We start from the raw sequence: 115343 nt of genomic DNA, 5'->3' as shown, positions 1-115343 counted from the left end.
CTCGGTCGGGCCATCCCTGGCCCTCCACGGTTCTGAACAGGGCCTCTAGCCAGCCTCGACCAAGCACCCAGGCCAAACGATCAGCGGCCGACGACTTTCTCAGCTTCTTCCACAGGCGTATGACGAACGTCCTCGCCTTTGACCATGAAGATCACGTTCTCGGCAATGTTGCAGGCGTGGTCACCCACCCGTTCCAGGGCACGGAGCACCCACATCACAGACATGCACCGTGAGATGTTGCGGGTGTCTTCCATCATGAAGGTCAGCAAGGTCCGGGCGGCTGCCTGATATTCCTCGTCGACCCGTTTGTCTTCCTTCATGATCCTTAAGGCCTGCTCGGAATCCAGCCGGGCAAAAGCGTCCAGGGCATCGTGGAGCATGCTGAGCACGTGGCCACCGATGTGGCGTACTTCTACATAACCGCGCGGAGCCTGGCCTTCCTCGGTTAATTTGAGAGCCAGCTTGGCAATCTTTTTCGCCTCATCACCGACACGTTCCAGATCAGCCACCATCTTGATGACGGAGATTACCAGGCGCAAATCCCTTGCGGTGGGCTGACGACGGGCAATAATGAGGGTTGCCTCTTCGTCGATTTCTACTTCCATCCGGTCGACTTTCTTGTCGTTGGCGCGGATTTCGTCGGCCATCTTGCCGTCGCCATCCATCAGAGCCTGAATGGCGTTCTCGACCTGGGCTTCAACCATGCCGCCCATTTTCAGAAACTCGGTTTTGAGCGCCATCAGTTCATCATTGAACTTGTTGGAGATGTGATCCCCGTAAACGTCATCCTTCTTTGTAGGCATACTGTTGTTCTCCAAAATTCCTCAGATCCGGAATCAGCCGAAACGGCCGGTGATGTAAGATTCAGTCAGCTCATGTTCCGGCGAGGTGAATACCTTGTTGGTCTCGTTCACTTCCACCAGATGCCCCAGGTGGAAATAAGCCGTGCGGTGGGATACCCGGGCCGCCTGCTGCATCGAGTGAGTCACAATAACAATAGTATAGCTCTCCGACATTTCGGCTATCAGCTCTTCCACCTTGGCGGTCGCGATGGGGTCCAATGCCGAGCAGGGCTCGTCCATCAGGATCACTTCCGGGCTGACGGCGATCGCACGAGCGATACAGAGACGTTGTTGCTGACCACCTGACATGCCGGTTGCAATAGCATCGAGGCGATCCTTGGCTTCATCCCAGAGGCCGGCTTTACGAAGACTGTTCTCAACAATCTCGTCAAGATCGGATTTACGATTGGCCAGGCCATGAATACGGGGACCGTAAGCTACGTTGTCATAGATGGACTTGGGGAAAGGGTTAGGCTTCTGGAATACCATTCCAACCCTGGCCCGCAACTCCACAACATCACGCTTCGGGTCGTAAATATCATGGTCGTCAATGGCCAACTGACCCTTGACCCGGCAGATGTCGATACTGTCGTTCATCCGGTTCAGGCACCGAAGAAACGTTGATTTACCGCAGCCCGACGGACCGATAAAGGCAATGACTTCGTTACGGCCAATATCCAGACTGATATTCTTGATAGCCCGGTCCTGGCCATAGAACACTTCGACGTTACGAAGTTTGAACTTGGGATCGTCCGAAAACGGATGACCCACGGTCTTTCCTTCCTCAATAACGGTTTCTGCCGGCCTCTCTTCCTGCACCGGAACAATCGTTTCTTCAGGCATATCCGCTTCGCTGGTTACGGTTGGATTCATAGTATTCATAAATAATCTCCTTACCACCGACGCTCAAGACGTTTACGGAGCCAGATGGCCAGTGCGTTCATAGTGATCATGAAGGTGAGCAGCACCATGATGCCGGCGGAAGCCAGTTCGACAAAGCCTTGTTCGGAGCTGCTGGCCCAAAGGTATATCTGTACCGGCAGCACTGTCGCTGAATCGAGAAAGCCGCCCGGCACATCCACGATAAAGGCCACCATGCCGATCAACAGCAACGGGGCTGTCTCCCCCAGCGCCTGGGCCATTCCGATGATGGAGCCGGTGAGCATGCCGGGCATCGCCAGGGGTATCACGTGATGGAGTACCACCTGCATCTTGGAGGCGCCGACACCTTCGGCAGCCTCCCGTATGGAGGGCGGCACGCTCTTGATTGCCGCTCTTCCGGAAATGATGATGGTTGGCAGCGTCATCAACGCCAATACCATACCGCCCACAACGGGGACCGAACGTGGCATGCCGAAGAGACCAATAAAGACCGCGAGGCCAAGCAGACCAAAAATGATCGACGGAACTGCGGCCAGGTTATTGATATTGACTTCAATGAAGTCGGTAATCTTGTTCTGGGGCGCAAATTCCTCCAGATAAACCGCGGCTGCGATACCGACCGGAAACGCAATAGCCAGCGTAACCAGCATGGTCAGCAGAGAACCGACAATGGCTCCGAGAATACCCGCATTGGCGGGCTCCCTGGAGTCCCCCCGACTGAACAGCACATCGTTGAAGCTGGTGTCGATAATGCCTTTTTCCAGCAGTTCATCCACCCAGCGTTGTTGCTGTTCAGACACTTTGATGCTGTATCGGGGGTTGTCCGCGTGCTTGACGTAGACCGAAACCCGATCATGCGCCAGAAATTCGAACGTCTGGGTTGTATTCAGAAGTTCCGGGTTGTCCTTCAACAAATCCCGGATCTGGCTGGCCCCATAGGTGCCGATCAATCGCCCCAACTCTCGTTTCTCGGCCGCACTGTCAGCCTCCGGAAGATGCTCCTGCAGGGCCGCAATGATTGGCGCAACAAAGTCAGCCATGGACAGCTGATCCTCGTCAGTGGGATCGTCCAGATACATCATTTCGGAATCGAGAGCCACATCCAGGGTAATAGTGGTCTTGACGAACCCTGTGTGCCCTTTGTTGATAATATCTGCAAAGAGAATAGCCAGGGAGGCAAGGGCAATGAATATCGCCAGCATGCCGTATAGGCGGAACCGGCGTTCCTTTCGATAGCGGCGCTTAAGGGAGTTGCGGACAATCTCCGCCTGAGAACGTTGATCAGTCATACTGTTCCCTATATTTGCGAACGATCTTCAGTGCGATGACATTGAGCAGCAGCGTAACAAGGAACAGCAGCATACCCAGCGCGAATGCAGACAGGGTCTTGGCACTGTCAAACTCCTGGTCACCCACCAGCAATGTCGCCACTTGCACGGTCACCGTCGTTACCGATTCCAGCGGATTGGCTGTCAGGTTGGCAGCCAGGCCCGCCGCCATCACCACAATCATGGTCTCGCCGATGGCACGGGATGCTGCCAGCAGGATGCCGCCAATAATGCCCGGTAGTGCTGCCGGAAAAATCACCTTTTTCATGGTTTCAGACTGTGTAGCGCCCAGCGCCAGGGAACCGTCACGCATGGACTGGGGGACGGCATTGATGACATCGTCTGACAGCGATGAGACAAACGGCACAATCATGATGCCCATGACCAGACCAGCGGCCAGTGCACTCTGGGAAGAGGCCTCCAGGCCCACCGCTTCCGCGAGATCACGAATAAACGGAGCTACCGTCAATGCGGCGAAAAAACCGTAAACGACGGTCGGAATGCCCGCCAGCATTTCCAGCACAGGCTTCGCGGTAGAGCGCACCCGCTTGCTGGCGTATTCGGACAGGTAGATCGCTGACAACAGGCCAACGGGCACTGCCACCAGCAGTGCAATGGCGGAAATCAACAGGGTGCCGGTAAACAGCGGGATTACACCGAACGCCCCTTCAGAACCCACCTGATCGGCCCGCAAGGCTGTCTGGGGACTCCAACTGGTGCTGAACAGAAAGTCAGAGATCGGTACTCTGCCGAAAAAACGCACGGTCTCAATAATGACCGAAAACACGATACCCGCAGTGGTCAGCACCGCCAGCGCCGCGCATACAAAGAAAATACGACGAAGCGTTGTCTCTACATTTACTCTTGCGTTGATGTGAGGCGAAACGCGGGTCCACGCAAACGCAGCACCGGAAACCGCAACAAGTAAAACCAGAGCGGCTTTAAAGTTTCCACTCTTATTTTCCATTGCCTCAAGCACAGACGCTGCTCCGGCAATATGCTCTGGCACAAATTCCGGATTAAGCTTTCCTGCTGCGACGTTACTGATCTGAGAAAGAATCAGGCTCGCCTGTCCCGGGGATTCAGGCCATACATCCTGCGGCAGCGATGCGATGACGATACCCTGGATAACCTTGCCTTCAAAGCCGGCCCAGGCTGCAAGAACAAGCAGGGCGGGGATGGCACACCAGAGTGCTGCCCGCGCCGCATAGTAGAAGGGAAGAGCTTTAAGATTCCGGATGCCGCCCAGGGGCGCTGCCACGGCCCGGGATCGCATATAAGCGAGGCCATAGGCAACCACGGCGAGAACCAGAACCAGGGGCAGAAGATTAGCCGTCTGCATATCAGTCTCTGTATTGATGGCTTGAAGTTGGCTCGGCGTCTATTTTGCCAGTTTGCCGCACAAAAATATTCACACAAATGTAACAAAGGAACGCGGACCTCAAGGCCCGCGTTCCTTTTTCGTCATCCATAACGTGCCCTGCGAGAACCTTACAGTTCTTTGCCGGTCATCGGCTGCAGTTCCTTGGCTCTCTTGGCAATCTCCATACGCTCGTTGCGCGGGCTCGGAATCAGACCTACGTCAACCAGGTAGCCGTTGTCGCCCCAGGCGCCTTCGCTGGTAAATTCGGCCACGTATTCCTCGATACCCGGAACAACACCAACGTGTGCCTTCTTAATGTAGAACCACAGTGAGCGTGCAACCGGGTACTCTTCGCTGGAGATAGCTTCCGGAGTCGGCTCAACACCATTGATGGTGACTGCCTGGATCTGGCCAGAGTTTTCCATCAGGAAGCTGTACCCGAAGATACCGTAGGTGCCCGAATCCTGTGCCAGACGCTGAACAATCAAGTTGTCGTTCTCACCGGCTTCGATGAACGGTCCGTCTTCACGCATGGAGTGGCACACGGATTTCATGTCGCTCTTGTCCATCTTCTTGATGAAATCGTACTGCTTGCAGCCACCCTGCATGGCGATTTCAACAAAAGCGTCACGGGTACCGGAGGTAGGAGGGGGACCCATTACGCTGATGGCCTTGTTCGGCAGGCTGGAGTCAATGTCGCTCCACTTCTCATAGGGGTTGGGAACCAACTTGTCGCCGCCGTTGGGGTCGGGGACTTCCTTGGCCAGTGCCAGGAAAATCTGCTCCAGAGAGAAGTCAACCTTGGCTGCGTCTTTGGAGTTGGCGATAACGATACCGTCAGCACCGATACGCACTTCGGTGATTTCCTTGACGCCGTTGGACTGACAACGCTCAAATTCGCTTGGCTTCATGCGACGGGAAGCGTTGGTGATGTCCGGGTGCTGGGTACCAACACCTTCACAGAACAGCTTCAGACCACCACCAGAACCGGTCGATTCAAGTTTTGGAGTCGGAAAGTCGGTGTTACGGCCAAAACGCTCGGCAACCACGGTTGCAAACGGGTAAACCGTGGACGAGCCCACGATGTTGATGGTGTCGCGTGCCATGGCCGGGGTAGATACAGCTGCAATGCTGCCAGCAAGGGCAACAGTCGTCAGAGCGGTCTTCAGTTTCATCACGTCATGTCTCCATTTTTTGGTTTGGACGTTCTGTCGGATGTGTTTTACCGATGGGTGCAGACTAATAGCACTCTGTGACAACTTTGTTACAGCCTCTGAAATATAGTCCGGAATGTTCAAATTTGCTTGCAGCGACGCTTCAGCCCGTTACCATGCGGGTTAAAACAATTCCAGGCTCGCAAAAGGCAGTACTATGACCACGTATGACGATGACAAGCCCACCCCCCGTGGTGAACTGACGCTTCAGGTAGTTCCCCTTCCCGTCGATACCAATGCCAATGGTGATGTCTTCGCCGGCTGGCTGGTCAAACAGATGGATATCGCCGCCGGCACCATGGCCGGGCGCATTTCCCAGGGCCGCAATGCCACCGTGGCCATGGACCGGATGGAGTTTCTCTCGCCGTTACGGGTTGGTTCGCAGGTGGGCTGTTATTGCGAGCTGGTGGATATTGGCCGCAGCTCCATGAAGATCAATGTCGAGGTCTGGACCCTGGACCGCACCTCGAAGAACCCCCGCAAGGTGACCGAGGGCCTGTTTGTGTACGTGGCCATTGATGAGCATGGAAGGATCCGGGAAGTGCCGGAGCAAAGTCTCTAAACGCTATTTCCAGCCATGCAAAAGACGAGCGTAGTTCAAGCGCTCCCAGGTTTGGGCATTGGGCGCATTGTCCAGTGAAAGAGCACCGCGGGCTTCCGTCAGGGTGCTATAGCCCATCGCCGACAGACGTTGGTTCATTTCGTCGGTCATTCTGGCCAGCGCAGGTGGCCCTTCCGCCAACAGCGCAGACACCACCTGCACCACCGTCGCGCCGGACAGTATGGCCTTGGCGGCGTCATCGCCGCTGTGAACACCTCCCGAAGCGGCCATTTCCAGGGTGGTCCGGTTGAACAGCATCGCCATCCCGTGCAGCCGCAGGGGCAGTTCGGCGCTGGTGGACAGCACCACTTCACGGCTCAGCTCCAGTTCATCCAGATCGATATCCGGCTGGTAGAAGCGGTTGAACAGGACCAGGCCCCGGGCCCCCGCAGCTTCCACGCCTGCGACGAAAGCCGGTAGTGCGGAATAGAAGGGCGACAGTTTGACGCTGACCGGAATCGTGACTTGCTCTACCACCGAGCTCACTACCTCAAGCTGGCGCTCTTCCAGGGTGACGGCGGTATCGGACGGGTCCGTGGCCAGATCATAAAGATTGAGCTCGATGGCCGATGCGCCGGCGTCTTCCAGCTCCCGGGCATGCTGGGTCCAGCCGCCGGGGGAAATGCCATTGAGCGACGCAACCACGGGCACATCCAGCGCGTTTTGAAGCTGTTCCAGGCGCTTGAGGTAGCTGCTGGAACCCATTTCAAACACTTCGGATTCGGGAAAGAATGAGCGTGCCTCGGCATCCGTGTTAATGCGGGAATCGATAAACCGGTGCGCCGCCATCTGCTCCGCCACCAGCTGCTCCTCGAACAATGAATGCATCACGATGGCTCCGGCACCAGCTTCCACGCAGGCCTTGAGAGCCTCCAGGTCGTCAGTGAGCGGGCTGGCGCCAACGACCAGGGGCGAGCGCAGGTTTAGCCCGAGCCATTGGGTTGCCAGGTCAGTCATGTCGGTCGCGCTCCTTGTTGTGGTCGGATTCCGGGTGTTCATGGGGCTCAAAGTGGATGCCTGCCAGTTGCTTATACAGCTCGCGCTGTTCTTTCGCCGCATCGCTGGCCGCAGCCGCCAACTGCTCATAGCGCTGCGGATCCCTCAGTTCCAGCATGCGGAAGCGCGCTTCCTCCTGCATATAAGCTTTCATGGGCACCTTCTGGCGCACGGAATCCAGCTGTAGGGGTGGCAGACCCTCGTGAATGCGGCGGGGATCGAAGCGGTAAATCGGCCAGGCCCAGCTGTCCACCGCCCGCTTCTGTTGCGCCGGGGAATGCACCAGATCGTAGCCGTGGGCAATGCAGGGGCTGTGGGCAATAATCAGCGCCGGGCCATCAAAGCTTTCCGCTTCCTGCAGGGCTTTGGTGGTCTGGTTGCTGTGAGACTGCATGGCAATCTGGGCAACGTAGACATGGCCATAGCTCATGGCCAGCAGGCCCAGGTCTTTCTTGCGGGTTTCCTTGCCGGCGGCGGCAAACTTGGCAATCGCGCCCATGGGCGTGGCTTTGGATTGCTGGCCGCCGGTGTTGGAATACACCTCGGTATCCAGCACCAGCAGTTTGAGGTTCTGGCCAGAGGCCAGGGCATGGTCCAGACCACCATAGCCGATGTCGTAAGCCCAGCCGTCTCCGCCAATCACCCACACGCTCTTCGGGCACAACTCGTCCGCCAGGCTGGTAAGTTCCTGTGTCTCCGGGCTTTGCTGATTCGCCAGCCAATGACGCAGCTGGCCGACCGCTTCCCGCCGTGCGGCCATGGCGGTTTCGTCGAGAGTGGGACAAGGGCCGGTCAGGGCGCTGTAGAGTTCATGGGGCAACCGGTCTTTCAGGCCGTCCAGCAATTGCCGGGCCCGATCCACCAACTTGTTCAGCCCCATTCGCATGCCCAGACCCAGTTCAGCAGCATCCTCGAACAGCGAATTGTTCCAGGTTGGGCCCCGACCATCCGCATTCACCGTATAGGGCGTGGTCGGCAGGTTGCCGCCATAGATGGAGGAGCAGCCGGTAGCATTGGCAATCAGCAGCCGGTCGCCCAGTAACTGCGTGAGCAGCCGAATGTACGGTGTCTCGCCACAGCCGGCGCAAGCGCCGGAGTACTCAAACAGGGGAATCAGCAGTGGCAGCGACTTGAAGTCCCGGGGAATGCGGTCCCGGGGAACATCCGGCAGGCTACGCAGGAACGCCAGGTTTTCCGCCTCCGCTTCCCGGTGTTCCTCCAGCGGCCTCATGTTGATCGCCTTGCGCTTGGGCTGGGAGCGATCCTTGGCGGGGCACACCTCCACACACAAACCGCAGCCTGTGCAGTCTTCCGGCGCCACCTGAATCCGGTAATCCAGCCCGTCCAGTTCCGGGGTATGGGTTTCGGGCACCGCCTCGAACGTCTCGGGCGCATCCCTGACAGCCTCCGGCTCGAAGACTTTGCTGGTAATGGCGGTGTGGGGGCAGATCATTGCGCAAAAGTTGCACTGCACGCAGAGATCAGACTCCCAGATCGGAATTTCCAAGGCAATGCTGCGCTTCTCGTATTGGCTGGTGCCGGTGGGCCAGGTACCGTCCGGTGGAAAGGCACTGACTGGCAGCTTGTCGCCCTGACCCTCCATCAGCAGGCGGGTGACCTTCTGGACGAAGTCCGGCGCACCCTCCGGAACTCTTGGCGGGCGAGTGCGGGTTGCCGTCACCGCCTCCGGCACAGTCACTTCGTGCAGGTTCTCCAGGGCGGAATCCACCGCTTCAATATTGCGGCGCACCACCTCCGGACCGCGCCGGCCCCAGGTCTGGCGAATAGATTCCTTGATATGGGCAATGGCCTCATCACGGGGCAGAATATCGGCCAGGGCGAAGAAGCACACTTGCATGACGGTGTTGATACGTCGTTCCAGACCGGCTTTTTCGGCCACCTCGGCGGCATCAATCACGAACAGATGGGCCTTGCGCTCCACCAATACCCGCTGGACCTCCACGGATAACCGGTCCCAGACCTGCTCCGGTTCCCAGGGCACATTGAGCAGCACCGTGGCACCCGGAGCCGCATGCTCCAATACATCAAACCGCTCCAGAAACTGCGGCGCATGCACGGCCACAAACTGGGCCTGACGAATCTGATAGCTGGAGCGGATCGGCAGCGGCCCGAAGCGCAGGTGTGAAACTGTTGTGGCGCCGGATTTTTTAGAGTCGTAGACGAAATGGCCCTGGGCAAACAGGTCCGTGCCCTCGCCGAGGATCTTGATGCTGGACTTGTTGCTGCTGACCGTGCCATCGGCCCCCAGACCAAAGAACAGCGCCCGGCGGGTTTTCGGTGACTCGATATCCAATCCGCTATCCACATCCAGCGACAGGTGCGTCACGTCATCGCGAACACCCACGGTAAAGCGGGTTTTCGGTGAGGCCTCCTTTAACTGATCAAAAACCGCGCAGACCATGGCCGGGGTGAACTCCCGGGAGGACAACCCGTAACGCCCGCCGATCACTCGGGGCAACACTTGCCGGTCGCCCCGGCTATAAGCCTCCATCAGTGCCCCGCTGACTTCCAGCAATAACGGTTCGCCCTGGGCACCGGGCTCCTTGGTCCGGTCCAGCACCGCCAGGTGTTTCACGGTATCTGGCAGTGCCTGCAGAAAACGGTCAGTGGAGAAAGGCCGGAACAGGCGCACCTTGAGCACGCCGACCTTTTCCCCCTGCCCCATCAACCATTCCACGGTTTCATGGGCGCACTCGGCACCGGAGCCCATCAGAATAACCACCCGCTCCGCCTCCGGATGGCCCACGTAATCGAACAGCTGATATTGGCGACCGGTGATTTCAAAAAACCGCGCCATAACGTCTTCTAAACGTTCGGGAAACGCCTGATAGAACGGATTGGTCGCTTCCCGGGACTGGAAAAAGGCATCCGGGTTCTGGGAGGTACCCCTGACCACCGGCCGGTCCGGCGTCATCCGGCGGTTGCGGTGTGCCTCCACCCCGTCGTGAGACACCAGCCCCTGTAAATCCTCGTCACTGAGCGCAATGATCTTGTCAATTTCGTGGGAGGTGCGGAAGCCGTCAAAGAAGTGCATCACAGGTATACGGCTTTCCAGGGTCACGGCGTGGCCGATGGCGGCCAGGTCCTGGGCTTCCTGCACCGAGCCGGATGCCAGTAGGGCGAAGCCGGTGCCCCGGGCAGCCATGACATCGGAATGGTCACAGAATATCGACAGGGCGTGGGTGGCCACACTGCGGGCGGCAACGTGCATGCAGAAAGGCGAGAGTTCGCCGGCTATCTTGAACAGGTTGGGCAGCATCAGCAGCAGCCCCTGGGAGGCGGTGAACGTGGTCACCAGTGAACCCGCCTGCAAAGCACCATGCATGGCGCCGGCAGCCCCGGCTTCGGACTGCATTTCCACCACGCCGGGCACCTGGCCCCAGAGGTTGGTTTTGCCCAGGGCGGCCCAGTCATCCGCATGTTCACCCATCACCGACGCCGGAGTGATCGGGTAGATGGCAATGGTTTCACTCAGGCGATAGGCCACCGAAGCCACGGCTTCATTGCCATCCAGGGTTTGGAACGCCATTGCCACCACTCCTTGTTAGAACCGTCAGACTGCTTTGAGTCTAGGCGCAGCCCCTAGCAGCCGCAAGCGGTGGGACAGTTTGCCGCGTAGGCCTCGGTCTCCGGTTGCAACACCGTGTGACGGATTTCAAAACGCTCGTGCAGCATCTCGGTGGCCAGCGTCAGCAGGCGGTCACGATCGATGTCGTCGTCCGCCGTGACCAGGTGAGCAGTGATGGCGTTGTCACTAGTGCTCATGGCCCAAACGTGGAGGTCGTGCACAGACACCACCCCGGGCAGTTCCAGCAGCGCCGTTTGTACTTCCGCCAGATCAATCTCTTCCGGTACACCATCAAATAGTAAATGCAGGGAACGTCGAAACAGTGACCAGGTGCCCACCACGACTACCAGGGCGATCACCAGGCTCATAACCGGATCAATCCAGCCCCAGCCCTGCCACAGATAAACAGCACCGGCTATCACCACGCCCAGGGACACCAGGGCATCAGCCGCCATGTGCAGGAAGGCACCACGGATATTGAGATCGCCTTTACTGCCGGCCAGGAACAGCCAGGCGGTAGCCGCATTGATCACCACACCGATACCGGCAACCACCATAACAGTGCCGGCTGCCACCGGGGATGGCGTTTGCAGACGCTCAAACGCCTCCCACCCCAGGGAACCCATGGCCACCAGCAGAATCACCGCATTGGCAAAGCTGGCCAGGATCGACCCCTTGCGCCAGCCATAGCTGTGACGCATGTTGGGGTGCAGTTGCGCCGCACCAAAAGCGGCCCAGGCCAGCAACAGGCCACCCACATCACTGAGATTGTGGGCCGCATCCGCCAGCAACGCCAGCGATCCGGCCTGCCAGCCGTAAAAGGCCTCAATCACCACAAAGGCCACATTCAGTGTCACCCCGATGGCGAAGGCGCGGCCAAAATTCCGGGGGGCATGATCATGCTCGTGGACCATCAGCGCCTTCCCTCAAGCTGGCCCGGATATCCATAAACCGGCGCAAAGCCGCCACCCGGGGTGCGGAAATTCGTGGTCTGGCCCTGGTACAGACGCGCTGCCAGCCACTGCACTTGCCGATTGTAGACATAGTTGCGCACATCAAATTTCAGCGCGGCACCGTCATCACCCGGGGCCACCCTGCGTTCACCGGGCATCACCAGCGCCTGTGCCACATAGTTCCCCGCCAGGATCTCGCCCCACACCCGCCTGGTCAACTTGTCGCCCCGGTAAGCCGCCTTGCTGCCATAACCAGAGGCGGGCTTAAAGAATAATCGCCGCCGCTCGCTCCACAACCGCTCGGCATTGTCAGGACTAACCAGCTCCGTCTGCGGTATCCCGCGCAACAAGACTTCCCGCAAATGGGCAGGCACCCCCAACGATACCAACTCGGTTTCATCGGTCAGAAGAGCCAGGTTACGTTTGTCAGCATACAGGGCGTGGGCTCGTGGATTCGGCGTCAGCACTGCCGCGTCTTCCAGAAGAGCGGAGCGTAATACTTTGTGCGCTGGCTGCTCTAACAGAAAATCCGTCAACCGGTTATAGACCAGATCGATAGCGAGCTCGCCGTGCCACAACCGACCGTTCCGCAACGCCAGCTGCTCAGGGCCAACAATGACCGAGGTAATGCCATGGCGTTCGAACAGACGGCGGAACAGGACAAACTCGGGATACAGATATTGGCTCTCGGGGACCTCATCTACGATGGCGATGGAAGATAACGGGCGCTCCTGGCCAGCCAGGGCCCACTCCTGCCGGAACATCGCCACAATGTCCTGTTCCAGATTCAGCACAGAGGCCAGGGTGGGCACCAGTGTTTCCATCTCTGGACAGCAGGCCCGTTGGGCTCGTGCCATAATCGCGTTAAGCATGGCGCCACCGGCATTGGTGTTGATCTCGATCAAGCCCAGGTTTTGGCCCCGAACGTGAAAATCAAAACCAAGAAACACGCCCGTTGATTCGCCTTGTGCGTGCTGACTGACTTCGGAGCATCCTGCCAACACCCGCTCCTGCCAGGCGGGCAGGGAAACCACTTCTTCAACAGCTTCAACCACCTCGGTCATACGCTGTATCTGAGCCTGCGCCAGAAACACCGGCCGGGAGGAAAAGACATAGGGGCAGCGCTCACGCACCAGCTCGGCCAACCCGGCGTCACCCAATTCACTTTCCAGCGCAGTTTTGAGCGCTTCTTCATCCAGGCTCAGGCAGAAACACTCGTCATTGAGACGCTCCATTCCCAGCCCTTCCCCGTTTAACGATTGCGACAGGTTCAGCATTTGGAACCATCCGACTCGCCGTGGCAACAAACGTTGCCCGAGCCATCCAACACCACATCGCAACGCTTCGCCAAAGCCTCCCGCAGGCGCTCTCTTGCTCTGCGGATCCTGGCTTTCGCGGCGGCGAGCGAAAGGTCTCTGGATTGTGCATAGGCCTCCTGAGACATCGAGCCCAGATCGCAGGCCTGAAGTATGTCGCGGTCGTTCTCGGCCAAATCCGGGAGGGTCCGGTTGATGCAGGCATCCAGTTCATCCACCGGTGCCCGCTCCGGTGCGCGTTCATCCGGCAAGTGATCCGGAACCGGCACCCAATGTTTGCGTAGACGATGGTTGTCGGTGAGCGCGTTGCGGGCAACCCGGAACAGCCAGGCCCGGGGGTTCTGCAGGTCACAGAACCCCTGCCCCTCGCGCATGGCCTTGAAGAACACATCCTGCAGGACATCGTCGGCCATCGCCGGCTCTTTGATCTGACCGATCAGGAAGCCGCGAAGTTCAGCCTGATGGTCGTGCCACGCCTTTAATACACAGTCAAATGTCATCGAATCAGCCATCCTCGAACCACTTATTAGTTATTATGTCTCGAAACAGAGATCCCAACCCTTGAGCGGCGGTTTTTCTCGAAGATGGTGCCATGAAAGATTCACTGTTCAGTCTGGATAAGTTCGTCAAACAGGGACTGATACTCGCCCGCCAGCACTGACCCTCGCCAGGCATCTGGCTGACAGTGAGAGGGCTGTCGCCGCAAAAGACTTTCCAGGCAATCGGCCGCCGCCTCGGCTTCCGCGCCTGCATCCTGTTCATGGCTCTTGTATCGGCAGGAATCCGGCACGTATTCACGGTAGGCCAGCCGGTCTGGTGCCAGCGGCACACAGCCTGATGCCATGGCCTCCAGCATCGACAGTCCCTGGAAATCGTGCAGGGCCGTTGAGACAACAATATCCGCCCGCGCCAACAGCTGGTCATAGTCGCCCCGACTCTCTAAAAAGCCCCACTGCTCCACCCGGCTCTCGAACTGGCGATGGATCTGATCAAATGCCTTTGGGTGGTTCCGGAACCGCTCGCCCACTACACTCAGCCGAAACGGAATGGATCGTCGGTCCAAAGCCTGCAAGAACTTCAACAGGCGTTCAGGGCCTTTGTCGTATTCCCAGCGGTGATTCCAGAGCAGATGGGGACAGGCCCAATTTACCGGGCCCGGACGGTCGGCAAACAACCGGTCTTCAATCGGCACGGGTATCACCCGGGATTTCTCGCGCAGGCTGGCAATCAATCCGTCCGGCACTCCGTCGGGCATGGTATCGAGGAAATCCCAGGCGCCGTTCAGAAAACTGTCCCGGTTCCAGGCGCTGTTAAACACCACACAGTCCGCTGAAATGGCGCTGTAAAGGTTCACCATCTGGGGGTCCAGACTGGCATTCTGTTTACTGGACACAGGGAAGGCAAACTGGTTTTCATGCATGTAAAGCAGGCACGGGATCTGGGACAAACCTGGGTGGAAACTCCGTAGTGAAGCGAGATCCACCATGGAGGTGGCAATTACCAGATCCCATGGCTCCTTTAAACAGGGCTCATTTAGCCAGCTCAAAGGATTGCCCCGAATGCGCCACCGGAAGAATCTCGGGGGCAACGCCAGGGTATGCCACTTATACTCGTGGAACAGGCCCGTAAGCTGGTCCCGCCAGCGCTGGTGGCTGGCTGCGTCATAGCCGGACAACAGCAGGATACGGGGCCCATGAGCCGGGCTCTCAAATCTCGAATCTGCCATGTCCGGCCCCTACATCCATCCCCTGCGTTTAAAAAACCACAACAGGCCTGCGGCAATGGCAATCATTACGCCCCAGGCCATGGGGTACCCGAAGTACCAGCCCAGTTCGGGCATCGCCCAGGGGCTATCCGGGTTCTGAAAGTTCATTCCGTACACACCTGCCACGAAGGTCAGCGGAATGAAGATGGTGGCAATGATGGTCAGCACCCGCATGGTTTCGTTGGTGCGCTGGCTAATGCTGGAAAGGTAAATATCGAGCATGCTGGTCGCCATCTCCCGGAAACTTTCAAGCAGTTCGATGATCTGTACGCTGTGATCGTGACAATCCCGGAAATAAACCTGCGTGTTCGCATGGATTAACGGGTCTTCCGTCCGCATCAGGCCGGTCAACAGTTCCCGTTGCGGCCAGAGCACGCGCCTTAGCACCAGCAACTCTCTCTTCAGGCCGTGAATCCGGGCCAGTGTGCGCTGGTTCGGGTTCTCGAGCAGATCTGTCTCCATCTCCTCTAGCTGGTAACCGAACTGCTCCAGCACGGGAAATCCGGAATCAGTCACAAGATCCAGTAAGGCATAAAGCAGGTAATCTATGTCCCGGGTGACAAATCGCCGGTTGTTGGCCAGCCGCATGCGCTTGCGGACCGGCTCGAAGGGGTCTTCATCAAGCGGGCAAAGACAGATCAGGTAGTTTTTACCGATGAACAGGCTGATCTGGACGATGTCCAACTTGTCGCCGTTATAGAACGGCATGGCAGCAATGATAAACAACTGGTCATCATAGAGCTCGAGCTTGGGGCGCTGCCCGGTATTGAGCACATCCTCAAGGGCCAGATCGTGAAGGTCGAAGAGATCGCCCAGGTTTCTGAGTGTTTCCGGGTCCGCCTGGCCATTAACCTGAATCCAGGTTTTTGATTCTCTTTCCAGGTACTCACGGCAGTCAGCGGCATTCGCCAACCGGACTTCCTCAAGGTGGTCCTCGGTGTAGTCGATCAGGTGAATGGTCACCGGACGCCCAAGGTCACTCTTGGCAACTAAAGTACCGGGCTCCGTACCCGGGTTGTGGTAATGCTTGCTGAAATAGGCCATGCCGCGTTCCTGTGCGTCGTACCGGTTACTGATCGGTGCCCTTGCCCAAGAGCATAGCAGCTGGCGGCTCAGACAGAACCAGAGTCCACCCTGGCCCGGGCCAGCGACCAGAGCCCGAACACCGGGCCAGGCACCAACAGCAGCGCCACCCAGACCCCGAGTTCACCCCACAATCCGCTGGTCAGCCAAATGGCCGGCAAGGTGAGCCCGAACCCCACCGCGTTCATCACCGCCAGCGACGAGCCCACCGATTCCCGTGGCGCCGTGGCGGCCGCCAGGGCAGAAAACTGCGGCGAATCCGCTACCACTGCAAGCCCCCACAGCAGTAACAGGGCCACCAGCAGAACCGGCGACAGCCCACTCACCAGGGGATACACCAGGCACAGTAACCCGGAAACCGTAAGTGCCACCCGTGCCACCCACTCACTGCCCCGGCTGCGACTGAGCCGGCCGCCGCCAATACACCCGGCGGCACCGATTCCTATGATGGCGAAGGCCAGCCAGGGCACAAAACCCTGCGCCATTCCCATGCGCTCCAGTTCCCGGCCAGCCAGCAGGGGAACCAGTGTCCAGAAGGCGTAGAGCTCCCACATATGGCCGAAGTAACCACCGGCAACTGCCCGGAACCGAGGTATACGCAATGCCGCCAACCCCTGACTCAGGGGTATGGGACCACTGCTTTTGGGCAGATGCGGCCCGTCACCCAGCAGAAACACCATGGCCCCGCCGGCCAGGGCCAACGCAGATGCCACCAGTAACGGCAACTCCCACGGCAAACCGAATGTCGCGCCACGCATAAGATGAGGCAGTGCCGTGCCAAGTGTCAGCATGCCCACCAACCACGCCAGGGCCGAACCGGCGTATTTCGGGGTCCAGGCGATCACCATTTTCATCCCGAGCGGGTAGATGCCCGCGAGGCAAAGGCCGGTGGCAAACCGCAACACGAAATCCAGGGGTGGCAGGTGCGCGGCGAAGACAAATCCTCCGTTCACCAATGCCCCCAGAAGGCTGGACACCGCAAAAATCCGGCTGGCGCCGAACCGGTCTGCCAACCCGGTTACAGCGATGGTCAGAGTGCCCACGATAAACCCGGCCTGGACGGCCAGAGTCAGCCGGCCCAGATCGGTCTCCGTGAGGCCCAGTTCTCCGGAGAGGGATAACCAGACGCCGTTTACGCTGAACCATAGGGATGTCCCGAACAGCTGGGCCAGCACGATCACCGGCAGCGGAAAACGCCGAAGCAAATCCATCATTGTTGTTGTCTTCTTTGTTGAGTGGGGCTCTACCCAAGACTATAGCGAGGACGCCCGAGGAGCACATGCTACTTTGGTGCCTTGCTCTGGTTCAGCCATATTTTTCAAGAACGGGAGTATCCTTTCCAAAGGTTGTTCGTCTTCCTGTCAGCAAACCGTTTTCAACACCATAACAAGGGCCCCTGCGACCATGTTTGAGATATTCACGCTGCTCGCCAACTGGCTGACCTACGACCTGATGGGGCTGAGCCCGGACACCAAACTGGGCACGTCGATCCATTTCTTCATTGAAGACACCACCAAAATCCTGTTTCTGCTGGTGGTGATGATCTACGTGATCGCACTGGCACGGGCATCGCTCAACCTGGAGCGGGTCCGGTCCTATATTCAGCAGAAACACCGAATGGTGGGCTATTTCTTTGGCTCTGGTTTTGGCGCTATTACCCCGTTCTGCTCCTGCTCCAGCATTCCGCTGTTCCTGGGGTTTACCAGCGCCGGCATTCCGCTGGGTATCACCATGGCGTTCCTGTTCACCTCACCTATCATCAACGAGGTGGCGGTGATCATGCTCTGGAGCCTGCTGGGCTGGAAGTTCACCCTGGCCTACATTGTGATCGGCATGGCGGTGGGCATTGTCGGCGGCATGATTCTGGATGCGATGAAGGGTGAACGCTGGCTGAAGGATTTTGCCGCCAAGGCCTATCAGAAGGCCGCTGTGGAAGCGCAAAGCAACCCGAGTGACATTGAGGTGCCTGAAGCACCAAAGCTGACCTTCAAGGAAAGACATCAGTTTGCCAAAGACGAACTCAAGGAAATCGTCGGGCGCATCTGGAAATGGGTACTGATCGGCGTAGGCCTCGGTGCTGCACTGCACGGTTTCGTACCGGATAACTGGTTTGCCGAAAACCTGGGCTCTGGCCAGTGGTGGAGCGTGCCAGCCGCCGTATTTGCCGGCCTGCCCCTTTACTCCAATGCTACCGGTGTCATTCCGGTGATGGAGAGCCTGATCGTCAAGGGCCTGCCAGTTGGCACCACCCTCGCCTTCTGCATGAGCACCGTGGCTGCCAGCTTTCCGGAATTCATCATGCTCAAGCAGGTCATGACCTACCGTCTGCTGACCATGATCTTTGTCATCCTGCTGGCTAACTTCATGGTGGTCGGCTGGGTAATTAACACCATCAGCCCCTGGCTTTTTTCAGGGTTCTGATATCTTTGACAGTAAATAAAACATTCCACAGGAGAATCCCATGAAACATTTCGAAGTACTTGGTACCGGCTGCAAGAAATGCGTCACCACTGCCGAAAGCATTGAGCGTGTCGCCCAGGAGCTGGGCGAGCCAGTCGAGGTGGTCAAAGTTACTGACCCGGCGAAAATCATGGAATATCAGGTGATGTCCACCCCGGCGGTAGCCGTTGACGGCAAGGTGGTTCACAGCGGCTCCATCCCGGATCACGCGAAAATTGTCGGCTGGCTCAAGACTTAACCAACCGGTCCAGACGCAAACGCTCACGATCATCAAACAGCCTGCGGCCACCCCAGGAGACCGCCATCACTGCACCAAAACCGGTGGCTGCCGTAATAATGAGCATCACCAGGATCTGGTATTTCACGGCCACCGCAGGCGGGCTGCCCGCCAGAATCTGACCGGTCATCATGCCCGGCAGGCTGACAATACCGGCCGCCGCCATGGCATTGATCGAGGGCATCATGCCGCTGCGCATGGCGTCCCTCCGGATATCCTCCAGTGCCTGCTGCCAGGTCTGCCCCAGCATCAGCCGATTCTCGATCACGCCTCTTTGTCTCCAGACCGATTCATTGAGCCGATCCAGAGCCAGGCTGACGCCTGTCATGGTGTTGCCCAGCATCATGCCCAGCAAAGGGATGGCGTATTGGGGGGCATACCAGGGGTCGGGGCCGATCACCACGGTCAGGGCCAGAACCGTGACCGTGAAGGACGACACCAACATGGCACCGGTGCCAATACCGAAAGCCCACCAGCCCTGCAAACGCCGACCCTGGCGTGCCACCACCTCACGGCCTGCGATCAGCAGCATCACCACCGCCAGCAGGGCAATCCAGTAAAACGCAGAGGACGCAAACAGGGCTTCAAGTACCAACCCGATCAGCGCCAACTGGATGACCGTGCGGATGGCGGCAATCAGCAGGCTGCGGGTAATTCCAAGCCGGGCAATGTATCCGGATACACCCAGAGCCAGCACCAGCAGGGCCGCCAACCCCAGTTTCCACCAGGCAAGGTCAATCACTTCCATGGACAGGCTCCACTCTGGTTCCGTGAATCCGGTAGTGGGCATCTGCCACACGATGAATCTGGCCGGGGTCATGGGCCACCCAAAGGGTAGCGATCTGTCGCCGCCGAATCTCCTCAAGCAACCAGGTTTCCAGGGTTTCCGTGCTGCTGCCATCCAGATTGGCAGTCGGTTCGTCCAGCAAAAGAGCCTCCGGCTGGAGAGAAAGCGCCCGCCAGAGGGCCAGCCGCTGACGCTCGCCGGAGGACAGCCGACTGACCGACCAGCCCATCACTTCGGACGGGAAGCCCAGAGCCGACGGCAGTCGCGAACCGGCATCAGTTGGAAAGTGCCCTCCCACTTCATCAAACCACCACTGACTGTCTGCCGGCACCATCACCACCCGGCTCCGCCACTCGTGGGCAGGCATGTCCTGCTGACAGGTCCCCCCCAGAGAGATACCGCCACCATGAGGTTCCAGATCGGCCACTGCCCTCAGCAGGCGACTCTTGCCACTGCCGGAGGGGCCGGACAGGCAAACGACCTGCCCGGCAGGCACCACCAGAGATACCCCACTCAGGGCGCCAACACTGACGTTTTCCAGCAAAAGTTCTGTCAAAATAGGTTCACCAGGGCCTGCAGAATCCATAATGGTTACACCATTGCACAGGATCTTGCCAGCAACCAGCCACACAGAGCGGGAATGTATGAACCTCCGAACCTTCACAGCGGTCCTGTTCGCCCTCACCCTGCCAGCGCCGCCGGCGGTGGCAGAGGTTGGTTTGTCGCCGTTTGCAGGCTTTCGAATGAGCAGTTCGGTGGATATCGAGACGGCCGGTGCCAGCGCCGACGATCAGATCCACTTCCGGGATTCCCCGAGCCAGGGGCTGGCACTCAATTTTGACCTGGCCGAGCCTGGCAAGCAGGGGGAACTTTACTTCAGCCGGCAAAGCACCTCCGCCAGGCTGGACAACGGCCTGTTCGCCCCGGGCATCGAGTCCATTGATCTTACGATTTACCAACTCCAGTTCGGCGGGCTCTATTTTCCGGGCGGGAAAAGCTACGGTGGTTTTGTCTCCGGCGTGCTGGGCGTTACCCGCCTGGAGCCAGAGGACTCGAGATACGATAGCCATCACCGGGCAGCACTGTCGCTCGGTGGGGGCTATCAGTTTTTCCTGACCGAACAACTGCGCCTGAGACTTGATCTTCGCGGCGTTTACACCGCCCTGAACTCCGGAGGCTCAGTGTTCTGCTCCGGCGGATGCGAGCTCAGATTTCGCAGCGACGGCTACTTGCAGGTGGAAGCTGGCGCAGGATTTGTCATGCGTTTCTGACGCCGGTTCACGCCACTGCGTGCCGCCTCTCGGGCAACAAAACCGACAGTAACGATGCCATGGCCACCAAACCCGATGATATCCACAGGCAGGCCTCCAGTCCGTAGGCCTGGTACACCCACCCGGACAGAATCGTTCCCAGCAGCCGGCCGGCGGCGTTGGACATGTAGTAAAAACCCACATCCAGGGATACGCCATCGCCCCGCGCATAGCTGACGATCAGGTAGCTGTGCAGTGAGGAATTGATAGCGAACAGCACGCCAAAAAGCAGTAACCCCCCAATCACCACCAACTGCGGCGACAACCCCGCCATCAGGCCACCGGCAATGGCCGCAGGAACCACCGCCAGCGCTGCCGCCCAGAGTACTGCCGGTTGCTTGCCTTCCATATTGCCGGTAATGCGCGGCGCAATGGTCTGGATGAAGCCATAGCCGATGATCCAGGTAGCCATGAAGCCGCCCACTTTCCAGAAATCCCAGCCGAACACCGTGTGCAGGTATACCGGCAGGGCCACCACAAACCACACATCCCGGGCGCCAAACAGGAACATGCGCGCCGCCGAAAGCACATTGATTGCCCGGCTCTTGGACAGGATCTCACTGAACTTCGGTTTGGCCTTGCTCTTGCCCAGCTCCTGCTTGAGCAGGAACAGGCTCGCCAGCCAGACCACACCCAGAGCCACCGCCATGATGATCACCGCACCCGTGAAGCCGGCCGACATCAGCAACACGCCACCCAGGAAGAAACCCACGCCCTTGAGGGTGTTCTTGGAGCCGGTCAGGATTGCCACCCATTTGTACAGGGTGCCCTGCTGCTCATCCGGCACCAGCAACTTGATGCCGCTCTTGGCGGACATCTTGTTCAGGTCCTTGGCAATGCCGGACATGGCCTGGGCCGCCATCACCCAGGGCACGGTGAGCATCGCCGCCGGCACGGCCAGCATGGCCAGCGCCACGATCTGCAGGAACAGCCCGATGTTCATGGTACGGTTCAGGCCCATTCGGGCACCCAGATAACCACCCACCAGGTTGGTCACAACCCCGAAAAACTCATAGAAGATGAACAGCAGGGCGATTTCCAGCGGCGAGTAACCCAGCTGGTGGAAATGCAGCACCACCAGCATCCGCAGGGCGCCATCCGTCAGGGTAAAGGCCCAGTAGTTGCCGGTGATGACCAGGTACTGTCGGATGGCAGCGGTCATATCAGGCAAAACCTACCTTGCGAGCCAGCTCGACGGTGCGGTTGGCGTAACCCCACTCATTGTCATACCAGGCGTAGATCTTCACCTGGGTGCCGTTGACCACGATGGTGGACAAGGCATCGACAATGGACGAGCGCGGGTCGGTCTTGTAATCGATAGACACCAGCGGGCGCTCTTCGTAGCCCATAATGTCTTTCAGCTCGCCTTCGGCTGCCTCTTTCAGCAGCTGGTTCACGGTATCGCGGTCGGTGGGCGTTTCCACTTCAAACACGCAATCGGTCAGTGAAGCGTTGGTTAACGGCACTCGCACCGCGTGGCCATCCAGCCGGCCTTTCAGTTCCGGGAAGATCTCGATAATCGCCGTCGCAGAACCGGTGCTGGTGGGGATCAGTGAACTGCCACAGGCCCGGGCCCGGCGCAGATCCTTGTGGGGTGCGTCGAGAATGGTCTGGGTATTGGTCAAGCTGTGGATGGTGGTGATGGAACCGTGCTTGATGCCCAGTTTTTCGTGGATCACCTTCACCACTGGTGCCAGGCAGTTGGTGGTGCAGGAGGCGGCGGTAACGATGCGGTCGTTGGCCGGGTCGAAAATGCCATCGTTCACGCCGAGGACAATGTTCTTGGCACCTGCTTCCTTGACCGGAGCGGTGACAACCACCCGCTTTACGCCCTGGTCCAGATAACCCTGCAGTACCTCGACTGTCTTCATTTTGCCACTGGCTTCAATCACCAGGTCGCAACCGGTCCAGTCGGTTTCGCCGATGGTTTTGTTGCGGGTGACGCGGAGCCGCTGGCCATCAATCATCATATCCTGACCGTCTACACCGGCCTCATGGTTCCAGCGGCCATGCACGCTGTCGAAATTCAGCAGGTGAGCCAGGGTACCGGCATCCGCACCCGGATCGTTGATGGCAACAAACTCCAGCTCCGGCCACTCCCAGGCAGCTCGCAGGGCCAGGCGGCCAATGCGTCCAAATCCATTTATTCCGACTTTGATCTTGCTCATGATGTGCTCCTGAAGTGTCTGGTCAATCCATTAGACAACGTGATGATTACAGGCACTGGACAGCCGGGCGATCGGCCATGGCCTGAAGCCGCTCCAGCGGGGTCTCAATCAATGTGGTATTGCCGGTGGCCGTTTCATCCAGCACCCGAACCAGCCACGACGGAATCTGAGGATTCGGCGAATAGTAGATCCACTGTCCCCGTCGCTCCGTCGCCAGTAGGCCAACCTCCCGCAAGGTCGCCAGATGCCGGCTGACTTTGGGCTGGGACACGTCAAAGGCTTCGGTCAGCTCGCAGACACAGAGCTGTTCCTGGTTCCGGATAAGCAGAAACGCCGCCAGGCGGAAGTCATCAGCCAGCGCCTTGAACACCGCCACCGGGTCATAACTTGCTGGCATAGGCCCGGTTTCTTTCTGATGCACCAGCGCAAACAGCGCGATGCGCTCTTTGATTTCCTTGAGGGTCAGAGCAAACGTGGAATGGCGATTTGCGGGCACAGGGTCGGCGAAATTCCAGGCGATCTGCTGGGCAGGTTGGCACACGGCACCACACTCGTTGGCGGCCTTTTCACACAGAGTGATCACATAATCCCAGTATTGCTCCTGTAAATCAGCCAACGGTTTGCTATGCAAACCTTCCGTGGAGATGCCGGCTTCCTTCAGGACCTGTAACGCCATAGGATGTGGGTTGGCCGGCTCAGTGCCGGCACTGGCCACCTCAAACCGGTCCCCGGCCATATCCCGGAGCAAAGCCTCCGCTATGAGTGAACGGGCACTGTTAGCGGTACAGACGAACAAAACGCGGCGCTTCATATTCACCTTCCCATATATGCGTTTTTATGTATATTCAATTTAATGCATAATAGAACCAACAACGCCATGAGTAAAGGAATCCGCCAATAAAATGAGCACTCAGGACCTTCCCAACATCGACCCGGAACTGTTTAACGCACCCACAGCGGATCACCCGTTTAAAGCAAGTCCCTCGTCGCATCCGCCACGGATTCTTTTGCTCTATGGCTCCCTGCGCGAACGCTCATTCAGTCGACTGGCCGTGGAAGAAGCCGCCCGGCTGCTTGAGGCCATGGGCGCCGAAACCCGCATCTTCGATCCGCGCGGCCTGCCTTTGGCCGACGCCGAGGACGCGTCGCACCCGAAAGTTCAGGAACTGCGTGAGCTGGCCCAGTGGTCGGAAGGTATGGTGTGGTGCTCCCCGGAGCGACACGGGGCCATGACCGGCATCATGAAAACCCAGATTGACTGGATTCCCCTCTCCATCGGTGGCATGCGCCCGACCCAGGGCAAGACACTGGCCGTGATGCAGGTCTGTGGCGGCTCACAGTCCTTCAATGTGGTAAATCAACTGAGGGTGCTCGGCCGGTGGATGCGGATGGTGACCATTCCCAACCAATCGTCAGTCCCCAAGGCTTTCACCGAGTTTGACGAGCATGACCGCATGCTGCCATCGCCCTATTACAACCGCATCGTGGATGTGATGGAGGAGTTGGTTAAATTCACCCTGCTGATCCGGGACTGCAGCGATTATCTGACGGACCGCTACTCCGAGCGGGTGGAAAGTGCCGAGGAAGTATCAAAACGTGTCAATCAACGATCCATGTGAGAGGTAAGTCATGAACAACAAGGCAGAAGCCACGCAAACTGAAGACACCAGCGGCGGCATGGATCTGTTCGGAAGGTACCTGTCAGTCTGGGTAGCGCTGGCGATCGTCGCCGGCGTGGCCCTGGGTCAGCTGGCACCGTCGGTACCCGAGACACTGTCCCGCTTTGAATACGCCCAGGTGTCCATCCCCATCGCCATTCTGATTTGGGCGATGATCTTCCCGATGATGGCCCAGATCGACTTCAGTGCCATCGTGGATGTGAGAAAAGAGCCAAAAGGGCTGGCCATCACCACCATCGTGAACTGGCTGATCAAGCCTTTCACCATGTTTGCCATCGCCTGGTTCTTCCTGATGGTGGTGTTCGAGCCGTTTATTGCGCCGCAACTGGCCAGTGAATACCTGGCCGGCGCAATTCTGCTGGGTGCTGCGCCATGCACGGCTATGGTGTTTGTCTGGAGCTACCTGACCAAAGGCGATGCCGCCTACACCCTGGTGCAGGTGTCCCTCAACGACATCATCATGTTGTTTGCCTTTGCACCGATTGTAGTGTTCCTGCTGGGCGTCTCCGACATCCAGGTGCCCTGGGATACCGTGCTTCTGTCGGTGGTTCTGTACATCGTCATACCGCTGACCGCCGGCTACCTGACCCGCCGCACGCTGATTGCCCGTCATGGCCAACGCTGGTACGACGACGTTTTCATGAAGCGCCTGAGCCCGGTCACGCCCGCAGCCCTGATAATCACTCTGGTGCTGCTGTTCGCCTTCCAGGGCGAGGTGATTCTGAACAATCCGCTGCATATCGCACTGATTGCAGTCCCGCTGATCATTCAGACCGTGCTCATTTTCCTGATCGCCTACGGCTGGGCCAGGCTGTGGAACGTTCGCCACTGTATCGCCGCGCCTGGCGCCATGATTGGCGCAAGCAACTTTTTCGAGCTGGCTGTGGCGGCAGCTATCTCGCTATTTGGCCTTGAGTCCGGCGCCGCTCTGGCAACGGTGGTTGGTGTACTGGTGGAAGTGCCGCTGATGTTGATGCTGGTGCGCATTGCCAACAAGACCCGGGACCGGTTCCCGGCCTGAATTGACCGGCATCAATAAAAGTCGAAATCAACTCTTAAGAGGATGGAGGAACCTGGGAACCTGACCTAAATTTGTACAATGTTTGTACAATAATGGGGACCATGGGCAGTTATAGCGGGGACCCGAAAACAAGAAAGGGAGAATTCAATGAAGCTTTCACGAAGACGGTTCCTGGCCTTTACCGGCACAACCGCAGCCGGCTCCGCCGCCTTGGGCGGCAGCCTGTTACTGAACCCGGCCCATGCCGCAGAAGGTAGCCAGCAACCCGGGAAGGTGATGCTGGACTACCCGATAACCACCGTCAGCAAGGCAGGCGACCTGAAGGTCGGCCAGCCGGTTTCTTTCACCTATCCGGATCCCTCCTCACCTTGCACCCTGGTCAAAACCGGCCGCAAGACCCAGGGAGGTGTGGGCCCGGAGGGCGATATTGTCGCTTACAGCACCTTGTGCACCCATATGGGTTGCCCCGTGTCCTATTCGGCCGAGGAGCGCACCTTCAAGTGTCCCTGCCATTTCAGCGTGTTTGATTCCGAGCTCAACGGACAGATGGTGTCTGGCCAGGCAACGGAAAACCTGCCCCGAATTCTCCTGAGTTACCGGGATTCGGATGATTCCGTTGAGGCGGTAGGCGTGGGCGGTCTAATCTACGGCCGCCAGTCCAATCTGCTGCCGGGTGCCTGAGGGAGGGATACACCATGTTCGAATACAAGAAGGACCGGATCGCGCTACCACCGGCCAATGCCCAAAAAACCCAGACCTGCTGCCATTTCTGTATTGTTGGCTGCGGTTACCATGTCTACAAGTGGCCGGCCGATCAGGAAGGCGGACTGGCACCCGGTGAGAATGCTCTGGGTCTCGATTTCCGCAAGCAGCTGCCTCCCCTGGCAGCCACTATGACCCAGGCCATGACCAACGTTATCCAGGACGACGACGGCAGCTACCACCGGATCATGATCGTGCCGGACAGGGACTGCAAAGTGAACGGCGGCCTCTCGTCAACGCGGGGCGGCCAGATGGCGTCCATCATGTACTCATCCCAGACGCCGGTTGGCAGTCAGCGGCTGAAATACCCGCGGGTCTTTGCCGGTGATGAATGGCGGGACACCAGTTGGGAACAGGCCATTGCCCTGTACAGTCACCTGACCAAGCTGGTTCTTGATGACGCAGGTTCCGACCAGCTGATGTTCAACCTGTTCGACCATGGTGGCGCCGGTGGCGGCTTCGAGAACACCTGGGGCACCGGCAAGCTTATCTTTACCGGGCTGGGCACAAAGATGGTGCGGATCCACAACCGTCCCGCCTACAACTCGGAGTGCCATGCCACGCGAGACATGGGCATCGGCGAGCTGAACAACAGCTACGAAGACGCCCAGATGGCTGACTGCATCTTCTCCATTGGCGCCAATGCCTATGAAACCCAGACTAACTACTTCCTGAATCACTGGCTCCCGAGCCTGCAGGCCCAGACCGCCGACAAGAAGCGGGCTGTTTACGAAGACGGGGAAACCATCCAGCAGACCAGGATCATACTGGTCGACCCCCGTCGGTCACTTACTGTTGCCCTGCTCGAGCAAGCGGTCGGCCAGGGCAATCTCCTGTACCTGGACATCGAGCCGGGCACCGATACTGCTTTGTTCAATGGCCTGCTGACCTACGTCGTGGATCAGGGTTGGCACGACAAGGCTTTTATTGAAGCTCACACCACCGGCTTCGAGGACGCCTTGAAGGCGAATCGCCAAAGCCTGGACGAGACCAGCGGGATAACCGGCATCAGCAAGGACAAGCTGATCAAAGCCGCCGAATGGGCGTACAAGCCCAAGGCCTCCGGCCACTCGCCCAGAACCATGCACGGTTACGAGAAAGGCATCATTTGGGGTAACGACAATTACCGCATCCAGTCGGCCCTGGTGGACCTGGTTCTGGCCACCCACAATGTGGGCCGCCGGGGCACCGGTGTGGTCCGGATGGGCGGTCACCAGGAAGGCTACTGCCGCCCGCCATACCCCGGTGGACGTCCGGCTCCGTATGTGGATCAGGAAATCATTAAGGGCAACGGCCAGATGCTCACGGTCTGGGCCTGTAATGCCTTCCAGACCACCCTCAATGCCGAGCAGTACCGAAATGAGGTTCTGCGCCGCAGCGACATCGTCAAAGAGGCTCTGCGTAAGGTCCGTGGCGCCGGTCCGGAGAAAATGGCGGAGGTCATCCACAAGGCCGTCAAGGAAGACGGTGGGCTGTTTGTCACCGTGATCGACCTGTACGCCACCAAGTTTGCCGAAGCCGCCCACCTGATTCTGCCTGCGGCACACACCGGAGAAATGAACCTCACCTCCATGAATGGCGAGCGTCGCCTGCGCCTGTCGGAAAGATTCATGGACCCTCCCGGAACCGCCAGGCCCGACTGCCTGATTGCAGCGGACATGGCCAACGCATTGAGCAAGCTCTACGAAGCCGAAGGCAACGCCGAAATGGCCAAGCGTTTTGCAGGCTTTGACTGGAAAACCGAGGAGGACGCCTTCAACGACGGCTTCCGCCGCGCCGGCCAGCCCGGGGCGCCGAAAATCGACAGCCAGGGCGGCCCCACCGGGCATCTGGCCACCTACGAACGGCTGCGGGCCGCCGGCAATAATGGCGTTCAGCTACCGATCAAGGAATACAAGGACGGCCAGCTGATCGGAACGGAAATGCTGTACACCGACGGCAAGTTCGACACCGATGACGGCAAGGCCCACTTCCAGGCCGCGCCCTGGAATGGCATGCCGGATGTGGTGGAAGAGCAGCGTAAGAAGTACCGGTTCTGGGTCAACAACGGCCGGACTAACCAGATCTGGCAAACCGCTTACCACGACCAGCACGTGGATTTCCGCCGTGGCCGTTATCCGATGGCGCCGCTGGAAATCAATCCGGAAGATGCCAAGGAGCTTGGCATTGAATCCGGCGACCTGGTCGAGCTGTTCAATGACTATGGCGCGACAACGGCCATGGCGTACCTGGAGCCAGACATCAAGCAGGGCCATGTGTTCATGGAGGCGATGTACTTCAACTCCGTCATGGGCGATCTGGTGACGCCCTGGACCGACCGGAATATCATCCCCTACTACAAGGGAACCTGGGCGGATGTCCGCCGGGTCGGGCGGATTGAGGACTTCGCCGACAAGGTAAGCTTCAAGCGCCGACGGTACGTCTGAGCCGAAGGTACGTTTAAATGTGTGCCGGGCCTCCTGACTGGGTGCCCGGTTTTTTCGTCCCCTTATGTAACTGTTCAGCCTCCGCCTGCCCTGCTACTATCGCCCTCCTCTTGTACTGACGACTTCCGGCCCCGAAAACACGGATTCTGAACTATGGATTTTTTCCAGGCCCTTTTCCTTGGCCTTCTCCAGGGACTGACCGAATTCCTGCCCATATCCAGCTCTGCCCACCTCATCCTGACGCCGGTTTTCTTCGGCTGGGATGATCAGGGCGTGGGCTTCGACCTGTCTGTTCACTTCGGAACCCTGCTGGCCGTAGTGCTCTATTTCCGGGAGGATGTCTTCGGCATCGCCCGGGACGGGCTGATTTCTGTTAGCCGGCGCAAAATCGTCGGCCAGGGCGCTCTGGCCTGGTACCTGGTTATCGGCACCATCCCCGCGGGCCTGGCCGGCCTGGCTCTGTTGGATCTGATCGATAACGAATTGCGGGCAGTGGAAGTGATTTTCTTCACCACCCTGGTCTTCGGCCTATTGCTGGGCATTGCGGACTGGATACCCAAACGCCAGCGGACCCTGGATAAACTCAACTGGAAAGATGCCGTTCTGGTCGGCATCGCCCAGGCCATGGCCCTGGTCCCCGGCACCTCCCGCTCGGGCGTCACGATCACCGCCGGCCTGTTCCTGGGCATGACCCGGGAAACCGCCTCCCGGTTCTCGTTCCTGCTGGCCATTCCCATTATCGTGCTGGCATCTGCCGTGAAGCTGCTGGAAGTGGCAACCTCGGATGTGACCGTGGACTGGAGCGGCTTCCTGATCGGCGGCGTAACCTCTTTCCTGATGGCCATCACCGCCATCCATTTCTTCCTGAAGTGGCTCAACAAGGTGGGTATGTGGCCGTACGTGATTTACCGGGTGATTCTGGCCATCGTCATCTATGCGGTTCTGATGAACTAAACTCTTTCAGGAGCCAATACAACTGTTCGGGATGGCACCAATAGTGGCTATCCGCTAGTAGCTATCCGCGCTCACATGAACAGAATCTTGACCCCGATCAGCACAATCACCACGCCGCCGACAAATTCCGCTTTGCCCTCTAAGAAGGTGCCACTGCGGGTACCGATATAGACGCCGGCCACACTGAACACCAACGTGGTTACACCAATAATCAGACAGGCCAGCAAAGGCGCAACGTCCAGAAGAGTAAGTGCAAACCCGGCTGCCATGGCATCAATGCTGGTGGCGATCGCCAGCGTCAACATAACCCGATGGGTGATGATCGCGATGTCCTCCTCAACCCCTTCGGAAAATGCCTCATAAATCATCTTGCCACCGATCAGCGCCAGCAGGATGAACGCAATCCAGGGCGCGTAGGCCTCAACCCAGCCAAGAACGCCCTTGCCGCCCAGGTAGCCGATCAGTGGCATCAGGCCCTGGAACAACCCAAAATACAGCCCCGCCATAATGGCGAGCGATGATGCTTTTTTCTTGTGCTTGGACCCCAGGCCAATCGATACAGCAAACGCATCCATACTCAGTGCCACAGCCAGCACCAACACTTCAATCATGCTCTTCAAGCTCCAGTTGCAAAAAGGGGGAAATGTCTATCAGCAGGCTTCCAGCGGCGCATAGGCCAGCACCAGCCATTTTGCGCCCTCATCAAAGTTCACCTGCACCCGCGTATGGTGCCCGGTGCCCTCGGAGTTCATCACGATGCCCTCGCCAAACTTGGGATGGCGCACCCGCTGCCCGAGGCTGAAGCCAGACTGCTGAGCTGAATCCTGAGAGAACATGCTTTGGTTGGGCCGTTCAACCATGGCCGGGCGGGTGACGGTGTTGCGCAAGCGGACTTCCTGCAGGCAATCGCCAGGGATTTCGCGCACAAACCGGGACAGGGCATTGAACTTTTCCTGACCATACAGACGGCGGGATTCGGCGTAAGTGAGCACCAGCTTTTTCATGGCCCGGGTTATGCCCACGTAGGCCAGGCGGCGCTCTTCTTCCATGCGGCCCGGTTCTTCCAGGGACATGCCATGGGGGAACAGACCTTCTTCCACACCGGCCAGGAACACCAGCGGGAACTCCAGGCCCTTGGCGGAGTGCAGCGTCATCAGCTGGACGCTGTCTTCATGATCTTCAGCCTGGGATTCGCCCGCGTCCAGGGCCGCCTGGGCGATGAATTCTGACAGCGGGTCGACGCCATCTTCCACTTCATAATCCGAGAGGGCGTTGACCAGTTCTTCCAGGTTTTCCACCCGGGCCTGGCCTTTCTCGCCTTTTTCACTGGCGTGGTAATCTTTCAGGCCGCTGTTTTCGATGGTCTGTTTCATCAGGCCCTGCAGCGAAGCATCGCCCACCATTTCGGACAGGCCTTCGATGATGGCGATAAACGACTGCAGTCCGGTTTTGGCCCTGCCTTTCACCTGCCCGGCTTCCAGCAGCCGTTCGGCGGATTCCCACAGGGAAATGCCCTGTTCCGTGGCGTATTCCCGAAGCTCGGCCAGGCTCTTGGCACCGATGCCCCGGGGTGGGACGTTAACCACTCGCTCGAAGGCGGCGTCATCACGCCGGTACTGCACCAATCGCAAATACGCCAATGCGTTACGGATTTCCTGGCGATCGTAGAATCGCAGGCCACCATAAACCCGGTAAGGAATGCCCTGGCGCATCAGGGATTCTTCCAGCACCCGGGACTGGGCGTTGGAGCGATACAGGATTGCCGACTCACTGCGCAGGTTGCCATCCTGTACCCAGGCCGAGATGCTATCGGCAATGTAGTTGGCTTCATCCTGCTCATTGAAGGCCGCATACAGGCTGATCGGTTCACCTTCCGGGCCGTCGGTCCACAGTTCCTTGCCCAGCCGGCCCTGGTTGTTGGCGATCACCGCGTTGGCGGCTTTCAGGATCATCTGGGTGGATCGGTAGTTCTGCTCCAGCCGCACCAGCCGGGCGTTAGGAAAATCCCTCTGGTATTGCTGGATGTTCTCGACCTTGGCGCCCCGCCAGCCGTAGATGGACTGATCGTCGTCCCCCACCACTGTCATTGGCACCCGATTGCTGGCGAGCACCTGCAGCCAGGCGTATTGAATGGTGTTGGTGTCCTGAAACTCGTCCACCAGGATGTGCTGGAACCGGCTCTGGTAATGGGCCAGAAGCTCAGGCCGATGCAGCCAAAGCTCATGGGAGCGCAGCAGCAGCTCGCCAAAATCCACCAAGCCTCCCAGTTGGCAGAGTTTTTCGTACTGGCGGTAGATTTTCAGCATCGTAGACAGGAAATGGTCGCCAGGATTCTCCTGGATATGGTCCGCCCGCAACCCTTCGTCTTTCTGGCTGCTGATAAACCACTGGGCCTGTTTCGGTGGCCATTTGCTTTCGTCGATCTGGTTCTCCCGCATTACCCGTTTGATCAGCCGCAGCTGGTCGTCACTGTCCAGCACCTGGAAGTTTTCCGGCAACCCCGCGTCCTGCCAGTGGGAGCGCAGCAGGCGGTGGGCAATGCCGTGAAAAGTACCGAACCAGAGGCCACGGGCCGGGATATTCATCATCTGTTCAATGCGGTAGCGCATTTCCTTGGCGGCCTTGTTGGTGAAGGTCACGGCCAGGATGCCGGTGGGCGGAACCCGATCCACGGTCATCAACCATGCGATTCGATGCACCAGAACCCGGGTTTTGCCACTGCCGGCGCCCGCTAGCACCAACAGATGATCATTCTGGGCGGTGACAGCTTCGCGCTGGGCATCGTTCAACGGATCGATGATGTGGGAGACGTCCATAGAAAATCGGTTCGCTACTGGTTAAATAAACAGGTTGGAGAGTATAACAGGAGAAATGCGGGATTTCTTTTGGGCCTGGGTTAGCCCTGATCCAGGGAGGAACGCACGAGGGCGGGTCTCTGTTCAGGACACGCTACGAGCACATCCATGTGCGCTTGGCTGTGGCCATCCCTGGCCACAGACAGTCCTGAACAGAGACCCGCCCCCGCGCTTATCTTGCTTCGGAGATGGTTTCTCTACTAAAAACCTCTTGGGACGGTCTGAGCTTCCACAAACTCAAACAGACCTTCCAGGCCGCCTTCCCGGCCAATACCAGAAGCCTTCATGCCACCAAACGGCGCTTCCGGGGTCGGGCCGGTGCCGGTGTTCCAGCCGCAGTGGCCGAAACGCAGGCCGGCGGCAACGCGCTGGGCGCGCTCGGCATCGTTCGTGAACACGTAGGAGGCCAGGCCGAACTCCGTATCGTTACCGGCTTCGATGACTTCTTCCTCCGTGCGGAACAGGGCCATAGGCACCAGCGGGCCGAAGGTTTCCTCGCGGTAGCAGCACATATCGCGGTTAACGCCGCTGACCACGGTCGGCGGGAAGAACAGATCATCGCCGAGGTCTTCCGGCTTTTTGCCTGCCACAAGACTGGCGCCTTTCTCCAGTGCGTCCGCAACGTGGCGTTTTACCTTGTCGTAGCCAGCCTGGTTGATCAGGGGGCCGAGATCCACGTCGCCGTTGATGCCATCACCGACGGTCATCTTGTTCACGCGCTCAGCGAGTTTTTCACCAAAGGCATCGGCCACTTTCTCGTGAACGAAGATGCGGTTGGCACAGACGCAGGTCTGGCCCCCGCCGCGGAATTTGTTGGCGATCAGGTTGTCGGCGGCGGCGTCCAGGTCGGCGTCGTCGAAAACAATGAACGGAGCGTTGCCGCCCAGCTCGAGGGCCAGTTTCTTGACCTGTTCGGCGGTGTCGATGATCAACTTGCGACCCACTTCGGTGGAGCCGGTGAAGCTGAGCATGGGCACGTCCGGGCTTTCACACAGCACCTTGCCGATCACGCTGGCCTTGCCCATAACCAGGTTGACCATGCCATCAGGCATATCGGTGTGTTTGTCCATCAGTGTGAACAAGGCGATCATGGTCAGCGGGGTTTCGCTGGCCGGTTTGATCACCGACGGGCAACCTGCCGCCAGGGCGGCGGAGAGTTTCTTGGCGATCATGCCGATGGGGAAGTTCCAGGGCGTGATCAGGCCCGTAACGCCGATGGGCCGATAGTGGACCGTCCAGGTGCAGTCCTTGGGCTTTTCCGGGATGGTGTGAGCATCCAGGGCCTGAATGTGCTTGGAGCAGTAATCGAAGAAGCCGGCGGCGTAATCGACTTCGCCTTGGGCTTCCTGCAATGGTTTGCCGTGTTCCATACAGAGAATCCGGCCGACCTCTTCCTTATTGGCCTTGAGCGCATCCCGGATGTCTTCCAGCCATTTGCGGCGGGTTTCGATCGGGTATGGGCTGGTCAGTTTCAGGGCCGACTTGCCGGCGGCCACGGCCGCCAGGATGTCCTGCTCCGGCATTGACGGCACTTGTGCGATGACTTTACCGGTGGCGGGATTGTAGACATCAAAGGTGTTGCCTTCGGCGTTGTCTGTCCAGCGACCGCCAATGTAGCCAGTCATCTTTTCCAACAGGGGTGACTCGATCATCTTGGCTCCTTTTCGGTGTTTGGCGGCGTCCCTTGCGGGACGGCATTGCGTCAGTAGCGTATGTCTTTCATAGTGAGTGTTGTTGCGTAGCCTGTAAAGTCAAGGGTGGGCTATTGATCATCCTCCGACTGTGCCTATACTCGGAGAACCAGACACTCAAGAGGCCGGACAATGAAAGCATTTTTCCATCCCGCACAGGACCAGCACATTCCACAGACTTACTTTACGCGGGGTCAGATGCGTCAGCCCCAGGAAGTGCCTGACCGCACCGGGCAGATGCTGGATGGCCTGAAGGAGATGGGCGTTTCAGTACTTCAGCCGGCGGATCAGGGCGCGGGCCCGATTTCGAAGGTTCACGACCTGGGTTACCTGCGCTTTCTGGAATCCGCCCATCGCCGCTGGAAAAAGATGGATGACTGGGGTGACGAGGTGATCTCGAACATTTTTGTCCGTTCCCCCAATCACCTGACCGGAATTCTGGCCGAAGCCGCCCGTTACCAGGCCGATGGCAGCTGTCCGATTGGCGAACACACCTGGCACGCCGCTTACTGGTCTGCCCAGAGTGCCCTTGGCGCCGCCGACGCCCTGATTGCCGGCGACCGTAGCTCTTACGCCGTGTGCCGCCCGCCCGGGCATCACGCGCGGAGAGATGCTGCAGGGGGCTTCTGCTACCTGAACAATGCCGCCATTGCGGCCGAGCACATGAAAACCCGATTCCCAAGAATCGTGATTCTCGATACCGACATGCACCACGGCCAGGGCATTCAGGAGATCTTCTACGATCGCAGCGACGTGCTTTATATTTCGATCCACGGCGACCCCACCAATTTCTACCCGGTGGTCACCGGCTTCGAGAACGAGCGGGGCGAAGGCGAAGGCTTCGGTTACAACATCAACATGCCGATGCCCCACGGTTCATCCGAGGACGATTTCTTCGCGAAACTGGATGAAGCTCTGGCTGCGATCAAACTGTTCCAGCCGGATGCCCTGATCCTCACCCTCGGCTTTGATATCTACAAGGACGACCCCCAGGCCAAGGTGTCGGTATCTTCGGAAGGCTTCTGCAGGCTCAGCACCCACGTACGGCAGCTGGGGTTGCCAACGCTGGTGGTTCAGGAAGGCGGTTATGATCTGGACACCCTCAGCGAGAATGTCCAGCAGTTTTTCAAGGGCCTTGCGGGCTGAGGTTTCAGGCGGCGGGCGCGTAAACTTTCACGTTTTCGTGCCCCTCGGCTTTCAGGTGCCCCGCATGCATGCGGCTCATGGTGCCGCGATCACAGTACAGCAGATACTGTCGATTCCCCGGCAGGCCCGCCATCTGCTGGTTCAGTTCGTAGAACGGAATCTGCAGGATCTCGTTATTGGTGAGCTCCAGCGGCGACTGCTCCCCCTCTGAGGGATGGCGGACGTCAATAATCACGTCGTCGACCGCCGGCGTCTGCACCAATTCCACCTCCTCGGGCGTAACGGTCGTTTCCAGCAACCGGTTCACCGGGGTTTCCTCACGGGCTGCAATGGCATTCGCCAGAACGGCTGCGTCCATCCGGGCTTCGTCTTCTTCGACCCGGTGCAGTTTGGCGCGGGTTGCGGGCTTCTGGGAGATCACACCGCAGTATTCCGGCATGGTGCGGGCGTAGGATTCGGTGCCGATTTCCCGGGCGATGCGGATGATCGACTCCTTGTCCATGGACACCAGCGGACGTAGGACCACTTCGTCACTGGCCCGGTCCACCACATTCAGGTTGCTCAGGGTCTGGCTGGAAACCTGGGCCACCGCATCGCCGGTAACCAGGCCCGCGGCGTTGTTCTTGCGGGCAATCTCGGCCGCCGCCTTCAGCATCTGCCGCTTCAAAACAACACCCCAGTGGCGGTGACCGACCGAACGCATGATCTCGGCCACGACCCCCTCAAAAGGCACGGAAATAAACTTGGCACTATGGGAGGCGCCGTACCGGTCCCAGAGGTAGTGCACCACCTGGCGCACGCCAACCTCGTGGGCGGTGCCACCCAGATTGAAAAACAGAAAGTGATTGCGAAGTCCCCTCCGCATCATCAGGTAGGCCGCGACCGAAGAGTCGTAGCCGCCGGAGATCAGGGTCAGCACATTCTCAACACTGCCCAGCGGATAGCCACCCAGACCCCGATGCTTGCGGTGAGCAATATGGAACTGATCGCCCTGCACTTCGATGCGCACTTCAACCTGAGGTGACTTCAGATTAACGCCAGTGGCTCCCGAGGCCTGCATGAGTGCAGCGCCGACCGTCCGTTCCAGATCGATTGAGCGGAAGCTGTGCTCGCCATGGCGACGGGCCCTGACTGCGAAGGTCTTGCCGTTGAGCCGCTCAGGGAACGCCTCAACGGCTTTTTCGGCAACATCCTCAAGACTGACGAGCGGAAACGCCGCGATTTCCTGGATGGTGGAAATGCCGGGAATGCGCAGAAGGGCTTCGATGACCGGGCCGGACAGGCTGCGACCATCCGGCACCTCCACGTCCACCCGGTCCCAGCTGCCTTCCACCCGAATGTCCGGGTCCACCCGGGCAAGAAGCTTGCGAATGTTCTGCCTCAGATGACGCATCTGTTGGCGGCGGACGGGCTTGCTTTTGATGGCTACTTCCGGGGCGGGACGAATCAACAGTTTCATAAATCGGGATTTTGTCGGGTGGCGTATGAAAGGGAAAGCGCTTAGTGTACCTTTTTGACTCTGTGCCTCAAAATCAGGCATTGCCGCAACATTCAGGAGCTTCACCGTTAATGCAGGAAACGATCATCAATGCCCTGGTTTCTCCCGAGGGCAGCCTTGAAATACTTTCAAATTACGAGGTCAACCGGCTCAAGGACCGCAGCGAAGGTGGTCTCTACCGTTTATTCCGCCAATGCGCACTGGCAGTTCTGAACACCGGTATAGAAACCGATGACTGCAAGGCCTTGATGGAATCCCATGCGGATTTTGACGTCCGGCTGGTACCGCAACCGCGCGGTCTGAAGCTGGAACTGATCAATGCCCCCGCCCACGCCTTTGTCGACGGACAGATGCTCAGGGCGCTTCGGGAGCATCTGTTTTCCGTGCTAAGGGATATTATCTACTCGCACTCCATCCCCCAGTCGGCGGCCGGTTTTCGCCGTGACGACCCAGAAGATCTCACCAATTACGTCTTCCATATCCTGCGTAACGCGCGGGTGCTCGAGGCTGGCCGCCAGCCGGACCTGGTGGTGTGCTGGGGCGGCCACTCCATTGGCCAGGCAGAGTACCAGTACAGCAAGGAAGTGGGCCATCAGTTGGGCCTGAGAGCCCTGAGCATCTGCACCGGTTGCGGCCCTGGCGCCATGAAAGGCCCCATGAAAGGCGCCACCATCGGCCATGCCAAGCAACGGGTGAAAAACGGTCGCTACATCGGCATCACCGAGCCTGGCATCATAGGGGCAGAGGCGCCGAATCCCATCGTCAATGAACTGGTGATCATGCCGGACATCGAAAAGCGTCTGGAGGCATTCGTCCGCTGCGGCCACGGGGTTATCGTGTTCCCGGGCGGTGTTGGTACCGCCGAGGAAATTCTCTACCTGCTGGGCATCCTGCTGCATCCGGACAACGTCGACCTGCCCTTCCCTGTGGTTTTCACCGGCGAGCAGGAAAATGCGGAGTATTTCGAGATGATCGACAAGTTCATCCGCAATGCTCTGGGCGATGAAGCGGCGAGCAAGTATGAGATCATCATTGACGATCCAGTACGTGTGGCTCAGACCATGAAGAAAGGCATCAAGGAGGTAGAAACCTTCCGTCGCGCCATGCAGGACGCCTATTATTTCAACTGGATGCTGAAAATCGATCCGGTGTTCCAGTTACCCTTTGAGCCGGATCACGACAACATGCTTGCTCTTGAGTTACATCGGGACCAACCGGTGCATATGATTGCCGCCAACCTGCGCAAGGCATTCAGCGGGATCGTTGCCGGGAATGTCAAAGAGGGAGGGATTCGCCAGGTTCAGGAGAAGGGACCGTTTGAAATTGCCGGTGACCCGAGCCTGATCAAGCCGCTTGAAGCGATGCTGGAACAGTTCGTGGCGCAAAACCGGATGAAGTTGCCGGGCTCTTCCGCCTATCGACCCAGCTATCGGATTGTCAGCGGAGCGGCCTGAGCCGCACCGCTGACAGGAGGGCAGATGGCTTACTTGCCGCCATCTGCCGGCAGGCTGGCGAAGTATGCCGCCAGGTTTGCGATGTCCTCATCGCTCAGGGCCGCAGCCTGGCCTTGCATAATGGCCGCCTGGCCACCACTGCGCTGATTGTTCTTGTAAGCCTTCAATGCAGATACCAGGTACTGCTCATTCTGGCCCGCCAGGTTCGGGTAGGTCGGGATCTGTGCCAGACCGTTCTGGCCGTGACACGCAGCACAGACTGCCGCCTTGGCCTTGCCTGCCGCGGCGTCTGCCGCAGAAACTACAGCAGGAACCGCAGCGCCAAACGCAAGAATTCCCGCAACAGCGTAGTGTTTCAGATTCATTGTCATTACCCTCTCATTATCATTTTCAGATTTTCGACCGGCACATGAACCGGACAGTAAGCTAACTGGAACTTATAGCATAGAGCCGAACAACCTCAAATGCGATAGATCAAGGACTTCCCTTCGACGTTGGTCCTCTTTATCTGCCATGGCTATTAAGGTGACAGTACGACCGATTCCGTGCCAAAGATTATTTTCATTTTCCGGAGATACCCTCGATGTCTATAGAGGCCCAGGAACTTGCCTGTCGGGAAGGCCACATCGGCCTGCTGACACTGAATTCACCCGCCACCCTCAATGCGCTTTCCGAAAGCATGATTGAGCAGGCCCAGAGCACCCTGGACCAATGGGCCAGGGACGACCGGATCTGCCTTGTTGTTCTGCAGGGCGCCGGTGACCGGGCGTTTTGCGCCGGCGGAGACATCCGGGAACTCTACAATGCCATCATTGATCCCGCTGATCCCGAAAAGCCAGCCCGCTTTTTTACCCGCGAATACCGGCTGGATTACAGCATTCATCGCTTTCCGAAACCGGTGGTTGGCATTGCCCAGGGCGTGGTTATGGGGGGCGGCCTTGGCCTGTTTTCCGGCTGCCGTTATCGCCTGGTCACTCCCGACATCACTCTGGCCATGCCGGAAATCGCCATTGGCCTGTTCCCGGACGTCGGTGCCAGCTGGTTTCTGAACCGGCTTCCCGGCCGCCTTGGGTTGTTCATGGGCTTGACCGGCGCTCGCCTGAATGTCACCGACACTCTCCGGGTCGGCCTCGCCGACCTGGCAATTCTGCCGGAGGACCGTGACAACCTGCTGGCTCGGTTGCAGGAAGAGCGTTGGACCGGCAAGACCGCCGCCGATGACAATCGCCTGTTCCGACTGCTCAACCAGATCCAGACTCCCGACTACCGGGCGCTGCCCGCCAGCCAGCTCGAACAGCACGAGCAGTACATCGCCCGGCTGAGTTCCGGCGACGAGCTGCCAGAGATCATCGATCAGCTCTTGTCGGCAGAGGTCGACAGTGAGTGGTGGAATACCTGTATGAATACCCTCAGGACTGGCTGCCCGGTGTCGGCATGGCTGGTGTGGACACAGCTGAAGAAAGCCCAGCAGATGTCACTCAGGGATATTTTCCGGATGGAGCTGGCGATGGCGTCGGAGTGCACCCGCAGACCGGACCTGAAGGAGGGCATCCGGGCCCTGGCCATCGACAAGGATCGCAACCCACAGTGGTCCTATGAGCGGGTGGCCGATGTGCCCGAGGCAGTGGTTTCGGCCCATTTCATGCCGGAATGGACCGATGAAACCGATCCGATGAGGCTGGAATAGCCAGACCGCACAGGGCTAGAGTGTAGCGCCCGCCTGCACCAGCAACATCTCAAGGTCCCGGTTGTTAGTGGCGCGGGCCATGTCCAGCGCCGTCTTGCCGCTGTCAGCCCGGAAATTCACATCGGCACCAGCGGCCAGCAGCATTTCAGCGGTCAGCAAATCACCGCTGGCGACGATCTTCATGAGCAGGGATTCTCCGCCCTGGCTGACATTGACGTTGGCGCCGGCCGACAGCAACACCTTGACCACAGACAGATGCCCGCTTTCCGCGGCGCGCATCACCGGGGTAAAGCCATCGCGGTCGCTCGTGTTCACATTGGCACCGGCCGACAGTAACAACTGCACACGCCTTTTTTCGCCATTACCGGCGGCTGAAACGAGAAGCGCATCAGCCTCGGCCAGGGCCTGCTGGCTGAGATTTACCGGCCGGCTCTGGGAAGCGCAGGCAGACATAAAAGTGAGAAGCGTGAGCAAAATCAGCAAAGAACGGGGAGAGCCGGTTCCCTTGGCCATAATAAATAATCTCTGTGGAAAGATACGTGGGCCTATTCTGGGCAGGCACCGCCCGGAATTAAATCGAGCGGGTCACAACTCCGGCCCGTTTTCCAGAAGATCACGTACCAGTTGCCGCAAGCGGTCTTCGCCGTCCTTTTGCCCCAGGCACAGCCGCTCAGCCTGAAGCGAAGGCCAGGACCACCCCTGAAGCACCGCGCGACACCACAAGGCCAGAGGCTCCTTATCTGCCAGCCACGCCATGACCCCAGGTGCCCGGCTCAGTTTCCGCAAAACCGGAACCGTCATCTGGAATCCCCGGTGGCCGTTGGCGAAATGGTACAAGTCCCGCAGGTCGTCGTTATCGGGCCCCGGGCCCGGGGGCAAATCGGCGGTGATGCCTGCGAGCAAATCCGGCTCAAGCTCCGGCCAGTTCGCCGGCACCAGCGTTAGCCAGTGGCCGGCCAGCCTACTGCGTATGCGCTCGGCCAGACCCGAACCTGCCTGACTTATGCCCCTTAACATCTGCAACGGGTACTCACCGCTGGAAGCCTCCTGCTGCAGGCCGGCTCGCACCACCTGCAAGCCGCATCTCTGCCAGAAGGCAAGCAAATCGGTGCTGCCACCAAAACTGGTACCGAGATAATCCAGACCCTGCTCGCTGGCAAAAGCCTGTGCTGCCTCCACCAGATGGTTCCCGATACCCACCCGCCTCGACTCGTCCGCAACCGCGATACGGACCACCCGGAGACATCCCAGCGAGGCTGCTTCCGGATAACCGCTGTGGCTGGCCAGCGATTGGGGTAGTAAATGGCCCCGGATACGGCGGGTACCGAGGCTGACCTGCTCCGCCAGTGCCGGTTCAAGCCCGCCTTCCTGCGCACACCAGAGTACGCCGACCGTCCGGTCGCCGATTCGGGCTCGCCAGCTGTGGGCGGCCGGGTCGTCCATCCATTGTCTGAGGTCGGCAGGCGTGGTTCGGTAATGGGCATCCACCAGCAGACCGAAGGCCTCAGAAAGATCGGTATCATCTGCCCCTGACGGCAACCAGGGCTCGATGATCAATTCCTCAGACGGGTCTGCGATTTGCAGGGGTTTGCCTCCACCGTCCGCCGCGAGCATGAACAACTCCGAGACCAGGGCTTCCAGCGGATCGCCCTCGGCCCAGCGCACCGGCTCGTTCAGACTCAGGGACTGCCAGTGGGGCGTTGCCTGGTCGAGTACCTGACGGAAACGGATGGCAAAACCTCTTCCGGCACCCTCATAACCGTGGACCGTGGTAGAGAACGCCACTCGGGGCCAGCCCAGAAGTACGGCCTTGAGCAGGGGGGCGGGAATGGCAGCGGCCTCATCCACCAGGACCACCTCGGCCTCCGGGCGCGAGCCCAGCAGCTCCCGGATCGGGAGATACCTGAGGCGCCCTCCGCCGCGAGTCCTCAGCTCCCCGGAGCTGGCACTTGCCAGCTGATCCCCCAGCGCGACGCGGGCATGCCGGAACAGGGTTTCCACGTTCTGTTCCGACGGAGCAGAAACAACGATGTCTTGTCTGCCTTGTTGCAGCAATTCCGCTGCAGCCATACCCAGAGCCGAGGATTTGCCCCGGCCCCGGTCCGCAGTTACCACTAACGGTCGGCGTCGGCGGCCGAGGCCAAAGCGAACCAGACGCTGGACCAGTTTTTCCTGATCGGGGGTGGTTTTGATGGTAAACGCCGTCTCCGGCATGACGAGAGACGGAAAAGGTGGGGGGCGCACACCGTCGACGGTGACCCGGATCACCGCCTCGTGCCCCCGCAGAATTCTGGCCATTCGGGCCGCAAAGGGGTGTTCGTCACCATGGTCCAGACCGGTCCGGACATAATCCGGATCGGCAAAACGGTGCCATTGCTCAAGAGGCGGCATCAGCCAGAACAGCAAACCGCCAGCGGTAAGCGCTCCGGAAAGCGCGGCGAAGGCATCCGGCGGATTGCCCTGCCAGCCGTCCCAGACGATCACCGCAAGTTCGCGGCCGAGCCATGTGCGGGCGGCCGAGGGCGCTAGCCGGGCCAGGCGATTGTCGGGCGTATCCGCAGCCGGGCCGGTCCAGACGCCGGTCTGGAAGTCCAGGCCAGGAAGCAAGCCGGCCAGCCACTGGATCGCGGTATCACGTGGACCTTCCAGCAGAACGAGCCGGCGTTCGCCGTTGGCAGCGAGGCTTTGCTGGAGGTTGTGCCAGGCTGTTGCGCCCGGCGGGGTGTTGATGCCGACATGGCTCATCAGCTGAGGTCGGTGCCCTGGGTCTTGAGGTCGTCGAGGGCACACTTTTCCAGGGCGGCCTGGTGGGTGGCCCGCAGGCGCACTCTTGGCGCGCAGCCGGCTTCGAAGGCCTCCTGCCAGCGGGCGGCGCACAGGCACCAGCTGTCTCCGGCTTTGAGGCCTTCGAAGCCGAATTCGGGTCTGGGGGTGCTGAGGTCGTTGCCCTGGGCTTTGGAATATTCGAGGAATTCGTCGGTGACTACGGCGCAGACGGCGTGGAGGCCGAAGTCATCGGGGCCTACGTTGCAGCAGCCATCGCGGTAGAAGCCGGTGACCGGGTCTTTGCCGCAGGTTTCCAGTTGTTCGCCTAGTACATTTACGGATTCGGATTTCTGCATAACGTAGCCTTCTGGTTTTGGGGAGGGCAGGGTTTGAGCAGGTTCTCCAAAACACGCTCCTTGCGGCACATCCCTGTGGCGCTTGAGCTCCGCCATCCATGGCTCCGCACAGTTTTGAAGAACCTGCTCAAACCCTGCCTGCAAATCTGGTCGGTATCGCCACTGATTCCAATCATTTAACAGCAATTATGAGGCAGCGGTATCCGCTCTACCAGCAGCCCGTTACAATACCGGCCATGCCGACCGAACCCCAAATTTCTGATACCTCTCACCTTCCAGGTTATCTCACCGATGAGCAGCGGGCGATTATTACCGCCGGCTATGAGCATTCGGTGATTACCGCAGTTGCCGGGAGTGGCAAGACGTCGACGCTGGCCTGGCGGATCCGGTATCTGCTGGAGCAGGGGCACGATCCGGACCGGATGCTGGTGCTGATGTTCAATCGCAGTGCCCGGGTGGATTTTGAACGGAAGTTGCAAGAGGTGGGCAGTCAGAGCGGTCTGGCGTTGCCGGAGATCCGGACCTATCACGCCATGGGGCTGCGTTTGTACAAGCGGTTTGTCCGTGAAGGGTATCTGCCGGGGTTCTCGGAGAAGATTCTGACGGATCAGGAGATCAGTTTTCAGGCCTGGCAGTTGACGCGGCGGCTGGCGCCGGAGGATCTGGCGGATGAGATCCGGCGGAGCAAGAAGGATTTTGTGGAGACGGCGACGGGTTTTATTGATCTGGTGAAGACGACGCTGTCGCCGGCGGAGGTCGTGTTTGAGGAGCTGGGTTATTCCGATAAGCACCGGTATCTGATTGATCTGTTCCATAGTTTCGAGCAGTGGCGCAAGGGCCAGGGGCGGATCAGCTATGCGGATATGCTGTATGAGCCGGTGATGGCGATACATCAGAACCCGCCATTGCAGCGGCTGGTGGGTAACAAGATGGATCTGATTCTGGTGGATGAGTACCAGGACACCAATGAGATTCAGCATCTGCTGCTGCGCTATGTGGCCGGGGATCGGGCGCGGGTGACGGTGGTGGGGGATCCGGACCAGACGATCTACGAGTTCCGGGGCGCCAAGCCGGAGTTTATTCTCAAGCGCTTCAGCGATGAATTTGAAAGCCCGCTGGAGCAGACGCTCAGTTACACCTTCAGGTACGGGCATCGGGTGGCCCTGCTGGCGAATCATCTGATCTGTCACAACACGGGACGTAAGGATGTGCTTTGCCATTCTCACCCGTCCACGCCGCAAACAGAAATTACCCTGCACCGGGTGGAGAGCGATGCCGATACGGTGTTGCAGATTCTGCAAGACCAGTCTGAGCCGGCCCTGGCCGGCACCGCGATTCTATTCAGGGTGTGGAGCCAGAGTGTGCCGATTGAGCTCAAGCTGCTGGCCCGGCAGATTCCCTACCGGATTGATGCCGGTAAGGGCGCCCTGTTCAGCCGGGAGGTGCAAGCCATTACCGCCCTGCTGATGGTAGTCACCGGCAAGCTCAAAAACCTGCCGGACGAAGACCGGCTGGAACTGGCCCGGCAGTTGTTGCGGTTTCCCCACGTCGGTCTGAAGGAGCCGGAACTGGAGCAGCTGGCGCGGTTTCTTTCAGGGTTTTCCAGCGGCTGGCATGAGCGGTTGCTGGCGATGGATTTTGACGCCCTGGCGCCGATGGCTGCCCGCAAGCTGCGGAAGTTGGGCGAGGTCCTGGCCCAGCTGCGCAGTTATGGGGGGCCGGTGTCGGGGTTGATCAGCGTCTACGCCGAACACACGGACCTCTATGAGGGCATCCGGAGCCTGGCGCTGACCCATGAGAGCGCCGAGGAGCGGATCGATACCATCCAGGGTTTCCGGCAGTACCTGAAAGGCCTCGATGTGACCGCCGAAGGCGCCCTGGAGCACCTGAAGGCCCTGAAGCAACAGGCGGGCACGAAACAGGAAGGTGGTGTTCTGTTGTCTACCATTCACCGCACCAAGGGGCTGGAATGGCCAACCGTGATCATTCCCGGCCTGCAGGAAAAATACCTGCCCTACAGTCCGCGGCCCCAGGAGGACGCCCGGGCGTTTCTGGAAAGTGAGCGTCGGCTGTTGTATGTAGCCATGACCCGAACCCGACAGCACCTTCACCTGATCACCCGGCCGACTAGCGCACAACCGCACCTGGACGGTGATCAGGGCCCAAGCCGGTTTGTGGAAGAGTGCTGTTTCGAGCTGGCGGGGGAATTCGGGCGATGGCTTGATGAGCGCAATCCGGCCGAAACCGGTACTATCCGGCTGACCGCGCCCCTGACGCCGGTCAGCCAGCGCTATGCCTCCCGGGAAAGCGTTGCCCTCGAAGGCCAGCCCGCCACATCAGTGAGCTCGATGGAACCTCTCTGGCACTTCAGGCGTCTGAGTCACGCGATTTTTGGCGCCGGTACGGTCGTTACCGAAGATGAAAGCTCCTTCGAGGTTCATTTCGATAATGGCGAGACCCTGAATTTCAGCAAGAAAAGTGCTCACCTGTATTTTACCCCACTGACCTGAACCGAATGCCGGCACGTAAACGTCGGCTGGGTACAATTGCTGATGTAACAACTTGTATCATTTTTTTGTTTTTTTTGGCCTACTGACCTAAATTCCTAGTAAACAAGCACTTTTTTAAAAGAAGTGCGGTCCCACAACGATAATGAACAGGAGGTTCTGCATGAACATCATGCGTCCGATTACCTTGGCCGCCCTGGCCGCCACCCTGGCGACCCCGGCCATGGCCGACCGCCAGGAAACAATCTACATCAACCCGTTTGCAGGCTTCCAGCTGTTTGACGACAAGCGGGACCTGAGTGAAACCGGCACCTTTGGTGTCGGCGTGGAATACCGTTTTCGCCCAAACTGGTCTGTGGAAGCGCTCTACTCCCGGGCCGATGCTGACCGCAAATACGTACCCGGCGAGTCCGAGTTCGAAGAAGTGCGGGTCGATGGCACCTATTACTTTGCAGGTCCTGACGAAGCCTGGAACCCTTACGTTTCCATGGGTGCCGGCCATGCGGATTTCGGCACGGACACAAGCGGTGTGCGAACTGCCGGCAGCAACCATGACGAAACCCGGGTGAACGTGGGTACCGGTTTCCGCTACAACGTCAGTGACGCAGTGTCGCTGCGCGGTGACCTCCGGGAGTTCCACGGTATTGATGAAAGCACCTTCGATACCCAGGTTTCCTTGGGTATCAGCTTGGCCTTTACCCGGACCATTGCCCAGGCTGCTCCAGAACCCGTGGATTCCGACGGTGACGGAGTTCCCGATTCCAGGGACCAGTGCCCCGGCACGCCCGCAGGCACAACTGTTGACAGTACAGGTTGTGAGCCGGATGCCGATCGCGATGGAGTTATAGATAGCCGCGACGATTGTCCGAACACACCACGCGGCGCCGAGGTGGACAGCCGTGGTTGCGAACTGGACAGTGATTTCGACGGCGTCGTTAACAGCCAGGACCTGTGCCCGAACACCGCCGCAGGTGCCGAAGTTGACGAGACCGGTTGTGAGGGTATCGTCGAGACCATCGAAACCTTCACCATCGAAGTGCAGTTCCCGACCGACAGCTCTGTTATCGGTAATGCCTTCGATTCAGAGATCCGCCGTGTTGCTGATTTCCTGAAGGAAAACCCTGAGACTATCGTTGAAATTGCCGGCCATTCCGACAGCCGCGGTGCTGCCGATTACAACCGGGCGCTTTCCCAGCGCAGGGCCGAAGCCGTTGCCGAACGCCTGACCGGGCCCCTGGGTGTCGATCCGTCAAAGGTAAACGCCGTAGGTTACGGTGAAGAGGCTCCGATCGCTTCTAACGATACCGTGGATGGCCGTGCTGCCAACCGTCGGGTAGAAGCGCGCATTCAGATTCGTCGTTAATCAACGGCTCGAACCTGAATGAACCAGAAAGGCGCCTCCGGGCGCCTTTTCTGTATTTCAGGAGTGGCTGTGTTGAGCGGGTTGAATACCGGAAACCCTGACGGCATCAATGAGCAAGTTTCGGGGCGTCAGAGCCCGATCGCAGAATTGCCCAAGCCGCACCCGATAGCACTGCTCCTCCAGAAAAACCGCGTAATCCCAAACCACCCACAGCTCCAGCGGCCGGCGGAACAGGTGGCGTACCAGTTCATGGCGGCGAACCTGTGCCCGGCGCTGTGCTCCAAAGTCAAGCCAGGCATCGAAGTCCGTATCCCCGGGCAAATCAAGTTGCTTCTTTTCGGCCGCCCAACGACAGAAGGCCGGAAACCCCTCTTTCATCAGCCGGGCCGGATGGGGCGGTACCGAAAGATACTCGTCGCGCCCTCTTACGTGGCGCTGCAAACCATCAAAGCCCAGGCGCCACTGGCTTACCAGTCTGGTCTGTTCACGCACCCGTGCCGGAGCTGTGACGGTCTCCCGGACCGCCAGGCGCAAATCATTCCGGCTCGGCTGAAGCAGACCGCCATGGCTGGATGCTTTTTCCGAAAGCGGCCGGTATATTTCTTCGCCGGCCAGATGGTAGCAGCAGGGTGAGATGCTCAACCTTGGCAGGCCAGCTTCGCTTCCCCGGCGCAGCAATTGCCGGTGCAGATCGCCGCAGGCATGCAGCGCAACACCGTGGAGATTACCCGGAAGCGTCAGTTCAGCAGCCATGACATCCTGAAGCGCGATTGATACTGGGTCCCGGAACTGTCGGGCAAGGCGATTGCCGTCGCGGACCAGTTCCGGATTCCACTCGTAACCCTGTATGTCGCCGGGGCAAAGCGGTGCCAGCGTCCGTGACAAGTGTCCCTTGCCGCAGCACCAGTCCAGAGCCGGATGCTCCAGGGGTGCCAGTGAGGCTGCAAATGCTCCCGACTGGAGCCGTTTGCGGCCCGGCATATCGGTTGCCCGGACTTCCGGAAGAGTCGCTTCTGTTACCTTTTCCCTGGAGGACGAGAGCTGCGGCACCCGCACCAGTTCGGCATAACCCGTCAGCGACGGCACTAACCTGGACGCCTGCCTCGCCAGTTCCTCCGGGGCCTCATTCAGGTGTTCGCAGTCGCTATCGGAAAGCTCTTTCACCATGGCAGCCAGCTTCGGGTGGCGCCTGGCCCAGGCTGGTTCCGGCGTCATAAACGGGGCCGGTTGCCAGAACTCACGATGCTGCACCAGCCAGTCGTTGAGCTCTTGCCACCGCTGGTACGCGCTGTCCGTCAGGGCCTTGGCTAGAACACCTTTCTGGTCGATCACTCCCGGAACCGTCCTGGCCTGAATGCATCCAGACAGACTGCGGGTTCCTCTCCGGCAATAACCTGTGCAATCACATCCGCGCTGCCGGCGGATAGAGTCCAGCCGAAGGTTCCGTGGCCAGTATTCAGATACAGGTTCTCTCTCGGCCCCCTACCGATAATCGCGGGACCGTCTGGCGTCATGGGGCGGAAGCCGGTCCAGGTTTCTGCTGCATCCAGATCGGCAGCCCCGGGGAACCTGGACTCCACGGATTTCCGGATAGTCGCCAGGCGGGCCTCAGGGATGTCGCGATTGAAATCGGCCAGTTCCACGAATCCTGTCGCCCGAAGGCGGTTTCCCAAACGGGTCGATACCACTTTGTAATTGTCGTCATGGATGGTCGAGGCCGGCCCGCGCTCCGGATCTTTCAGGGGAACGGTGATGCTGTAGCCTTTAACCGGGTAGATTGGCATTGCCAGGCCCAGGGGCTCTACCAGATGGTTTGACCAGCAACCGGCGCTGATCACGAACGCATCGGCTTCCAGGATTTCCGGAGTGCCGTTGCGGGTTTGCAGAATGAGGGCGTTGACCTTCTGATCATCGGCCACCAGCCGCTCGGCTTCAACGTTATAACGGACTGTTACGCCGTTGACTTCACAGGCTTTTGCCAGTTCCTGGGAGAACAGGTGACAGTCGCCCGTGCCATCGGTGTCGTAGCTCAGGGCGCCGTAAAGCGGGCCGTCGCCAACCATGCCGGGTTCGGCTTCCCGCACCTGCTCCGGGGTCAGCAGGCGGGAGGGGATGCCCAGCTCATTCAGAAGCTCATGAGTGGCCCGGTAGCTTTCCAGCGCCTCTGGTGTGCTGGCCAGATGCAGCAGGCCCTGGTGGGCGCCGTCGAACGCCAGGCCCAGCTCCTTTTCCAGTGCCAGAAAGCGTTCCCGGCTGTGGATGCCAAGCCGTAACATGGCACGCCGGTTCAGCCCGAACAGTCCCGGGGACCAGGCGTAACGCAGGGTGGCAAACATGAATTTTAGTGTTTCCACGGAAGGCGGTACCCGCACCTTCAGGGGGCCATCCTGCTTGAACAGCCAGGGCAGTGCCTTGAGCACCATGGCCGGGTCTGCCCAAGGGTAGACCACACCGTAGGAACGCTGGGCCGCGTTGCCCTTGCTGGTTTCATTTCCCGCAATGCTGTGGCGCTCCAACACCGTCACCTCGTGGCCCCTGCGATTCAGCTCATAAGCGGTAGTCATACCCACTACGCCGCCACCGACAACAACAATGTGCATGTGCCTCTCCATTTTATTCACTTCACGCCATTTTTGGCCAACAGGCGGCGGTACTCTTTCAGCACGCCCTCGTCTTCTTTCGGGTACTCCGGAGCCAGGTGCTGCAACTGCTCAGCCAGTATTGCTGCAACGATGGCCCGGGCCTGGGATTTCCTGTCACCGGGCACGATGAACCAGGGCGCCTCCTCCGTGTGGGTGGCGGCCATGGCTTCCTCGGCGAACTCTTGATACTGGTGGCGCTTGTTCCAGCCATCTATATCCGACTTGTCGAACTTCCAGCGCTTGCGGGGTTTGTCGAGACGCTTCAGAAGACGTTGGGAATGCTCGTCTTCGGACAGGTTCAGCCAGACCTTGATCAGTGTGGTGCCTTCCTCCACCAGATGGCTCTCGAAGTTCCGGATAGACTGATACCGGTTCTTCCAGTTGTAGCTTTCAGGCTCGTGGACCGGCCATACCCTTTCGGCAATAACCGCCTCATGATGGCTGCGATTGAATACCACCATCTCCCCGAAACCCGGCAAAAACGGCGTCACCCGCCAGAGAAAGTCATGGCGGGTTTCTGCGCCCTGGGGCCGGCTGAACGACCAGGCATGGAACCCGGCAGGGTCCGCGTAGGTTGCCAGGGTGCGAATAAGGCTGTCCTTGCCACTGGTGTCCGGGCCGTGGGCGACCAGTAATACAGCCCTTGCCCGGTTGGCCCACAAGCGGCGCTGATACTCACCAATCTGTTCGAGGCTGGCTTCTAACCCGGGCAATTCCTCATCTTCGTCGTCCAGTAGGGTCCGGTAATCCCGGAACCGGGGTTTCCTGGGGTCGAAGACAAAGGAACTGGCAAACGCCGATAATTTCATCAAAATGCTCCGTGTTACTGCCTATGGAGGTAATACAGGTCAACAATCGTACAAACTGGTAAACTCTCGTGACCAAGTTCTCAGAATAGCAGCCACAACGCTGGTTGCGATGGAGTGTAGTAGCTGGCAATGAGTAAAAAACGTCGCGAGATTCCCGTATTTGATCACCCGATCATTGAAACCCACTGCCACCTGGATTACCTCAAGGACCGTCCCCTGGAGGAAACCCTTGAGCAGACGCAAGGTGTAAACATCGAGAAAGTGATCACCATTGCGGTGTCCCCGGACAACCTTGCCCGTGTCCGCGAGCTCAGCCAGATTGCACCCTGGGTCTACGGCACACAAGGGATTCATCCCCATGACGCCGAGAGCTATTCCGATGAGGTGGAAGCTGAAATCCGGACCCACGCCGGCGACGAAAAGATCGTGGCGGTCGGCGAAATCGGGCTGGATTACTTCTATGACAATGCCGACCGGGAGGTTCAGCGGCAGGTGTTCCGGCGCCAACTGCAGATTGCCTGCGATACCGACCGCCCCGTGGTTATTCACAGCCGGGACGCGGACGACGACACCATTGCCATCCTGAGTGAGTTCGAGACCAGCCTCAAACGCCGTGGTGTGATTCACAGCTTTACCTCCGGGCCAGGCCTGGCACGGTACGCACTGGATCAGGGCTGGTGCCTCGGTTTCAATGGCATAACCACCTTCAACAAGGCGGAAAACGTGCGAGACATTGTCCGCATGGCACCCATAGACCAGATCCTGCTGGAAACCGACTCACCGTTCCTCACCCCGGTCCCTTACCGCGGCAAGGAAAACGCGCCTTTTTACCTGCCGTTTATCGCCGAAAAAATTGCCGAGGTGAAGGATATTCCCCTGGACGAGGTGATTACCCGGACTTACGAGAACAGCCTGCGGACATTTTTCCCCGGACAATGATCAAACGCGTTCCTATCTCGGCACTGAAGGTCGGCATGTACATCACCGACCTGAACAACGACTGGATTCCTCATAACACCCAGCGTAAGCGCGGCGTGATCAAGAAAGAGGAAACCATTGAGAAAATCCGCCGGATGGGCGTGCAGTTTGTCTATATCGACGTTTCGAAGGGTGCCGATAGCCAGGACTCCGAAACCGCCGCCGAAGTGGATCGCCGAAATGAGTCTGCCCTCCAGCGTGCCGGCGAGCTGACGCCGGGCCTGCGCCCGCATGTTCCGTTCACTGAAGAAATTGTGATTGCCCAGAAGATTCACAGCCAGGCCCAGGGGCTGGTGGGCGATTTCATGAATAACGTCAAGATGGGCGCCGCCATCGACATTGCTCCGATTCACCGGCTGGCCGACGAGCTCCAGCACTCGGTATTCCGCAACGCCAACGCCCTGAGTTGCCTGGGACGGATCCGCGAAAAAGACAACTACCTGCTGGAACACTCGGTCAATCTCAGCGTGCTGATGTCCCTGTTCGGCAATCACCGGGGCCTGTCTGCGGATGTGCTGCACCAGACCATCGTCGGCGCCCTGCTCCACGACCTTGGCAAGATCCTGACGCCGGACGAGATTCTGCACAAGCCAGGTCGCCTGAGCCCCGAGGAGTTCGAGGTGATGAAACTCCACGCCCGGCACTCCCGGGATATCCTTGCCACCACCGAAGGTATCGGCGAACTGACCGTGATCACCGCCGCCCAGCACCATGAGCGTCTCGACGGCACTGGCTATCCCGAGGGTCTCAAAGGTGAGGAAATTTCAGAATACGGTCGCATGGTCGCTATCACCGATGTCTACGACGCCATTACTGCCGACCGGGTTTATCACAAAGGCATGACCCCGACACAGGGCCTGAAAAAGCTGCTGGAATGGAGTGGTGATCACCTGGACCCGGTGCTGGTCCGGCAGTTTATTCGGTGCATCGGACTTTACCCCATCGGCTCCCTCGTTCTTCTGGAAAGTGGCCGACTGGGAACCGTGGTGGAAACCAACGAGGCAGACCAGAGGCTGCCGGTGGTACGGGTCATGTACCACACCCGGTTCCGCATGCCGATCACGGTAGAAACCATCGACCTGGCAAAACCCGGCACTCAGGACCGCATCTTACGGGCTGTCGACCCAGAGGAGTACAGGATAGATGTCCGGAAATTTCTTGTCTGACCATCGACAGAGCCCGCGCAGGCTCTGCTAAGCTCAACGTAACCCCACTTCGAGATTCAAGCATCCGGAAATGACAGCAACCATCTTCCAGATTCTAGGCGGCCTTGCCCTGTTCCTGCTCGCCATGGAAATGATGACCAACGGCCTCAAGAGCGCGGCTGGTCGTCACCTGCGCCACATGCTGGGCCATTGGACCAAGTCCCCTTTACGGGGACTTGCTTCCGGCTTCCTGATCACCGGCCTGGTCCAGTCCTCCGGCGCGGTCACTGTGGCCACTATAGGGTTTGTGAATGCCGGCCTGCTCAGCCTTAGCCAGTCCCTGGGCGTTATCTTTGGCTCCAACATCGGGACCACGATGACCGGCTGGCTGGTCAGTCTCGTGGGAATTGGCTTCAACATTGAGGCCATTGCCCTACCCATTCTCACCGTCGGCGTCGGACTCAAGCTGATGTCGGGAAATTCCCGCAGCAAAGCCTTCGGTGAAGCACTGGCAGGTTTCGCCCTGTTCTTTCTCGGACTGTCCATCCTCAAGTCTTCCCTGGAGTCGCTGACCGGAGGACTGGACAACAGCATCCTGCTGCAAAACGATTATGGTCTGCCGGCTTTCATATTGATCGGCTTTCTGGCAACGGTGCTGACCCAGTCCTCCAGTGCCGCCCTGGCCATCGTACTTACTGCGGCGGCAGGCGGTCTGATTCCGCTTGATAATGCCGCGGCCGCGGTTATCGGCGCTAACCTCGGGTCCACCTCAACCGCAGCCATCTCTGCCCTGAAAGCAACTGCCAACGCCCGGCGCCTGGCCATTGGCCACATCCTGTTCAATGTCGTAACCGGCATTATTGCGCTCACTATCCTGCCGGTCATGCTGTGGATAGTTGCATTGCTGACAGACTGGCTGGATATGGACGCCAACATTGCGGTTTCCCTTGCCCTGTTCCACACCCTGTTCAACGTACTTGGCGCCTTTATCATGCTACCGTTCATCCCCCGCTCTGCCAGGTTGCTGGGGCGGCTGTTCCGGAGCAAGGAAGAGGACAGCGCAGAGCCGCGGTTTCTGGATAACACCCTGATAACCACACCGGAACTTGCGGTGGGCGCTGTTGATCAGGAGATGAAACGCCTCATCGGGCTTACCCGGGGCCTCCTGCGCGTTTGCCTGGACCGTGAAGACCTGAAACCTGCCCAGATAGTCCCGAAATCCGATGCCTGCCTGAGTCTCAACCAATCGATTGCCGACTATATCTCCCGGCTCCGCGCCGAGAAGATGCATCCGACCACAGTGGACGCTCTTACCAGAACCATTCTTACCTGTCGTTATTTGGCCGAGGCGACTGTCCTGGCGCCTGCCCTGCTGCAATTGCGGGAATCCCGGAACATGCCCCAACTGGCCGCAATTTCGAGTGACCTGGATGAATACCTGAATCTGTTAAGGAGCCTGGTAGCGGCCGATGACGCTGATCCGGAATCGTTCAATAAGGCTGAAAAGACCTACCACATCCTCAAATCACGCATGCTCGCCATGATCGTCCGGGGGGAGTTCTCTTCGATTGCCGGTGAGCGCACCCTGGATAGCCTGAGCTCAGTGCGGCGGCTTTGCGACCAGTGGTACAAGTCCCTGGCCTGGCAGCCAGCAACGGAACTGCTTAATGGGGCCGCTCAGGAGGAGAAGTCGGAAAACCGGACATAGCGGTTGCGTCCTGTTTGCTTGGCCTGGTACATGGCCTGATCCGCCTGGCGCAAAAGCTGGTCGCCGTCCAGATCAGCAGTCTGCGGGAACAGGGTACAACCAATACTTGCCGATACCTCAACGTTGTGGTCCACCACCCAGGCAGGCTCGGCTACCCTGGCAAGCAGGCGTACCAGTAAACTCTCCAGCGACGCCTCATCCTGAACATTCATGACAATGGCCGCGAACTCGTCACCTCCCAGTCGGGCCAGGGTATCCTCTTCCCTGAGTACAGCCCGCATGCGGGAGGCAATCTCAACCAGCAACTGGTCACCGGCCTCATGCCCAAACGCATCGTTTACCGGTTTGAACTCATCCAGATCAATGTAAATCACCGCAAGCTTGCCGCTCTGCCGACGGGTCAGGGCCATGGCCTGCTGCAGGCGGTCCGCAAACAGCACCCGGTTCGGCAGCCCTGTCAGCGCATCATAATGGGCCATGATCCGAAGTTTCTGTTCCTGTTCCTTGAGGCGGGTAATGTCACTGAAGATGCCGACGAAATGGGAGACTTTGCCATGGTCGTCACGGACGCTGCTGATGGTCATCGAAAGAGCCAGCGACTCGCCGTTGTTGCGCCTGGAGGCAAACTCACCTGCCCAGAATCCCTGGGCCCGGGCACTGGAGAAAACACCGCTGCCCTCATCCAGTGGCAAGGGGGGTAAACGCTGAATGGTCCGCTTCCGTGGACGACCGGTGATGGCGAGATAAGCGTCGTTGGCATCAATCACCATGCCGTAGCTGTCGGTAATGAAGATTGCCTCACGTGCGTATTCGAACACACTCGCGGCAAGGCGCTGACGCTGCTCGGCCTGCTTCCGCCTTGTTATGTTGTACCAGGAGCAAAGGATAAACGCTTCCTGCTCACCCTCACCGTGAACCGGTGCCATGGTTACATCAACCCAGACCTCTGAACCGTCGGAACGCTGGAGCACCCATTCAAACTGCTCGACGTGGCCATCGCCGACACGGGTATTTATCTGCTCCATTTTCTGTCGGGATATCTGCCCATCAGGCTGAAATTCGGGAGAGAAGACCGCGAGATCCTTGCCGTATATTGAAACGCTTGCGCTATACCCCAGGAGATCGACCGCTGCACGGTTGGTATCGACAAAGACACCCCCCTTTATAAGTAACGCCGGCTGTGGCCAACCAGAAACCAGCTGCCTCAGGCGCTTCTGCTCCGAAGCAAGCTGGCGCCTGCTCCTGGCCAGCCAGAGGGAACTGGCAAGCAACAGAATAACCAGAACCGCCACCGTGAAAACCCAGAGGCGATAATGTTGCAGAACATCCACCCAGGTGACCCGTGGCACTTGGTCGAAGGGTGCCACGCGCAACGTTCGGGCCAGATATTCCACGGACTGGTAATCCGCAGGCGGGGAAAACCCGGTGATGCCGGCTGCCACCGCTACTTCGTCATCCGGCTCGATGGAAAACAACGCCGATGCAACCCGGCGGACCACTCGCTCGTTGACATGGGGCAAAGCCACCAGCGGCCACTCCGGGTATAGGCGCGTGGAGACAACGTAGGGAAAACCGGCCAATTCCTGCCGATTCAGGATTTTGATTTGCGCAAAAAGATCGGGGTTTGCTTTCGCCATTTGCTCCAGAATGCTGGTGCGCACAAAACCGACATCCGCATCACCCGACAATACCGCCCGGACCACTCTGTCGTGGGTGCCGAGAAACCGAATCAGGTTCACCTTACGGATATCAATGCCGGCGTCCTGTAATTCCAGAACCTGAGTCTGGTATCCACCCAGAAAATGCATCCCGGGCGAGGCAATACTTTTGCTCCGCAGGTCCTCCAGGCTGTTGATGTCCTGGCGCTGAGAGCCAGTGAAGATAACCCCGCCAAGGCTGGAAGTGGACTGATCTCCGGAACGTCGAACGAGAGTAGCCAAAACACCGGTCAGGCTGCGTTCACTGCGGATCAACAGGAGGTGACTCGGATTGGTCAGAAAAAAGTCCAGCTCGTTCGCGGCAACCGCGCGATTCATGTTGTCCTGACTGAGCACGACCAATCGTACCTCCGCGCCCACCTCCCGGGAGAGATAACGGGCCAGAGGCTCAAAACGCTCACGGATAATGTTGTCAGGCCGATACGCAAAGATACCGAATGTCAGCGCTTCCCGGGCACTGGCAACGGTAGCGGTCAGGCACTCAATGACTACCAGCAGAATCGGGATCAGCAAACAGCGACGAGCCTTCAAGGCAGACTCCTGGGGAGAAAAGAGGGATCACACAAACGTTGGAAGCCAGGCTCGTTCCGGATCATTCCCGTTCTGAGCATCAGCTTCGACAGAGAGCGGGCCATGATTTCCACCCGACCGGCCCCGGAAAGATAACGCTGGTTTGCTGCCAGATCCGGCAGCATCACGGTCGCCAGCGCACTCTGAACATCCTCTGGCCGGATACCCTGATGGTTTGCTACCCGATAGACCGCATCATGCATGCTGCGAACCAGATGCTGTAACCCTCTGAAGTGGGCTGTGACCATATCCCGAACGGCATCCGGGTTTCCGTCCGCTGCTTCCCGGGTAACCACCAACAGATCAAAAATGGTTTCTGGTATATCACTGCTGTCAAAAAGCCGGACGCCACCTTCCCGCTCCAGTTTCATCGCGGTCGGTTCGTAACAGACCGATGCGTCGACCTCAGCCCGGGACCACGCCCCTGCGTGCTCGCTGACAGGCAAATCGATCGGGACGACGTCGCTCCAGGCAAGACCTGCAAGCTCAAGAATTTTCAGCAACATGATGCCGGAGACCCCATTTACTTCAACGGCAATCCGTTTGCCCTGAAGTTCCGCCAGCTCGGTAATATGAGGCCGGGTGATCAGCGCATCCGCTCCGGCAGACACATCGGCGACGGCTACAACAACCACCTCGGTACCTTCCGACCAGACCCGGATGGTTTCATCCAGCGTTAACGCTGCGCCATGGAGCTTGCCAGACAACAACCCGGCCATGGAGTCCTTGGAGGACGGCCCGGACTCCAGAACCACAGACGCCGGCAGCCAGCCGAAGTCCCGGGCCAGATACAACGGTTCGTACCCAATCCATGGATGGATCCCGAAGACCAGGGGGTCGGATGTGCGGCAACCGGACAGTCCGGTCGCAAAGAGACCGGTGGCTATCGATAAACCAAGGAAGTCACGGCGCTGCATCGAGTTTCCGGGCAAAGTGAAGAAAATTAACTTTTATCAATAGTCACTAGTTTACTGTGTGACATATTATCGGTAAAACCGCAACTTGCCTTGCACTGCGTCAATTTATCCCAGCGCCAGAAACACCCCCATCAGTACCGGTGACAGAAACGACAGCAGAAAGCCCGAAGCAATGGCCACCGGCACGCAGGCCAGGCCACCACTGCTGCGGATCACCGGAAGTGTAAAATCCATGGCTGTTGCACCACCGTAACCAATTGCCATTGCCGGCCGGCCCGCGATCAGCAGGGGAATAATGGCCAGCGCAACAATCTCCCGGAGCACATCGTTCAGGAAAGCAACACCCCCCCAGGCCGGTCCCAGAGCATCGCCAATCACGATACCGGACAGCGAATACCAGCCGAAACCGGACGCCAGGGCCAGGGTGTCGTGCCAGGGCAATCCCAGCCAGGGCATGAGTGCGACTCCGGCCAACAGCGAACTGAGGGTCAGAGAGAGCGCAATACCCAGGCCCTGGCGGTTCATCAGCAGTTTGCGCAGCGATAACCCCGCATTGCGCAACTGAAGCCCGATAAGAAACAGCAGCAGCATCAAGGCCCAGGTCGCCACCTGTTCCGCCATCGGCATGTCCGGCAACAGGTAATAGCCGGCAAGCAGGCCAGCCGTCACCGCCAGCAAGGGTTTCAGACCGGCAAGGAACAGCCTGCGGTAACCCGGGCTGATGTCCCCTTCCGGGCGCTCAAGTTCCATAGGCTGCCAACGGTGAAACATCCACAGGCCAATCATGTTGGCGACAAACAGGACCAGCACCAGCGCCAACACCTGAGCAGCCATGCCACCAAGCTGAGACGCCAGCCCCTCCATCTGGCCGAGGCCAAGGCCGAGCAACGCCAGGATGAAATAGACCAGGGCCTCGACGGTGTAATGGATCGCCGTCATGATCCTGCGGCTTTCAAGGGAAAGGGCGAACCCCAGGAACAGGGGTGCCAGAATAAGCAATGCTCCGGTCAGCATGGGATCCTCAAGAGGGGTAAAGACGGTTGTCAGGCCAGCGGATCGAACGGGTCGGAATCGGCGTCAGATTTGCCTGCGTGCTCGGCGTCAGCCGTTCCAATCGTTCGAGCCAGTCGTTGGGCAGTAACAGACCAGACGGCATAATCGCCGGGGCAGGGCTCGTAACCCTTGCCCATCATGGTGCCAGCGACACTGCGCAATACCGATTCGGCGCGGGCCTGGGTTTTCCAGGGGCCCCGGCGGAACTGGCCATCAGGGCGACCCTGATCCGGGCCCGCCAGGGCCACGAGACCCCAGAGGCCATCGCCCACCGGCCGGATGTGCAGCTCAATCCGCTGCCCCCCCTGAAGCATCACCAGGTCCCTGAGCGGGCCCCGGCCGTGAAAATAATGCAGCTTCATGGTGCCGGACAGTCAGTGCAGAACATGGCCGGACCGGTCCTGAACGAGAATCCAGGGCGCGATAACAACGGCCCACAGCTCGGCATTGCGATCGTACCAGGCTTGCCCTGTCTCCGCCGTAACCGCACCGACCTTGCCCTCAGTCATCCACCGTTCGAAAAGACTCTTGTTGTCAGCCGACAGTTCGGTGGCAACGTCCAGCAGGTCCAGCTCCGGTGCCACATTCACCACCTGGCCCCGGGCAAAATAGGTCTGTAACTCGTGCCAGTGGATACGTGAGGTCTCAAGATTCAGCTTGGCTTTCAGTTCGTCCCGGGACGCGGAGGATGACATGGTTACCTCTTTCATCAAACAATAGCTCAGACCGGCCAGACTACCGGAAATTGCTCTCTGCCGCATCTGTCAGGATCTGGGCAATCTGTTCCGACAGGGTCATGGGGTCGAAGGGTTTGGGAATCACGCCGATCGCCCCGAGATCCCGGTATTCCTCGATTTCCGATCTCTGAAGCCTGGCAGTCATAAAGATGACTGGCACTGCTTCCAAACCATCTATCTTTCGGAGTGCCTGCATCGTCGTGGGGCCATCCATTCCCGGCATCATCACGTCGAGTAGAATCAGTTCAGGCTCGAACCCGGGGGCTCTCTCCACAGCTTCAGCCCCGGACTCGCAAATCGCCGTTGTAAAGCCGCCGACATCCACCAGGGCAATTTCCGCGACTGCCCGAATATCCGGATCATCCTCAACATACAGAATCGTCCGGGGCAGAACTTGCTGCTCATTCTCCATTACCTTTCTCCCCCTCTGTTTCCTTGGTTTCCATACCAATGCGCCGAAGCAGCCTGCGGCATTGCTCGGAACCCTGCTCGCCTGATGCCAACAGAGAAGCAGCACGCATGATCAGCCGTTCCTCACGAGTGCAATCGTTGGGCAGAAAATGAACAGCTCCAATCAGTTCCCGGACACCCAGGGGCAATCGCCACTGGACCTTGAGCCGGTTTCCATAAGCCTGGGCCCAGTCCTCCAGGACCTTTTCCGCATCTGCCGCTCCGATCTCACCTCCGGCTGCAGCATACTGGTTGAGTACCTTGAGAACAGCGAGCTCTCCCAGGCGGCTGAGTAATCCGGCTTTCTGGAGCAGAACGGGTTGTTTTTTCAGCCTGATCGCCAGTCGCTGGGCCTCTTTAGCCACCTGCAAAGCGGCTTCGTGGTGGGCTCTGGCAAGCTCGCGGAGCGGCTCATGTTGCAGCTTGTTGGATACATCCAGCGACAGCGCCAAAGCCTGGTTCAGTGCCAGAGGTACGCCCAGCGAGCCGATAGCGTCTCTAAGGGTTTCTACGGGCTTGCCGGAACGCCTGAAAGAGCTGCTGTTGGCCACATCCAGCAAGCGGGCGGTCAGACTCGTCTCTTCCCGCCAGCGTTCAGCCAACTGAGCGGCAGACAGATCCCCCTCGCGACCGATCAATTCAACAATATCCGCAGGATCCACGTCGGAGGGCAACTGAATCACTTCTTCCAGTGAATCACGGAGTAATGTTTCAAGGTCCGGCGCTTCGGAGGTTTGATCGACTTTCAATAGTTTTCCAAGCCGTTCGTGGAGATTCGCCACATCGAAGGGTTTGGTCATGTAACCGTCGATCCCGTAATGAGCCGCCTGCAACACAGACTCCCGATCAGAGCGACCAGAAACCATGACAATGGGAACATCACGATCCAGTTCCCGTATCTGTCTGACGAGTTCCAGACCCGATCCATCCGGCAGATTTCTATCCGCAATATACAGGTCAAACCGGCTGTTTTTCACCTGATTGAGCGCTTCACCCAAAGTCTCTGTGAGTACAACAGACACCCCCGAGTACAGGCCCGCAACAACAGTTTCGAGCAATTCGGCAATGAGATCGTCGTCTTCAAGAATAAGCGCTTTCAAATGACCACCCTAAACGTACAACGGACATTATTTGGAAGAGTAAACAGTGACCCCTTTACGGCCACCGCGTTTGCGCTCATAAAGCGCCTGATCGGCGGCATTCAGGGCATCCTCACCGTTGGTGAAGTCATTGATCGCGGCAATGCCGGCACTGAGAGTAACCTGATAACTGGACTCTCCCGCCACGAAAAAAAGTGCAGAAAAGCTCTCACCTATTCCACGAATCAGCTCTGTCGCCGAAGAAACATCACACTCAGGTAAAACCACCAGAAATTCCTCGCCGCCGTAGCGACCGATCATATCAGTCTCGCGCAACCGGTTTCTCAGCAGATTGGCCAGAGTGCGAATTACGATATCGCCCTGCGAGTGGCCCCAGGTATCGTTTACCGTCTTGAAATGATCGAGATCAAGCATAACAACGCAGGACCGCTCACCACTCCTGCGACATCTTGCTAGCTCTTTTTCGACCTCTTCCTTGATCAATGAATGTTTCAGAAGACCGGTCAAACTGTCCCGATTCATCAGTTCGGATAGCTGGCGGGCCCGGTAGCAACGAATACGCACCGACCGAACCAGATAACTGTCCGAGACCGGCTTCATCAGGAATTCATCCGCACCCTTCGACAAAGCCTCCAGCTGATTCTCAGGATCGTCCTCAGAAGACAGATAGATGATTGGCAGGCTCAACCATCGTGGCTCGAACCGAATCAGGCGGGCGAGAGTGACACCGGAGTACTCGCCAATCTGAACGTCCATAAGGACAATGTCCGGTTCAAAGTCTGCAAGATTGGACATCAGGTGAAGAGGCTCTGACACCGCTTGTGCCTCAATACCAGCCGCCTGCAATACCAGGCAATAGTGTTCGGCCAGCTCGGCATCGTCTTCAACGATCAGCACGCGCCCCTGCACATTGGCGCTGCGTTCAATGGCCAGCGACTCAATCCTTTCGGCAAGTTCAGGTATGTCCACCGGATCCGGGAAGAATGCAAACGCTCCAGCCTCGGCCACTCTATAGCGGTTATGGAAAGAATTATCGCTGCCAAGGCAAATGACTGGCAGCCGACGACGAGAGCTTTGCTCAAAAGACGTGTTACGTAAGGACATGACATCTGAAAGAGCGGATTCCCGACACAGAATGGCCGCTGCTCCGCGAACTTCCGCCAGTGCGTTACCAAGGGCGCCGGCATCATCACAGTTTACGCTGGTGAAAGAGAAGCCATACGGAGCCATCTCCTTTTCCAGCATCGCAAGGCGTTCATCGCCCTTTTCCACGAGCAGAACACTCACCTGCATGCCCTGGCTACCCTTGTAGGTCGCGGGCTCCTCGGTATAGCTGCCAGCCTGTTCAACCGCCTGACTCTTGACTTCAACAAGCTCAGCCAGCGCGTCTATTCCATCGGCAAACCCGGCCGGAATATCGACGGGATGGGCGACAGTATCATCAAGAGCACCAAGCTCCTCAGCCTGAACTTTTAGCTGTTTCTCCAGGGCTTTGGCAGCTTCGCCTAGCTCGGGCAGGCCGAAGGTGCCAGCAGAACCGGACAACCTGTGCAGGCTTTGGTAGCAAAACAACAATCCATCGGCAGAGAACTCGCCACGCCGGGTTTTCTCTGCCAATGTTCGCAATTGCTGGATATCTTCTTTGGCCCGCTCAAGAAATCTTTGCCTGAGCACCTCCAGCCGCGAAGAAATCTTGCCTGTCGACTCCAAGGCCACATCAATACTCCTGAAAGGCTATTTGCCACGTTCAAAAACTCTATTACTCTCTCGGTAATGAAAACACGTTTAAACTGTTCCGGCTACGACCTGAAGGACTAAATTTGAGGAATCTTTCCATTGGCAGCCGAGTTGCGCTGATCGCTGTCCTTACCAGTTTTTTAACCGTCGTCGTTCTTTCAGCGACCGCCTACAACGAGCTGATCCGGGATTTTGAAAACGTTCTCACTCAGCGCCAGCTTCTGGACGCCGAGTCGGTCGCCAATCGAGTCGATCAGGATCTCCAGGTGCGCATACAGGCTCTGGGCGCTTTCGCCGCAACTCTGACGGATGGCAACAACCGACTCCCACAAGATCGCATCGAGGCACTGCTCGGTCGGCAACCGGCTTTATCCGACTACTTCAGGGCAGGCCTGCTGGTCTTCGATGAAAACAGCGTGGCAATCGCCGAGAATATTTACGTGCCCAATCGCATAGGGACCGCCTACGCTGACCGGCAGCATTTTCGCGAAGCCTACAAAACCCGGGAGCCCGTTATCAGCCGGCCGATTATTGGCAGGACAACCGGGCTTCCACTCCTCTCTTTTCTTTACCCAATCGAGAGTGACGATGGGGATTTGCTTGGATTCGCCGGCGGGATCATCAACCTCGCTGAGTCCGGGATCATACCGAAACAGGAGGACGTTTCTTCCGATGCCCTGTTCAAGGTCATTGATACCAACCATTTTGTGCAGGTGGACACTCTCTCCGGTACCAATCCAATGCCAGATCTGCCGCCACCCGGGGAGAATCTGATTATTGATGCAGCACTGTCCGGCCAGACCTCCGGCGTTGTTTCCGATTATTCCGGTAAAAAGTGGATCTACGCCACACAACATCTTGAACGCGTGGGCTGGATGTTTCTCAGGGCAGTGCCCTACCAACAGGCAACACAACCGGCACGGGCCTCTTTCGACAAGTTCCTTGCCGCCAGTGCCGTGGCTCTTCTGGCACTGGCAGCCATAGCCTGGCTACTCGCCCGGGCAACAACCCGTCCATTGGAAAAAATGTCGCTCAGAATACGGCAAATGGCTACGGAGGGTTTCGCGGCGAACCGATTGTCTCTCAATGGCCCGCCAGAGGTCCGAAACGTAGCCCGCGCCTTTAACAAGCTTATGAAGGAACGAGAGGCGCTGGACATCATGAAAGACGATTTTATCTCAACCGTCAGCCATGAGCTGCGCACTCCTTTGACCTCAATAAATGGCTCACTGAAACTTCTGCGTTCGGGCGCAGCGGGCAAACTGCCGGATAAAGCTGACTCGATGGTCGACGTTGCTTTCCGGAATAGCGAACAGTTGCAGCGGCTGATATCAGACCTGTTGGATTTCAATAAAGCCATGGCAGGACAGATGCCCATCGGTCTTGAGACCGTTGATCCTGCGAAAGCAATCAGGGATGCCTGCGATGGCAACGGGGCGATGGCGAAGCACTACCGTGTCCGCCTGAAAGTGGGGAACTGCGCAAAAAAATTCGTCAGCGCCGACCCATCCAGACTCCGGCAAATTCTGGATAACTTCATCAGCAATGCCATCAAGTTTTCTCCTGTGGATGGTTCCGTCCGCATCTGGTCAGAATCAACCACGGACGGGATGGTTCGAATAACGGTATCGGACGAGGGCCCAGGCGTTCCGGATAGTTTCCTGCCCCGGCTGTTTCAGCGATTCTCCCAGGCCGAATCAGGCTCCACAAGGGCCAAAGCGGGAACCGGTCTTGGGCTGGCCATTACCCGAGAACTGGCCGCCCTTATGGACGGAGAGGTCGGCTACGACTATCACAACGGTGCCCATTTCTGGGTAGATCTCTCTGCCATCGATACAAAAATTCCTCAAACCGGAGGCGACCATGAAAAGCCCTGATTTTCCGCCAGACGAGGCCCACAGGATGACCGCCCTGGAGGAGCTGAAGCTGCTGGACACCCCTCCGGAAGAGCGTTTTGATCGTCTTACCAGGCTCGCTGCCCGAACATTCGATATTCCGATTGCGTTGGTATCACTCATTGACCGTGACCGGCAATGGTTCAAGTCCCGGCACGGGCTTGAAGCACCAGAAACAGCCCGGGACATTTCTTTTTGCGGCCATGCCATTCTGCGCGAGGAACCCCTGGTTATTGAAAATGCCCTCAACGATGAACGCTTTGCTGATAACCCCCTGGTAACCGGCGGCCCGAATATCCGCTTCTACGCTGGCGCACCACTCCATGACCGACATGGATACCGGGTTGGTACCCTGTGTGTGATTGATAGCAAGTCCAGACAGTTCTCGGATGACGATAAAACCACACTGAGAGACCTGGCCGACCTGGTTGAGCGTGAGTTCGGTTTTGGCGAACTCGGCCATTATTACGATGAACGAAACCAGGCCATGAACCTGCTGACCGAAATCGCCCTGGACAGTGAGGGCGATGCAGGCCAGAGGGCGACTCGCGCACTAGAAGCAGCCTGTGACTACCTGGGGGTTGAGACTGGCATTATCAGCCGGATTACCGGCGATGCGTATACGGTTCACTGGCATGTTACAAAACTAAAGGGAACGCTTGAGAACGGAGCCACCCTGCCGCTCCACCGCACCTATTGCTCCCTGATGCTGAAAAGCGGGAGGGTGTTTGCCATTGATAACATGGGGCAATCCAGTTACCGGAGCCATGAGTGTTATGAGGCGTTCGGTCTCGAGAGCTATCTGGCTGCGCCAGTCTGGGTAGATGACCGGATTTTCGGAACCATCAACTTTTCTTCCCCGACTCCGCGTACCCGCCCCTTCACGGCAACCGACAAAATGTTCGTCACTCTGCTGGCAAGATGGGTTGCCGATATTGTTTACCAACAGGAACATACCGAAACCCTGAACAAGCTGATGAACCAGGTTCCTGGCATGTTGTATCAGTATCAACTATTGCCAGACGGCAGAAGCACCTTCCCCTACACGAGCCCGGGAATACAGAACATTTACGGTATTTCCGCTGAGGATGCTGCAAAGGATGCCTCACCAGCTTTCTCCCGCATTCATCCAGAAGACGTGGCCGGCGTTGCCGATTCCATCCAGGCCTCGGCTGAAACGCTTCAGACCTGGCAACACAAATATCGCGTTACAGGGCAGGATGACACCTGGCGGTGGGTAGAGGGACATGCCAACCCGGAGGCTTTACCGGATGGGAGTGTATTGTGGCATGGCTATATTTCCGATATCCATGAACGACAGATGGTCGACGAGATGAAGAACCAGTTTATTTCCACGGTGAGCCACGAATTAAGGACGCCTCTCACGTCCATTTCCGGCTCCCTCGATCTTCTTCTGGGCGGCACAACCGGCAAACTATCGGAAAAAGCGACCAGAATGCTGGAAATCGCGAAGAGAAATAGTGAACACCTGAAACACCTTATCGGTGACCTGCTTGATATTGAAAAACTGGTCAGCGGCAACATGCCTATTGAAGCGTCGAACCAAGACGTAGGAACGTTGGTTGAAGAGGCTCTGGAAGAGATGCAGCCCATGGCCCGCCGTTATGGCGTAGCCGTCAAGTTGGCCAGTCGGGAAAACGCGCTTTTGGGTTTTTTTGACCGCAGCCGTCTGGCCCAGGCTATTACCAATCTGGTTTCCAACGCCGTCAAGTTCTCTCCCGACCGTGGAGTTGTCAACGTCAGCATCAAACAGCTGGATCAGGAAATCCGGATTGAAGTCAAAGATGAGGGTCCAGGTGTGCCTGAGAGTTTTCGAGACCGGATATTCCAGAAGTTTGCTCAGGCGAACGGATCATCGTCACGCAGCAAGGAGGGCACCGGTCTGGGGTTGGCCATCACCCGCGAATTGATGCATGCGATGGGTGGAGAAGTCGGCTTCGACTCTGAAGAGGGCAAAGGTGCCTGCTTCTGGCTAAGCCTGCCACTGGCCGGGCCCAAGGGTAAAAGCGCCACCTGACAGGCAGCGCCCACACTCGTTACTGGCATTACTGGCCCGCGATATTTCAGCTGTCCAGCCCTTCCAGAAGACCGGCCATATCGTCAGCGTGCTCTTCTTCCTGGGCCAGGATTTCCTCAATAATCCGCCGGGAGGTGGGATCCTGGTCGCCGAGGTAGCGGGCTATCTCGCGGTAGCTGTCAATGGCGATCCGCTCCGCAACCAGGTCCTCGACTACCATGTCCCGGAGCGTCTCTCCCTCAACGAATTCCGCATGGGACCTCGTTAACAGACCTTCCGGCGAGAAGTTCGGTTTTCCCCCCAGTTGCACAATACGTTCCGCCAGCCAGTCAGCGTGCTGCTGTTCCTGGTCCGCGTGCTCCAGGAATTCCTGGGCAGCAACATTGGCGTTGATGCCCTCGGCCCGGAAATAATGGCTCTTGTAACGCAAGGTGCAGACAATTTCGGTCGCCAGCGCCTCGTTGAGAATCTTCACCACGTTGTCGCGGTTGGCACCATAGCCTTCGGTAAGGGCCCCATCCTCAATATGCTTGCGGGCTCTTTCGCGAAGGGTTTTCACATCGGTCAGAAACGGTTGATCAGTCATAATCTCTCTCTCGTTTCTCATTGGAGTTTGGCTTGAATTTGGCTTGGCGGATGAATCCGGCATAGCGGCGGACCGCTATGCCGTCTCAACCAGTGCAATCAGGCAGTGCGCAGCATCTCCCTCACAACGTAATGGAGAATGCCACCATGCCGGTAGTAAACCGCCTCATTGGCGGTGTCGATCCGTGATTTAAGATCGCAGGTCTCAGTCGAACCGTCCTTGTACTTCACCGTCATCTTCAGGGTCTGGCCGGGCTTGATATCGCCCGACAAGCCTTCGATGCTGATGGTCTCCTCGCCAGTCAGCTTCAGGCTCTTGCGGTCCGTGCCTTCCGGGAACTGCAACGGCATCACACCCATCCCGATCAGGTTGGAGCGGTGGATGCGCTCGTAGGATTCGGCCACCACGGCTTCGACACCCAGCAAACGGGTACCCTTGGCGGCCCAGTCACGGCTGGAGCCGGTGCCGTATTCCTTGCCAGCAATGACCACCAGTGGCGTACCTTGCTCCTGGTATTTCATGGCGGCATCGTAGATGGCCATCTGCTCACCGTTCGGCACGAACCTGGTAAAACCGCCTTCCACCCCGTCGAGCATCTCGTTCCTGATGCGCACGTTGGCGAAGGTGCCCCGCATCATCACCTCGTGGTTGCCCCGGCGGGAACCGTAGGAGTTGAAGTCTTTCGGCTCCACACCGTGCTCCTGCAGGTATTTACCGGCAGGGGTGTCCGGCTTGAAGGAACCGGCCGGTGAGATATGGTCCGTCGTCACCGAATCACCCAGCAGCGCCAGAATGTTGGCGTCCTTGATGTCCTCGATGGCCTCAGGCTCTTCGCCCATACCCTCAAAGAACGGCGGATGCTGGATGTAGGTGGATTTGTCGGACCACTCGTACACCTTGCTTTCCGGCACCTTGATGGCCTTCCAGGTAGCGTCACCCTCAAAGACTTCACCGTATTCCTTGCGGAACATATCGGTCTTGACCTTCTCCACCGCTTCGGCAATTTCCTGCTGGCTGGGCCAGAGGTCTTTCAGATACACCGGATCGCCGTCTTTGTCAGTGCCCAGGGGCTCTTTTGACAGATCCAGACGAACGTTACCTGCCAGCGCATAGGCCACCACCAGGGGCGGCGAGGCCAGCCAGTTGGTTCTCACCAGCGGATGCACCCGGCCCTCGAAGTTCCGGTTGCCGGAGAGCACCGAGGCCACCGTGAGGTCACCATCAGTAATCGCCTTTTCAACCGCCTCCGGCAGTGGGCCGGAATTACCGATACAGGTGGTGCAGCCATAGCCCACCAGGTTGAAGCCAAGCTCGTTGAGATCGTCCTGAAGACCGGCAACCGCCAGATAGTCGGTGACTACCTTGGAGCCGGGCGCCAGGGAAGTCTTGACCCAGGGTTTGGTACTCAGGCCTTTTTCCACCGCCTTCTTTGCCATCAGGCCTGCGGCCATCATCACGCTGGGGTTGGAGGTATTGGTGCAGGAGGTAATGGCGGCAATGACCACCGCGCCCGGATCAAGCCGGCTTTTCTCTCCATTCATGTCCAGCGGCTGGCTGGCCGGATGCTCGAAATAGGCACTCTGGGCGCCAATGGCGGTCCCGCCGCCTTCCGATTCCAGCCTGGCTTCCCGGATCTCCGCCGGGCCTTCTGCGGTTTCCATCACCAGTTCAAAAGACGATTTCATATTCTTCAGAGCAACCCGGTCCTGCGGGCGTTTCGGGCCCGCCAGACTGGCTTCCACCTCACCCATGTCCAGTTCCAGGGTGTCGGTGTAGACCGGTTCGTGGCCGGGCTCGCGCCACAGGCCCTGCGCCTTGGCATAGGCTTCTACCAGCTCAAGCAACTCCTCATCACGACCGGTCAGGCGCATGTACTTGATGGTTTGCTCGTCGACCGGGAAGAAACCGCAGGTAGCGCCATATTCCGGCGCCATGTTGGCAATCGTGGCCCGGTCAGCCACCGGCATGTCTTTCAGGCCGTCGCCATAGAACTCAACAAATTTCCCGACCACGCCTTTCTTGCGCAGCATTTCGGTCACGGTGAGCACCAGATCGGTGGCCGTGATGCCTTCACGTAGCTTGCCGGAAACCTTGAAGCCCACCACTTCCGGAATCAGCATGGAGACCGGCTGTCCCAGCATGGCAGCTTCCGCTTCGATACCGCCGACACCCCAGCCGAGGATGCCGAGGCCGTTGATCATTGTCGTATGTGAGTCGGTACCCACCAGAGTATCCGGGTAGGCAATGGTCTTGCCACCCTGCTCTTTCTGCCAGACAGTCTTGCCCAGGTACTCCAGATTTACCTGGTGACAGATACCCGTACCCGGCGGCACCACACGGAAATTGTCGAAGGCCTGTTGCCCCCAGCGCAGGAACTCGTAACGCTCCTGGTTGCGCTCCATCTCGATGGCAACGTTGTCCTTGAACGAGGACGCATCGCCAAAGTTGTCCACCATCACCGAGTGGTCGATCACCAGATCCACCGGCGACAGCGGGTTGATCATGGCCGGATCCTTGCCGGCGGACTTCACCGCCTCGCGCATGGCAGCAAGGTCTACAACGCCGGGCACACCGGTGAAATCCTGCATCAATACCCGCGCTGGACGGAACTGGATTTCGGTATCGGAATTGCGCTCCTTGAGCCACTGCACCATGGCGTCGATATGGCTCCGGTCTACCGTGGTACCGTCTTCATTGCGCAGAAGGTTTTCCAACAGCACTTTCAGTGAGAACGGCAAGCGACTAAGATCGCCCAGAGATTCCTCTGCCTTGGGCAAGCTGTAGTAATGAAAGGTTTTGCCGCCAGCGTCGAGGCTGGAAAGGGTATTCAGACTGTCTTTGCTGACACTTTCATTCGACATGTGGTGCCTCCTTTTTCGTCGTTATGCGAACATTGCGGAAGGCTTTGGTGAAGCCCTTTCATCAACGTTCCAGCCGGAAAACCGCTCGGTACCCGAGAAACAGACTGATGGAAGGACTCCTCAACGTGAAGTCTCCTTTAACTATTGCAGCAATTAATGAGAGTTCAACCGCAGGCCGATGAATGTTTGGAATCACTGCGGTGAATATCAGACCAATGTCGGACGCCGATGACTACAGCTGCCGCTCGCCATAGAGTTGGGCATACAACCCTTCCAGGGCAATCAGCTCATCGTGATGACCTTCTTCGATGATGCGCCCGTCTTCAAAAACACAGGCGCGATCTGCCCGTTTAACGGCACTGAGCCGGTGGGCGATGATGAGTGTGGTTCGCTGCTTGAGAAACGCTTCGAGATCCCGGTGCAGCTGGAACTCGGTTTCCGCATCCAGGGCCGAGGTTGCCTCATCCAGAATCACGACCGAAGGCTCTGACAGAATCATCCGGGCGATGGCCAGCCGTTGGCGCTGGCCACCGGAAAGCCGGACGCCTTGGCGACCGATCACCGTATCCAGCTTATCGGGCATCGCCTCGACGGTGGGGTGCAGCTGGGCAATCCGCAAGGCCTCCCACAGCTCCACATCGGGTTTATCCCTGCCCAGGGTCAGGTTCTGGCGTACCGTGTCGTTAAACAGCGCCGGATGCTGCAGCACAGTGGCGACATGCTCCCGGAGGCAGGGTAAACCAATCCGCTGAACCGGAATCCCGTCAATCAGCACATCGCCCTGTTGCGGTGTGTACATACCGAGAATGATCTGTACCAGGGTTGATTTGCCGCCGCCGCTGGCGCCGACCAATGCCACCTTTTCTCCCGGCGCCAGATCCAGGCTAATGCCCCGGAGCACCTGCTCGTCGCCGTAACTGAAATGGATATTCCTGAGCGTCAGGCCGACGGTATGGCGATCACGGAAGGGATTTTCCAGCGCCGGATAGCGGGGCTCCTCTTTCAGCTCCAGCAGCCGGTTGATCCGCGCCAGGGCCGCATTGGCGGCGAACCAGGCGTATTGCATATTCAGAATTTCCTGAACCGGTGTGAGCATGAACCAGAGGTAGCCAAAGATGGCGAACATCATGCCGATGCTCAGGTCGCTGAACAGCACCGTAATCATCGCCGCACCCCGGAAGGCATCGACACCGAACTGGAACAGGGCAAAACTGGCCCGGCTGGCGGCGTCGCTGCGCCATTCAAACTGGATGGCGTGGTCGCGCACGTTGCGGGCCCGGTCGATCAGCTGGCGCAGGTAGTGTTTCTCCCGATTGGCGGCCCGCAACTGATGGATGGCATCCAGGGTTTCCGTGAGGTCACCCTGGAACTCCTCGTAGGCACTGTTCTCTCGACGTTTAAGCTCTTTTACCCGTTTGCCGATCAGAATCGTGGCAAAAATCACCAGGGGGTTGAACAGCAGGATCAGCAGGGCCAGCTGCCAGTGCACCCAGAGCAGAACAATAGCCGTGCCGAACACCGTGAGACTGGCCACCAGGAACCGGCTGATGGTGGAACCAAGAAACTGGTCAATGGTATCCAGATCGGTAATGAAATGGCTGCTGATAGCGCCGGAGCCCCGGGTCTCGTATTCCGACATGGCCACCCGCTGCAACCGACCCAGCAGGCGCGAGCGGACACGGAAAACCACATCCTTGGAGACCTTGGAAAACTCCCGGGACTGCAGAACATTGAACGACAACGCTGCAACCCGGAGCAGGAGCGCGGCCAGCACCATGACGCCTATATATACCGCCGGCATTTGCCAGCCCGCCGGCAACAGGGAGTTCATCACCGGCAACACCGGGCCCGGCTCATCCAGTAGCACTTCATCCACCAGAACGGGCAGCAGCAGGGGCACTGGCACGCTCATGATGGTCGCCACAATGGCCAGCAGATTGGCCCGGACCAGCCGGGGCTTGTGCTTGAGCGCAAGCGCAAAGATCTCCCGCCAGGTGTATCGCTGCCGGGAGCTGCTGGTGCCGGTTACGCTGTTCTTCTGGTGTTCCAAGAAACCTCCGGATTGAACATCTGCCCGTTGGAATACGCCCGGGAACTGACAATAGTCTACCTGTTAACTGGTTTGCTGCGATCACTACAGACATCTGTCATCATAAGTGACCGATTTTCTGATGGACCAGGACACACGCACCTGTGAAACACGATTGCCACTATCACCCTGGCGAGCCCGCCAAATGGCACTGCGGAGAGTGCCAGATTCATTACTGCAGTCGCTGCATGCCCGATGCCGATACCCGGCAGCGCCGCGCCCTCTGCCCCAACTGCAACAAGGCCATGCGTTACCTGGGAGCGGCCACTGAAGTGGTGCCCTTCTGGCAGCGACTTGGTGCATTTTTTCGTTATCCCTTCCACACGGATCCACTGATCGTTATTGCCATCTGCACCCTGGTGCCGGTGATTGCACCGGCCAACCTGATTGGCATCCTGATCTGGCTGGTGCTCGCGCTTGCTCTGTTCAAGTACACCTATGCGGTGATCAATCACACGGCGGAAGGTCACCTGAAACCACCACCGGTGTCGGTTGCGTTTACCGGCAGCGGGTTTGATATCGTCATCCTTCAGCTTTTGGTTTTCGTTCTGATGGGCGGACTGGTGACCGCGGCGGCCATGCTGGGTGGTCCAATCCTGATGCTGCTGACCCTGGCCTTTGTAGTGCTGGCTCTGCCAGCCAGCATCATGGTTCTGGCCATGGAGCGCTCGGTGGGTGCGGCGGTTAACCCGATGAATCTGGCGGTACTGATTTCCCGGATTGGCACCCCCTACTTCCTGCTCTATGGCTACCTCATCCTGCTGACGCTGGCCTCCGGCGCCGCCCAGGACTTTGCAGTCAATCATTTTCCGATGTGGGTGGCCCAGCCACTGGCCGGCTTCCTGAACAGTACCTTCACCCTGATCCTGTTCCACATGCTCGGTTACCTGCTGTTCCAGTATCAGGAGGAACTGGGATTTGCCTCGGATCTCCAGGATGAAACCGCCGGCCAGGATACCCACCAGCGGGACCGTACCGCCCGTTTCGACGCCGACATCGATATGAACCTGAAAGACGGCAACTACGATCGGGTTCAGAGCATGCTGAAGGAAGCACTGAAGCGTGACCGGGACAGCGCCCTGCGGATCGGCCAGCTCTATCAGCTGCTCACGGCCCGCAACGATACCGCCGAGCTGTACCGCTACCACCCCAGAATCCTGGGCTGGCTGGCTGACCGCAACGACGGTGAAGGTATAGCCGAATTGCTGAACACCCTGCAGCAGGCAGAACCTGGCTTTAAGGTGGAAGACCCCGAACTGGCCGTACGATGTGCCCGTTCACTCTACCACCGTGGCCAGTTCAAACCGGCCCTGCGGCTGCTTCAGGATTTCCACAAGCGCTTCCCGGACAGCGAACAGCTGGCGCCGGCTTATCTTCTGGTCGCACAGACCCTGGCGAATGGACTGTCCCAATGGGAAAAAGCCACGGCTTTCCTGACGTTTATCCAGAAACGCTGCGTGAATCATCCAGTGCATGAACAGATCGCGATTTACCTCAAACAAGCCGAGAACAAAGAGCCACTGAAGGGCCCCAAGGCTTCCTTTTCTGTTCAGGATTAGGGTCGGGGATTGGAGGAGGCCTCCCAAAACCGTGCGGAGCCATGGATGGCGGAGCCGAGCGTACAGGGAGGTATTCACAGCGTGTTTTGGGAGGCCTCCTCCAATCCCCGGCTTCCCCCAAGGTCAGCCCGCGTGCAACAACTGCCGGTAATGACGCGCTTTCGGGGTCATCTGGCGCTTTTCAAATTCTTCCGCCAGCAAACGGCAGGCTTCCGTTGTCAGTAGTTCATCGCCTGTGCTTTTGAGCCTTTCAAAGGCTTTCTCTGCGGCTTTCAGATCATGTTGCTTCAGGCTGGTGAACAGCACGCGGTTATGGTCTTCCGCAGACAACGGCTGATAGCTCTCCCCTTTACCCAGGTATTCCTGCCAGATGGCAATCATCTTCTCCGGCTGACGTCGACTCAGGGAGTCGTTCATCAGTTCCCGGGTGCGCTCACGGTAGTGCGGCAGGTCTGGCCGGAGTTTGGCCAGGTGGTAGAGATGTTCCAGCAGGATGGGTCGTTCCGGATAGTGCTCGCGCAAGGCTTCGAACTGGCGACGGGCCAGGTCAAACTCCATTCGGCCCAGGCTTGCCATGGCCTGGGCGTAGCCGGTGGTGAAGCGGGCATCCTGTTCCTCCTCTTCAGGCTCGAAGAATTCCTCTCGAACCTGCAGCCAGCTTTTGCCTAGCAACCAGACCAGGCCGGCGCCGGCTATCAGACCACCAGCATGAGCCATATAGGCGATGCCGGTGGCACCGGCAAACCAGTAGTCGTAGATCTCCTTGCCCAGCCACACTGGCAGTATCGCGATGGCCGGCGCCCGGAAATAGTTGAAATAGACGCCGAGGAAATAGAAAAACCGGATTTTCTGTAACCCGTAAATGGCCACGTACATGCCCATCAGCCCCGATATTGAGCCGGATGCGCCCACCAGAGGAACCTGGCTGCCGGTGGAAAACGCAGTGAACACCAGGCCGGACAGGGCACCACACACCAGGTAGGCAAGCAGGAACTTGCCCGGGCCCAGAGCCTTCTCAACCGTGAAGCCCAACAGAAACAGGAACACCAGGTTACCGATGATATGGCCCCAGCCTCCGTGCAGGAACTGGTAGGTAATCAGGGTATAAAGTGACAGATCTGCGGGCACCAGGCCCAGCTGGTTCGCACTCAGCTTCTGGACGTAGTTCAGCTCGATGGCACTGCGCTGTTCCTGCCAGTGGCTCCGTTCGGCCGAGGCCCAGATCACATCCTGGTTCTGCAGCAGATAATGATAGAACTCCCGGTCCATCAACAGGTTGATCGCCAGCCAGAAGTTCTCGTTTTCCTCCCGGAGTTGCTGGAACTGCTGAAGTTCGTAAACCCGGCTCTCCTCGCCTTCGAACTGGATCTGGCGCTGCAGATAGTCCTCGTAGGCCGGTGCCTCGAGAAGGTGGAGGTCGGCATCCAGATATTGCTCAACCGCCAATTCAAGCTTGCGGCTGTCGCCTCCCTGGTAGAACAGAAAAACGAGCAGGCAGGCCATCATCAGACCCAGAGTGACCCAGGGCGGGCGTTTCCAGTTGACGGCGTTCTCGGCGGGGATAATCAGCATGGGCGGTCACAATTCGTCATAATCTGTCCCTGAAAGTGTGTTTTTTACCACAGCTACGCCTTCTTTTCGCGCTCAAATGGAATCCGGCGCAAAGGTCATCCCGGGTCAATACCGGAAATGTGCACCGCCCCACAGAGTCGTTACGGCTGTTAGTACAACCGGGGCTGTCATTTCATCGTCACAGAAATGACATTAAATCGGTGCCACCAAGGGAATGTGCCAGGGCCCTTATCGACCATTCGCCAATTGCCGTTATTTCTGCTCCAGCCAATAGTGAACAGGAATAACAAGAAAAACCGGATAGAAACAAGGATTCTGCAGATGACCGTACTCGTATTGGATAACCCGGAGCTGATTGCCAAAGCAGCAATTGCAGCCGGTTTCGACCCTGCGGCCCTTGAGGCCGGGAACAAGCGACCACACCGGATGAAGTTTCATTACGGCTTCAACAAGCATTCGCTGGACACAGGTGACATTGCTTTCCTGGAACAACACGCCGCTTACCTCAGACAGCACCCTTCGGTCAGCGTCAGGATTCATGGCCACTCGGACAATTTCGGCACCGAAGACTACAACGGATTTCTGTCCCGGTTACGGGCCAACGCGGTCGCACGGATTCTCATGCAGGAAGGCGTGCCCGAATCCCGGATTCTAATGGCTCACTGGGGGTCAACCCGCCCCCTGGCAACACTGGAAGACCACGCAGCCAATCGGCGCGTTGAGCTGGAATACCTGACCCTGGATGTTGCAAGGGCGCTCTGAAAGACGAAACCGATCGAGTAAGCCGGCCCCACGGCATGTGACATGTCACTGGGCCGTGTGCCGGCTTTTATAACCCGTTTCAAAACATCAGAATCAGGCAAACACTTCGTGGACGTAAATCTGAATAGTTCCGTTTTAATTAACGTAAAGCAGAAACTCCCTGTAAAATCCAATAATTATTAATCTTTAAAAACAACAGGTTAATCACAAAAAAGAAAGCAAACTTACATTTATTTCACGAACCTTTTCCTCCTGACCATCGTCTTAGTCATGTATCCAGGGTTTAACCATTACCTGACTAGAGAGGTCACTATGAACGCAAATCCCTTCATCACTGCCGCCGTAATCGGTTCAATGTTTTTCGCTACCGCCTCATTCGCTGCCGGTGGGCCGCGCAGCGGCGACCAATCAACAAAGAAGGTCGAAGCGGAAGACCTGACAACGATTGAAGTCAGTGACCTGCAATTCATGCGGGAAGAAGAGAAGCTCGCCCGTGATGTATACCTGACGATGGACCAGTACTGGGGGACCCAAACGCAGGTCTTCGCCCAGATTGCACTTTCCGAAGAAACCCACACCAGTACTGTCAATTATCTACTGGAGAAGTTTGGCGTTGAGGATCCCGTAGTCAACGACACAATTGGTGTCTTCACCAATGATGAGCTTCAGGCGCTCTATAACGAACTTGTCGCCAAAGGCAAAAATTCCCTTATCGACGGTCTCCTGGTCGGGGGCCTGATCGAAGAAAAGGACATGAGAGATATCCTGGCCGCCATTAACTCCACTGATGAGCGCGCGATCATCCTCGCCTACTCCAATCTGCTGGATGGTTCCAAAAGTCACCTGAAAGCGTTTGTGAGCGTGATCGAAGCACAGGGGCTGACTTACGAGGCGCAGGTTCTGGATGCCGAGGAAATAGAGCTGATTCTTGATGATGAAAGCCAGGTTGAGGACTGAACCTGCCTCAAAACCCCTGTCCTGAAAACAGAGCGGGGCGGCCACTGGCCGCCCCGCTCTGTCTGTTACTTCACCCGTAAACCTGCCAGACGTTCCACAGCAATAGCACCGCAGCAATCAGAATGGCCAGCCAGGTCAGCAGAATGCCGATCATGCGGGCCTTGTGAGGACCGCCACGGCCATTAATCATACCAAAGGCGTGGAGGATGCGGCCGACGACCAGCGCCATGCCCGTCCAATAGATCAACCCACTGGCCACACCATTGAGCTCTGCGATAGCCAGCATGATCAAACCAAGGGGGGCGTACTCAATCAGGTTGGCATGAGCCCGCACGGCGGCCTCAAAATCCCGGTCATCGGTAACACCAAGACCCTTGCGGTATTTAAGGCGGAATTTGACGACCTGAGCCGACAATACCAGCAAAAGAATGCCAATAACTGCGGCAAACACTCCGGTAACGGGGACGATCATGCTCAGCCCTTCTTGATTGCGCTAACAATGGCCAGCAGCAGTATTGCACCAACGGTTGCGGTCACCAGCTCACCAACTGCACCCTGGGCCGCCAGGCCCAAAAGGCGAAATACAAAGCCACCGAGGAAGGAACCGACAATACCAATACCGATGTTGGCCAGAACACCAAAGCCACGGCCTTTCATGATAAGTCCGGCCAGCCAGCCGGCCACACCGCCAATAATCAGAAACAGAATCAGATTCATCTCTTGCCTCTCCCTGAGGGTCTTTGAACGAAACGATCTTTCCCGCAAAGACTGCCCTGTTTCCGCTGGTGCTTCAAGCACTTCCGATGCTCGGATCAGAGGGTGGCGATGGCTTCCGCCATTTGCCGGTGGCACCGCGCCATCAGTTCAGGGATGTCGTCAACCGTCAGGCCTTTGGTCTCGATTGGAGGCAGGATCCGGACCGCAACCGGCTCTCGCCGGCCGCTCCAGCCGAGGGCCTTGTCCTGATACTCCTGGGCACACACAATGGTAATCGGCGCTCCGGATGCAACGGCAGCGTGAAAGGCGCCTTTCTTGAATTTCTGGAGGCCCCGCCCCCGACTCCGGGTTCCTTCCGGGAACACCCAAAGACTTTTGCGGTCTTTCGCGATGGCACTACTGGTGGCCTGCATCACGGCGATCGCTTTATGGGAGCGGCCGCGGTTGAGGATAACGTTGCCTCCGAGCCAGAACACCTGGCCAAAGAAAGGTACCCAGACCAGTGATGACTTGCCAACCGTCACGGTGCGCGGCGGTAACAGATCGCCCACTACAAACAGATCATCATTGTGCTGGTGGTTGGCGATGACCACCGTCGGCCGCTCTGTCGGTAGGTTCTCGCGCCCTTCCAGAGTTCTGTCCATGCCAAGAATCGCCCTGCCCACCCGGGCCACAGTCCTGCCCAGCAACCGGTTGTTATCCGGATTGAATGGCCGGGCCACATACAACACCAACGCAAACAGACAGATCACCGGCACGCTCAACCATGCCAGGAATTTTCTAATAACGCCCATGTACCACAACTCTGCAACCAAACTATGGCGCACAAGTGTACGCCAACCTTATATCCCGGCAACAGTGTCAATTTGTTCCCGGGGGTAACGGTCTCCGGAGATGCGCGCGCGCACCACATACCTGAGCGGGCCGCCGGGATCGACACTGTTGAACGGATAGCAGGTCACCAGCAACAGGGTGCCGTCTGGCAACTGCTGGGTATCGATGAGCTCTGAACGGCTGTCCACCACCCGGGCGTTTTCGACCCGGTAACTGCGCCAACGGCCATTGCGGCCCTGAAGCCGGATCTCGTTGCCGGTCTCCAGCGCCTTCAGCCCACGAAAATGGGTATCCCGATGCCCTGCGATAACCACCGCCCCGCTGTTATTGTCATCGCCAGTCAATTGGCCGGGACCGAATGCCAGGCTCTCACCATGGGTGCCAGCCAGAACGATCATCGAGTCGTTCAGCACCGGCATCGCCAGACGGGCAACCGGCCAGGTATCCGCCCAGGGCCAGGGCCGTGAGTCAGTTTGCCGGGCCTGGTTCTCTGCCCAGGCGAGCTCGAGCATTTCCTGGGCGAGGACGGCCTTGAGCGGAATCCATAACCCGAATACCAACAAGGTAGCTGAGCTGGTCAACAGTAAAAGCAGCAATCTGGTCACGGGAACGCCCTCCTTTGCAGCAGCACAATCGCAACAGAGAACATCAGCCCGACCAGACCAAGAGCGATCAGCAAGGGCGCAGCGGTTGCGGTTTGCGGATACCGAAGCATGCCCGCCTGGCTCCCCGCCGGCCGCAGCGTTGGCAGATTGTCTGAGGCCAACGGCGTTTCCGTCGTTCGAGCCGGCGTTGCATCAACCGCCACAAAACTGGTGTAGGCCGACATCAGTCCATGCGCGACCGCCAGCTCGGTAATAGCCGCTTTATCAGGCTCCTGGCCTGATACCCTGGCTTCATCCTGCAGACTGTCGATTTTCTCTCTCGCCCAATGGCGATGAAGCCCGGTTCCCGGCGCTGCCTGCTGCAGATCCAGGGTCTTCAACCAGTTCCGCCCACCCGGCAGCCGGCCCGACACCTTGAGCTCGCCCATGGCCGCAACGCCACGCACTGCATGAATCAGCGGTTCGCCCTGAAACAAATCGCCTGGGCGCCGGGGAAAACTCTCAATACCCGTTTCCTGGCCAGGCCACTGCACCTGGATATCCGTCAGAACCGGTGATTCCATGGCCGCGAACAGCCTTTGAAGCGGCCCGCTCACATCCGACGGCGAGTGAATCGCGGTATAGGTACCTCGCCCCCAGCGAGCGGCTTCACGCATGAAATGCCGGTTCGGGGCCGAACCGATAGCCACCGTAAACAGACGCTGATCGCCCAGCTGCTGACGGATCTGACGAAACAGGCTTGCTTCATTACCCACCGCACCATCGGTGATGAAAATCACCTGGCGCACCCGTGGCGTCTCTTCCCCGCTGCCCTCGCTATCCTTCAAAGCCAGAGACAGCGCCGGTGCCATTTCGGTGCCACCGTCAGCCCTCAGGCGATCCACATACTGACGGGCACGGGCAAGGTTGTTCCCGGTGGCGATCTCCGGCTGCATGAACAGAGCGTGGGTCTGACTGTTGAACTGGATAACATTGAACCTGTCCCGGGATGTCAGGGTTTGCAGACCCGCCTGCAAGGCACTGCGGGCCTGGCGGATGGATTCCCCGGCCATGGAGCCTGAAGTGTCGATCACGAACACCAACTCCCTTGGCAGAACGCTTTTGCCAGTTTGACCAGGCACCAGCATGGCCAGCAAAAAATCCTCGCCCTGCCATGACTGGTGAAACACCGCCGCAGAAGGTTCCCGCCCCGCCAGCGGCCGCCAGCGCACCACAAAATCCCGGTCCATCAGGATCTCGCCCTCAGCGGGGCGCACCGTGACCGACTGGCCATCCCGACTGGTCGCCAGCTGGTGAGACGGACTGGAAACCGCCTCAAGCGGCAGCCCGGCATCAATCAACAACTCAATCGACGCCCGGTGGCTGTCCCCTGCCACGTCACCGGGATTGACGGTAAAGGGGCTGATCGCATCGGCATCCGCCACCTGCGTCGTAGGCAGAGCCCAGCCACTTTGCCACTGATCGGATAGAGACTGGATGGGGGCTCCCGGGACATAACGGGGCGTCAGCGTGGTCGGAATACTCAGCTCAAACACCCCGGCCTGGAAGCCGACCGGCTGCTGATACTTCAACTCCACCGACACCGTCTCCCCGGGTGGAATATTTGCCAGCCGGGCGGTAAACAGATTCGGACGCTGCTGCTCGACATTTGCCGCATGCTTACCCGCACTTTTCGCCTTCTCGTAGGTCTGCCTGGCAACCTCCCTCGGCTGAACCTTCCCCTCAATGGTCCGCTCCCCCACCTTCATGGTAAGGCCATACACACTGGCCTTTTCCGGAAGCGGAAACACAAACACTCCCTCCCGCCACTGATCACTGGTGTTCCGGAAACTGCGCAACAGCCGGGTGTCGGCAATCAACCCGCTGACCCGAATGTCGAATTCACTGTCCAACACCAGCGCCGGTTCCTGCCATTGACCCTGGCCGTCAACGAAGTGCAACTGGCCGACGTTGTCTGTTTCATTCGCCTCGGCATAAAGAGGATGCACAAACAGCATCAGCAAGACAGCGAACCAGAGGCTTATCCCCTCCCAAACACGCCTGGAGTTAAGTTTCTGAAAGCGCGTGAAAACTGAGGCAAGTGCGCGGCTCTTTCCGAAACCGTGCAGAGCCATGGGTGAAGAGCGAAAGCTCTTCACGGGCAGGCCATGGACGGCCTGCCCAGGACCCTTGCGCGACGCAGGAGCGAAAAGCGCAAGGGGCGGAGCCGAACGTACACGGACGTATTCACAGCGTGTTTCGGAAAGAGCCGCGCACTTGCCGGGCGCTGGACACCTTTCGAAAACAGGGGAGTAAAACCGTAAGAAAGAGGTAGAAAGCATCATGGCGGAATCCTTTTGACTGCATGACTGAGCGAAACACCCCCATTTCAGCAATCCGGAAAGGAACTCCCATGGCAGAATGCGGCAAACCGGCCACAAAAAGTGATGAATTATGACAACAATGCCGTCCGCCCTTGTTCTGAACACCTGCCGTGGTTAAATAGACACTCACCGGCCAGGGGAAACCGCCGCCACCATGAAGAAACACGTTGTTCTGATCGAAGACGAACCCGCCATCCGTGACAACTACCGGGCGGCATTCGAACGCCGGGGCTACCGGGTGACGGCCCATGGCGACCGTGCGTCCGCCTGGCAGGTGCTGCGCCAGGCACTGCCGGATCTCGCCATTATTGATGTCGGCCTGGGAGACGAGCCGGAAGGCGGCTTTGCCCTGTGCCAGGACCTGCGCTCACTGTCCCAGACCCTGCCCATCATCTTCCTGACCGCCAGGGACAGCGACATCGATTCGGTGCACGGCCTGCGCCTCGGTGCCGATGACTACGTCACCAAAGACATGAGCCTGGACCACCTGCTGGCCCGGGTGACCGCTTTGCTGCGGCGGGCCGATGCCTGGGCCGAGGCCCTCCAGAAGCCAGACGAAGTTCTGCAACGGGGCCAGCTCACTCTCAATGTGGATCGCATGACCGTCGCCTGGAACGATGCGCCCATTGATCTGACCGTGACCGAATTCTGGATGCTGTATTCGCTGGTGCAGCACCCGGGCCATGTCCGCAGCCGTGAACAGCTGATGGAAGCCGCCAGCACGGTGCTCGACGACAATACCGTCACCTCCCACATCAAACGCATCCGGCGCAAGTTCCTGCAACTGGATGAAAACTTCGATGGCATCCAGACCGCCTACGGCATGGGCTATCGCTGGAATGCCCGTGAGGTCTGAACCTTGAACCTGAAGCGCCAGCTACTCGTTGCCAGCCTGCTGATGCTTTTGATTCCCTGGGCAGGTCTGCAGTTTGTTCTGGAGCTGGACGATGCCCTGCGACAACAGGCCCGCCAACAACTTCAGGAACAGGCCGAACGACTGGCCGAGACCGCCGGCGATCTGATGATCGGCATGCCCGCGGTGGCCTCTGGTGAGCCCGCAATTTACGTTGAACCTCTCACTGGAATCATCAACCTGGACGGCTATGGCGACGACTGGCCGGGATACGACGAAGAAAACCCACTCCGGAATTGGCAGAGCAGCAGCGCTTCCGGCTCCGGCCTGCCAGCCCTGCACTGGCAAGCCGCCACGGATCAGCAAAACCTGTACCTGCTGATCCGTGTCAGTCCTCGCCAGCCCGTGTTCTTCAATCCCGGTATTCCGAACCAGCCCCACGACCGCCTCAGCGTGTGGCTCAAGCCCGACACCCAAAGCGTTTCGCCTGACCAGTCACCGCTTTCCTGGCTGATCCGCACACCAGCGCCAGGGCAGGTTTATGGCCTGATCGGGGCCACCCTGAAACCGGATTACCGGGTTTCCAGTTACTGGCAGGGAGCGGGCGATGGCTGGCAACTCGAGCTGAAACTACCCATGCCAGCGGGCCGCAGCCGGCTTGGCTTTGCGGCCCGCTGGGGAGAGGACCCGGCGATGTCGGTCTCAACACCGACTGACCCGCTTCCGGTACTGGTCAGCCGTAATCTGGTCCTTGAACGGCAAATTGAATCGCAGCTGAACCGGGGCCAGCGCGCCCGCCTGGTGGAACCGGCAGGCTGGGTTATTGCCAGACAAAGTGCCGCTTCTACCACCCCAGGTCCGGAATTCGATGCCCTCAGCCCGCTTCAGGTGATTGAACAGATCAGTCTCAACGCACTCCGGGCGCTGGTGCGTTTTTATCAGCCGGAACCCACTGCTATCAAGACTGGCAGCAACCGGATAGACACTGACACTCTGCCCAGCGAAGGTTTGGTTCGCCACGAGGACGACAGCGTCTGGCTCCTCACCACCCGGTCGGTGTTCGGTGGCCGCACACTGATCCTGGAACAGTCGCTTGATCAGCTCCTGACGCTGTCAGGCTCTACGCTTGGCTCAGTCATCGCCCGCAGCACCCTCATTATCGTGGCCCTGACCCTGGTGCTGCTCGGCTACGCCAGCTGGCTGTCCTGGCGAATTACCCGGCTGCAACGGGCGGTCAGCGCCAGCATTGACGAAGATGGGCGGATAACCGGTACGGTGCCGGATTCCCGCGCAAAGGATGAACTGGGCCAGTTGCAAAGGCATTTCAGCCTGATGGTGGATCGCCTCCATGGCTATAACCGCTACCTCGAAAGCTTTTCCCGGCGGCTGTCCCATGAACTGAAAACACCGGTTGCCGTGGTGCGCTCGTCGCTGGAGAACCTCAGCCATTGCGAAACCGAGACTGAGCGCAAGCAATACATTGAGCGCGCAGCCTCCGCCACCGAACGGCTCCGGCAGATACTCCACGGCATGAGTGAAGCCGCCCGGCTGGAACAGAGCCTGGACCACGCCGACAAGGAGCCGTTTGACCTGGCCGAGGTCGCAGCCCAGGCCACCGCCGCCTACCAGGCCCTGGATAGCAGCCACAACATCCGCTACTCGGGTCCGGAAACGGGCCTGCAGCTCACCGGTTCGCCGGAGCTGATCGTGCAACTGCTCGACAAACTGGTGGATAACGCCCGGGATTTCACACCGGAAGGTGGTTTGATTGAAGTCGGGCTGGAAACCACAGCGGAAGGCCTCTGCCTGTCGGTTTTCAACGAGGGGTCCAGCCTGCCGGACAGCGCTGCAACCGACATTTTCAGCCCGTTCGTGTCACTGCGGGAAGGACAGGAACAGGGCCACCTGGGCCAGGGCCTGCTCATTGTCAGCCTGATCGCCGATTACCATGGTGGCCGTGTTGACGCCCAGAACCGCACCCAAGGTGGCATTGACGGCGTGTGGTTCCGCGTTATCATCCCGGCAACCCATTCTTGAAACAGGACTGCACGCCGTGAGCGCACGACTGGACTCCCTCGACATCCATCCGCTTCGTAACGAGCTCTACAACGAGCTGCACTCACGGCCATTTCAGGTGCTACCAACGCCGGCCAGGGTCACTCAGATAGCGGTGCTCACTACCCCGGAGCAGCGTCGACAGCAGTTCCGGCACCTGCAGGAGTTGCACCGGCTGCTGGGCAAGCCGGTGCCGGAGAAAGAAGTGGGCTGTTTTGAGCACACCTTTGGTTCTCTCCGGGTGCGGCGTGAAATGCACATGGAGTTTGCCTCCTACACGTTCATTAACCTGGCCACCGGCAACGAGCCCCCCTTCACCGAAACAGGCATGACACCGCTGCCGGAAGGCTGGCTGGAACAGTTGGCCGGCACCGTAATAGCCGCATTCCACCTGGAAATACGACCGGCCACCGAAGGAACCGGGGGGGATCTGAACTATGTCCGCAAGCACTTCGAAGGTATGCGCCTGATTGGCAGCAGCCCCCAGGAGGGCGCGGCCCGGGTGTGGGGGACGTTCAGGCTGCACAGCGACGGGTTTGGCCGATTCATGGTGATGAACCACCACATGTCCGACAGCCAGCTGGGGCGCCTTACCCAACGGCTTATGGAGATTGAAACCTACCGCCTGATGTCGCTACTGGCGCTGCCCGTGGCCCGGGAAATAACCCCGTCCCTGAATGATATGGACGAAAAGCTGGCGGTGATCACCCAGTCTCTTGCCGAAAACCAGGACGTCGATGAAGAAAAACTGCTGGCCCAGCTGACCAATATTGCTGCCAGAATCGAGGCCTTCCGGGCCCACTCCACCTTCCGTTTCTCGGCCACCCGGGCCTATCATCGGCTGGTACTGACCCGGCTGGACGAACTGCGGGAAGATGAGCTCTCCGGCCACCTGACTCTCACCGAGTTCATGACCCGTCGGCTGACACCGGCGGTAAAAACCTGCGAAGCGGTCAGCGAACGCCTGGAAGATCTTTCACGCCGGGTAGACAGGGCCTCGGACATGATGCGGACCCGGGTGGAGCTGGCCATTCAGAGCCAGAACCAGCAACTGCTCAGCTCCATGGACCGGCGCTCCAAAATCCAGCTGATGATGCAACACACCGTGGAAGGCTTCTCGGTGGTCGCCATCACCTACTACCTGATCGGCCTGCTCAAGTTCGGCCTGGACTCGGTTTACGAGGCGGGCTTTGTGTTCAACAAGACGATGGTTCTGGGCATCGCCATTCCCGTGGTGATGATCCTGGTGTTCCTGGGTGTCCGGGTGGTCCACCACCACTTTATCCGGATGGCGAAACGGCAATAACCCCGCCTAACCCCCGGAACCCTCGTCTCCGGCAAACTGCCGGTAAAACTGCTGGGCCGTGCGGCCATTGCGGACACCCTTGGCGGTGGCAAAACGGATCGCCTCCCGATGCAGGCTGTCACGATTTGCCACTTCCGGAAACAGCGCATCCACGGCCTGCAGATAAATCTCCTGTGAAAACGCATAGAACGACAACTGCAGACCGAAGCGGTCTGCCAGGGACACCTGCTCCTCGATGGCTTCCGCCGGATGCAGTTCGCCGTCGCGCATCTCGCTTTTGAGATTATCAGACATGAATTCCGGCATCAGGTGCCGGCGATTGGAGGTGGCGTACACCCGCACATTCTCCGGAGGCAGTTCCAGAGAACCTTCCAGAACACTTTTCAGGGCCTTGTAGCCAGTCTCGCCCGCGTCAAACGACAAGTCATCGCAGAAGATCACGAACCGGAACGGCGAATCGCAGATGTCATCGACGATTTCCGGCAGATTCACCAGATCGTCCTTGTCCACTTCAATCATCCGCAGACCGCGACCCTGGTAGCGATTCAGCAGTGCCTTGATCAGCGAGGACTTCCCCGTGCCCCGGGAGCCCCAGAGCAGCGCATTATTGGAAGGCTCGCCGGCAAGAAAACGCTCGGTGTTGCGGGCAAGGGCCTGTTGCTGCCGGCTGATACCGGTCAGATCCTGCCACTGCACCGGATCGAGCCGGCGAATGGCCCGCAGGCCCGAGCGGTGACGACGCCAGACCGCCGCCGGAGTGGTTTGCCAGTCGATGGATACAGTTCCGGACATACACCTCTTTCCTATTCCGTCCCGTGTCAGCCTGTGAAACACTGAACACTCTGTTGATAACCGGTTGAATAGGAGACTGTACCCCAAATGGCCGTAAAATCCGTTGCCCTGGTGGCACACGACAACAAGAAAAAGGAACTGGTGGACTGGGTCGCGGACAACCGCACCCGCTTTGCACCGCTGAAACTCTATGCCACCGGCACCACCGGCCGGCTGTTGCGGGACAATCTGGAGCGGGACGACATTCATTGCCTGCTCAGCGGCCCGTTAGGGGGAGATCAGCAAATCGGCGCCAAGATCGCCGAAGGCGAAATCGATCTGCTGGTGTTTTTCTGGGATCCCCTTGAGCCCCAGCCCCACGACCCCGACATCAAAGCTCTGCTGCGGATCGCCGCACTCTGGAACATTCCCGTGGCCTGTAACCGGGCGACGGCGGAGTTCATCCTGACGTCCGCCTACATGACCGACGACCTGCATCAGCCGAAAAAGCCGGATTTCTCCGATTACACCGGCCGCTCGGTCAGCGCCTGAGACGGTAGGCAATACCGGTGGATATGGCTAAACTGATGACACAGCTGTAAAGGACTGCCGGCATTTCAATGAGCACCATAGCCACCCCCGCCCAACGCCCATTGATGGGAATGGCTGTCGCTGTTCTTCTTGCACTGTTTTGCCTGTTTGGCACATCGGCGGTAAACGCACAACAAAAAGGCGACACTGTCACCGTCGGCATCGTCGCCGACAATAAGCCTTATTCGTTCAACGAGGGCCGGGGCGCCTCCGGCTTTTCCGTCGATATTCTCCGGGAAGTGGCCGAGCAGTCCGGTCTCAACTTTACGTTCAGGGCCGGCAGCTGGCCGGAAGTCTACGGCGCTTTCATGCGTGGTGAGCTGGACGTTATCGACGGCATTTCCTTCCGCCAGGACCGCGCCCGGGAAATCCTGTTTACCGAGCCCTATCACCTACGCCAGACCTACCTGATGCACGACACCAAGAACCCGATCGGAGAGATTCGTTCCCTCGAAGATCTGCAGGGACTCCGGGTCGGAGTTGTCCGGGACATCTATTACCGCGATGTGCTGAGCGACAATGGCATCGCGTTCAACAGTTATGACTCTCTTTTCAGCCTCATCCGGGCCCTGGCCTTCGGCTGGGTGGATGTCATCATCGGCCCTCGCCTGACTCTCCAGTACTACGCCAATGCAGCCGACTTTCATTTTCTTGCCATTGCCGGGCCAGCCCCCCTGGGAGACCTTTCCCGTGAGGATTTCCGCATCGGTGTGCTGAAAACCAACGAGGCACTGTTCCAGAAGATCAGTGATGGCCTGCAGCAGATTCCGGAGCAGCGCAAGCAGGAGTTGCTGGAACGCTGGCAGGAATTCGGCGGCGCCAGCCTTTCCGGCTCCGGAAACCTCGCCCTGAGCCCTGAACAACGGCAGTTTCTTGCGGAAACCGGGCCAGTGCGTGTAGGGCTGATGCGTGATTACGCGCCGTACAGCTTTGACACCGGCACCCGGATTGAAGGCCTGACGGTGGATGTGCTTAACCGATTGTCTGATCTCACCGGGTTGCAGGTTATTCCGGTTGCCGGTCAGTGGATTGAGCTCCTGCCACTGTTTCGTACTGGCGAGATTGATCTGTTGGCCAACATGTCGTTCAGGCCTGAGCGTGAAGCATTTACCCGTTTTAGCGAGCCTTACCACTCCATACCTAATGTCGCCTTTACCCGGGACCAGACACTGTCCCTGAGTACCCTCGACGATCTTGAGGGCATGCGGGTGGCACTCGGTTCCGGAATCTATTACGAACAGCCGGTACGGGACGCACTGGGCGACAATGTCCGGACATTCACCACCCAGGAAACCATGTTTGACGCCCTGGCCCGAGACCAGGTGGACGTGGTTCTGGCGGCTTTGCCCAATGGCAACTTCTGGATCCGGGAGCTGGGCATTCCCGGCGTACGAATTGCCGGTGAGCTGGTGCTGGAGGGTCTGCCGGGCGAAGACCTGCGCTTTGGCGTGCGCCCGGGACTGGCGCCTCTGGCAGGCATTCTCAACCAGGCACTGGCCGCCATCAGCGCCGAGGAAATGCGTACCATCGAAAATCGATGGCTTGGCGCCAGTGATGGCAGGCAACGCCCCGCCAAAGGTCAGGTAACCCTGACGGAAGCAGAGCAAACCTGGCTGGACGCCCGCGATCAGCGCGTGTCCATGTGCATCGATCCCGACTGGCTGCCCCTTGAAGGCGCCGATGCTGAGGGCAACCATGCCGGACTGTCCTCCGAAGTGTTCCGGCTGTTTTCGGAACGCGCCCGGATCCATTTTGATGTGGTGCCCACCGACAACTGGCAGCAGTCCCTGCGGGCAGCGCAGGAACGACAGTGTGACCTGCTTGCTATGGCCATGAAGACACCGGAAAGAGCTGAATTCATGAATTTCACCGAGCCCTACCTCACTGTGCCCAATGTTGTACTGGGGCGAATCGAGGCACCGTTCATTGAGCGGGTTGGCGAGCTCCGCGGCCGCAAGGTCGGTGTTGTTGCAGGTTATGCCTTCGCCGAGCTCTTGCAGAACCGGTATCCGTCTCTGGAGCTGGTGGAAGTCAGCAACGAACAGGAAGGACTGCGGCGCCTGCAGAACAGCGAGCTCGATGGCTACATCACCACGCTGGCAACGGCCGGCTACTATATGCAGGAACTGGGTCTGGCAGACTTGAAGGTGATTGGCAGAATACCGGCGGACTGGACGCTTGCTGTAGCAGTCCGGGACGACGAGCCGGTTCTGCTGGGCATCATGCAAAAACTGGTCTCCAGCCTGACCACGGAAGAACGCCGAAGCCTGGAAAGCCACTGGCGTAATATTCAGCTGGAACAGTCTGTGGACTATTCCGTGATCTGGAAGATTCTGATCGTCGGCGCCCTGGTGACCACCCTGTTGATTTACTGGAACCGGAAACTGGGCCGCCTGAACCGGGAACTGGCCGATGCCAACGCAACTCTCGCCCGGCTCAGTGTAACCGACGACCTGACCCAGCTGGGCAACCGAAGCTACTTCGACCAGGAGTTCCGCAAGAGCTTCCAATGGTGCCAGCGTCACCATTCCGGTTTTGCAGTCGCCATGGTCGACGCCGACCATTTCAAGAAAATCAACGACACCTATGGCCATGAAGCCGGTGATTTGTGCCTGCGGGCTCTGGCAGACATCATGCGCCGCCACTTCCGCCGGGAGACCGACCGGTTATCGCGATTTGGCGGTGAAGAGTTCGTGGTCTTTGCCAGTTACGAGGACAGTGATGAAATTCGCAATCGTCTGGAACGTTTCCGGGAGGCGGTCGCAAGTGCCTGCAATATCTGCGATGGCAACGATATCCAGCTGACCATCAGTATTGGCCTGGCAACAGGTATCCCGGGGCCGGATGACTCGCCAACGGAATTTCTCCGGCAGGCTGACCAGGCCCTGTACCAGGCCAAACAGAATGGCCGGAACCGGCTTGAGGCGCGAGCGGTCGGTTCCTGAGTGGTACCAGGATTCAAAACAAGACAACGACAAGGAGAAACCCATGGCACGTATTTACGAAGACAACTCACTCTCCATCGGCAACACCCCTCTGGTAAAACTGAACCGGGTCAATGACGGCGCCACCATCTGGGCCAAGATTGAAGGCCGTAACCCGGCCTATTCCGTAAAGTGCCGGATCGGCTCTGCCATGATCTGGGACGGTGAGAAACGCGGCACCCTGAAGCCGGGCATGACGATTGTGGAGCCCACCAGCGGCAATACCGGCATCGCACTGGCGTTTGTAGCCGCCGCCCGGGGTTACAAACTGATTCTGACCATGCCTGCGTCCATGAGTCTGGAACGCCGGAAAGTGCTGAAAGCCCTGGGGGCGGAGCTGGTACTCACCGAACCGGCCAAAGGCATGCCGGGAGCCATCGCCAAGGCGGAAGAGATTTTTGCTTCCGATCCGGACACGCATTTCCTGCCCCAGCAGTTCCAGAACCCCGCCAACCCACGGATTCACGAGGACACCACTGGCCCGGAAATATGGAATGACACCGACGGTGAAGTGGACATCTTCGTGGCCGGCGTCGGTACCGGCGGCACGCTGACCGGCGTTGCCCGTTACATCAAAGGCACCCGTGGTAAAGCGATTACCACCGTCGCCGTCGAACCCACGGATTCACCGATCATTACCCAGGTGATGAACGGAGAAGACCCCAAACCCGCTCCCCACAAGATCCAGGGCATCGGCGCCGGTTTTGTGCCCAAGAATCTGGACCTGGACCTGGTTGACCAGGTGGAAGCTGTCTCCAATGAAGAAGCCATGGACATGGCCCACAGGCTGATGCAGGAAGAAGGCATTCTCTGTGGCATTTCCTGCGGCGCCGCCATTGCTGCGGCGGTCCGGGTGAGCAAGCAGCCGGAGCACAAAGGCAAGAACATCGTGGTGGTATTGCCGGATTCGGCAGAACGCTATCTTTCTTCAGCCCTGTTCACTGACCGGTTTGGCGAGCTGGAAAACGTGCAGTAAGTGAAAAAAGGCGCAGCCTTTCGCTGCGCCTTGCCCTCATCAGAACTGATACTTGAGGCCAACCCGACCAGTATCAAATTCAGGCCCACTGTTGGTGACCTGACCGTTGAAATCGTCTTCATCAATATCAACATTGTAGCGGTTATACTCCGCGAACGCCGTCAGTTGCCTAGTGACCCGGAAATCCACACCGGCACCCACAAACGGTGTCACCTCATCGTAGGTCTCGCTCTCGCTGAAGGCATCCACGTCAAAGGACGAAGCAAAAGCACCGGCTTTGCCGTACACGCCAAAACTGTCAGTCAATGGCAGACGACCAACCGCGCCCAGGCCAACCCCTTTGAGTTTGCCATCCACGTTATCATCACCGAAGTTTCCAAAATCGATGTACTCCGCTTCCAGTGCAAAAAACTCATTGAACTGGTAACCAAGGGCTGCGCCAAGCAGGTCGTTCTCGTCCTCAAACTCTCCACCATGGGCTTTGTAGCCACCGTAGCTACCGCTGATGTAGGGGCCTGACTGGTCGCGCTCCGCGCTGCCCTGAGCCAGAGCGGCGGGGACGGAAAAGGCAGATGCTGTGCAAAACGCGGCACAGGCTAAACGGGTTCCGGAAATCATAAGGCTTTCCTCCTAGTGAGTTCAGATGTCCTTCTCATTCCATGGGTAACCGGAAACTGTCTCTCGATTACCTGAACTCACCCTACTAGGGGTTGTGCCTCACGTGGGTTAAAACCGGCCTAAGAATTGGTAACTCTCGATTAACCAAAAAGGAGAAATGCGATCAAATCAAGCGGCCGATTCTTGATCCGCCGGGGGTTTGTTATCTGGAGCAGAAGCCTCACCGGCACCAGCGTCGCCAGACTGTTCGGACTCCGCGCGTTTCATCAGAATCGCGCCACCTTGCAGCAGCAATGATTTAAGCCGGGGATCGCCCTGTTCCGCGATCCCGACAGCAAATGCCACCAAAGCGGCCTCCAGAGGATTTTCCTTGATCAGGTCGCGAAGCACATCAATGCCTGAGCGCGATTTGTCACCGGCCTCTTTTCCAGGTTTGCTCGGGGAAACCGGGCGGGTTAAACGCTGGAAGAAAAGGGCAAGCAAAAGGACACAAACGAACCCTGCCAATCCCATGGCGCCAGCCTCGCCGAGCCAGGGTGACAAGGCCAGGACTGATGCCTGAATCAAATAGTAAAACCCGGTAAGTAGCAGGGCGGTAAGCAAGACCATCGCCAGTACAAAACCGATGACAGCAGCAGCAGCCTTGCGCAACGCACCCTGTACCTGAGCAGAATCAAGCATGATCAGCGATCAAGCATCTTGCCCACGAGGATACCGGCCAGAAACATGATAATGATGCTCAGGAACGGCCGCTCTTCAATCCGGTGTTCAACATCCTCAACGGCCTTGTCTCCCGCATCCTTCGCACGATGCAATGCGGCATCGCCTTTTTTCCTGACCTGATCAAAGGCCTCACGGCTCTCGCGGCGGATTTCATCCCTGAGGCTGCTGATGTTGCTTTTCTGACTTTCCGAAAAGGAATTGGTCAGTTTAGCCATATCCTCGCGGAGTGCCTGCAGATCCCGCTTTACCTGGTCGTAGTCGTCCTGAGTAGACTTGGCTTCCATCTTTTATCCTCCTTGAACAATAAATTTACTGCTGATTTGGCGGTTCCAAAAGTGCAGCATGCTCTCCGCCAGTTGCTAATTTCCAAGTATTGGCGAAGGCCCTTAAAGCCTAGCACAGGATATGGAAGTGCGCCGCTTTCTCAAGGGCGCACGCCGCCGGAGTTAACGGCTCTTTCTTGCCGTTCCCATACAGTTGGCATAAAAAGTAGTGGTCGCCGGCCAATCCGAGAAGATTCCGATCACACCCACATCCCGCGCCAGCACATCGATCACCTTGAGAACATCACCATCGTTGTTGATCGCGTCGGTTACCGTCTGATAGTACCAGCCACCACCGTTCGCCAGAGGACCACTGCGCTCTACTGTCCAGGCAATCATGTCCAGGCCAGCCGTGCGGGCATTTTCCGCGTACTCCGAGGGAACAATCTCGCCATGGCTGTCGAGGGCCAGCATCTTCCAGAGCGCCGGGGCCACAACGTTCACACCCCGGGCTTTCAGGCTTTCCATGTACGCCAGGGACGAGTTTTCCGGCGTAGCTGCTGCCTGATCCAAGAACACGGCCTGGCGCCCAAAACGCGGCGTTTCGTTCACCCAGAAGAGGACATCCTCCAGATTGAACGACTGGGGCCAGACATCTCTCGGATTCACCCCGGCATCAATGTAATCCTGGATCATCTGGCGGGCATAGTCCTGCTGGCTGTAGTCACCTTCGAAGGGCATATCCACCACCGGTGATTTCAGCTCCGGGGTAAACTTCACGCCCAGTGCCCTGAACAGTTCAATGCTTTCCCGATGAGTCATCAGTGTGCCCCGGCTGGCGTAGAGATCCGTGCGCCAGTCGGCGGTGCCGGCCAGATACTCTTCCGGCGTTGTCGCCATCGGATTGAACGCATCCATCTTGCCTTTCAGCGATTTGAACTCAGCCAGGGTGATATCGCTGGTCCGGCATTCCGCCTTTGCAGGAGTACCTGTTGCCGGATCTGCCGGCACGAATGGCTGTGTGCACTTGGCGTTGAGTTCCGGAATGGCAACGATGTTGGTGGTGGTGTGAAGGTCGTTCTGGGCATGGCGGCATACCAGCTCCCGATCCTGGGTAAAAGCGACATCGCATTCAACAATACCAGCTCCCATTCGTGCCGCAGCCACGTAGGACTCAAGAGTATGCTCAGGGAATTGCAGAGCGGCGCCGCGGTGGCCGATGGAGAAATCAGAACGTTTGATGTGGCGGGTATTGCAGGACTGCAGGCGCTCTTTCAGCGGGCCCTCGTCCATATCTTCAACCAGCCAGAAAGGCCGTGGGCCGAGATGAATTGGCGCTTTGGCTCCGGTGCGTTTGTGCCAGGAACCTGCGGCAACCTCTTGCCACTCATCAAGTCCCGGGGGAACCCACTGCCCGGAATGGGCGTTACCAGGGGAGGCTTGTGCCAGAGAAAGGGCCAATGTGCACAGTGACAGACCCACGATGATGCGTAACTTCATAATCAGCTCCTTGTGAAATGAATGATACTGCAGCATCAGTGTTCACAAGGAGGGTTACGCCAGAATGACGGTTCGTTGACGGCTCGGTTGCTATCAGCTTGCCGCCGCACCCTCATACTCACGAACCATGGCAGTCAGCTGATCCTTGAGGTTCAGGCGCTGCTTCTTGAGGTTTTCCAGGTGGTCGTCAGAGGTATTCTCCGCGCCTGTTTCGATGCGGTGAACCGCGTGATCCACATCATGGTATTCATCAAACATCTTCGCGAAATGATTGTCGCTGGTCTTGAGATTATGAATAGCTTCTTTTGATTCGGGCATTTCGTGAATCAGATCGTGCTTTTCCAAGGACATACAGACAGTCTCCATGACTGGGATGGGTTTTACTTCCTTTAGTATAGGCTTCACAGCCTACTCTGGTTTTGACTGCCGTCAATGGGCGGTACTGCTGATACTGGAATCAGCGGGAAGGTTCATCATTGCGGATCCTCAGAAAACTGGCAAAGCGGGGCAAGCCAGTGGCGGTTTGGCCGTAATACTTGAACGTAATCGTGGTCCCTGGCTCGGGTGGCGAAACCCGCTCGGCATCGCTAAAACCTGAACCAATCCGGAAACGCCGACCATTCTGTAGCTCTACTAACAGCGATCCCATCATGTTCCGGTATTTGCCTTTTCCTGGCAAATGGCGAATCACGACCGCTTCAGCATCGCTGTACTGCTTAACTTTCAACAAGTCACTTGAGCGCCCGGTGCGGTACTCACTGCTCCCGAGACGCAGCATCAGGCCCTCCGCACCATCACCTGTCACCGCCTCCAGTTGTGCCATCAAATCCTCGTGCGTGCTCGCTCTTTGTTGCTGAACAACCGCCAAAAACGGTGAATCAATCTTGCCTACCAACACCTCAAGCCTGGCCAAGCGCTGGTCAAAAGTTGCTCCCGTCAACGGGAGATCAAACACCATAAACCGGATCTTCCGCCACTCCGCGTCAACCGGGTCGACCTTGCGCACAGCACCGGATAATTCGGCAAAACGGCCCCGGCCCATCCACAGTTCGCCATCAAGTGGATGCTCCGGAAATCCCGCGGTAAACCATTGCGGTGCCCGGTATTCATTGCCTCCGCGTGACATAAACCGTTCACCCGTCCAGTAAGCGCGCACACCGTCGAGCTTTTCGCTTACCCAATAGCCCTCCAGGGGCATGCCCTTTTGATAGACATTAGCGAGTGTGAACTTTGGTGGCCCCGCCAAAACGAAGGTGGGCAAGAGTATCGCAAGCAGCGCCAGCAGGGGCGCCGCCGAAAAGAATCGAGGAGGCATAGCAGTTCCTTTGCTTAACCGATTCCGGAAATTCCTTCCCGGCTATTGTGATCCATAAAGTGCTATCTGTTGCCACAGGCTTTCCTCACCTTCTCCCGGAAATTGGCGCGGCCGGCCTGCCGAGTTTTTCGCTCGTTCTGCTGTTGCTCCAGAAAATCCGTCATTTTCTGATGACGCTCCCGGGCCCTTGAATCCAACGCAGCCTGGCCGGAGTTAACCTCTACCTCGCTTGATACCGCCTGGACCAGCGGGACGATCCCCGAAGTGGGTCCGGCAGTGAGGCGATGCTGACCATATACTGCAACCAGGCATTCCACGGTAACTTGTGGTTCTCGTCACTGGCGGAGGCTGCCTAAAAGGCGGTCAGGGTGGGACCAGAGTGAATAAAATAGTGTAGGGCCCCAAAGGGCCTTCCTATGCAACGCCATACATACCTTTATCTTTATTAAGGTTCACCATTCCAGCAACTAATCGATAAACAAACCAAAAGAAAATAACGACGAAACCCAGCAAACCGATAATGAAATATGCCAAGATCAGGCTAACCAAACTCCACAGCACCCCCCACCAAAATGTGCGCATTTGCCATTTGAAATGTGATACCGAAATTGGATTCTTGATGTCATCCAATTTCACATAATTCATAATAATTGCTGCAATACTGGTTAAACCCCCAGTAAAAAATCCCAATGCATGCAGAATATAAATAAACAAGATAGTATTCTTCTCTGAATTAAAGTCCTGTGATCCGAACGAACTCATAAAATTCCCTTTTATGAAATAACTTGAATAGATACTTAGTTTAAACTGCTAATTTCCTTCGCAGGAAACGCGACCACAATTACCTTTCGATGCTGGGGAGCAACATTGTCAAAAACCTCCTCTTCCATATAATTAAAAACACCTCGCCCCTCAAAACTCAAAGAATCTTCAGGGACACCCATGGTTACCAAGAAATCAGCTACGGATTTAGCCCGGACGAGCGATAGTTCTCTATTAACACTTTCCTCGCCTACAAGATCAGTGTATCCAGATAACTTAATGGGAAAATCAGGATTATTTTCCATTATTTTGGCAATAGCTCTGTACTTAAGCTTCATAGTGGTTGTTAACTCATAACTGCCAAGACCATACCCAGTTACCGGCAATCCCTGATCGAAGCCGTATTCAGACCAATAGCCCAACACCGCATTCGCATAATTCTCAATCGAGCGTTCCATGTCAACGAGTAGGACCACCTCATCGATCGTCACCCTGACACGGTTACCAATCATGGAAATATGCGAAGAAAAAACGCGCTCAGGCGGACCGTTCTCGGGGTATATAGCAGACAAATAGAATTGATCAGACGACGAACCATCCGCTTGATCCGGAAAGAATGTGCCCCAGCCCTTAACTGAACCACATGAGCTCCCTTCACAAGTGAACGCGATATTAAAGCCTTCACCGTCAAGAAAGTCTTTGAGCGTGCTAAACGCCTTCAAGGAGCCAACATCGGGGTTGAAATCAAAGACCTTACGATCGATTCGCCCCTCGAAAATTCTCGAAGCCTCTGCCTTGAATCCTTCAGTCTCGTCAGGGGAACGGGGATATTGATAACGCATTTTGCCAAGAATGAGCTCGTATTGAGAAAAATCTGTATGCTGAGATGAATACTCTTGCAGCCCATCCAACGCATCGAGAAACTGACTCGATATTGGCTCAGCCATACTGTTAGCCGCACCCAAAACACAAACCATTGCAAAAAAAAGCCTGAACGAATTGATCCATTTCATGTAGGTTAACTCCTTGTGACCGTGCACTTCCAACTGCTACCACCGGATTGGTGTCTGCATCCGAACCACGCTCGTCGCGCTAATCGGCAAATAATATGAGCCATTAATCAAAGATCGCGCTCTACACGCTCCCCAGTGCGGATTCTTGGCCCCAGGTAGGCTGGCATAGGTTTGATAAATCAGGTAATTCACGAACGGAACGATCATTTCATAGCACCAGTGCCCCCGAATCTTTAATAAATTGGCATCCTGCAAGTTGATACTTACGTTACCCGATGATGCCTTTACTATTTTCTCGGATGCGCTTCGGACATTTAGGTTATCGTTTGGCATCTGCCTTATTCGCCTTTCACGACGCCGGCCATCCAGATAATATTGGGTTCTCTCGAATTCTTTATATATTTTTTTTGTTGGAGATATAATATCAATCTGACCGATTGGCGCTGCAGGAAGCCTAATTGCCGCATACAAAGCGGCCCTCCTAATAACCAGATCTGAGATATTTGAATCTTTTAAGTATAAAGGCGCCATCGCGTCAGCCAAGCGCTTCTCCATAGTGCCTTTATCGGCATGCGCTATAGAACCTGCCCGGGCGGCTTGAAATGTGGCGTTATTCATCGTCGCTTTAGCGTTGTACAAGAACCCCATCTGAACCACGCCAAGCGTCAACATGATCAATATGGGCCAAAGCCATACGCTCTCAACGATGAATGAGCCTCGCTCTTTAAAGAGACTACCTTGTCTATTCATGAGATAGGGCTTCCGTGCCTAATCCACCAAGTTCTTTATCAGAGACTCTCTGGAATTTCTTAACACTGCGGCACCCGTAGATTCGCTCGGAAAATATTGCTGCGCATCATCCAGAACCGCAAGGCTTTGCTTAAGACGTGTTAGTGAAAGGTTGCTCCAACCACGAACATCATCGGGACGAAGTTCTGTACACTCTCTAAACATCCGGACAGCCGCTTCCAGCTGACCAGTTCTTACGTAAATATTTCCTAGTTTGAGCCAAGGCTCGTAGTAGTCTGGCCGCAAGGCCGTTACTTTCCGATAAGAGGACTCCGCTTCGGTAAGCAGACCCGCTTCGTACTGTGAGGATGCTTTTTCTATCAGATTTGAAAACTCGGCATTCTCTCCAGACCCTGTTGTTGTAGCGCAGCCACCCAGAATCAGGAAGAAAGTACTGATCACTATCAATTGAGAAACTGCCAAGCTGCTTTTACCCCACATACCCGCACCTTTATTAGGTAAACCTTACGTTTTCACCAATATTCGCAAACGGGAATACTACTTCCCCTGACTTAAACTCCAATACATACCTTGCTCCGGGAACAGACTTGCATCGATAGGGTCCCACGGAGGGATAAACTCGAAGCACTCTGAGTTTCTGATCGAGAAAGTAAACGTCAATATCAAATTTCATCCCGATAGTATGTATCGAAGAGCATGGATGTATCACAACACCCTCTACCGACCGAGATAACCCTTTTTTCTTGAAGCCGTGAAGCCGTTTGATCCAAGTATCTGCAATACCTACTGTGGCACGACAACCGTTCTCGGACTCCACTGTGGATTTGCGATATTTTGTTTCGAATAACAATATTCAGCCCCTGCCGCCCGTCAAACAAATGCCATTCTTTAAAACATTACATTTCATATAAGAACTTCATCGCTATAGGGAATCCCAATACAATAAAGGTCATCGGAAATATGAATACCACTAACGGGAATATCAGCTTTACCGGGGCTTCCATTGCCATTTTTTCGGCACGCTGAAATCTTTCAACACGGCGCTGGTCGGCCTGGATTTTCAGCGTTTCTCCCAGACTGCTCCCCGTTTTCTCCGCTTGCGCTACTGCAGTTACAAAACTGGTCACTTCCTTCAGCTCAATACGTTCTGCCATGGCCCTTAAGGCGTCTACCCGATGCATGCCCGCTCGTATGTCTCGAATCACTTTCTCAAGTTCGATTTTTAATGGCCCCGCAGGTCCTTTCTCTATAGCCTGGTTCAGTGCGCCGGAGAGGTTCATACCGGCCTGGACCGCCATGGTCAGAAAATCCAGAAAGGTTGGCAATTGCTTTAGTATCAGTGCCTCTCTCCTTTTTCGGCGATCCCTTAAAGACAGGGACGGCATAGTCCAGCCCAAAACAAGCGCAAAGGGAAGGTAAAGTGGATCAAACGCCTCAAGAAGCCACATGATCAGCGCTGCAACGCCTACCGCAGTAACACCACCCAAAATCTTGAGGCCTACAAACTCATCTGCTGTCATAAGATAGGCGACACCAGATCTCCGCATTTGTCGATAATAATATTCAAGGATATCAGTGGGAAATCTCTCTCCAAGGTGGAATGCCAGTATTCTCACCAGCGGCCATACCATTCTAAGCGCCGGTGGTAACGGGTCCATATAATCGCGATTAGAGTCAGGCACAGTGCTTTTAATATTTCTTGCAGCAAGAATAAACAACGCCACCGCGAGAAAGGCTGCGACAAACAACATTAGTTTCATGGAAATTACCCGCTACGCCTTACACATCTATGGTTACGATTTTTTTGATGAAGTGATACCCGAGCAATTCAAAAACTACGATCAAAACACAAACCGCCCAACCAACAGGTTCACTCCACAATCTGGACATGGCGACAGGTTCAATGTGGTAAATAATCAAGGCCAGGAAAAGTGGAAGCGCCGCCATCACCACGCCCTGGTATTTGCCTTGTGCCGTCAGGGAGTTGATTTTGCCCTCCATTTCCAGCTTCCGTCTGATTGTCTCCCCCAATCGTTCCAGGGTATCCGCCAGTTGGCCTCCTATTTCCCGGGAAATTTTGATCCCGGACGAAACCAAAGCTAGCTCCTGAAGAGGCATACGTTGGCAAAGATTGTCGAGGGCTACCGTGTACTCTGTCCCCATTCGCAGCTCTCTCTGGAGCAAACCGAATTCCTGCTTTAGCGGGCCCGATATCTCCGCGAGGACCCTGTCCAATGCTGTCGAAAGATTCCCGCCAGCTCGCATACTATTTGCTAAGGCAAGAAGAAAATCCGGCAAATCGAACAGGAATTGGTTTTGTCGCCTGGCCCTGAAAAATCCGTACAACCAACTGGGAGCCCAAGCACCGGCAGCGGAGGCAATCAGCGCTATGACCAGAGTGCCGCTAGCCAACCAGCTGATGATAAAAACCAACACCAGGGAGACAATGTTTACGATATAGAGCTTCGCCGGGTCGATGAAGATAAACAGATCAGTCAGGTTCTCCCGGGCAGATTCAGTAAAGTTCTCTTCGTATCGCTTTACCCCGATGTTGATGCAGTAGATACACAGAGCTGCAACCAGAAAGGCAAGTAGCGACGACCCGATGACTGCTGCCAGAACCATATTAGACATGACCAGTATCCACGGCCAAAGCTGTATTCGGGCGCTTATCGAAAATGGATAGATCCACCTGAGCCCCCTGCTCAGCCAGCTTTTCGTAAAACTCGGGAATCAAACCGGTTGCCTCAAATACTCCCTGGACCCTGCCATCGGATCCATAACCCGTCTGGCGGAAGCGAAAGATCTCGGCCAACTGAACTGTATTTCCCTCAATACCTGTTACCTCCGTGATAGAGGTTACCTTCCGACTACCACAAGAGAATCGGGTTTGTTGCACAACAATGTTGACGGCAGAGGAGACCTGCTCTCTGATAGCAGCCAGTGGCATTTCAATACCGCTCATCATTACCAGTACCTCCAGCCTGGAGATGCAGTCCCGGGGAGAGTTTGCGTGGATTGTCGTCAATGATCCGTCATGACCAGTATTCATCGCCTGCAACATATCAAGCGCCTCACCTCCACGACACTCGCCCACCACAATTCGATCCGGTCGCATTCGCAAACAGTTCCTAACCAGATCACGGATCGAGACCACCCCCTTTCCTTCCTGATTAGCAGGCCTGGCTTCCAGTCCAACCAGATTGGGTTGGACCAGACTCAATTCGGCAGCATCTTCAACAGTAATGATTCGCTCAGATTCAGGAATAAAGTTCGACAACACGTTAAGCAGCGTGGTCTTGCCGGAGCCAGTACCACCAGAGATAACGACGTTCCTTTTGGCTTTTACAGACATCTCGATAAAATTAATCATTGAAGAGCTAACTGATCCAAACTCGACCAGGTTCTTCGCCCTTAACCGTTCCTTGGAAAATTTCCGAATGGTTATACTGGGGCCCTTTAAAGCCAATGGAGGGATAACAGCATTAACTCGTGAGCCGTCTGCCAATCTCGCGTCAACCATTGGCGAGCTTTCGTCAATACGCCTTCCCAAAGGGGCGACTATTCTTTCGATTGCACTAATGACAGCTCTGTCGTCAGTAAACGTTATGTGCGATTTCTTTAATCGACCATTTTGTTCGAAAAATAACTGGTCGGCCGAGTTGACCATGATTTCAGTGATCGAGTCGTCAGCCAGAAGTTCTTCTAGCGGGCCCAGGCCCACAGCCTCGGCGAGGGACTGCCTCGCAAGATCTGCTCGGTCTATTTCAAGAGGCAAGTCGTCAATATCATGAATAATTTTTTCGATTGCTTCCCCGGTAACCGCGCGCAGCTCGCTATCGCTCAGGTTGCTCACATCTATTCGTCGCAGATCCAGGAGCTTTACGAGCCGGTCGCGTACAGCAATACGCCATGTCGCATAGAGTTCATCCCGCTGTGCAAATGCGACCTGGTCACCGGTATCGACATAGGCCAGCTCCGTGGATGTCGATACCACCAACTCCCTTGTCTCAGTGTCATCGACAGCCGGCGCAGTGGGCTCGGCGTTATTCTGAGCTCGCTTGCAGATCACCCGGAGAAGGTAATCGCCTATGGCTATCGAATCCTCAACCACAATCGGGCCATGAACGGACACCCTGTTGCCATTAACACTCACACCGGTTTTGGATGAATTGTCTTCGACAAATACACCTTCATCCCTTTCTACCAGCCACGCATGTACCGCACCGACTTTCCGACCCTGAAGGACAATCATGTTGTCCCGGTCACGGCCAATACGACATTTTTCATCGGCACAGTGAACTCTCTGGAGCACTTTGCCTTTTTTTGAGGATACCTGTATCTCGAACATGGCCTACTCCATCAATGCCTTGTTCAGCTTTCCGTCGGCCCAGGGCTTGGACATTTGGCGACCCAGCTCCAGTAACTCCTTGTTCTTCTTACTATCTGCTGTTATCAATTGAGGGGTCACAAACATGACAATTTCCGTCTTTTCCTCAATTGTTTCCGTAGACCGGAATAATGCGCCAAGATAGGGAATGTCACCGAGGAAAGGCAGCTTTGTGGTCTGGTCTGATGTATTTGCGGCCGCCAGCCCAGAGATCACGATGGTCTCTTTGGCCTTGACATTGATCACATTTGAAACGTTTCTCGTCAACAGACCCGGTGTGTCACCGGCCTGATTTGCCCTGTCGATAGAGCTCACTTCAGCCGCTATGCCTGTCAATATATTGCCGTCACCGTCAACCAACGGCTCGATTTCAAGGTTTATTCCGTATGGCTGAAATTGAATAACGGGCCGCCCCAGTTCATCGATGGTCTGATAGGGGATCTCTCCGCCGGAGTTGAACGACGCACTCTCGCCACTGCGGGTAACCAATTTGGGAGACGCCAGAACTGAGGCTTCACCATTTTCCGCCATAAGGTCAATTTGCGATGCAAGACCGCTGCTGAGGCCAGCGTAGCCGTAAAAATTGTCAACTCCTGCGCCACCAACAGCTTCGAGGATATCTTCTGATAGATCATTCGCGTCTGGTGAAAACACAGCAAAGCGTGAATTTGTAGCCATCGGCGCATACAGCCCAACCGACGGGCCCGCAGCAACTTGCCCCCAACGGATACCAAGCTGCTCAGCCGCTCTGCGATTCACCTCAATAATGCGAACGTCCATCAGCACCATGTCTTTCATGCTGAATTCCTTTTCAGTCGTCAGGTCGAGGCTTCCTGGCAGCGCCGCGGAAAGCTGGGTCACTCTGTCCCGATCCTCAGGGGCAATTTCACCCTCGAATATTAGAACTCCATCAACCTGCTCCAACTGCAGATCGGGAATCCTCTCAGCGAATTTCCTGGCAGCACTCAGCGCACGGGAAAGGTTCTGCTGAAACACTGTGACAACAAACCGTGTGCGACGCTCCCCCGCGGTCCAAACCTCTACCGTGCTCTCACCGACGCCGTCGGCGATAAATAACAGCTGGCCATTCTCAAGGGCCCGATAGTTGACGACATCCGAATTTCCAACGGCCACTCTTTTCACGTCAGCCATATCAAAGACACGCACTTGTCCCACAAACATTGACACATATTTTGTAGCGCTCGCTGTAGCCTCGGGAACCTGAAGGCCGAGAATCAATACCAGTAGCAAATGCCGTACTACCGACTTTTCCGCACTGAATACCTTGTCCAACATCCCTGTTACTCCGACTCAACTGCGTTTTGGTTTTGGGTAGTGGCCACTGCGCCCCGGAACTTTTGAGCCAGCCTGTATCGATCAACCCTTCCTTTGGATTCACCGTATGCGGGCTGCAAGTACTGAGCTTCAAGAAGACCGTTTTCCGCTTTTCCTCCAATGGTTTCGATTCCAAACGCATCTGTCTGCAAACCACGAGAACCACCCGGATAGGACGCAACGCCCTCATCTTTCGGGTGACGCAAGAGAACATTCAGAGTGTCATTTTCACGGGCCATCAATATCTCGGTAACGAGATGGGCGGGAACGGATATAGTGATCGTGCCGTAAAACGGTTCGTCCGGATAAACGCCATTCGCTTTCGCGTATTTGGCATCGATTCTTGTCATAGTACCGGTTGCGAGAACCTCGACTTTTTCCATCAGGCGCCGGAGCACATAGCCCTTTGTTTCACCCTCAACGTTCTCCTGCTCGCCCGAGATCACCAAGTCAATAAAGTCGCCTGCTTCGAGCATGCCGGCTACAGCATTGAGTTCATCAACGGGTAAGGTTATTGCTCGCCAACCCTTTTTGAGGTGAGCAGAAAAACTTGACTGATGGCTCAGTCCCGAAATGTAGGACTTCAAGAGGGGCCGGCCCGGATCAAGAGGGACAAGAATGCTCTTCTCCGCATAGAGCTCGAATTCTGCGGGAGGAATGGCATCCTGAGGTAAGTACTTTTGGGGGACTTCGGCAATCGCCATGTTATCCAGGGTTATGGATTCCCCAGGGCTGACAGCCGTACTGGCGACCACAATCTCGACAGCAGGCCCATCCATCGATGCCGCCGCCTGCCTCAATTCCGCTTCGCGGCTGTTCAAATAGGAAAGCGTGCCCCAGCCGGCGAGTCCGGCAAAAGTGAGGGCGAGCAGCACGAGGCCACCCGTTTTAAGAAAACCAGCCATTGAACTTCTCCATCCCTGGCAAACTGCGATATTTCCGTTCTACAAAGGGTAAGACATACCCCAAACGTAATGGTGATGACTGTCCTTGAATCCCTGGACCATCATCTCCATCACCGATGCATTCTCGCCCGGTATCGGCAAAAACAACATGGCCACTACCACAATCATGGCAACCAGGTATTCTGCGGTTGAAGCGCCGGATTGACGTGACCTGAATGGCGTGAAGTTAGTGAAGAAACAACTGTGACCATTCCTGTGGTCCCGACGATCAGTCATGGCTTTCCACCAATACCCCGTAACTTTCATTATCGAGCCGATTGAAAACAATGCTTACCTCACCGCTCCCTTTGTTCATGAGTAGCAAAGCCTTATTTCTGTCCGCAGGTAGATGCGACAGTTCCGCCCAACCATTAGCCAAATAGCGCTTCAGGTAGAAATTGTAATTCGCTTCGATCGACTGCGAATTCTTGAACTGAACCACACGTCCACGCTTTCCAGCATCGTCGGAGGCCAGGTCAAGAAGGATCTCGGACCCTGCCGGCCTGGCAAACTCGTCCGGCTCGTGATTCACCAGCTCCATCGGCATAGAGACAGCCAGAAAACCCAAAGAAGACCCCATGGCGCTCTCCGAAACCTGGACCGTATAGAAATATGGTTCTTCAGAGCGACTGAGAATTTGCCAGCCTCCAGCTTCCTTTTCGATATACCCTGGCCCGTCGGAGACAGCGGGTGCCTGCCATTCCTGCCGATAGTAACTCAATATTTCTTCGGGGCTACGGGAGCTGGAGAGTTCCGAGATTTGGGTGGGCAATCCATTGATGTTCATATCCTCGCCAACGACTACTACTTTGGCCTCGTCGGGCACTGGAAACTCCGGCCACTCTGCAGCGGCTGCTTGTGGCCCGGGGAAAACCATGCCGTAGCAAACGAGCGCTGCCTTGCCAGCGTGCAGGACCAAACTGGAGGCGGTGCGGGCACCCGATTTTTCATACTTCAGATTTAACACGACAGCCTTCCCTTGGCTTTTGCCAATCGGTGACATGGAAGCCTGTCCACGTCGATCTTCCCAAGCTCAAGTTTTTTGAAGTCCCTGAAGCGAGCCAATCCACCCAATAACTTCAGTCCCTTATCGATACTGGCATTTTTGAGCAGAGTTGTTGCAACAATCCCATCAATTGACTTCTTGATCTTGTCCGGCGACCCTGCATTCCAACTCTCGGTAAGCAACGTATTCGAGCTGCTAACATTCATAGGAGCCCAACCATAGTCCAGACTGGGAACCCAGTCATACTTCCAGGAAATAGTGGAGGTCTGGAGGCCTTTATCATTCAGGTCGAGCCCGAAAGTTATGACACTACCCAGTGCCTTTGCGACCGAACCGCTGGCGGCCTTATCATCTTTGAAAGAAAAAGAGTGATATCCCCCTTTTTCTTCCTTGAATATTGGCCCCCGATCACCATCTCCCTTATCAACGCTTAGCATCGGGTCAAACTTCCTGGTGGCGGCCTTGACAGCCTTACCGTCAACAACACTGTCTATGGGGCTGTCAGGTTCGCCCAGAACCCTGGCTACTGCCTCATTTAATACAACACCATCAGACTTGTGGTGGGAACCACCGCCACCGGCAGACCAGATGGTACGCTCCCATGCCGCATACCGGGTAGCTTCATGCATTTCATGCTGACTATTGCCAACTTTCATTAGGTACACACTCCCGAGCGCCACGGGCACCAGGACGAAGCCCGCCACCACCAGGAACTCCGCAAGGGCCTGGCCTGACTGGCGTTTCATATACCTAGATTCGACACTCCTCATTTTCTGTCACTCCCTGACGTTAGCCTTCGCTTACCAGTCGCGCCCCTTTGCTAAAGTAATGTCGCCGCCAATTTGAGCATCGTACTTCTATTTTCCAGCTCTGACAGGCGTGGCTGCCAGAATGGGTTGTAAAGGTTGCCGTATTCCCGCAACTTATCCCAACGTCGGAAAACACTCACGTCATTGGGGCGAGAGAAGTAGGGCACGGCCTGGCTCAACGCTGCCAACCTGTTGTTAAGGAATCCGCCTTGGGCTTCCAGATCCAGCGCTTTTGACCCCGCCCCAAAACCTGTGTGCTTGAGGGTTTTCACAGCGCCACTGCTATGAGGCTTAGTAAGAAGCAAGGCTATTCCCGGGGCCTCACTTACCAAGCCATCCTGCTTGATGTCATAGAAAGCTCGCAGTCCGTTAAATCTCCCGCTTTCGCCCAACCGATGATAGTCGAATGCGGCCCACAATGAAGCCCGTGGGTTCGTACGATAAGAACTGGCGTACCGATGCCTCCCACCAAGCCCACGGAAAAAAGAGAACTTCTTCTCCCCTCCCGTCGCTGTGGCCCCCCACCCGACCTCCAAGACTTCTTTCCAGGAGCGCCATTTACAACTCCAGCCCCTACACTTGTACCTTTTTTTTTGTACCGACATGGTATCCATAGCAGACCAGGTATAGTAACTTCCCAGCTTTCCTGGAGATCTGGCACTCCCGGTCAGCTCGCTCCCTCCCGTTTTTCGAATCTTGAGCTTCGTGTGTTTAGGGAGTACCGTGAATGAGCCCACCCAGTCATAAGTTCGGTTCTTGGAAAACAAGTCCCGCGATTCCAAGGTAACTAGCCGGAATTCGTCCATTCGCTTTTTATGTTCTCCATACACTCCATTCCATTTCCTAGCCTTATTGGTTCTCGTGACCTTATTTGGAGAATATCGTTTGGTAAATGTTGCATGGCCCTTAAGATAAGCACCTATGAACGGTGCACTGCTCAAGGAAATTGAGCGATCGACGTCCGGGTCGTTCCTCTTTACCACTTCATTAAAGATATCTTCAGCCATTGCCAGAGTGCCTACATGGTGGCTCATCTGAGCAATACTTAAGGTTTGCTCTATAAAATTAATAGCGTTGATAGCAAGCCTGACTGCAACTTCAACGCTTTTCATGGCAACTGAAATGCCTTTCGACACTGCAGTAAAAAACACTCTCAGAGGCGGGAAGGCGCTTGTTACCATTGAGATATTTTCAGCAAAACGCGTGACGAAACGCGCCCATGAAATAAGGCTTACAGACTGAGCCAATGCAACCTGGCTCGCAACCATTGCCCGGTTGGTATAAGACTTAAAATTCAAGTCTCGAGTCTCAACGGCTGCCACGCTATAAGCTGCCGCATCTGCCGTATTTTGCAGACGTGTTTTTTCTCCTGAAATGCGACTGGCATTAAATGAGTAACTTACAGAAAGGACGATTAAAACCAAGACGCCCAGACAATACACCAAAACGCTGCCACTTTGACGGGGCAAGCAACGGCCACCCTTAATTCCATTCATGGCACATTCATCCTTGCTTACAGGTTAACGTACTACTACTCGCAATTACCTCTACTTGTTGGAAGGTAGCTTATCATTACGTGAGTGCTGCCATTCTCGACAAACATTCGATCTTCATTTTTTTCCACCATAACGCCAAAGTCCGTCAACATATCCCCGTCCTTATATATCTGGCAGCCTTCCGAATTCAAACCAGGAGTATCAACAACTTGCAAATAGCCCATCGGCATCAACTCTGACTTGTAATATGCACAAACCTCCTCAACTGGAAGCTCAGTCCTCACTGCTATTGCACAACTCACATCCCCCCCCCCACTAATAAACTTACCGCTGGGAGGGGGCGGAATAGGAACTTTCGACGAATCCGGCACTTCCATATCCGGGTCAAGCTCTGCCAGAGGCATTCCACCCGCTATAGTGCCCCACTCCGCATAAGGCTCTGCCAATACCAAGCCGGACCAGACAACGCTAAACGCAAAAATGATCTTGGCAACCTTCATAAAAGCCTCCTGTTGGTTCCGGAGAGGGCTGGCCAGGTCGACGCATGGCCAGCCTTGATTTACAAAAAAACCTACTTCTGATTTCCGTCGTAGTAATTTGACAAGTCTTTCTCGGCCGTGGCCGCTTTTTCTGCATTGTCTGCAGAGGTTTTTGCAGCGTCCCTCGCGCCTTTACCAGACTCACCCGAAAGCTCTTTGGCCAAGCCCGCCATTTGCTCCCGGACGGTATCGCCAAAAAGACGGTAAACGCCAATCGCAGCAACAGCGATAAGCGCCACAATAATGATGTATTCGGTCATGCCCTGTCCGCGAATGCGGCGAATTCTTACTGGTTGCATACAAATCTCCCTGAAAAGCCATTAGTCCATTAGGCAGCCAGTCAGTAACAGCAATGTTTCGGATACACAGTTATGGCTTTACGGCTGCCAAAATCCGTGACACACGAAGGGCTACGGGGGAACAGTGTGAAGAGAAAACCGTAAGGTAGGATGCCCTGTTCTATAAGGGCAAAGCTCGACTCACTTCCATGTGTTAGCCTGCTGACATCCTGATCAGCGCTTTCGGAGATTACCTAGGCTCCTGAATGTAGTCAATCCCTTGCCAATCGTTGACGCGAAATCGTGATCCACCTCGCATCTCTCAAATTGACAGTGGCCCGCTTCGTCGGGCCACTGTCACCACATGCATCAAAGCCTACGAACCAACTCCACACGGCGGTTCAAGCGTCGGCCGTCGTCAGACTCGTTACCCGCTACCGGTGCATAAGGGCCAACACCGGCAGGTTCCAGCCGATCACTCTCCATCGCATAGTCAGCTTTCAAAGCTTCCACAACAGACGCTGCCCGACGACTGGAAAGGCTGAGGTTGTGGTCGCTTGTGCCGGTATCATCGGTGTGCCCCACGACATAAAGGTTCAACTCCGGGTGGGATTGGATCAGGTCGGAGATAGCCTTGAGAGCATCGGCGGATTCTGCTTTAACCGAAGCGGAATCGGTATCGAAGTAGATGCCGTACACCAGAGCTTTACCCGATTGCTGGATCTCCTGGTAAAGCTGATCAGCATCCACTTTAATCAGGTCCGTTTCCGTGCCTTTTTCCTCAATGACAGCCTGCTGAATCCACACGTCGCCTTCGAACCCGCCAAAATACATCGCGACAACGACGCGACCCTGTGGAGCATTCCTGCTAGCAACGAAATAGTAGGGGTTTCGGAAGTAGTTCTCGATTCCACCGGTGACCGCCATGCGCTGCCCCAGCTTCCTGGAAGCGTCCTCTCCTCCGCACTCGTCGAGTTCACAGGAATAATCCAGAGAAAACTCCAGATTTTCTATGGCCTGGAGATAGTTCTGGTAAACCTTCAGCGTGGAGACGTTCTCCGCCTGATAGGTGTATTGGGAGATATCCCCGATCAGATCCAGCTTTACCGGGGCAGTTCCTTCGGGACTTACGACACTGAGAGGCAGCGAAATTTTCTCATATTCCACGCTCCTGAACTTGGAAAGGCGAGCACCCGGGTAGCGGGCCATCATCGGGTGATCCTCCTGCTTTTCCTCCGGGGTTCGCTGATCCCCCGAGGGTGCCTGCTCCGGCTTTACGCTCAAATAGTCCTTTGCGACGGATATCAGCGTGTTCTGGCTGGGCACTTCCTCAACAACGACTTGCTGCACCCAGACGTCGCCGTCGTACCCGCCGACAAAAAGTCCGACGTGAATATCGCCCTGCGCGCTCTCAAGTTTCGCCCGCGCAAAGTAGGGTTTTTCATAATAATTCCCGATGTAATAGCGGCCGCCCGCCACGCCTGCAGCCAGATCAAGCAGTCCTGAGTCTTTGCCTCCGCACTCACGCAGCTCACAAACTGATACCAGTTTTGCCCCTGAGGTCTTGAGGGCATTTCTATAGTTCTCGAATACCTTGAACGTGGATACGCCCTCGATCTCATACCTTATTCTCGTGAGATCACCAATCAGGGCATCGGCGTGCAGATTGCCTTCATTGTTCACTGGGCCCGATGGCAGCTCTACTTTTTCATACTCGGTGTAGAGCCACTTACCGATCTCTGCATTGGGATAACGGCTCAGTAGTGGATGGTCGGACTCGTCGGCACTGACCCACGGCGTAATCAGGCATAGCATTAACAGGGCGAGAGTTTTCAAGAACATGAACATGAACATTCCTTATTCAGCGTTACGATTAACTGCCAATCCCGGCAGCAAAGCCGCATATAATGTCACTACTGAACCGGTCCTGCAAAAGAGTCAGTTTCAATGGCCCAGCAGTTTGTTGAGGTAGCGCTTGTTTCAGGGGATACCAGCTTTCTGGGGGTTGAAAAATATTGTAGATTACGATTTCGCTCCGGTTCAGCATGCCGGTCCGACAGGAAAATACCTCAACAGAAAAAGGAACTTTCGATGTACGCTCACGCACGTCGCATTCTCACCCGCTGTAACTATCGCCAGCTTTCACTCGCTATAACGCTATGCCTGTTGGTCGTGCCAACCCATGCCTCCACTCTGAAAAGCTCAACCATTGAATCGTTTATTGCCAGCTTGCAGGACATGCGAGCCATTTTTGACGACTCTGCAGAGAACGAGCTGGCCGAGGAATTCACAGACAATGATGACTGGAACATGGACTTAACCCGCGTATATTCGGATATGGTAGAAGAGTTGGGTAACCATCCCCCCACGCAACGCAAGGTCAGCGCCGTTGCTGAGCGTCACGGCTTCGAGAGCCTTGAACAGTGGGGCCAGATTGGCGATCGCATTTTCACGGCGTACATGGCAATCAATATGGAAGGCCAGCCCGCTATGGATACGGGGGCCATGGAGAACTACATGGCTTCAATTGAGAATCTGCCCGAAGCCGATAAACAGAACATCCGTACGATGATGGAAGGTGCCGTTCAATCCAACGAGGTGGTTCGCAATGCTCCTGTTCGAGACATTGAGGCAGTGCGACCCTACATCGCTGAGATAACGGCGCTTCACGAGATGGAAGCCAGATAAAGGAATCAAAAATGAGTGACCTGAAAACCCGCTTCGATGAAGCTGTTAACTACATCCAGACCGCTGAAGGTGACTTCAAGCCATCCAATGAGGTGAAACTGGAATTCTACGCGCTTTACAAACAGGCAACCGAAGGTGATGTGTCTGGCAAGCGCCCTGGCATGATGGATTTTGTTGGCCGGGCCAAGTTCGATGCCTGGGAAAAGCTCAAGGATATGTCCAGCGAAGACGCCATGCAGCAGTATATCGACAAGCTCGAAGCACTCAAGTAAGCCTCCCTGCACTCCGGATCCCGGTGCGGTACCTGACCGGGATCAATCTCCCGCCCAAAACCTTTGCGACGGTCAAGAGACTGTCATAAGATGCGCGCATTATAACAATATCAATTCATCAGGAAGAGTTACTCATATGGACATCGACGAGGCGCTGGATCAATCCCAGCCGGGCCTTGTGGGCCGGGTCAAGGACGCCATCCGCAAACATCAGCTCAATCAGCGTGCAGAGCAGACATACCTTCACTGGATCACGCGATTCGTGCTGTTCCACGGCCTGAAGGACCCCGAAGCGCTGGCCAATGAAGACCGGCAGCTTTTTCTGCAGTATCTGAACGACCGCATCCGGGTATCCCGGGCAAGATTCAACCAGGCCAGTCAGGCACTGACATTCTTTTACGAGGATGTGCTGGGAAAGGCGTCAATGGACAGCGCCGGCGGCTGTGCGGCTGCCTGAGACCAGGCTCAACGCCCGGTCATATTGATGTTCAGGGCGTCGTAGGTGCGGTTCTCGGGCGGGCGGATCACGTAGTTGTTGCTGTGGGTCTGCCCCGGAATGGACTTGGGATTGCTGAACCGGAATTCCACCGGGATTTCGGAGCGGCCCAGGTCGGTACGGCTGTCGCCGGGCTGAAGTGCCAGAGGGTCCAGATAGAAGTCGTCTTCCGTGCGAGGCCGTACCGGCACGCCCGCTGCCGGAGCCACAAGACCGCCTTCAATCACAGTATTCGCCAATGCGTCTTCCTCAATGGAGCGGAGCGGAATGTTGTGGATGGTCGACCGCTCTTCAAACTGGAAGGCGCTGACCTCACTGTCAGCAGATGACGCTTCTTCGGCCAGGGTGAGAACCGGGCACATCAATATTGCTGCTAAGCCCGCAAGGGCCAGCGAATTACTGGCATTCCCTTCTGTTTTTCCACATTCCGAACGCATACCCATGGTGACAATCCCGGCTGACAGATCCTTGCCTGCAAAAAGCGTGTGCCAATTTTTGATCAGTCTATCGTCAAAGTACACCGATTGCCCGGCCAGTCGACGATTCTGTGACGCTTTTCACTTGTCGCCGGAGGGTTCCTGGTAGCGGATGCCAACCACCAATACCGATTTCCAGCCCTCCGGAGTGCGGACATTCACCTCATCATCCAGGCGTTTGCCGATCAGGGCCCGAGCCAGAGGCGAGTTGATGCTCAGATAGCCTTTGGTCAGATCAAATTCATCGGCACCCACCAGCCGATAGGTCTGCTCGCCACCCTCTTCATCTTCTACGGTAACCCAGGCACCGAAAAATACCTTGTTGCGATCCTCCGGCAACCGGTTCACAACGGTGAGTTCTTCCAGCCGCTTGCCCAGAAAGCGAACCCGGCGGTCGATTTCCCGTAACTGTTTCTTGCCGTAGATGTATTCAGCATTCTCGGAGCGATCGCCAAGGGCAGCGGCCTCCCTCACCGCCTGGGTGACTTCCGGCCGCTTCACCTTCCACAGATACTGCAATTCGTCACGCAGTGCCCGCTCACCGTCCGGGGTGATGTACCGGGGGCGTGGGCCAGCATTATCGGGAACCTTGGTCATTGATTCGCAACGTCCTTAGCCAATGGGAATACAGAATGGGAGATATAAAAAAACCCCGTAAAAACGGGGTAAGGCTAGCGCTGTGCTGGAGGGAGAAGCAAGCAACAATTCGTGCCGGCTTCCAAAGCTACGAAATTCATTATCCACAGAGAGCATTACGCACGCGTGGCCGACGAATTACCTTTTAGTCAGGGAAAGTGCCGACACCCCGCCTCGTAATTAGGTTGCACACTCTAGGGGCAAGGCATAGTTTTGGGAAAATAACTTTCCCAAGTTTCCCGTCACGGAGATACAGACATGAACACTCAAACACTGCTGAATATGGCGCTGAACGGCGTGGACACCCTTGGTTACCGACTGGACCAGTTCGGCATCACCGGCAAGGTGAACCGCCATAACGTTGCGGCCTTCCTGATGGCGGAACAGAAGCATCTGGAAGGAGAGTGGGACAGCATTCAGGTGCGGGTAAATCGCCGACGTTCACAGGTTGAAAAGATCACCCACCAGATCGAGTCCCGCAAGGATGCGTTGGTAGGCCCGGTGCTGTCGAGGATTAGCCGGTTCCGCGCCAGTCAGTGAGTTTCTGCGCCAGTGGTTTCGGTTGCGGTTCGGGTTTCCCCACCCGCTGAATTCGCCGGCTGCTGCTCGGCCTGCGCTGCCCGGACCCGTTTCCGGGCCTCGGTAAAGGCAGGCATCCGGACGGTGACAGTCAGTCCAGGTGGGGTATCACCGGGGCGGGTATCGGTCAGAACAATCCGACCCTGATGGATTTCCGCAACGGCACTCACAAGGCTCAGACCCAGACCATTACCGGGTAATGAGCGGCTCTTGCCAACACGATAGAAGCGCTGGAACACCTGATCTTTCTCGACATCGGGAATGCCGATACCACTGTCCCGAACCTCGAAGATCGCCTCGGCGCCCTCCTTTCGCACGGCAACTCCGATAACGCCGTGTTCCGGTGTGTATTTGATCGCATTATCGATCAGGTTACTGACCATCTGGAACAGCAGGTCCCTGTCACCCTCAATGATCACGCCGCTTTCCAGGGACTGCTCGAAAGACTGGTCTTTATCCTCGGCCAGCGCCTCATAGAGCTCACAGGCGTCGGTAACCAGTGCATCCAGCGATACCGGTTTCATATCAGCGGCATTGCCCCGGGTTTCAAGCCGGGCAATGCGCAGCAGGGCGTTGAAGGTGGCCAGCAACTGATCGGCCTCCGCCACGGCACGGCCGGCCTGCTCCCTCGCTTCATCGTTATCCACCGACATCAGGGTATTTTCAAGCTGATTCCGCAGGCGGGTCAGGGGGGTGCGAAGGTCATGGGCAATGCTGTCGGAAACGTGCCGGATGCCTTCCATCAAATAAACAATGCGGTCCAGCATCTGGTTCAGGTTTTCCGCCAGCTGGTCAAAATCGTCGTCCGTTCCGCGGGTAGGAATTCTCAGGGACAAGTGGCCATTCATGATACGGCGGGAGGTATTGTTGATAACCTCAATCCTCCGGGTCGTGCTCCGGCTCATCAAAAAGCCGCCCATCAAAGCGAGCCCAAGGGTGATGCCCATCCCCCAGTTAATGGCGGTTTCAATCACCCGTTTCAGATTGGTAAGTTCGTCCACATCCCGGCCCACTAGCAAGCGCAGGCCACCCTGGACTTCAAAAATTCGGGCACGGGCCAAGCGCTCAGGGCCTGTCCAGCCGACGGATTTATCCAGGGTAAAATTGATCCAGCCGCTTTCGGACCGGCTGCCTTCAGGCCAGGTCTCGATGTTTCCGGCGAGCTTGAGGAAGTCGTCGGTCGTCAGCAGATAAATGGATTTGGCATTGGGATCGCGGGCAACCCGCTCGCGAATGATGGTGATCAGGCCGTTTACGCCACGGCCCCGATACTGCTCCGCCAGACCGGCGATTTCCGCTTCAATGGTTTCGTCGGTCTGGGCGGTCATGAAGCCCGCTGTACGCCAGTAAATAAAAGCGAGCAGCAGGAACACCGAGGTGGCAAACACCACCATGTACAACAGGGCTAATTGAAAAGA

The 115343-nt window shown here is 57.2% G+C and carries 105 protein-coding genes (1 of these 105 only partly in view); 32 read left to right on the top strand and 73 right to left on the bottom strand.

Features of this window, described 5'->3' with window-relative positions:
* Positions 1 to 80: 80 nt before the first annotated feature.
* The 5 genes from phoU to CLH62_RS12970 form a co-directional block, all read right to left on the bottom strand.
* Entirely contained in the window at positions 81 to 803 is a 723-nt protein-coding gene (gene phoU / locus CLH62_RS12990; RefSeq protein ID WP_099618870.1) for a phosphate signaling complex protein PhoU, read from the bottom strand.
* Positions 804 to 836: 33 nt separating this feature from the next.
* On the bottom strand, positions 837 to 1724 hold the full coding sequence (gene pstB / locus CLH62_RS12985; RefSeq protein ID WP_099618562.1) for a phosphate ABC transporter ATP-binding protein PstB: 888 nt from the start codon (positions 1722 to 1724) through the stop codon (positions 837 to 839).
* Between the two features lie 11 nt (positions 1725 to 1735).
* A complete protein-coding gene (pstA, locus tag CLH62_RS12980) occupies positions 1736 to 3013 on the bottom strand; it encodes a phosphate ABC transporter permease PstA (RefSeq protein ID WP_099618561.1) in 1278 nt (425 codons plus the stop codon).
* Entirely contained in the window at positions 3006 to 4394 is a 1389-nt protein-coding gene (gene pstC, locus CLH62_RS12975; protein ID WP_099618560.1) for a phosphate ABC transporter permease subunit PstC, read from the bottom strand. Before pstC ends, pstA begins: the two co-directional genes overlap by 8 nt.
* A 149-nt stretch (positions 4395 to 4543) precedes the next feature.
* Positions 4544 to 5593 (bottom strand): substrate-binding domain-containing protein, encoded by a 1050-nt coding sequence (locus CLH62_RS12970; RefSeq protein WP_099618559.1) that lies wholly within the window; start codon positions 5591 to 5593, stop codon positions 4544 to 4546.
* 193 nt (positions 5594 to 5786) lie between these two features.
* Between CLH62_RS12970 and CLH62_RS12965 the strand changes: the two genes are divergently transcribed.
* Positions 5787 to 6191 carry an acyl-CoA thioesterase gene (locus tag CLH62_RS12965; protein ID WP_099618558.1) on the top strand — a complete coding sequence of 135 codons (405 nt, stop codon included), beginning with the start codon at positions 5787 to 5789 and terminating at the stop codon, positions 6189 to 6191.
* 3 nt (positions 6192 to 6194) lie between these two features.
* Here the strand turns inward: CLH62_RS12965 and CLH62_RS12960 are convergent, their stop codons facing one another.
* The 8 genes from CLH62_RS12960 to CLH62_RS12925 all read right to left on the bottom strand — a co-directional run bounded on the left by CLH62_RS12960 (position 6195) and on the right by CLH62_RS12925 (position 17146).
* On the bottom strand, positions 6195 to 7187 hold the full coding sequence (locus CLH62_RS12960) for a dihydroorotate dehydrogenase-like protein (RefSeq protein WP_099618557.1): 993 nt from the start codon (positions 7185 to 7187) through the stop codon (positions 6195 to 6197).
* The gene (gene nifJ / locus CLH62_RS12955; RefSeq protein ID WP_099618556.1) at positions 7180 to 10776 is read right to left on the bottom strand and encodes a pyruvate:ferredoxin (flavodoxin) oxidoreductase; all 3597 of its coding nucleotides are present in this window, start codon (positions 10774 to 10776) and stop codon (positions 7180 to 7182) included. Before nifJ ends, CLH62_RS12960 begins: the two co-directional genes overlap by 8 nt.
* Positions 10777 to 10829: 53 nt before the next feature.
* Complete coding sequence (locus CLH62_RS12950) at positions 10830 to 11729, bottom strand: cation diffusion facilitator family transporter (protein WP_099618555.1); 900 nt, start codon at positions 11727 to 11729, stop codon at positions 10830 to 10832.
* Positions 11729 to 13045, bottom strand: coding sequence for a hypothetical protein (locus CLH62_RS12945; protein ID WP_099618554.1), 1317 nt, complete (start codon positions 13043 to 13045; stop codon positions 11729 to 11731). The genes CLH62_RS12950 and CLH62_RS12945 overlap by 1 nt, the downstream gene beginning before the upstream one ends.
* Positions 13039 to 13584 carry a sigma-70 family RNA polymerase sigma factor gene (locus CLH62_RS12940; protein ID WP_099618553.1) on the bottom strand — a complete coding sequence of 182 codons (546 nt, stop codon included), beginning with the start codon at positions 13582 to 13584 and terminating at the stop codon, positions 13039 to 13041. The genes CLH62_RS12945 and CLH62_RS12940 overlap by 7 nt, the downstream gene beginning before the upstream one ends.
* Positions 13585 to 13685: 101 nt before the next feature.
* Entirely contained in the window at positions 13686 to 14810 is a 1125-nt protein-coding gene (locus CLH62_RS12935) for a tRNA-queuosine alpha-mannosyltransferase domain-containing protein (RefSeq protein WP_099618552.1), read from the bottom strand.
* A 9-nt stretch (positions 14811 to 14819) separates the two neighbouring features.
* Positions 14820 to 15893 (bottom strand): magnesium/cobalt transporter CorA, encoded by a 1074-nt coding sequence (gene corA / locus CLH62_RS12930; protein WP_099618551.1) that lies wholly within the window; start codon positions 15891 to 15893, stop codon positions 14820 to 14822.
* A 68-nt stretch (positions 15894 to 15961) separates the two neighbouring features.
* Positions 15962 to 17146 carry an MFS transporter gene (locus CLH62_RS12925; protein ID WP_099618550.1) on the bottom strand — a complete coding sequence of 395 codons (1185 nt, stop codon included), beginning with the start codon at positions 17144 to 17146 and terminating at the stop codon, positions 15962 to 15964.
* A gap of 190 nt (positions 17147 to 17336) precedes the next feature.
* Between CLH62_RS12925 and CLH62_RS12920 the strand changes: the two genes are divergently transcribed.
* Together CLH62_RS12920 and CLH62_RS12915 are read left to right on the top strand one after the other, a co-directional pair.
* Entirely contained in the window at positions 17337 to 18353 is a 1017-nt protein-coding gene (locus CLH62_RS12920; protein WP_099618549.1) for a permease, read from the top strand.
* A 40-nt stretch (positions 18354 to 18393) separates the two neighbouring features.
* Positions 18394 to 18630 (top strand): thioredoxin family protein, encoded by a 237-nt coding sequence (locus CLH62_RS12915; RefSeq protein WP_099618548.1) that lies wholly within the window; start codon positions 18394 to 18396, stop codon positions 18628 to 18630.
* Here the strand turns inward: CLH62_RS12915 and CLH62_RS12910 are convergent.
* A complete protein-coding gene (locus CLH62_RS12910) occupies positions 18620 to 19417 on the bottom strand; it encodes an ABC transporter permease (RefSeq protein ID WP_099618547.1) in 798 nt (265 codons plus the stop codon). The genes CLH62_RS12915 and CLH62_RS12910 overlap by 11 nt on opposite strands.
* Positions 19404 to 20012 carry an ABC transporter ATP-binding protein gene (locus CLH62_RS12905; protein ID WP_099618869.1) on the bottom strand — a complete coding sequence of 203 codons (609 nt, stop codon included), beginning with the start codon at positions 20010 to 20012 and terminating at the stop codon, positions 19404 to 19406. The genes CLH62_RS12910 and CLH62_RS12905 overlap by 14 nt, the downstream gene beginning before the upstream one ends.
* Before the next feature lie 88 nt (positions 20013 to 20100).
* On the opposite strand from CLH62_RS12905, the gene CLH62_RS12900 reads away from it, so the two are divergent.
* On the top strand, positions 20101 to 20727 hold the full coding sequence (locus CLH62_RS12900; RefSeq protein WP_099618546.1) for a porin family protein: 627 nt from the start codon (positions 20101 to 20103) through the stop codon (positions 20725 to 20727).
* 7 nt (positions 20728 to 20734) lie between these two features.
* Here the strand turns inward: CLH62_RS12900 and arsJ are convergent, their stop codons facing one another.
* From arsJ to CLH62_RS12885, 3 genes are read right to left on the bottom strand one after another with little or no spacing between them, the layout of a single operon-like run.
* Positions 20735 to 21928, bottom strand: coding sequence for an organoarsenical effux MFS transporter ArsJ (arsJ, locus tag CLH62_RS12895; RefSeq protein ID WP_099618545.1), 1194 nt, complete (start codon positions 21926 to 21928; stop codon positions 20735 to 20737).
* A 1-nt stretch (position 21929) separates the two neighbouring features.
* On the bottom strand, positions 21930 to 22934 hold the full coding sequence (locus CLH62_RS12890) for an ArsJ-associated glyceraldehyde-3-phosphate dehydrogenase (RefSeq protein ID WP_099618544.1): 1005 nt from the start codon (positions 22932 to 22934) through the stop codon (positions 21930 to 21932).
* A gap of 46 nt (positions 22935 to 22980) precedes the next feature.
* On the bottom strand, positions 22981 to 23745 hold the full coding sequence (locus CLH62_RS12885) for a metalloregulator ArsR/SmtB family transcription factor (RefSeq protein WP_099618543.1): 765 nt from the start codon (positions 23743 to 23745) through the stop codon (positions 22981 to 22983).
* A 91-nt stretch (positions 23746 to 23836) separates the two neighbouring features.
* Between CLH62_RS12885 and arsH the strand changes: the two genes are divergently transcribed.
* From arsH to CLH62_RS12860, 5 genes are all read left to right on the top strand, one after another.
* Complete coding sequence (gene arsH / locus CLH62_RS12880) at positions 23837 to 24553, top strand: arsenical resistance protein ArsH (protein ID WP_099618542.1); 717 nt, start codon at positions 23837 to 23839, stop codon at positions 24551 to 24553.
* A 10-nt stretch (positions 24554 to 24563) separates the two neighbouring features.
* Positions 24564 to 25634 carry an ACR3 family arsenite efflux transporter gene (gene arsB / locus CLH62_RS12875; protein WP_099618541.1) on the top strand — a complete coding sequence of 357 codons (1071 nt, stop codon included), beginning with the start codon at positions 24564 to 24566 and terminating at the stop codon, positions 25632 to 25634.
* Between the two features lie 147 nt (positions 25635 to 25781).
* A complete protein-coding gene (locus CLH62_RS12870) occupies positions 25782 to 26315 on the top strand; it encodes an arsenate reductase (azurin) small subunit (RefSeq protein ID WP_099618540.1) in 534 nt (177 codons plus the stop codon).
* Between the two features lie 14 nt (positions 26316 to 26329).
* Entirely contained in the window at positions 26330 to 28822 is a 2493-nt protein-coding gene (locus CLH62_RS12865; protein WP_099618539.1) for an arsenate reductase (azurin) large subunit, read from the top strand.
* 153 nt (positions 28823 to 28975) lie between these two features.
* Entirely contained in the window at positions 28976 to 29776 is an 801-nt protein-coding gene (locus CLH62_RS12860; protein ID WP_099618538.1) for an undecaprenyl-diphosphate phosphatase, read from the top strand.
* 71 nt (positions 29777 to 29847) lie between these two features.
* On the opposite strand, the gene CLH62_RS12855 is transcribed toward CLH62_RS12860, so the two are convergent.
* The 3 genes from CLH62_RS12855 to CLH62_RS12845 all read right to left on the bottom strand — a co-directional run bounded on the left by CLH62_RS12855 (position 29848) and on the right by CLH62_RS12845 (position 34283).
* Positions 29848 to 30387, bottom strand: a complete 540-nt coding sequence (locus CLH62_RS12855; RefSeq protein ID WP_099618537.1) for a manganese efflux pump MntP — start codon at positions 30385 to 30387, stop codon at positions 29848 to 29850.
* Positions 30388 to 30426: 39 nt separating this feature from the next.
* Positions 30427 to 32592, bottom strand: a complete 2166-nt coding sequence (gene uvrD, locus CLH62_RS12850) for a DNA helicase II (RefSeq protein WP_099618536.1) — start codon at positions 32590 to 32592, stop codon at positions 30427 to 30429.
* Between the two features lie 239 nt (positions 32593 to 32831).
* Positions 32832 to 34283: an NAD-dependent succinate-semialdehyde dehydrogenase gene (locus tag CLH62_RS12845; protein ID WP_099618535.1), complete on the bottom strand. Its 1452-nt coding sequence runs from the start codon at positions 34281 to 34283 to the stop codon at positions 32832 to 32834.
* 171 nt (positions 34284 to 34454) lie between these two features.
* On the opposite strand from CLH62_RS12845, the gene CLH62_RS12840 reads away from it, so the two are divergent.
* Positions 34455 to 35468 carry a histone deacetylase family protein gene (locus tag CLH62_RS12840; protein ID WP_099618534.1) on the top strand — a complete coding sequence of 338 codons (1014 nt, stop codon included), beginning with the start codon at positions 34455 to 34457 and terminating at the stop codon, positions 35466 to 35468.
* Positions 35469 to 35472: 4 nt separating this feature from the next.
* Here the strand turns inward: CLH62_RS12840 and thiI are convergent, their stop codons facing one another.
* Positions 35473 to 36927 carry a tRNA uracil 4-sulfurtransferase ThiI gene (gene thiI / locus CLH62_RS12835; RefSeq protein ID WP_099618533.1) on the bottom strand — a complete coding sequence of 485 codons (1455 nt, stop codon included), beginning with the start codon at positions 36925 to 36927 and terminating at the stop codon, positions 35473 to 35475.
* Between the two features lie 110 nt (positions 36928 to 37037).
* On the opposite strand from thiI, the gene ppnN reads away from it, so the two are divergent.
* Positions 37038 to 38420, top strand: coding sequence for a nucleotide 5'-monophosphate nucleosidase PpnN (ppnN, locus tag CLH62_RS12830; protein ID WP_099618532.1), 1383 nt, complete (start codon positions 37038 to 37040; stop codon positions 38418 to 38420).
* Positions 38421 to 38449: 29 nt separating this feature from the next.
* Here ppnN and CLH62_RS12825 read toward each other — a convergent pair whose 3' ends face one another.
* Positions 38450 to 38785: a c-type cytochrome gene (locus CLH62_RS12825; protein ID WP_099618868.1), complete on the bottom strand. Its 336-nt coding sequence runs from the start codon at positions 38783 to 38785 to the stop codon at positions 38450 to 38452.
* Positions 38786 to 39003: 218 nt separating this feature from the next.
* Between CLH62_RS12825 and CLH62_RS12820 the strand changes: the two genes are divergently transcribed.
* Complete coding sequence (locus tag CLH62_RS12820; protein ID WP_099618531.1) at positions 39004 to 40107, top strand: enoyl-CoA hydratase/isomerase family protein; 1104 nt, start codon at positions 39004 to 39006, stop codon at positions 40105 to 40107.
* A gap of 15 nt (positions 40108 to 40122) precedes the next feature.
* Here CLH62_RS12820 and CLH62_RS12815 read toward each other — a convergent pair whose 3' ends face one another.
* From CLH62_RS12815 to CLH62_RS12805, 3 genes are all read right to left on the bottom strand, one after another.
* Entirely contained in the window at positions 40123 to 40620 is a 498-nt protein-coding gene (locus tag CLH62_RS12815; protein WP_099618530.1) for an ankyrin repeat domain-containing protein, read from the bottom strand.
* 72 nt (positions 40621 to 40692) lie between these two features.
* On the bottom strand, positions 40693 to 42852 hold the full coding sequence (locus CLH62_RS12810; RefSeq protein ID WP_099618529.1) for a tRNA(Met) cytidine acetyltransferase TmcA: 2160 nt from the start codon (positions 42850 to 42852) through the stop codon (positions 40693 to 40695).
* The gene (locus tag CLH62_RS12805) at positions 42852 to 43229 is read right to left on the bottom strand and encodes a DUF2237 family protein (protein WP_099618867.1); all 378 of its coding nucleotides are present in this window, start codon (positions 43227 to 43229) and stop codon (positions 42852 to 42854) included. Before CLH62_RS12805 ends, CLH62_RS12810 begins: the two co-directional genes overlap by 1 nt.
* Before the next feature lie 188 nt (positions 43230 to 43417).
* Here CLH62_RS12805 and CLH62_RS12800 point away from each other — a divergent pair, with 188 nt between their 5' ends.
* Complete coding sequence (locus tag CLH62_RS12800; protein WP_099618866.1) at positions 43418 to 45739, top strand: ATP-dependent helicase; 2322 nt, start codon at positions 43418 to 43420, stop codon at positions 45737 to 45739.
* Between the two features lie 160 nt (positions 45740 to 45899).
* Positions 45900 to 47099: an OmpA family protein gene (locus tag CLH62_RS12795; protein ID WP_099618528.1), complete on the top strand. Its 1200-nt coding sequence runs from the start codon at positions 45900 to 45902 to the stop codon at positions 47097 to 47099.
* A gap of 57 nt (positions 47100 to 47156) precedes the next feature.
* Here the strand turns inward: CLH62_RS12795 and CLH62_RS12790 are convergent, their stop codons facing one another.
* The 3 genes from CLH62_RS12790 to CLH62_RS12780 are packed head-to-tail and all read right to left on the bottom strand — an operon-like array spanning position 47157 to position 50550.
* A complete protein-coding gene (locus tag CLH62_RS12790) occupies positions 47157 to 48431 on the bottom strand; it encodes a methyltransferase (RefSeq protein ID WP_228152841.1) in 1275 nt (424 codons plus the stop codon).
* Positions 48428 to 49699, bottom strand: a complete 1272-nt coding sequence (locus CLH62_RS12785) for a D-amino acid dehydrogenase (RefSeq protein WP_099618527.1) — start codon at positions 49697 to 49699, stop codon at positions 48428 to 48430. Before CLH62_RS12785 ends, CLH62_RS12790 begins: the two co-directional genes overlap by 4 nt.
* A 17-nt stretch (positions 49700 to 49716) precedes the next feature.
* Positions 49717 to 50550, bottom strand: coding sequence for a PPK2 family polyphosphate kinase (locus CLH62_RS12780; RefSeq protein WP_099618526.1), 834 nt, complete (start codon positions 50548 to 50550; stop codon positions 49717 to 49719).
* A gap of 129 nt (positions 50551 to 50679) precedes the next feature.
* Here CLH62_RS12780 and CLH62_RS12775 point away from each other — a divergent pair, with 129 nt between their 5' ends.
* The 3 genes from CLH62_RS12775 (at position 50680) to CLH62_RS12765 (ending at position 54381) form a co-directional block, all read left to right on the top strand.
* Positions 50680 to 51489 (top strand): TatD family hydrolase, encoded by an 810-nt coding sequence (locus CLH62_RS12775; RefSeq protein ID WP_099618525.1) that lies wholly within the window; start codon positions 50680 to 50682, stop codon positions 51487 to 51489.
* Entirely contained in the window at positions 51486 to 52694 is a 1209-nt protein-coding gene (locus CLH62_RS12770) for a cyclic di-GMP phosphodiesterase (RefSeq protein ID WP_099618524.1), read from the top strand. The genes CLH62_RS12775 and CLH62_RS12770 overlap by 4 nt, the downstream gene beginning before the upstream one ends.
* Before the next feature lie 70 nt (positions 52695 to 52764).
* Complete coding sequence (locus tag CLH62_RS12765) at positions 52765 to 54381, top strand: Na/Pi cotransporter family protein (protein WP_099618523.1); 1617 nt, start codon at positions 52765 to 52767, stop codon at positions 54379 to 54381.
* Here CLH62_RS12765 and CLH62_RS12760 read toward each other — a convergent pair.
* The 8 genes from CLH62_RS12760 to CLH62_RS12725 form a co-directional block, all read right to left on the bottom strand.
* On the bottom strand, positions 54351 to 56630 hold the full coding sequence (locus CLH62_RS12760) for a diguanylate cyclase domain-containing protein (RefSeq protein ID WP_099618522.1): 2280 nt from the start codon (positions 56628 to 56630) through the stop codon (positions 54351 to 54353). The two genes, CLH62_RS12765 and CLH62_RS12760, sit on opposite strands and share 31 nt — an antisense overlap.
* Positions 56627 to 57586 carry an ABC transporter substrate-binding protein gene (locus CLH62_RS12755; RefSeq protein ID WP_099618521.1) on the bottom strand — a complete coding sequence of 320 codons (960 nt, stop codon included), beginning with the start codon at positions 57584 to 57586 and terminating at the stop codon, positions 56627 to 56629. Before CLH62_RS12755 ends, CLH62_RS12760 begins: the two co-directional genes overlap by 4 nt.
* Before the next feature lie 105 nt (positions 57587 to 57691).
* Positions 57692 to 58600, bottom strand: a complete 909-nt coding sequence (locus tag CLH62_RS12750) for a LysO family transporter (RefSeq protein WP_099618520.1) — start codon at positions 58598 to 58600, stop codon at positions 57692 to 57694.
* A gap of 29 nt (positions 58601 to 58629) precedes the next feature.
* Positions 58630 to 59001 carry a PA4575 family protein gene (locus CLH62_RS12745; protein ID WP_099618519.1) on the bottom strand — a complete coding sequence of 124 codons (372 nt, stop codon included), beginning with the start codon at positions 58999 to 59001 and terminating at the stop codon, positions 58630 to 58632.
* Between the two features lie 12 nt (positions 59002 to 59013).
* Positions 59014 to 59334, bottom strand: a complete 321-nt coding sequence (locus tag CLH62_RS12740; RefSeq protein WP_099618518.1) for a DUF2288 domain-containing protein — start codon at positions 59332 to 59334, stop codon at positions 59014 to 59016.
* A gap of 40 nt (positions 59335 to 59374) precedes the next feature.
* Positions 59375 to 59788: a response regulator gene (locus tag CLH62_RS12735; RefSeq protein ID WP_099618517.1), complete on the bottom strand. Its 414-nt coding sequence runs from the start codon at positions 59786 to 59788 to the stop codon at positions 59375 to 59377.
* Positions 59778 to 60926 carry a response regulator gene (locus CLH62_RS12730; protein WP_099618516.1) on the bottom strand — a complete coding sequence of 383 codons (1149 nt, stop codon included), beginning with the start codon at positions 60924 to 60926 and terminating at the stop codon, positions 59778 to 59780. Before CLH62_RS12730 ends, CLH62_RS12735 begins: the two co-directional genes overlap by 11 nt.
* 27 nt (positions 60927 to 60953) lie before the next feature.
* Positions 60954 to 62642 (bottom strand): diguanylate cyclase, encoded by a 1689-nt coding sequence (locus CLH62_RS12725; protein ID WP_099618515.1) that lies wholly within the window; start codon positions 62640 to 62642, stop codon positions 60954 to 60956.
* A 104-nt stretch (positions 62643 to 62746) separates the two neighbouring features.
* Between CLH62_RS12725 and CLH62_RS12720 the strand changes: the two genes are divergently transcribed.
* Positions 62747 to 64540, top strand: coding sequence for a sensor histidine kinase (locus tag CLH62_RS12720; protein ID WP_099618514.1), 1794 nt, complete (start codon positions 62747 to 62749; stop codon positions 64538 to 64540).
* Positions 64527 to 66596: a GAF domain-containing protein gene (locus CLH62_RS12715; RefSeq protein WP_099618513.1), complete on the top strand. Its 2070-nt coding sequence runs from the start codon at positions 64527 to 64529 to the stop codon at positions 66594 to 66596. Before CLH62_RS12720 ends, CLH62_RS12715 begins: the two co-directional genes overlap by 14 nt.
* Positions 66597 to 66642: 46 nt before the next feature.
* Here the strand turns inward: CLH62_RS12715 and CLH62_RS12710 are convergent, their stop codons facing one another.
* From CLH62_RS12710 to CLH62_RS12700, 3 genes are all read right to left on the bottom strand, one after another.
* Positions 66643 to 67182 (bottom strand): ferritin-like domain-containing protein, encoded by a 540-nt coding sequence (locus CLH62_RS12710; RefSeq protein ID WP_099618512.1) that lies wholly within the window; start codon positions 67180 to 67182, stop codon positions 66643 to 66645.
* A gap of 98 nt (positions 67183 to 67280) precedes the next feature.
* Positions 67281 to 70043, bottom strand: coding sequence for an aconitate hydratase AcnA (acnA, locus tag CLH62_RS12705; protein WP_099618511.1), 2763 nt, complete (start codon positions 70041 to 70043; stop codon positions 67281 to 67283).
* Positions 70044 to 70275: 232 nt separating this feature from the next.
* Positions 70276 to 72093 carry an ABC transporter ATP-binding protein gene (locus CLH62_RS12700; RefSeq protein WP_099618510.1) on the bottom strand — a complete coding sequence of 606 codons (1818 nt, stop codon included), beginning with the start codon at positions 72091 to 72093 and terminating at the stop codon, positions 70276 to 70278.
* Positions 72094 to 72236: 143 nt separating this feature from the next.
* On the opposite strand from CLH62_RS12700, the gene CLH62_RS12695 reads away from it, so the two are divergent.
* Positions 72237 to 73691, top strand: coding sequence for a hypothetical protein (locus tag CLH62_RS12695; protein ID WP_099618509.1), 1455 nt, complete (start codon positions 72237 to 72239; stop codon positions 73689 to 73691).
* Positions 73692 to 73814: 123 nt separating this feature from the next.
* Here the strand turns inward: CLH62_RS12695 and CLH62_RS12690 are convergent, their stop codons facing one another.
* Positions 73815 to 75263, bottom strand: a complete 1449-nt coding sequence (locus CLH62_RS12690; RefSeq protein ID WP_099618508.1) for a rhomboid family intramembrane serine protease — start codon at positions 75261 to 75263, stop codon at positions 73815 to 73817.
* 321 nt (positions 75264 to 75584) lie between these two features.
* Between CLH62_RS12690 and CLH62_RS12685 the strand changes: the two genes are divergently transcribed.
* Together CLH62_RS12685 and CLH62_RS12680 are read left to right on the top strand one after the other, a co-directional pair.
* A complete protein-coding gene (locus CLH62_RS12685) occupies positions 75585 to 76025 on the top strand; it encodes an OmpA family protein (protein WP_099618507.1) in 441 nt (146 codons plus the stop codon).
* A gap of 312 nt (positions 76026 to 76337) precedes the next feature.
* Positions 76338 to 76982: a DUF2202 domain-containing protein gene (locus CLH62_RS12680; RefSeq protein ID WP_170005799.1), complete on the top strand. Its 645-nt coding sequence runs from the start codon at positions 76338 to 76340 to the stop codon at positions 76980 to 76982.
* Between the two features lie 70 nt (positions 76983 to 77052).
* On the opposite strand, the gene CLH62_RS12675 is transcribed toward CLH62_RS12680, so the two are convergent.
* The 5 genes from CLH62_RS12675 to CLH62_RS12655 all read right to left on the bottom strand — a co-directional run bounded on the left by CLH62_RS12675 (position 77053) and on the right by CLH62_RS12655 (position 81135).
* Entirely contained in the window at positions 77053 to 77454 is a 402-nt protein-coding gene (locus tag CLH62_RS12675; RefSeq protein WP_099618505.1) for an MAPEG family protein, read from the bottom strand.
* 2 nt (positions 77455 to 77456) lie between these two features.
* A complete protein-coding gene (locus tag CLH62_RS12670) occupies positions 77457 to 77699 on the bottom strand; it encodes a GlsB/YeaQ/YmgE family stress response membrane protein (RefSeq protein ID WP_048496660.1) in 243 nt (80 codons plus the stop codon).
* A gap of 95 nt (positions 77700 to 77794) precedes the next feature.
* Positions 77795 to 78493, bottom strand: a complete 699-nt coding sequence (locus CLH62_RS12665) for a lysophospholipid acyltransferase family protein (protein ID WP_099618504.1) — start codon at positions 78491 to 78493, stop codon at positions 77795 to 77797.
* Between the two features lie 48 nt (positions 78494 to 78541).
* Positions 78542 to 79138 carry a class GN sortase gene (locus tag CLH62_RS12660; RefSeq protein WP_099618503.1) on the bottom strand — a complete coding sequence of 199 codons (597 nt, stop codon included), beginning with the start codon at positions 79136 to 79138 and terminating at the stop codon, positions 78542 to 78544.
* Positions 79135 to 81135 carry a marine proteobacterial sortase target protein gene (locus tag CLH62_RS12655; RefSeq protein WP_228152856.1) on the bottom strand — a complete coding sequence of 667 codons (2001 nt, stop codon included), beginning with the start codon at positions 81133 to 81135 and terminating at the stop codon, positions 79135 to 79137. The genes CLH62_RS12660 and CLH62_RS12655 overlap by 4 nt, the downstream gene beginning before the upstream one ends.
* Positions 81136 to 81655: 520 nt before the next feature.
* On the opposite strand from CLH62_RS12655, the gene pdsR reads away from it, so the two are divergent.
* Genes pdsR through CLH62_RS12640 form a run of 3 tightly spaced genes read left to right on the top strand, consistent with a single transcriptional unit; the run spans position 81656 to position 85715 of the window.
* Positions 81656 to 82357 (top strand): proteobacterial dedicated sortase system response regulator, encoded by a 702-nt coding sequence (pdsR, locus tag CLH62_RS12650; protein ID WP_099618501.1) that lies wholly within the window; start codon positions 81656 to 81658, stop codon positions 82355 to 82357.
* A 3-nt stretch (positions 82358 to 82360) separates the two neighbouring features.
* Positions 82361 to 84391 carry an ATP-binding protein gene (locus CLH62_RS12645; RefSeq protein WP_099618500.1) on the top strand — a complete coding sequence of 677 codons (2031 nt, stop codon included), beginning with the start codon at positions 82361 to 82363 and terminating at the stop codon, positions 84389 to 84391.
* A gap of 16 nt (positions 84392 to 84407) precedes the next feature.
* Positions 84408 to 85715, top strand: coding sequence for a DUF3422 family protein (locus CLH62_RS12640; RefSeq protein WP_099618499.1), 1308 nt, complete (start codon positions 84408 to 84410; stop codon positions 85713 to 85715).
* Between the two features lie 6 nt (positions 85716 to 85721).
* Here the strand turns inward: CLH62_RS12640 and CLH62_RS12635 are convergent, their stop codons facing one another.
* Positions 85722 to 86507 (bottom strand): ATP-binding protein, encoded by a 786-nt coding sequence (locus CLH62_RS12635; RefSeq protein WP_099618498.1) that lies wholly within the window; start codon positions 86505 to 86507, stop codon positions 85722 to 85724.
* Positions 86508 to 86594: 87 nt separating this feature from the next.
* On the opposite strand from CLH62_RS12635, the gene CLH62_RS12630 reads away from it, so the two are divergent.
* From CLH62_RS12630 to cysK, 3 genes are all read left to right on the top strand, one after another.
* Positions 86595 to 87038, top strand: coding sequence for a methylglyoxal synthase (locus CLH62_RS12630; protein WP_099618497.1), 444 nt, complete (start codon positions 86595 to 86597; stop codon positions 87036 to 87038).
* Between the two features lie 68 nt (positions 87039 to 87106).
* Positions 87107 to 90022, top strand: a complete 2916-nt coding sequence (locus CLH62_RS12625) for a transporter substrate-binding domain-containing diguanylate cyclase (protein WP_228152840.1) — start codon at positions 87107 to 87109, stop codon at positions 90020 to 90022.
* Positions 90023 to 90065: 43 nt separating this feature from the next.
* Positions 90066 to 91037: a cysteine synthase A gene (gene cysK / locus CLH62_RS12620; protein WP_099618496.1), complete on the top strand. Its 972-nt coding sequence runs from the start codon at positions 90066 to 90068 to the stop codon at positions 91035 to 91037.
* Positions 91038 to 91076: 39 nt separating this feature from the next.
* Here cysK and CLH62_RS12615 read toward each other — a convergent pair whose 3' ends face one another.
* From CLH62_RS12615 to CLH62_RS12510, 23 genes are all read right to left on the bottom strand, one after another.
* Positions 91077 to 91655: a porin family protein gene (locus CLH62_RS12615; protein WP_099618495.1), complete on the bottom strand. Its 579-nt coding sequence runs from the start codon at positions 91653 to 91655 to the stop codon at positions 91077 to 91079.
* A 168-nt stretch (positions 91656 to 91823) separates the two neighbouring features.
* Entirely contained in the window at positions 91824 to 92336 is a 513-nt protein-coding gene (locus CLH62_RS12610) for a hypothetical protein (RefSeq protein WP_099618494.1), read from the bottom strand.
* Between the two features lie 2 nt (positions 92337 to 92338).
* Positions 92339 to 92662: an ElaB/YgaM/YqjD family protein gene (locus CLH62_RS12605; protein WP_099618493.1), complete on the bottom strand. Its 324-nt coding sequence runs from the start codon at positions 92660 to 92662 to the stop codon at positions 92339 to 92341.
* Between the two features lie 162 nt (positions 92663 to 92824).
* Complete coding sequence (locus CLH62_RS12600) at positions 92825 to 94141, bottom strand: glycerophosphodiester phosphodiesterase family protein (RefSeq protein ID WP_099618492.1); 1317 nt, start codon at positions 94139 to 94141, stop codon at positions 92825 to 92827.
* Positions 94142 to 94234: 93 nt separating this feature from the next.
* Positions 94235 to 94492 carry an HP1242/YdcH family protein gene (locus CLH62_RS12595; RefSeq protein ID WP_099618491.1) on the bottom strand — a complete coding sequence of 86 codons (258 nt, stop codon included), beginning with the start codon at positions 94490 to 94492 and terminating at the stop codon, positions 94235 to 94237.
* Between the two features lie 106 nt (positions 94493 to 94598).
* Positions 94599 to 95456, bottom strand: a complete 858-nt coding sequence (locus CLH62_RS12590) for a DNA ligase (protein ID WP_099618490.1) — start codon at positions 95454 to 95456, stop codon at positions 94599 to 94601.
* 414 nt (positions 95457 to 95870) lie between these two features.
* Positions 95871 to 96218, bottom strand: a complete 348-nt coding sequence (locus tag CLH62_RS12585) for a DUF4870 family protein (RefSeq protein WP_099618489.1) — start codon at positions 96216 to 96218, stop codon at positions 95871 to 95873.
* A gap of 35 nt (positions 96219 to 96253) precedes the next feature.
* Positions 96254 to 97231 (bottom strand): OmpA family protein, encoded by a 978-nt coding sequence (locus tag CLH62_RS12580; RefSeq protein WP_099618488.1) that lies wholly within the window; start codon positions 97229 to 97231, stop codon positions 96254 to 96256.
* A 36-nt stretch (positions 97232 to 97267) separates the two neighbouring features.
* Positions 97268 to 97981 (bottom strand): TadE family protein, encoded by a 714-nt coding sequence (locus CLH62_RS12575; RefSeq protein WP_099618487.1) that lies wholly within the window; start codon positions 97979 to 97981, stop codon positions 97268 to 97270.
* A gap of 18 nt (positions 97982 to 97999) precedes the next feature.
* Positions 98000 to 98461, bottom strand: a complete 462-nt coding sequence (locus CLH62_RS12570; RefSeq protein ID WP_099618486.1) for a tetratricopeptide repeat protein — start codon at positions 98459 to 98461, stop codon at positions 98000 to 98002.
* A gap of 13 nt (positions 98462 to 98474) precedes the next feature.
* The gene (locus CLH62_RS21665; protein WP_407657784.1) at positions 98475 to 98798 is read right to left on the bottom strand and encodes a DUF192 domain-containing protein; all 324 of its coding nucleotides are present in this window, start codon (positions 98796 to 98798) and stop codon (positions 98475 to 98477) included.
* A 79-nt stretch (positions 98799 to 98877) separates the two neighbouring features.
* Positions 98878 to 99741, bottom strand: a complete 864-nt coding sequence (locus tag CLH62_RS12560) for a type II secretion system F family protein (RefSeq protein WP_099618484.1) — start codon at positions 99739 to 99741, stop codon at positions 98878 to 98880.
* 19 nt (positions 99742 to 99760) lie between these two features.
* A complete protein-coding gene (locus CLH62_RS12555; protein WP_170005796.1) occupies positions 99761 to 100606 on the bottom strand; it encodes a type II secretion system F family protein in 846 nt (281 codons plus the stop codon).
* A gap of 1 nt (position 100607) precedes the next feature.
* On the bottom strand, positions 100608 to 102332 hold the full coding sequence (locus CLH62_RS12550; RefSeq protein ID WP_099618482.1) for a TadA family conjugal transfer-associated ATPase: 1725 nt from the start codon (positions 102330 to 102332) through the stop codon (positions 100608 to 100610).
* 3 nt (positions 102333 to 102335) lie between these two features.
* On the bottom strand, positions 102336 to 103667 hold the full coding sequence (locus CLH62_RS12545) for a type II and III secretion system protein family protein (protein ID WP_099618481.1): 1332 nt from the start codon (positions 103665 to 103667) through the stop codon (positions 102336 to 102338).
* 5 nt (positions 103668 to 103672) lie between these two features.
* The gene (gene cpaB / locus CLH62_RS12540; protein WP_099618480.1) at positions 103673 to 104611 is read right to left on the bottom strand and encodes a Flp pilus assembly protein CpaB; all 939 of its coding nucleotides are present in this window, start codon (positions 104609 to 104611) and stop codon (positions 103673 to 103675) included.
* A 39-nt stretch (positions 104612 to 104650) separates the two neighbouring features.
* A complete protein-coding gene (locus CLH62_RS20975) occupies positions 104651 to 104887 on the bottom strand; it encodes a hypothetical protein (protein ID WP_143752371.1) in 237 nt (78 codons plus the stop codon).
* Positions 104880 to 105617, bottom strand: a complete 738-nt coding sequence (locus CLH62_RS12535; RefSeq protein WP_099618479.1) for a hypothetical protein — start codon at positions 105615 to 105617, stop codon at positions 104880 to 104882. Before CLH62_RS12535 ends, CLH62_RS20975 begins: the two co-directional genes overlap by 8 nt.
* Complete coding sequence (locus CLH62_RS12530; RefSeq protein ID WP_099618478.1) at positions 105611 to 106426, bottom strand: hypothetical protein; 816 nt, start codon at positions 106424 to 106426, stop codon at positions 105611 to 105613. The genes CLH62_RS12535 and CLH62_RS12530 overlap by 7 nt, the downstream gene beginning before the upstream one ends.
* Before the next feature lie 50 nt (positions 106427 to 106476).
* Entirely contained in the window at positions 106477 to 107961 is a 1485-nt protein-coding gene (locus tag CLH62_RS12525) for a pilus assembly protein TadG-related protein (protein ID WP_099618477.1), read from the bottom strand.
* Positions 107962 to 107996: 35 nt separating this feature from the next.
* The gene (locus tag CLH62_RS12520; RefSeq protein WP_099618476.1) at positions 107997 to 108461 is read right to left on the bottom strand and encodes a hypothetical protein; all 465 of its coding nucleotides are present in this window, start codon (positions 108459 to 108461) and stop codon (positions 107997 to 107999) included.
* 71 nt (positions 108462 to 108532) lie between these two features.
* Positions 108533 to 108799: a Flp family type IVb pilin gene (locus CLH62_RS12515; protein WP_099618475.1), complete on the bottom strand. Its 267-nt coding sequence runs from the start codon at positions 108797 to 108799 to the stop codon at positions 108533 to 108535.
* 348 nt (positions 108800 to 109147) lie between these two features.
* Positions 109148 to 110626 carry an OmpA family protein gene (locus tag CLH62_RS12510; RefSeq protein ID WP_170005795.1) on the bottom strand — a complete coding sequence of 493 codons (1479 nt, stop codon included), beginning with the start codon at positions 110624 to 110626 and terminating at the stop codon, positions 109148 to 109150.
* 243 nt (positions 110627 to 110869) lie between these two features.
* Here CLH62_RS12510 and CLH62_RS12505 point away from each other — a divergent pair, with 243 nt between their 5' ends.
* The 3 genes from CLH62_RS12505 to CLH62_RS12495 all read left to right on the top strand — a co-directional run bounded on the left by CLH62_RS12505 (position 110870) and on the right by CLH62_RS12495 (position 112195).
* Positions 110870 to 111466, top strand: a complete 597-nt coding sequence (locus CLH62_RS12505; RefSeq protein ID WP_099618473.1) for a hypothetical protein — start codon at positions 110870 to 110872, stop codon at positions 111464 to 111466.
* Between the two features lie 11 nt (positions 111467 to 111477).
* A complete protein-coding gene (locus CLH62_RS12500) occupies positions 111478 to 111738 on the top strand; it encodes an acyl-CoA-binding protein (RefSeq protein WP_099618472.1) in 261 nt (86 codons plus the stop codon).
* A 136-nt stretch (positions 111739 to 111874) separates the two neighbouring features.
* Complete coding sequence (locus tag CLH62_RS12495; protein ID WP_099618471.1) at positions 111875 to 112195, top strand: site-specific integrase; 321 nt, start codon at positions 111875 to 111877, stop codon at positions 112193 to 112195.
* Between the two features lie 8 nt (positions 112196 to 112203).
* Here CLH62_RS12495 and CLH62_RS12490 read toward each other — a convergent pair whose 3' ends face one another.
* Positions 112204 to 112596 carry a hypothetical protein gene (locus CLH62_RS12490; protein ID WP_099618863.1) on the bottom strand — a complete coding sequence of 131 codons (393 nt, stop codon included), beginning with the start codon at positions 112594 to 112596 and terminating at the stop codon, positions 112204 to 112206.
* A 195-nt stretch (positions 112597 to 112791) separates the two neighbouring features.
* Entirely contained in the window at positions 112792 to 113307 is a 516-nt protein-coding gene (greB, locus tag CLH62_RS12485) for a transcription elongation factor GreB (protein WP_099618470.1), read from the bottom strand.
* A gap of 297 nt (positions 113308 to 113604) precedes the next feature.
* Here greB and CLH62_RS12480 point away from each other — a divergent pair, with 297 nt between their 5' ends.
* Positions 113605 to 113886 (top strand): hypothetical protein, encoded by a 282-nt coding sequence (locus CLH62_RS12480; RefSeq protein ID WP_099618469.1) that lies wholly within the window; start codon positions 113605 to 113607, stop codon positions 113884 to 113886.
* Here CLH62_RS12480 and CLH62_RS12475 read toward each other — a convergent pair.
* On the bottom strand, positions 113880 to 115343 hold the 3' portion of the coding sequence (locus CLH62_RS12475; RefSeq protein ID WP_099618468.1) for a HAMP domain-containing sensor histidine kinase. 30 nt of this gene lie beyond the right edge of the window; the window shows 1464 of its 1494 coding nt (coding positions 31-1494); its start codon lies off the right edge, out of view; the stop codon is at positions 113880 to 113882. The two genes, CLH62_RS12480 and CLH62_RS12475, sit on opposite strands and share 7 nt — an antisense overlap.

Source organism: Marinobacter guineae (assembly GCF_002744735.1).
In the GTDB taxonomy this organism is placed as follows: domain Bacteria; phylum Pseudomonadota; class Gammaproteobacteria; order Pseudomonadales; family Oleiphilaceae; genus Marinobacter; species Marinobacter guineae.
Note: the sequence above shows the minus strand (reverse complement) of the source record. Positions and strands in the feature narration are given on the sequence as shown.

Excerpts from the sequence above, each read along its gene's own strand:
- CLH62_RS12915 (WP_099618548.1), top strand. The coding sequence starts at position 18,394 with ATGAAACATTTCGAAGTACTTGGTACCGGCTGCAAGAAATGCGTCACC.
- arsH (WP_099618542.1), top strand. The coding sequence starts at position 23,837 with ATGAGCACTCAGGACCTTCCCAACATCGACCCGGAACTGTTTAACGCA.
- CLH62_RS12845 (WP_099618535.1), bottom strand. The coding sequence starts at position 34,283 with ATGATCGAGTCACCCCTGTTGGAAAAGATGACTGGCTACATTGGCGGT.
- CLH62_RS12945 (WP_099618554.1), bottom strand. The coding sequence starts at position 13,045 with ATGCTGAACCTGTCGCAATCGTTAAACGGGGAAGGGCTGGGAATGGAG.
- CLH62_RS12680 (WP_170005799.1), top strand. The coding sequence starts at position 76,338 with ATGAACGCAAATCCCTTCATCACTGCCGCCGTAATCGGTTCAATGTTT.
- CLH62_RS12740 (WP_099618518.1), bottom strand. The coding sequence starts at position 59,334 with ATGTCATCCTCCGCGTCCCGGGACGAACTGAAAGCCAAGCTGAATCTT.
- CLH62_RS12655 (WP_228152856.1), bottom strand. The coding sequence starts at position 81,135 with ATGCTGTTTGTGCATCCTCTTTATGCCGAGGCGAATGAAACAGACAAC.
- CLH62_RS12575 (WP_099618487.1), bottom strand. The coding sequence starts at position 97,981 with ATGAATAGACAAGGTAGTCTCTTTAAAGAGCGAGGCTCATTCATCGTT.
- CLH62_RS12635 (WP_099618498.1), bottom strand. The coding sequence starts at position 86,507 with ATGTCCGGAACTGTATCCATCGACTGGCAAACCACTCCGGCGGCGGTC.
- CLH62_RS12855 (WP_099618537.1), bottom strand. The coding sequence starts at position 30,387 with ATGATTGAAGTGTTGGTGCTGGCTGTGGCACTGAGTATGGATGCGTTT.
- CLH62_RS12600 (WP_099618492.1), bottom strand. The coding sequence starts at position 94,141 with ATGAAGTTACGCATCATCGTGGGTCTGTCACTGTGCACATTGGCCCTT.
- CLH62_RS12750 (WP_099618520.1), bottom strand. The coding sequence starts at position 58,600 with ATGCTGACCGGAGCATTGCTTATTCTGGCACCCCTGTTCCTGGGGTTC.
- CLH62_RS12685 (WP_099618507.1), top strand. The coding sequence starts at position 75,585 with ATGACCGTACTCGTATTGGATAACCCGGAGCTGATTGCCAAAGCAGCA.
- CLH62_RS12665 (WP_099618504.1), bottom strand. The coding sequence starts at position 78,493 with ATGGGCGTTATTAGAAAATTCCTGGCATGGTTGAGCGTGCCGGTGATC.
- CLH62_RS12825 (WP_099618868.1), bottom strand. The coding sequence starts at position 38,785 with ATGAATCTGAAACACTACGCTGTTGCGGGAATTCTTGCGTTTGGCGCT.
- CLH62_RS12605 (WP_099618493.1), bottom strand. The coding sequence starts at position 92,662 with ATGGAAGCCAAGTCTACTCAGGACGACTACGACCAGGTAAAGCGGGAT.
- CLH62_RS12820 (WP_099618531.1), top strand. The coding sequence starts at position 39,004 with ATGTCTATAGAGGCCCAGGAACTTGCCTGTCGGGAAGGCCACATCGGC.
- CLH62_RS12840 (WP_099618534.1), top strand. The coding sequence starts at position 34,455 with ATGAAAGCATTTTTCCATCCCGCACAGGACCAGCACATTCCACAGACT.
- uvrD (WP_099618536.1), bottom strand. The coding sequence starts at position 32,592 with ATGGACGTCTCCCACATCATCGATCCGTTGAACGATGCCCAGCGCGAA.
- CLH62_RS12520 (WP_099618476.1), bottom strand. The coding sequence starts at position 108,461 with ATGAAGGTTGCCAAGATCATTTTTGCGTTTAGCGTTGTCTGGTCCGGC.
- CLH62_RS12550 (WP_099618482.1), bottom strand. The coding sequence starts at position 102,332 with ATGTTCGAGATACAGGTATCCTCAAAAAAAGGCAAAGTGCTCCAGAGA.
- CLH62_RS12935 (WP_099618552.1), bottom strand. The coding sequence starts at position 14,810 with ATGGCAGATTCGAGATTTGAGAGCCCGGCTCATGGGCCCCGTATCCTG.
- CLH62_RS12515 (WP_099618475.1), bottom strand. The coding sequence starts at position 108,799 with ATGCAACCAGTAAGAATTCGCCGCATTCGCGGACAGGGCATGACCGAA.
- CLH62_RS12615 (WP_099618495.1), bottom strand. The coding sequence starts at position 91,655 with ATGATTTCCGGAACCCGTTTAGCCTGTGCCGCGTTTTGCACAGCATCT.
- nifJ (WP_099618556.1), bottom strand. The coding sequence starts at position 10,776 with ATGGCGTTCCAAACCCTGGATGGCAATGAAGCCGTGGCTTCGGTGGCC.
- CLH62_RS12770 (WP_099618524.1), top strand. The coding sequence starts at position 51,486 with ATGATCAAACGCGTTCCTATCTCGGCACTGAAGGTCGGCATGTACATC.
- CLH62_RS12560 (WP_099618484.1), bottom strand. The coding sequence starts at position 99,741 with ATGAAACTAATGTTGTTTGTCGCAGCCTTTCTCGCGGTGGCGTTGTTT.
- CLH62_RS12555 (WP_170005796.1), bottom strand. The coding sequence starts at position 100,606 with ATGGTTCTGGCAGCAGTCATCGGGTCGTCGCTACTTGCCTTTCTGGTT.
- pstB (WP_099618562.1), bottom strand. The coding sequence starts at position 1,724 with ATGAATACTATGAATCCAACCGTAACCAGCGAAGCGGATATGCCTGAA.
- CLH62_RS12495 (WP_099618471.1), top strand. The coding sequence starts at position 111,875 with ATGGACATCGACGAGGCGCTGGATCAATCCCAGCCGGGCCTTGTGGGC.
- CLH62_RS12800 (WP_099618866.1), top strand. The coding sequence starts at position 43,418 with ATGAGGCAGCGGTATCCGCTCTACCAGCAGCCCGTTACAATACCGGCC.
- CLH62_RS12625 (WP_228152840.1), top strand. The coding sequence starts at position 87,107 with ATGAGCACCATAGCCACCCCCGCCCAACGCCCATTGATGGGAATGGCT.
- CLH62_RS12675 (WP_099618505.1), bottom strand. The coding sequence starts at position 77,454 with ATGATCGTCCCCGTTACCGGAGTGTTTGCCGCAGTTATTGGCATTCTT.
- arsJ (WP_099618545.1), bottom strand. The coding sequence starts at position 21,928 with ATGACCGCTGCCATCCGACAGTACCTGGTCATCACCGGCAACTACTGG.
- CLH62_RS12580 (WP_099618488.1), bottom strand. The coding sequence starts at position 97,231 with ATGAAATGGATCAATTCGTTCAGGCTTTTTTTTGCAATGGTTTGTGTT.
- thiI (WP_099618533.1), bottom strand. The coding sequence starts at position 36,927 with ATGAAACTGTTGATTCGTCCCGCCCCGGAAGTAGCCATCAAAAGCAAG.
- pstC (WP_099618560.1), bottom strand. The coding sequence starts at position 4,394 with ATGCAGACGGCTAATCTTCTGCCCCTGGTTCTGGTTCTCGCCGTGGTT.
- CLH62_RS12890 (WP_099618544.1), bottom strand. The coding sequence starts at position 22,934 with ATGAGCAAGATCAAAGTCGGAATAAATGGATTTGGACGCATTGGCCGC.
- CLH62_RS12505 (WP_099618473.1), top strand. The coding sequence starts at position 110,870 with ATGTACGCTCACGCACGTCGCATTCTCACCCGCTGTAACTATCGCCAG.
- CLH62_RS12925 (WP_099618550.1), bottom strand. The coding sequence starts at position 17,146 with ATGATGGATTTGCTTCGGCGTTTTCCGCTGCCGGTGATCGTGCTGGCC.
- ppnN (WP_099618532.1), top strand. The coding sequence starts at position 37,038 with ATGCAGGAAACGATCATCAATGCCCTGGTTTCTCCCGAGGGCAGCCTT.
- CLH62_RS12785 (WP_099618527.1), bottom strand. The coding sequence starts at position 49,699 with ATGCACATTGTTGTTGTCGGTGGCGGCGTAGTGGGTATGACTACCGCT.
- CLH62_RS12710 (WP_099618512.1), bottom strand. The coding sequence starts at position 67,182 with ATGACTGATCAACCGTTTCTGACCGATGTGAAAACCCTTCGCGAAAGA.
- CLH62_RS12630 (WP_099618497.1), top strand. The coding sequence starts at position 86,595 with ATGGCCGTAAAATCCGTTGCCCTGGTGGCACACGACAACAAGAAAAAG.
- cpaB (WP_099618480.1), bottom strand. The coding sequence starts at position 104,611 with ATGGCTGGTTTTCTTAAAACGGGTGGCCTCGTGCTGCTCGCCCTCACT.
- CLH62_RS12525 (WP_099618477.1), bottom strand. The coding sequence starts at position 107,961 with ATGAATGGAATTAAGGGTGGCCGTTGCTTGCCCCGTCAAAGTGGCAGC.
- CLH62_RS12810 (WP_099618529.1), bottom strand. The coding sequence starts at position 42,852 with ATGAGCCATGTCGGCATCAACACCCCGCCGGGCGCAACAGCCTGGCAC.
- CLH62_RS12940 (WP_099618553.1), bottom strand. The coding sequence starts at position 13,584 with ATGACATTTGACTGTGTATTAAAGGCGTGGCACGACCATCAGGCTGAA.
- arsB (WP_099618541.1), top strand. The coding sequence starts at position 24,564 with ATGAACAACAAGGCAGAAGCCACGCAAACTGAAGACACCAGCGGCGGC.
- CLH62_RS12490 (WP_099618863.1), bottom strand. The coding sequence starts at position 112,596 with ATGTGCCCGGTTCTCACCCTGGCCGAAGAAGCGTCATCTGCTGACAGT.
- corA (WP_099618551.1), bottom strand. The coding sequence starts at position 15,893 with ATGGCCTATTTCAGCAAGCATTACCACAACCCGGGTACGGAGCCCGGT.
- CLH62_RS12860 (WP_099618538.1), top strand. The coding sequence starts at position 28,976 with ATGGATTTTTTCCAGGCCCTTTTCCTTGGCCTTCTCCAGGGACTGACC.
- CLH62_RS12960 (WP_099618557.1), bottom strand. The coding sequence starts at position 7,187 with ATGACTGACCTGGCAACCCAATGGCTCGGGCTAAACCTGCGCTCGCCC.
- cysK (WP_099618496.1), top strand. The coding sequence starts at position 90,066 with ATGGCACGTATTTACGAAGACAACTCACTCTCCATCGGCAACACCCCT.
- CLH62_RS12865 (WP_099618539.1), top strand. The coding sequence starts at position 26,330 with ATGTTCGAATACAAGAAGGACCGGATCGCGCTACCACCGGCCAATGCC.
- pstA (WP_099618561.1), bottom strand. The coding sequence starts at position 3,013 with ATGACTGATCAACGTTCTCAGGCGGAGATTGTCCGCAACTCCCTTAAG.
- CLH62_RS12885 (WP_099618543.1), bottom strand. The coding sequence starts at position 23,745 with ATGAAGCGCCGCGTTTTGTTCGTCTGTACCGCTAACAGTGCCCGTTCA.
- CLH62_RS12510 (WP_170005795.1), bottom strand. The coding sequence starts at position 110,626 with ATGTTCATGTTCTTGAAAACTCTCGCCCTGTTAATGCTATGCCTGATT.
- pdsR (WP_099618501.1), top strand. The coding sequence starts at position 81,656 with ATGAAGAAACACGTTGTTCTGATCGAAGACGAACCCGCCATCCGTGAC.
- CLH62_RS12595 (WP_099618491.1), bottom strand. The coding sequence starts at position 94,492 with ATGTCCTTGGAAAAGCACGATCTGATTCACGAAATGCCCGAATCAAAA.
- CLH62_RS12870 (WP_099618540.1), top strand. The coding sequence starts at position 25,782 with ATGAAGCTTTCACGAAGACGGTTCCTGGCCTTTACCGGCACAACCGCA.
- CLH62_RS12950 (WP_099618555.1), bottom strand. The coding sequence starts at position 11,729 with ATGGTCCACGAGCATGATCATGCCCCCCGGAATTTTGGCCGCGCCTTC.
- CLH62_RS12500 (WP_099618472.1), top strand. The coding sequence starts at position 111,478 with ATGAGTGACCTGAAAACCCGCTTCGATGAAGCTGTTAACTACATCCAG.
- CLH62_RS12795 (WP_099618528.1), top strand. The coding sequence starts at position 45,900 with ATGAACATCATGCGTCCGATTACCTTGGCCGCCCTGGCCGCCACCCTG.
- acnA (WP_099618511.1), bottom strand. The coding sequence starts at position 70,043 with ATGTCGAATGAAAGTGTCAGCAAAGACAGTCTGAATACCCTTTCCAGC.
- CLH62_RS12745 (WP_099618519.1), bottom strand. The coding sequence starts at position 59,001 with ATGAAGCTGCATTATTTTCACGGCCGGGGCCCGCTCAGGGACCTGGTG.
- CLH62_RS12735 (WP_099618517.1), bottom strand. The coding sequence starts at position 59,788 with ATGGAGAATGAGCAGCAAGTTCTGCCCCGGACGATTCTGTATGTTGAG.
- CLH62_RS12670 (WP_048496660.1), bottom strand. The coding sequence starts at position 77,699 with ATGAATCTGATTCTGTTTCTGATTATTGGCGGTGTGGCCGGCTGGCTG.
- CLH62_RS12715 (WP_099618513.1), top strand. The coding sequence starts at position 64,527 with ATGAAAAGCCCTGATTTTCCGCCAGACGAGGCCCACAGGATGACCGCC.
- CLH62_RS12775 (WP_099618525.1), top strand. The coding sequence starts at position 50,680 with ATGAGTAAAAAACGTCGCGAGATTCCCGTATTTGATCACCCGATCATT.
- CLH62_RS20975 (WP_143752371.1), bottom strand. The coding sequence starts at position 104,887 with ATGACTGATCGTCGGGACCACAGGAATGGTCACAGTTGTTTCTTCACT.
- CLH62_RS12965 (WP_099618558.1), top strand. The coding sequence starts at position 5,787 with ATGACCACGTATGACGATGACAAGCCCACCCCCCGTGGTGAACTGACG.
- CLH62_RS12920 (WP_099618549.1), top strand. The coding sequence starts at position 17,337 with ATGTTTGAGATATTCACGCTGCTCGCCAACTGGCTGACCTACGACCTG.
- CLH62_RS12585 (WP_099618489.1), bottom strand. The coding sequence starts at position 96,218 with ATGAGTTCGTTCGGATCACAGGACTTTAATTCAGAGAAGAATACTATC.
- CLH62_RS12780 (WP_099618526.1), bottom strand. The coding sequence starts at position 50,550 with ATGAAATTATCGGCGTTTGCCAGTTCCTTTGTCTTCGACCCCAGGAAA.
- CLH62_RS12545 (WP_099618481.1), bottom strand. The coding sequence starts at position 103,667 with ATGTTGGACAAGGTATTCAGTGCGGAAAAGTCGGTAGTACGGCATTTG.
- CLH62_RS12480 (WP_099618469.1), top strand. The coding sequence starts at position 113,605 with ATGAACACTCAAACACTGCTGAATATGGCGCTGAACGGCGTGGACACC.
- CLH62_RS12690 (WP_099618508.1), bottom strand. The coding sequence starts at position 75,263 with ATGCTGATTATCCCCGCCGAGAACGCCGTCAACTGGAAACGCCCGCCC.
- CLH62_RS12900 (WP_099618546.1), top strand. The coding sequence starts at position 20,101 with ATGAACCTCCGAACCTTCACAGCGGTCCTGTTCGCCCTCACCCTGCCA.
- CLH62_RS12805 (WP_099618867.1), bottom strand. The coding sequence starts at position 43,229 with ATGCAGAAATCCGAATCCGTAAATGTACTAGGCGAACAACTGGAAACC.
- CLH62_RS12815 (WP_099618530.1), bottom strand. The coding sequence starts at position 40,620 with ATGGCCAAGGGAACCGGCTCTCCCCGTTCTTTGCTGATTTTGCTCACG.
- CLH62_RS12530 (WP_099618478.1), bottom strand. The coding sequence starts at position 106,426 with ATGAGGAGTGTCGAATCTAGGTATATGAAACGCCAGTCAGGCCAGGCC.
- CLH62_RS12610 (WP_099618494.1), bottom strand. The coding sequence starts at position 92,336 with ATGCTTGATTCTGCTCAGGTACAGGGTGCGTTGCGCAAGGCTGCTGCT.
- CLH62_RS12590 (WP_099618490.1), bottom strand. The coding sequence starts at position 95,456 with ATGCCTCCTCGATTCTTTTCGGCGGCGCCCCTGCTGGCGCTGCTTGCG.
- phoU (WP_099618870.1), bottom strand. The coding sequence starts at position 803 with ATGCCTACAAAGAAGGATGACGTTTACGGGGATCACATCTCCAACAAG.
- greB (WP_099618470.1), bottom strand. The coding sequence starts at position 113,307 with ATGACCAAGGTTCCCGATAATGCTGGCCCACGCCCCCGGTACATCACC.
- CLH62_RS12910 (WP_099618547.1), bottom strand. The coding sequence starts at position 19,417 with ATGGAAGTGATTGACCTTGCCTGGTGGAAACTGGGGTTGGCGGCCCTG.
- CLH62_RS12755 (WP_099618521.1), bottom strand. The coding sequence starts at position 57,586 with ATGCAGCGCCGTGACTTCCTTGGTTTATCGATAGCCACCGGTCTCTTT.
- CLH62_RS12765 (WP_099618523.1), top strand. The coding sequence starts at position 52,765 with ATGACAGCAACCATCTTCCAGATTCTAGGCGGCCTTGCCCTGTTCCTG.
- CLH62_RS12570 (WP_099618486.1), bottom strand. The coding sequence starts at position 98,461 with ATGTGGGGTAAAAGCAGCTTGGCAGTTTCTCAATTGATAGTGATCAGT.